We start from the raw sequence: 109,108 nt of genomic DNA, 5'->3' as shown, positions 1-109,108 counted from the left end.
TCGAGATGCGCCGGCCGTGAGGGCAACGTCACCTGGTCGACGACAGGCAGATAGCCGAGCTGTTTGGCCGCCTCCATCACGCGCTGCCGGTTGGCGGCGCTGGCGCCTGGCCGGTTGTTGAGCACCCGGTCGACGGTCGCCGTCGATAGCCCGCAGCTCCTGGCTATGTCCGAAACGGTGGCTTTCATGGTCACAGTCATAGGAGCTGATGCGATCCTGTGCCAGACAGCGACGTAAGCAGTCGGGATGACTGCTCAGCTCGGCCGCTGCGTGCCTTCGACAACGGCGTCGTGGATCTCCTTGTCCGACATGCCGGTGATGATCCGTTCGACCTCGGCGACATTGGTCTTCTTCGGGTCGATGTCGTCGGCCACCACCTTGCCCCGGCGCATGACGACGATGCGGTCGACCACCTGGAACACGTGATGAATGTTGTGGGCGATGAAGATGCAGGAGTGCCCGGAATCGCGGGCGCTGCGCACGAAGCTCAATACGCCTTGCGTCTCGGCGACGCCGAGATTGTTGGTCGGCTCGTCGAGGATGATGAGGTCGCTGTCGAAATGCATGGCGCGCGCGATGGCGACGGCCTGCCGCTCGCCTCCGGAGAGCGAGCCGATCGGCGTCGTCGGTGGGATGTTCTTCGAGATGCCGACCTGCTTGAGCAGGTCGCGGGCGACAATGTTCATCGCCTCCTGGTCCATCCGGTTGAGGAAGCGCGGCGGCTTGATCGGTTCGCGCCCTAGGAACAGATTGCGGGCGATCGACAACTGCGTGACCAGTGCCGAGTCCTGGTAGATCGTCTCGATGCCATGGGCGATGGCGTCGCTGGTGCTGCGCAAGTTCACCTTCTTGCCGCGGATGAAGATGTCGCCGCTGGTCAGCGGAACAGCCCCCGACAGCACCTTGATCAGCGTCGATTTGCCGGCGCCATTGTCGCCGAGCAGCCCGACGATCTCCCTTTCGTTGACATGGAAATTGGCGTCCTCGAGTGCCTGCACGCGCCCATAGGACTTGCGGATGTTCGTCATGCGGATGAGCGGTTCAGCCATGGTTCAAGTCCCCGCCTGATGCCGGCGTTCCAGCCATGAGTGAAGCGCCATCATGCCGAGGATGATGGCACCGATGAAGATGTTGTAGGCAAGGCCGGGCACGCCGATCAGCACGATGCCGTTGCGCATCACGCGCAGGATCAGGATGCCGAGCACGGTGCCGATGATCGTGCCGCGTCCGCCGGTCAGGGCCGTACCGCCGATCACCACCATGGCGATGACTTCGAGCTCGTAGCCGGTGCCGCTGTTGGGGTTGGCTGCCGAAGTGCGCAGCGAACTGATGACCCCGGCGAACGAGGCCATGAGCGACGACAGCACGAACAGGCCGATCTTGACACCGCTGACGTTGACGCCCCGCGCCCTTGCCGCGTTGGGGTTGCCGCCCGCCGCCTGGATCCAGTTGCCGGTCCGGCTCTGCGTCAGCACATAGCCAAGCGCGATGGCCGCGGCGATGAACCAGAACAGCGACATGTAGATGCGGAACGGCCCGATGAAGAAATCGCCGACCAGCGCCTCCGCCAGCCAGCTGCCTTCGGCGCTCCAGGTCCGCTGCGGAAACCCGTCGGTGACGAACAGCGCGGTGCCGCGCACCACCAAAAGCATTCCGAGCGTCACCAGGAAGGACGGGATCTTGAGCTGCGTGACGAACCAGCCATTGACCAGCCCGATGCAGGCGGCGACCAGCAGCGCCACGACGAAGCCGACTTCCAGTGAGGTGAGTCCGCTGTTGAACAGCGTCCACATCAGCACCGGCGAGAAACCGAACAGCGAGCCGACGGAAAGGTCGAATTCGCCTGACGTCATCAGCAGGGTCATCGCCAGCGCAATCAGGCCGAGCTCGACCGTGAAGGCCAGCGTGTTTGAGATGTTCTGCGGCGACAGGAAGTCGTGGTTGAAGCTCCAGAACACGGCGATCTCGACGACAAGCAGCACGAAAGGCCCGAACTCCGGCCTAGCGATCAAGCGTTGGATGAGGGAATGGTTTTCCACTGATAACCCGCGACATGATGGGAATTGGCTGAGACCTGCACACCGTCTGCGAAGGTCTCGGCGGAATGGAGAAGGCAGTCGCGACCGCCGGTGCGGTCGCGACTGTTTGGTCGCGGATTATTTTCCGGACAGGATGTCGTCGTAAACCTGCGCGGTGTCCTTTTCGTAGAGCGCGCCGGTGATGACGTTGAATCCGGGCGGTATGCCGCCGGCTGCCATGTTGGCCAGCGAAAGCGCCACATAGCTGGTCGCCTGCGGATCCTGCCACTGCCCGGCATTGACGTAGCCGTTCAGCACTTCCTGGGTGGTGTCGAGCGAGTTGCCCCAACCGACGACCGGGATTTCGCCCGGCTTGACGCCAACCTGGTCGAAGACACGCTTGATCGAGCCGGTCACCAGATCGCCGAGGCCGATGATCGCCTTGACCTTGGCCTTGTTGGCGGTGAGGTAGTCGACCATGCGGTTGATCACTTCAGCCTGATCGAGCGTGGCTTCGGTGATTTCATAGGTGATGCCGAGCGGCTCGAAGACGCTCTTGATGCCTTCCTCTTCCTGGACGCCATAGGTGGCGCCCGGGATTTCGACCGGCATCCAGACGAAATCGCCCTTCTTCACCAGGCCCTTGTCGACCAGATATTGCGCCCAGTGCTTGCCGAAGGTAACGTTGTCGCCGCCGACATAGGCGTTGAAGTCCGCCTTCGGATCGGGCGTGTTGAAGTTGATGATCGGGATTTTCGCCGCCCGCGCTTCCTTGACGATTTCGACCAGGCTGCCAGGATCGGGGCTAGTGGTGGTGATGCCATCGGCCTTGGCGGCGATTGCCGCGCGCACGGCCTCTTGCTGGGACGCCACGTCGCCATTGTGGAACGAGGTGTTGACGGTGTTGCCGGTGTCCTTCGCCCATTGCTTGGCGCCGGCAAGGAAGTAGGTCCAGACCGGGTCGGCCGGGCCGCCATGCGAAATCCAGTAGAAGGTCTTGGCCTGAGCCGCTGCCGGAATGGCCAGCGCCACAATCATGCCAAGCACAAGTAGTCTTAGCCTCGTAAGCATTTGCTTTCCTCCCATTTGAAATTGCCTCCACGTCCGACGTTTGATCACGGCAAAGCCCTGATCGTATTTCTTGCCAGCGCCGATCTGGAAGCCTCACAGCATTCCCTTTTTCGACGTATGGCAAGCCTCAGCCGCCAATGGATGTTGGCGCAACGCCGGGCGCCATCAGTTGTCCCATCAGATTGCATCAGTTTTGGTGATATTCTTCGAGCAAACGATGCTTGTCGCGCTCCCTCGGCGGATCGCCATGTTGGCCCGTTAACGCGCGGAAATGGGCATGGAGAAACCGCCGCCGCTCGAGCGAGCATGCGAGCCTTCGTTCAGGTGGCGCGGGAACTAGATGAGATCGGCCCGGGCGAGGTCGCGCATGAGATGGCTGGCGCCATAGGTCCAGTGCGGGCAGTCGGGCGACAGCCGCACGCAGTTGACCAGCGCGCCGAATTTCTCCGACGAGATGGTGACGATGTCGCCGACCTTGTGGGTAAAGCCCTTGCCCTTTTCGCCGCGATCCTTCGACGGCACGAACATGGTGCCGAGATAGAGCGCCAGCCCGTCGGGATATTGGTGGTGCGGCCCCATGGCGGCTGCAACCAGTTCCTCCGGCGAGCGGCTGATCTCTGCCATCGAGCTCGCGCCCTCCAGCGAAAACCCATCCTCGCCTTCGACCCGCAGGCGCACGATCGCCTGCTTCACATCGTCGATGGAAAATGTTGCGTCGAACAGCCGGATGAACGGCCCGAGCGAGGCCGAGGCGTTGTTGTCCTTGGCCTTCCCGAGCAAAAGTGCCGAGCGCCCTTCGACATCGCGCAGATTGACGTCGTTGCCGATCGTGGCGCCGACGATGCTACCGCTGCTGGCGGCGATCATGGCGATTTCCGGCTCCGGATTGTTCCAGGTGGACACCGGATGCAGGCCGACATCGGCGCCGAAGCCGACCGACGCCATCGGCTGGCACTTGGTGAAGATCTCGGCGTCGGGGCCAATGCCCACTTCCAGATATTGCGACCAGGCGCCGCGCGCGATGAGCTTGGCCTTGATCTCCTTCGCTTCCGGCGAGCCGGGCTTGAGTTTCGACAGGTCGTGGCCGATCAGTCCGGCAATGTCGGCGCGGATGGCGTCAGCCTTTTCCGCCGAGCCGCGCGCCTGCTCCTCGATAACGCGTTCGAGCAGGCTGACGACGAAGGTGACGCCCGACGCTTTCACCGCTTGCAGGTCGACTGGAGACAGCAGGTACGGCTTGCCCGGATCGCGCGTGGCCTGGAAACTGTTGGCGGCGATAGCGTCAAGCGAACCGATCGGCTTGCCCTTGGCCGAGCCGACGTGGCCGGCGGGATCCGGCAGTTCGCAGACGTCGCGTACGGTTGGCGCGGCACTCGATGTGATATCGAAGACCGTGCCGTCGCGCACCGTGACCACCAGCGGATACGAGGCATCACTCGCCCTGGCGCGGCCGACGAAAAGGCCTTCGGTCGGCAGGTGCGTCGGGTTGGTCATGGCTTGCAGTCCTCTGCGTGATGGAAAAGGTGAACGTGGCCGGATCGGCGCGGCACTTTCAACAAATTCCCGACAAAGGTCTACCCGTGCGGCGATCGAAATGATGTCTGTTTTATCAGCTGCATTTCGCTTTGCCGGATGCCCATCGACTGCCATCGGTCGGCGCTGGGACAAAAACGCTCTTTCAAAATAGTGAAATCTTCACTAGGATTTTCATTTCGCGACATGCATTCCAGGTGATCCTTGCCCACAAGTTTTTCCGATCCGATCTGGCAGAAGCCGCAAGCGGCCTCTGCGTTCCAGTCGCTTGTCGCAGCCGGCGAACGCGTGGATGTACTCATTGTTGGCGGCGGCATCCTCGGCCTGTCGACGGCGTTGCATGCCGCCCGCCTCGGCATGTCCGTGCAGGTGCTGGATGCCGGCGAGATCGGCCAGGGTGCATCGGGCCTGAATGGCGGCCAAGTCATTCCCGGCCTGAAATATGATCCGGAATGGCTGCTGCATCATTTTGGCCCTGAGCGCGGTGAAGCGCTGGTCAATTTTGCCGCCTCGACCGCCAATGCGGTGTTTGAGCTGATCGAGGACGAAAAGCTGGCAGTGTCATTCGTTCGCAACGGCTGGATCCAGGCGGCGCACACCGAGACGGCGCTGAAGGCGGCGGCCAACAGGGACCGGCAATGGCGGGCGCGTGGCGCCGATGTCCGGCTTTTGAACGAGACGGAAATCGCTGCGATGACGGGTGCGCAGGGATATCTCGGCGGCTGGCTGGACCGTCGCGCCGGCGTCATCGATCCGCTCGCCTATACCTCGGAACTTGCACGGGTCGCCGCAGTGGCCGGTGTGAAGATCGCCGAGCGCCAGAAGGTGGTGCAACTTGGCAGGAACGCCGGTCTCTGGCGCATCTCGACGGAAAGCGGCGCTGAATTGCAGGCCAAGGCGGTTCTCCTGGCGACCAACGCCTATACCGGTGGTTTGCTTCCCGGTCTCGCCGAAACGATCGTTCCTCTGCATTCCTTTCAGATCGCCACGGCGCCGCTTTCGTCCAATCTCGCGGCCACGATTTTGCCGGAGGGGCAAGCGGTGTCCGACTCGCGCCGCATCCTCGTCTACTACCGCAAGAGCGCCGATGGCCGGTTGGTGCTTGGCGGGCGCGGCCGCATGGCGCTGCCGACCAGCCCGGCGGACTGGGCACATCTCGAGCGCGCGCTGCTGCGGCTCTACCCGGCGCTGTCCGACGTGGCCATCGAGAAGCGTTGGTTCGGCCGGGTGGCGATGACGCCGGACCATCTCCCGCACATCCACGAGCCCGAGCAAGGCCTGCTGGCCGTGGTCGGTTGCCAGGGGCGCGGCGTCGGCCTGATGACGGCGCTTGGCGAGCGCCTTGCCGGCTACCTCGGAACCGGCGACGCCAGGCAATTGCCGTTCCCGGTCTCGCCGATCCGGCCGATCCCGTTCCACGCCTTCCGGCAGGTGGGGGTTGCAGCCACCATCGCCTGGTACCGCATGCTGGATGCCTTCGAACGCTGATTTCACGCCACAGCTTGAATCAGCTTGACAGTTTCATGAATATGAAAAAATCTTAGGTAATTTCAAAATCTCGATGGGCAGTCCGATGTCGACCATCGTTGCAACAGAAGCGCCGCCAGCATCCCGATCGTCCTCGGGATTCCGCTTCGCCATGCTGCTGCCGGGCGCGCTGGTCACCTTCTTGCTGATCCTGTTTGCCCTTGGCCTCGTGCTTTTCCTGGCACTTCGCAGCAATGACGGTTCGCTGCTGGGCGCGGGTTTCACTTTTGCCAATTTCGCCACCGTGGTGTCCGATCCCCTCTACTGGACCGTGACGCTGCGCTCGCTGATCATTGCCGGTCTGGTGACGCTGGCAACCGTCGTCACCGCCTATCCCGTTGCCTACTATCTCGCCTTCCATGCCGGGCGCCGCCGTGGCCTGCTGCTGTTCCTGGTGACGCTGCCATTCTGGACCAGCTATCTCCTGCGCGTCTTCGCCTGGAAGATCGTGCTCGCCTATAATGGCGTGCTGAACTCGGCGCTGATCGAAAGCGGCATCTGGTCCGAGCCGACGCTCGCCTTCCTCAACACGCCGGCAGCCGTCGTCGTCACGCTGGCCCACGCCTATGCGCCGTTTGCCATCCTGCCCATCTATGTGGCGCTGGAGACGATCCCGAAATCGCTGCTCGAAGCCGCTTCCGATCTCGGCGCGAGACCCTTCACCAGCTTCCGCCGTGTCGTGCTGCCGAATTCGATGCCGGGGGTGCTGGCGGCCGCGCTCGTCGTCTTCGTCCCGACGGTCGGCGACTATGTGACGCCGGCCATGGTCGGCGGCCCGAGCAGCACCATGATCGGCACCCTGATCCAGTCGGAGTTCGGCAAGGCCAATGACTGGCCTTTCGGCGCCGCACTCTCTGTCGCCGTCATGCTGGTCATCCTCGCCGTGGTGCTGGTCGTGCGCTTCGCCGACCGCAGATTTGGCAGCCGGACATGAGCGAGGGGCGTCGGACAGACGCAAAACAAGGCGGCCGCTGGCTCGGCGTCTACGTGCTGGCCTATCTGGTGTTTCTCTATCTGCCGGTATTGCTGATCCCGCTGTTTTCCTTCAACGATTCGATCCAGGCGGCGTTTCCGCTGCAAGGCTTTACCTTGCAATGGTATGCGACGCTGTTCGGCAACGCGGCACTGTCCGGCGCACTTGCCAACAGCCTCGTCATCGGCGCCATTGCCGCCACCGGCGCCACGCTCTGCGGCATCACCGTGTCCTATATGGACCTCTATGGCCGCTCGCCGCTTGCCGCCACGATCAGCGCCATCGCGCGCCTGCCGATCCTGATCCCTGGCGTCATCGTCGGCATATCGCTGTTGATCCTGGTCAACCTCGTCGGCTTCGGCCCTTCGCGCATCGCTATCGTGCTTGGCCACATATTGGTGGCGCTGCCGACGACGGTGGTGATCATGCGCAGCCGCTTCGCCGCCATCCCGAAGACCATCCGGGAAGCGGCACTTGATCTCGGCGCTTCCGACTGGACGGCGTTCCGGCGGGTGATGCTGCCGCTCAGCCTGCCGGCGATCGCCTCGGCCTTCATGCTGGCCTTCCTGATCTCGTTCGACGAGTTCATCGTCGTCTTCTTCCTCGCCGGCACCGAGCCGACGCTGCCACTCTATATCTGGGCCCAGCTGCGCTTCCCGAAATCGCTGCCGACAGTCATGGCTCTCGGCACGGCAATCCTTGCCGTGTCCTTCGTCATCGCGGCACTCGCCGAAATCCTGCGCCATCGCGGGCTCACTGCCGCTCAGCGGCCGGTGCCGGCCAATCCATCCAAACCAGAAGAAACCAAGAGAGGAGAACTGCAATGGCATTCGACCTGAAATCGATACACGGAAAGACAGTCCGGGCCGGACTGGCCGCCTTCGCCCTGGCGCTGTCGTCGACCGTCGCCTTGGCGGCCGACAAGCTGCAATATTTCACTTGGTCGGGCTATGAACTGCCCGACTTCAACAAGAGCTTCCTCGCAGCACACCCCGATGGCGTCGAGGCCTCGATCTTCGGCGACGACGACGATGCCTTCACCAAGGTCAAGGCCGGTTTCCGCCCTGATGTCGCGCACCCCTGCTACGACAAGGTGGCGCGCTGGAACAAGGAAGGCCTGCTGCAGCCGATCGACACCAAGCGCATCAAGAACTGGGATTCGATCTTTCCGGTCTTCAAGAACCTGCCCGACCTGCAGGCCGGCGACGGCAAGGTCTGGATGGTGCCGTGGGACTGGGGCAACACCTCGATCCTTTACCGCACCGATCTGGTGAAAAACCCCGAGGCGAGCTGGAACCTGCTGTGGGACAAACAGTATGCCGGACGCATGGCAACCATCGACGCCGTGCACGACACGCCGGTGGTGGCCGCACTTCTGGCCGGCGTCAATCCGTTCGATATGACGCCGGAGCAGATGGACAAGGTGGCGGAAAAGCTGCGCGAGCAGCGCCCGCTGCTTTCCAACTACACCACCGACATGACCTCGGTCGAACAGGCGCTGGCCAGCGGCCAGCTGGTCGCCGCCATGACCTGGAACGCCTCGGCCACCTCGCTGAAGAAGCAGGGCGTGCCTGTCGAGTTCATGAAGCCGAAGGAAGGCATGCTGACCTGGGCGTGCGGCTTCGTCATGCTCAAGGACGCCAAGAACGTCGACCTCGCCTATGACTTCATTAACAGCCGGCTGGAGACGGATTCGGGAAAGTACCTGATCCAGGCTTACGGCTATGGCAGTTCGACCAGTTCAGCCTTCGCCGCGGTGCCGAAGGAGGAACTGGAGAAATTGCAGTTGCCGTCGGATCCCGAAGTGATGCTGAAGACAACCGTCTTCACCGGGCCGATGAAACAGAATGACGACCTCGCCAAGATGTTCGAGAAGGTCAAGGCAGGCGGCTGACTTTTCAGGCGCCGCGCGGCTTCTGTCGCGCGGCGCCGCCCCGTGGAATGATACGGCAAACGAGGTCGAAGTGATGGACATGCTGGACGAGGCGGCGGAAAAGCCGAAGGACGACGCCGACGTGCGGGTCGGCCGGCGCGTGCGAGCGCTGCGGTTGGAGCGCAATCTTTCGCTTGCGGATCTCGCCGCCAAGGCAGGCGTGTCGATCGGTGCGCTGAGCCAGATCGAGCGCGGCATGTCCTCGCTTCGGGTCAGGGTGATCTGGCCGCTTGCTGCAGCGCTCGACATCGAGCCGTCGGCGCTGATCGCCGACGGCAACGATGCCGTCAACGATCTCTATTGCGTGCGCGCCAACAGCCGGCGACAGATCCCGGTCAAGTCGGAAGGCATCGCCAAGGCGCTGCTGTCACCGCCGGCCGCCACGCTCACCGGCATGCTGGTGACGGTCGACGCAGGCGGCGGCACCGCCGAAGCCTATGCGCACGCCGGCCATGAGTTCGGCTTCGTCCTGTCGGGCGAGGTCGAGCTGGTGGTCGATTCGGCCACCTACGGGCTGAAGGCTGGCGACAGCTTCGCCTTCAAGAGCACCTTGCCGCATGCCTTCCGCAATCCGGGTACCGAGCGCTGCCAGATCCTCTGGGTCAACACGACAAAACCGTCCGAGGTGCGTGATGGCGCTTGATCCGCTGGTGCGGCTGCAAGCGGTCTCGAAGATTTTTCCCGGCGGCATTGTCGGGCTCGATGCCGTCGAGCTCGACATCGCCAGCGGCGAGTTTCTGACCTTGCTCGGCCCCTCTGGTTGCGGCAAGACCACGAGTCTCAGGGTGATCGCCGGTTTCGAAAGCCCGTCGAGCGGCAAGGTGCTGCTCGAAGGCCGTGACATCACCGGGCTCAGGCCCTTCGACCGGCCGGTCAACACCGTGTTCCAGGACTACGCGCTGTTTCCGCATATGAACGTCGCCGAAAATGTCGGCTTCGGCCTGTCGCTACGCAAGCTTTCCGGCACCGAACAGGCCAGGCGCGTCGGCGAAGCCCTCGACATGGTTGGCCTGGCCGACAAGATCGGCGCCAGGGTCTCGGAACTGTCGGGCGGCCAGCGCCAACGCGTTGCGCTCGCTCGCGCCATCGTCTGCGAACCGCGCGTGCTGTTGCTTGACGAACCGCTGTCGGCGCTCGACGCGCATCTGCGCGAACAGATGCAGGTCGAACTGAAGCGGCTGCAGTCGCGGCTCGGCACCACCTTCGTCATGGTCACCCACGACCAGACCGAAGCGCTGTCGATCTCCGACCGCATCGTCGTCATGAACAAAGGCCGTATCGAGCAGATCGCGCCGCCGGCGACGCTCTACGACCGGCCCGCCACAAAATTCGTTGCCAGTTTCATCGGCACGATGAACCTGCTGCAGTCGCGCTTTGTCGGCCGCGATGGCGATCGCTTGCGTTTCACCGCCGGCGCCTTGCCGCTCGAGGCCACATCGGAAACCGGCGATGCCCCCGGCGAAGGCGCGGTGCGCACCATCGGCGTGCGTCCGGAAGATTTGCTGGCAACGACCGAGGCAGGCGCCGGCAGTGCTCCGGCGCGGGTCAACAGCATCGTCTTTCACGGCCGCACGCTGCGCCTGCATGCTGAGCTGGGGCAGGGGACGCCGGTGGTGATCGATGCCCCGCGCCAGGCGGAGGGTTTTCAATTCAGCGTCGGCGACGTGGCGCATATCAGCCTGCGGCGTGGCGCAAACTGCCCTATGCTGGCCAGCTAATCTGATAGTCCATTTCCAGAAAAACCGGAGTTTCCCCATGAGCAATCATCTGAACTTCTTTATCGATGGCAATTGGGTCACGCCCGTCGTGCCGGCAACGCTGGATGTGATCGACCCCTCCACCGAAGAGGCGTACACCAAGATTTCCGTCGGCTCGAAGGCCGATGTCGACAAGGCCGTGGCGGCGGCCAAGGCGGCCTTTCCGTCCTTCTCACAAACCAGCAAGGCCGAGCGCCTGAAGCTCCTGAAGCGCATCCTCGAAGTCTACAACGAGCGCTATGAGGACATTGCGCAGGCCGTCAGCCAGGAAATGGGCGCGCCGATCACCTGGGCGCGCGAGGCGCAGGCCTGGGCGGGCAGGGCGCATATGGAAGCCACTATTCATGCGCTGGAGGACTATGAATTCCAAGAGAAGCGCGGCGGCACCATGGTGGTCAAGGAGCCGATCGGCGTCTGCGCGCTGATCACACCGTGGAACTGGCCGCTCAACCAGATCGTCTGCAAGGTGGCGCCGGCGATCGCCGCCGGCTGCACGGTCGTGCTCAAGCCCTCCGAGATCGCGCCGATCAGCGGCATCGTCTTTTCAGAGGTGATGCAGGCCGCCGGCACGCCGCATGGCGTCTACAACATGATCAATGGCACCGGCCCCGATGTCGGCCAGGTCATGGCCGGCCACCCCGATGTCGACATGGTCTCGTTCACCGGCTCGACCCGCGCCGGCATCATCGTCGCCAAGACGGCGGCCGAGACGGTCAAGCGCGTGGCACAGGAACTCGGCGGCAAGTCGGCCAACATCGTGCTGCCGGACGCCGATTTCGAAACGGCGGTGCGCAAGGGTGTCGAGGGTTGCTTCGGCAACAGCGGCCAGTCCTGCGACGCGCCGACGCGCATGCTGGTGCCGGCCGCCCGCCACGACGAGGCGCTCGCCATCGCCAAGAAGGCGGCCGAAGCGCACAATGTTGGTGATCCGCGCTCGGAAGAAACCAAGCTCGGCCCGGTGGTCTCCAACATCCAGTACGACAAGATCCAGCGGCTGATCGAAGCCGGCATCGCCGAGGGCGCCACGCTGGTCACCGGCGGCCCCGGCCGGCCAGAGCACCTCAACCGCGGCTACTATGTCAGGCCGACCGTCTTCGGCCATGTCACGCCCGGCATGACCATCGAAAAGGAAGAGATTTTTGGCCCGGTGCTGTCGGTCATTTCCTATAGCGATGACGACGACGCGGTGAAGATCGCCAACGACACCGTCTATGGCCTCGCCGCCTATGTGCAATCCGGGGATATCGACCACGCCCGCAAAGTTGCAGGACAGCTGCGCGCCGGGCAGGTCTCGATCAACTACCCCGAGTGGGACACGTTCGCGCCCTTCGGCGGCTACAAACAGTCCGGCAACGGCCGCGAATATGCCGACTGGGCGATCCACGATTTCCTCGAGGTCAAGGGCATCATCGGCTACGGGGCGTAGGGTTCGGATCCCTGCTCGGCAGGTCTTCCTCAACCGTTGAAATCGCGGGCGCTGGTGCGGAAAGCATCAGCGTCCGCTTTGTTTTCGCTTGATTTGTTCACTATTTGTTCTACAAGTCTCGATCGGGTACAATTTGCCGGACGAGACCAGTTATGAGTGGGCAACCTGCATTCGGAACCGCGAAGAACGGCCAGATCTTTTTTCACTGGGAGGAGTTCGAGCGACATTTCGACGACCGGATATTTTTCGCCATCCTTGCCGAGAGCGCGATCGCCGGCCCCCTCGCGCGGAAGGCCGTCGCCTTGGATAGGGAGCTAGGGCTGCAAGGCTGGTTTGTTCCGGAAGACCACATCCATATCTCGCTCGTCGGTCTTGGCGACCACGATGGGTTTCCGAAAGAGTTGGTCGAAGTCGCCTGCCGAATAGGCTCGATGATCGTTGCGAAACCTTTCGAGGTTTCGTTCGATCGCTTGTCGGCTTTTGGCGGTGGCGCGTTGGTCTTGCGAAGCAGCGACGGCAATCCGGCGCTGCAAGAATTCTGGCGCAACCTCACGGCAGTGATTTCCGACAGCCCGTTGAAACCCTTTCTCACAAGATCCATTGAACCACATATCACGCTGCTTCGTGACGAAGTGGGTGTTCCTAAAATCCGTGAGCGACCGATTGATCCAGTCAGTTGGATGGTGCGGGATTTTGTGCTGATCCACAGTCTCATCCGGAAGGGCATCTACAAAAAACCTGGACGTTGGCAATTGACCGGCCAGGACGATTCCCTGGCCGGCATGTGAGAATCGTCGTCACATGGTCCGCACGATATTCATCATCCTGACATGGCTTGTCAGCTACCTCGGGATTGACGATGGCAGGCCAGCGCGCTGTCCCCTACTTGCAATGCGTCTCAACAGGAGGAACACATGACCATCACGGAAATTGCCAAGGATTTCACCGAGCTGCTCAGGCACGGCGATCACCAAGGTGCTGCTGAAAAGTACAACGCCGATGATATCGCCAGCTACGAAGCCATGGAGGGGCCGATGGCCATCACCCGTGGCAAGGAAGCACTCCAGAAGAAGGGCCAGTGGTGGCAAGAGAACAACGAAGTCCACGGCGGCTCGGTCGAGGGGCCCTATGTCAACGGCGACCAGTTCGCGGTGCGCTTCAAGTTTGACATAACGCCCAAGGCTACCGGCGAGCGTGCCACCATGGATGAGGTTGGTCTGTACACGGTCAAGAACGGCAAGATTGCCGAAGAGCGCTTCTACTATTGAGGCCCGAAAGACCACCAGCTTCCGGAAACCTGCTCGCTTCGCTGCAGGGTTGAAAAATGGCGGCCGGGACGATGCCCTGGCCGCCATGTGAGAAGCTCAAATCGTCTTCACATACTCTGCGAGTTGGTCGGCCACCGTGCCCCAGCCGTCGAAGAAACCCATCTCTTCATGGTTCTTGCGGGTGGCCTCATCGCGGTGGATGGCGGTGGCGGTGTAGCGCGTGCCCTTGCCGTCCGGCTGGAGGGAAATGACCGCTGTGATGAAGGGCTCCCCTGACGGCCGATAGCCCGGCAGCAGCGCATCCGTCCACACCAGCCGCTCATTCGGCACGATCTCGAGATAGCAGCAATGGCGGTCGTTGACCTCCCTGCCGTCGGGCGATTGCATGCGCGTCCGGAACAGGCCGCCGGGCCGAAGGTCGATCTCGCAGTCGGTGATGATCCATGGCTTCGGCGTGAACCATTGCTTGACATGTTCCGGCGTCGTCCAGGCTCTCCACAACAATTCGCGCGGCGCATCGACGACGCGCTCCAGCACGAGGTCCAATCTGGGGTCCGGCTTGAAGGGATAGCTCATACGTCTTTCTCCTTGAGGGTCATCACATAGGCGTCGAACTGGTCGAGGCGGCGCTCCCACAATGCGCGCTGTTCGGCCAGCCAGTTTTCGGCAAGCTTCAACGGCTCGGGCGCCAGCCGGTAGGTTCTGACGCGGCCGGCCTTTTCCGAACGCACCAGGCCGCAGCCCTCGAGAACCCGCAGATGTTCGATGAAGGAGGGCAGGGCCATCTCGAAGGGCTCTGCAAGCTCGCTGACCGAAGCGGGGCTGCGGTTCAGCCGCTCCACCACGCGCCGCCGCGTCGGGTCGGACAGCGCGCGAAAGATGCCGTCGATCGGCGGAGGGCTCGGATTTGCTGTGTGGAGGCTCGTCATGGGTGGTCCCGAACCATTGTCAAAGAGTGGTTGGATAATACTTAGGAAAATTCCTTAGTATTGGCAAGCCCGAAAACCGAAGATGTCGGCCAAGGGTGCTGGCAAAGCGGAAAGGGCGGTTTTAGGCTGCAAAGCGGATTCGACTGTCAGCCAAGGAAGCACGCCTTTGACCACGATGTACGGCATCACCACCTGCGACACGATCAAGAAGGCGCGCGTCTGGCTGGAAGGCCATGATGTGCCCTACCGCTTTCACGACTACCGGGCGGAAGGGTTGGACGCCAAGCGGCTGGATGGCTGGGTCGGCAAGGTCGGCTGGGAGATCCTGCTCAACAAGGCGAGCACGACGTTCCGCGAATTGGCGGACAAAGACAAGTTGGGCCTCGATGAGAAGAGGGCCAAGGCGCTGATGCTGGCCAAACCGACGATGATCAAGCGGCCGGTGCTGGAGGTCGGAGATCGCATCCTCGTCGGCTTCAAGCCTGATGTTTATGCGCAGGCGGTGAAGTAGAGCGCTGCACACCCTCACTTCGTCATCCTATGGCGGAGCAAGGAGCGAAGCGACGCGGCGCAGACCATAGGATCCTGTGTGTTCGCTCAGGTTGATGGTTCACTGGTGGGAAGGGACCGAGCCATGCCACGGCCTGCCCCGAAAGGGCGACCAGGATCCTCTCGGCCTCCTTCCCACTTCAACCATACCACCTGAGCGAACACATAGGATCCTCGGGTCAAGCCCGAGGATGACGAAGTAGATACCCCGCCAGCGCCACCGCATTGTTGTGCGCCTCGTCATGGGCGCCGTAGAGCAGCGTCACCCGGCCTTTGCCAAGCAGTGCCCGCAACTGCCCAACCACCTCGCCATTCCCGTCAAGCTCAGTGCGATACCGCTTCTGGAATTCGGGCCAGCGCTCAGGCTCATGCCCGAACCATTGGCGCAATTCATTGCTCGGCGCGATGTCCTTCAGCCATAGGGCCAGCGCGGCATTCTCTTTGCTGACCCCGCGCGGCCACACGCGGTCGACCAGAACCCGCTGCCCGTCATCCGGGGAGGGTGGCTCGTAGACGCGCTTGACGGCGATGTCGAAGGCCATGCCAACCTCCGGCGTGCGGACCGTCAGGCCCACTCGCCCTTGCGCATCACCGGCACGCGGCTGCCGTCCTTGCAGACGCCGTCGATGTCGATCTTGTCCGAGCCGATCATCCAGTCGATATGGATGAAACTCTTGTTGCCGCCGCGTGCCGCGATCTCGTCCTGGCGGAGCGAGCCGCCGTCGACGAAGCACTTCGAATAGCATTGGCCCAGCGCGATGTGGCAGGCAGCGTTCTCGTCGAACAGCGTGTTGAAGAACAGCAGGCCGCTCGCCGAGATTGGCGAGGAATGCGGCACCAGCGCCACTTCGCCGAGACGGCGCGAGCCCTCATCGGTGTCGAGCACTTTCTTCAGCACATCCTCGCCCTTCGAAGCCTTGGCCCCGACGATCCTGCCTTCTTCGAAACGCACCGAGATCTCGTCGATCAGCGTGCCTTGATAGGACAGCGGCTTGGTCGAGGAGACATGGCCCTCGACGCGCCTTGCATGCGGAGTGGTGAAGACCTCTTCGGTCGGAATGTTCGGATTGCAGGTGACGCCGTTCTTGGCGGTCGAGGCGCCACCCATCCACTCATGGCCGTCGGCCAGCCCGACGGTGAGATCAGTGCCCGGGCCGGTGAAATGCAGCGCGTGGAAATTATGGCCGTTCAGCCATTCGGTGCGGTTGCGGAGTGCCGCATTGTGCGCCGTCCAGTTGCCGATCGGGTCTTCCACATCCACCCGCGAGGCGGCAAAGATGGCGTCGGCGAGTTTCGCGACGGCGACGTCATCGGTGTCGCCTGGGAACACTTGCTTGGCCCAGGCCAGGTCGGGATAGGCGACGATGTTCCAGTTGATGTCGAAGCCGGTGATCTTTTCCAGCGCCGGCTGATAAGCGATCGAATTCGCTTTGTTGGCGCGCGCCACTTTGGCCGGGCTCTGCGCCGACAGCAGCGACGGGTCCTCGCCGCGCACGGCAAGCCGCGCCGCATTGTTGGCGAAGGCCTTGGCCATGCCCTCGTAGAGCCAGCCGGCGGCGCGGTCGAAGCCGGCATCGGCGCCGAAGCGGTAGCGCGCCAGAGTCATCTCGTCGTCGTTGAAGATCGGCGTCACCAGGCCAGCACCTGCCTTGTAGGCGTGCTCGACAATACGCCGCGTCAGCGGAAGTGCCGCGATCGACGATGTCAGCACCAGATCCTGTCCCGGCTGCAATTGCAGCCCGACCTTGATGGCGACCTCGGCCAGCCTGTCGAGTTTCACCGGGTCGATCGATGCGGAAACGCCGCGCGAATGTGTGGTCATGATCCTGCCTGCCGTGATGTTGGGGTCTGGTTTTTACATAGACCGCCAGGATGGCGCTTTCCACCGCCATTGCGCTGGGCCAGGCTCAGGCGGCGCTTTCGAGCGAGCTGAACTGCGCCATGGTCGCCTCGATTTCCTCGCGGACCCAAATCTTGAAATCCCTGACCTTGCGGCTCTCGCTCTTGCTGGCCGAGGTCACCATCCAGTAGCCCAGCCCGCTCTCGGCCCGCACGCCGAACGGCGCGACAAGCCGGCCGTCGGCGAGAGCGTCGGCGGTCAGCAATTGCCAGGCAAGCATCACGCCATGGCCGGCAATCGCCGATTCCAGGCACAGCATCGGATCGGTGAAGCGCGCGCCCTTGAGGAAAGTGACGGGCTCGACGCCCGCTGCCTCGAACCAGCTGTCCCAGCTGATCATCGACTGCTCGTCGGTAATGGCACAGGTCTGCGCCAGGTCTTGGATCGACTTCAGTCTGGCCGCGATCGACGGCGCGCAGACCGGAAACACCTCCTGCGCCAGCAGCAGTTCGGCGCGCACGCCGGGCCATGTGCCGTCGCCCATCCGGATGCCGATGTTGATGTCGGAACGGTCGAGATCGGTGATCCGACCCGAAGCGTCGATGCGCAGCAGCACGTTCGGGTGCCGGGCAAAATGCCGGGATAGCCGGGGCAGCAGCCATTTCGAGGCAAAGGCCGGCGCCACCGAAACCACCAGCGTGCATTCGCTTGCTTCGTCAGCGAGCGCCACCGCCTGGGCGAGTTCGCGAAAACCCGCGCCGAGCCGGGTGGTGAACACGGCGCCGAACTCCGTCAGCACGAGGCCGCTGGCGGTCCGTTCGAACAGCGCCCGGCCAAGTTGTTTTTCTGTCCGCTTGATCTGCTGGCTGACGGCGCTGACGGAAACGTTGAGCTCGCTGGCTGCCGCCGCAAGCGACCCCAGGCGGGCGACGGCTTCCACGGCGCGCAAGCCGTTGAGATGGACGCGGTTCAGCATAGCCATACAGTTTTTCTAAACCGATACGGTTGAAATCTCAATTGAAAGATGGGACGGGAAGGCAGATTTTAAGGAGACCAGTCAGACCGAGGAGGCAAAGATGGTGAAGATTTTATCTCGGCTTAGCGTCTTTTTTGCCGCCGACACACGGCAAGGCGCACGGCAGGACAATGAAATCGCCGGCTGGGTGACCGATCCGCTGTCGCATCCGGTGCTCGATACCATGTCGGAGCGGGAACTGGGCGACGTGCCGTTCCGGTTGACGGCTCGGCGCACTGCCTACGAGACGGCCACTGCACAGGCCAGCTGCCGTTGAGCTGCTGAAGTCCGGTAGCGAGCCTTGCTGGCCCAACAAAAGCGGATTGTTTCAGCGCCCGGCAAATCTATTGTGCGCTGCGATGAAAGCCGCTTCACCCTTGCGTCTCGCCTTCGCCGGCATGTTTGCCATGGCCGTCGCCATGGGCATCGGCCGTTTCGTCTACACGCCGATCCTGCCCGGCATGATGGAAGAGCTTGGCCTGTCGACGGCGGATGCCGGATGGATCGCTTCCGCCAACTATCTCGGCTATCTCATTGGCGCGCTCGCGGCCGCCGGTAGCTGGGCGCATGGGCGCGAACGTCTGCTGATGTTTTCCAGCCTTGCAGCCAGCGCCATCCTCGCCGGCGCGATGGGCCTGACCGGCAGCATGGCTGCGTTTCTCCTCATCCGCTTTCTTGCCGGTCTGGCCAGCGCCTTCGTCATGGTCTTCATGTCCAGCATTGTCTTTGGTCATCTGCTGGCGGCTAACCGCAACAACCTGCAGGCGCTGCATTTCGGCGGCGTCGGCCTCGGCATTGCGGCCTCCTCGGCGCTGTTGGCGATCCTTGTTACCGAACACGCCGGCTGGGCGGCGGGCTGGCTGTGGTCGGCCGTGATTTCGGCTTGCGGCTTTGCCGTCGTGGCCTTGCTAGTCGGCAGCACCGCCCCCGCCAATGGCGTTGCCGGTCGCGAACCGGCGCTGCCGAACGACCGGTCGCTGATCAAGATCATTGTCGCCTACGGCCTGTTCGGCTTCGGCTATGTGGTGACGGCGACGTTCCTGGTCGCCATCGTCCGGCAAGGTGGCGGCGGCCGCGTTTTCGAGGCAACCGTCTGGATGGTCACCGGCCTCGCCGGCTTTCCCTCAGTCTGGCTCTGGCAGAAGATATCAGCACGGATCGGGCTTTACGCAGCCTACGCCGTGGGCTGTATCGTCGAGGTGGTTGGCGTTACTGCCAGCGTCGCCATGGGCGGAACCATCGGGCCGTTGCTCGGCGGGCTTCTGCTCGGCATCACCTTCATCGCCATCACCGCGCTCGGCCTGCAGACCGCAAGGCAGCTTGTCCCCCAAGCGCCCCGCCGGATTTTCGCGGTGATGACCGCTTCCTTCGGCGTCGGCCAGATCGTCGGCCCGATCGTCGCCGGGTTGCTCGCGCAGGCGTCGGGCGACTTCTTCCTCGCCTCGATCGTCGCTGCCGTTGTCCTGCTTGTCTCGGGGGCGATCACCTGGTCGGCTGCGCCAAAATCGCCATGATTATGGTCTTGCTCGGTGCCGGGCATCGGTCACCATTTTCTTTCCAATCGATGTGTGACCTTATGCCCGCTGAACAGCAACCCCGCTGATTTGCACATCGACCGAGGAAGCCCCCACAGTGTTCGTATCCTTCTTCCCGAAGCCGAAGTTGTTTTTCACCTCGGCTGTCCTATGGAGTCTCGCCGGCATTTTGTTCTGGTTTTTTGGCGGGGAGCAGCTCGGCGCGTTGGTCGGTCTGCCGCCTGCGGCGGCCGGTGTGCCTCCAGTCCTCGGAATGGCGATCTTTTGGACCAAGCCTTTTATCTGGTTCTATATCTATTTCGGCTTTTTGGTCGGAGCCTTCTATGCCTTCTGGCGTGTTTATTCCCCTCATCCTTGGCAAGGATGGTCGATTCTGGGTTCGGCGCTGATCCTGTTTTCGACATATCTCAATGTGCAGATTTATGTGGCGCTCAACAATTGGCGCGGTCCCTTCTTCGATCTCTTCCAGAAAGCGATTACGACCCCAGGTTCAGTTACCGCCGGCGAACTCTATTCAATGTTCTGGATCTACGCCTGGATCGGCGCCGCCGGCATGGGCTTGTTCGTCATCACCCGGTTTTTCGTGAGTCACTACATCTTCCGTTGGCGCACGGCCATGAACGACTACTACATGACGTACTGGCAGCGGTTGCGACATATTGAAGGCGCCTCTCAGCGCGTGCAGGAGGACACCATGCGGTTCTCCACGACGATGGAAGGCCTTGGTGTGTCGCTGGTTGATTCAGCAATGACCTTGATTGCATTCCTGCCACTGCTTGCGCAGCTTTCCAGCCATGTGAAGGTCCTGCCCCTCGTTGGCGAAATTCCGTATTCTCTGGTTGTCGCTGCGGTTACCTGGTCGATCTTCGGTACGGCCCTTCTCATGATTGCAGGTGTCAAACTGCCAGGGCTGGAGTTTAAGAATCAGCGAGTCGAGGCTGCCTACCGCAAGGAACTGGTGTATGGCGAAGACGATGCGGCTCGTGCAACGCCGCCGACCGTGCGCGAACTCTTTTCCCACGTCCGACGCAACTACTTCAACCTCTACTTTCATTACGCCTACTTCAATGTCGTTCGGTCCGGCTATCTGCAGGCCGATGCCATATTCTCAAGCTTGATCCTCATCCCCACGATTGCTGTCGGAACAATCACACTGGGAATATGGCAGCAGGTTTCCACTGCCTTCGGCCAGGTCAGTTCCTCATTTCAGTATCTGGTGAATGCCTGGCCGACGATCGTCGAACTGATCTCCATCCACAAGCGCCTGCGCGCCTTCGAGGCGACGCTGGATGGAGAACCTTTGCCTGAGATCGATCAGCGCTACCTCGAACGTCAGGGCGCCGAGGATTCGGCCTGATATCTCTGGAGAACGTGGGCGGCTCAGCCGCCCACCGCCGCCTGCTTTTCGATGTGCCGCGAAACATAGTCGCGAAAGCTGATGCACTCGACATCGGCCTTCACACAAACTTCACCGGCAAAGCGCTCCAGTGCGGTCCAGTAGGCGCCGTTGTTCATCAGCGTGAAATGGAAGCCGAGTTCCAGCGGAATGCGTTTGCCGGCATATTGCTTGTCGAAGGCGGCGCGAAAGGCGTCATAGGTACGCTCAATGAATTCCTCTGCCTTGCTTGGCCGCGCGAAACCGCCGGAATGGCGGACAAAGAGATTGTAGTCCATGGCGATCACCGGCTTTGACTTCGGACCTTCCGGGATCTGCGGCAGCGAAAAGCGCGTGATGCCGTTGCGGGTCGGCGGCCGGGCCGGGCCGCGCGAGACGCCGCTGGCGTCGAACAGGAAGCCCGCCGCCGGCAGCGCCGCGTAGAGCGCCCTGTTCGCCGAAAGATACGGCGCGCGGAAGCCGACCACCGCCTTGCGGGCAAAGCTGCGCCAGCCCGCGGGTTCGTGCGCAATGCCGTTGATGGCATAGGCATTTTCGAGAATGTGCTGGAACGAGCTGAATTCGCTCAGCCAATCGGCTTTGCTCCAGTTCTTGCCGTCGAAATGGCCGCAGCCATGGCTGCCGATGTCGTGGCCTTCCGCAGCGGCAAGCCCGATCTGCTCAAGCCGGTCAGCCACCTCCTGTTTTGAGGCGGCAAAGCCGATGTTGGATTTGCCTGATGTCTTGCCAGGCGCCGTATATTCCGTGCGCGTCTGCGGCGACAGCAGGAAGACACAGGAAAGAAAATAGGTGAAATGTGCGCCGGTGCGTTGCGCCAGCGCCCGGCTGCGCTTCCATTGCGAAATGTCGCGGGCGCTGTCGAACGAGATGATGACGATCTGCTTCGGCTTTGTTACCGGCCGCGCTGCAGGTGGATCGGCGAAAGCAGCACTCGTTGTGGCGAGCGCGGCGATGGAAAACGCAAGGACGCGGGACAAACGAGGCATCGGCAATCTGATCTGGATCCGGAAGCGGTCAAAGGCCGGCTATCGTCAAAATGTGGCGTGGGTGCGGTCGCGCCCAATGGTCGCCCTTACAGCGGCCTGCACTGCGATTAGCCGATTTTCCTGTCGAACCCCTTCCATGCCGGCAAAATTTCGCTAAAACGCGGGCTCAAGAACGGCCCCGACGGGGCAGGAATGGTTTTGATCGATGTCGGACGACAGTTTTATCCGCGAAGTCAACGAAGAGATTCGTCGCGAACAGGCGCAGGCGCTGTGGGATCGTTTCGGTCCTGCCTTGCTTGTCCTCGCTATATTGGTGGTGGTCGGCACCGCTGCCGTCGTCGGCTACCGCTATTGGGACGAGACCCGCGCCAATCGCTCGGGCGATGCCTTCTCACAGGCGCTGAAGCTTGCCAATGATGGCAAGACCGACGAAGCGCTGACCGCCCTCACCGAGCTGGAAAAGGACGGCTACGGCGCCTATCCGCTGCTCGCCCGCATGCGCGGGGCAACCGTCAAGGCAGACAAGGGCGACGTCGATGCTGCCGTCAAGGATTTCGACGATGTCGCCGCCGACACCGCCATTCCGTCCGGCATTCGTGACATGGCGCGCCTCAGGGCGGCGCTGCTTCTCGTCGATCATGGGTCCTTCGCCGATGTCTCCAGCCGCGTCGAGGCGCTGACCGCCGACACCAACACGCTGCGCCATACGGCGCGCGAGGCGCTCGGCCTTGCCGCTTGGAAGGAAGGCAAAGCCCAGGATGCGCTCAAACTGTTCGACCAGATCGCTTCGGATGACGGTGCCCCGCGCAACACGCGCGAGCGGGCGACGTTGATGTCCGATTTGATCCGCGGGTCGGGCAGCGCGTCGTGACGGATGACATTCAAAGTCGCCATCATCGGTCGGCCTAACGTCGGCAAATCGACCCTTTTCAATCGGCTGGTGGGAAGGAAGCTGGCGCTTGTCGACGACACGCCGGGCGTCACCCGCGACCGTCGCGTCCACGCCGCCAAGCTCTACGACCTGCATTTCGACGTCATCGACACCGCCGGCTTCGAAGATGCCGCGGCCGCGACGCTGCCGGGCCGTATGCGGGCACAGACCGAGATCGCCATCCGTGAAGCCGACCTGATCTTCTTCACCGTCGATGCCAAGTCCGGCCTGATGCCTGATGACAAGACCTTTGCCGAGATCGTGCGCAAGTCCGGCAAGCCGGTGGTTCTGGTCGCCAACAAGGCCGAGGCGAAGGGCGCCCAGGGCGGCATGCTGGAGGCCTGGGAGCTTGGCCTTGGCGAGCCGATCCCGATCTCGGCCGAACACGGCCAGGGCATGCCCGACCTGCGCGACGCGGTGATCTTGGCGCTGGGCGAGGCGCGCGCCTTCGGCGAGGAAGAGGGCGACATCGAGGCTGAGGCAGCCGCCAGCGAAGTGCTGATCGGCGAGGACATCGTCGATCCGGATGCCGAGCACAGCTATGACGATACCAAGCCGATGCGCATCGCCGTCGTCGGCCGTCCGAATGCCGGCAAGTCGACGTTGATCAATGCGCTGATCGGCGAGGAGCGGCTGCTGACCGGACCGGAAGCCGGCATCACCCGCGATTCCATCTCCGTCGACTGGGACTGGCATGGCCGTCGGCTGAAACTGTTCGACACCGCCGGCATGCGCCGCAAGGCCAGGATTCACGAAAAGCTGGAAGTGATGTCGGTGCAGGATGGCTTGCGCGCCATCCGCTTTGCCGAGATCGTCATCATCGTGCTCGACGCCACCATCCCCTTCGAGAAGCAGGATCTGCAGATCGCCGATCTGATAATCCGCGAGGGCAGGGCGCCAGTGATTGCCTTCAACAAATGGGACCTGATCGACAACCCCCAGGAACTCTTGGCGGAATTGCGCGAGAAGACGGAGCGGCTTCTTCCCCAGGCGCGCGGCATGCAGGCGGTGACGGTGTCGGCCGAAACCGGGCGTGGCCTCGACAAGCTCATGGATGCCGTCATCAGGACGCACAAGGTGTGGAACAGCCGCGTTTCCACCGGCAAGCTCAACCGTTGGCTGGAAGGCATTCTGGCGCATCACCCGCCGCCCGCCGTCGCCGGGCGCCGGCTGAAGATCAAATATGTCACGCAGGCCAAGACGCGGCCGCCGGGCTTCGTTGTCCAGTGCTCGCGGCCCGATGCGATGCCGCAATCCTATGTCCGCTATCTCTCGAACAGCCTGCGCGAGGCCTTCGACATGCCGGGCGTGCCGATCCGCATTGCTTTGCGTACCTCGGACAATCCGTTCGCCGGCAGGGCAAAGAAGCGCAACTGAGCGCCGGGCGCCTTGGCGTTAAGCCACCTGCCTTAGGCCATGATGCGCATTTGCATTTTCGGGCAGCGATTCCAGTGCCGCCTGCAGCAGGATGTCGGCGAGGCGCGCCGCAACCGGGTCGAGCTCGGCCTCCTTGCGATGCAGGAACAGCGCTATGTCAGGCAGGGCAGGCAACCCGGCGATCTCAGGCGTCATCGCCCTGACAGTGGCCGGCAGGCCGATATCGGTGCGGATCGTCAGCCCCAGCCCAGCTGCGACGGCTGCCCAGATGCCGCCGAGGCTCGGGCTGGAAAAAGCCATTCGCCACGACAGGCCGGCGCGGTCGAGCGTTTCCGTCGCCACCGAGCGCAGCAGGCATGGCGCTTCCAGCGCCACCAGCGGCAGCGCCTCGCCATCGCGCAGGCTGGTCTCGATCAGCTTTGCCGGGCCGATCCAGCGCATCTGGACGTCGGCGACATGCCGGCTGTAAGGCAGCGTCGGGCCACTGTGCCAGGCGAGTGCGATGTCGAGGCTGCCTGAGGTGATGCGGTCGGCAAGCTCGTAGCTGCGCGCGATCCGCGCCTCGATCTTGACCTTGGGATGGGCGCGGGCAAACCGCCCGAGCACTTCGGGCAGCACTGCCTCGCCGAAATCTTCCTGCAGCCCGAGTCGCACCCAGCCTTCCAGCTCGACATCGTGGATGGCGGACACCGCCTCGTCATTGAGCTCAAGCAGCCGGCGCGCATAGCCGAGCATGGTCTCGCCGGCCTCCGTCAACGCCAGGCCGCGCCCCGATTTGCGGAGGATAGGCGTCGCTGCCTGCTCCTCCAGCTTCTTTAGTTGCGCGCTGACCGCCGAGGTCGAACGGCCGAGCCGGTCGGCGGCCTTGGCGAAACTGCCCAGTTCCATGCCGGCGACGAAGCTTCTGAGAACATCGAGGTCGAGGGTCACGCGTCGCACGGCAATAGTCCTGTTTTTTGGGATATATGATCAAAAACTTCCTGATATTCAGGATGAAGCTATGGCGATAGAGACAGCACGTCAAGACCCCGGCCGCGCCGGTCCATCCAAGGAGCCTGTCCCATGTCAGCTGTCGTTTCCGATTCCGATTGCAAGCCGGGCAAGCATCTGTGGCAGCCGGGCACGGCCATTACGCCGTCCGCCGTCGCGGCATTTCGGTCCAATCATCGCTGGAAGGTGCTCGGCATCGGCGTTGCCGCCAATGCCAGTTTCTCCGCCACCTTTGCCGGCATCCCGGCGACAGCGGTGTTTCTGCGTTCAGGCTATCATCTCTCCAACGGCAATCTCGGCCTGGTCCTTGGCCTTCTCGGGCTGGGGGTTGCCTTGAGCGAATTGCCCTGGGGCTTGCTTACCGACCGCTGGGGCGATCGCGGCGTGCTGTTGATTGGTCTCGGCGCGACGGCGGCCTGGCTGCTGCTCATGGCTTTCTTCATCGTACCGTCAGCGGCTTATGTACCTGGCGTTGCGATGCTGGCCGCATGCCTTCTGGTCACCGGCCTTCTGGGCGGGAGTGTCAACGGCTCCAGCGGCCGCGCCATCATGGCCTGGTTCCACGAGGGCGAGCGTGGCTTTGCCATGAGCATAAGGCAGACGGCGGTGCCGCTCGGCGGCGGGCTCGGCGCGCTCGTCTTGCCGTCGCTGGCGTCTGTGCATGGTTTCGCGCCGGTGTTCGGGTTGCTGGCGGCCTCGAACGTTGTCTCGGCGCTGTTCGCCTGGCGCTGGCTGCACCAGCCGCCCGAGATCGGTCCCAAGATCGGCGTTGCCGGCAGTAATGACATCGCAATGTCGGCGGGTCCGGCGCCGTTGCGCAATGTCGAAGTCTGGCGCATCGGCATCGGCATCGGCCTGCTCTGCTTTCCTCAGGTGGCAGTGCTCACCTTTGCCTCCGTGTTCCTGCACGACTTCGCCGGCATGGGGACGCTGGTGATCAGCGCCAGCCTTGTCGCGGTCCAGACCGGCGCCATGGTCATGCGCGTCTGGAGCGGCCGCTACACCGACCGCCATGGCAACCGCCGCCCGTTCCTGCGCCTGTGCAGCGTGTTGAGTGCGGCCGGCTTCGCGGCTCTTGGCCTGCTGGTGTTGGCGGCGGTCGCCTTGCCGGGCGCCCATCCGGCGCTGATGCCGGCGATTGCGGTGCTACTGGTCGCTGCCGGCATCTCGGTCTCTGCCTGGCACGGCGTCGCCTACACCGAAATGGCAACGCTTGCCGGCGCGAGCCGTGCGGGAACGGCGCTCGGCCTCGCCAACAGCTTCGTCTTCGTCGCCTTCTTCCTGGTGCCAATAGCCATTCCGGGCTTGCTGATTGTCGGGTCGTGGGCGGGCGTGTGGTTGGCTGCGGCACTTTGCGCGCTGATCGCCTGGCCGATCTTGCTTCCGCCTGATCATCGCCGCAAAAGCGCCTGACTCCGCAACGACACGAAAAACTCGATTGAACCTGTTAACGCCCCATCAAGGTTAATGCATCATTGTGCCTCTCCAGTGGGTCCGTTGCGTTTTCTGGAGAGTTCAGTGCATCGACGTGTTTTGAAGCGGCTTGTCGCCGCCGCCGGTGAGAAAAAACGTTCCTTCCTGTCTCCGTTCATCATCGGGCTCGGCATCTGGGTCGGCTTTCCGACCGATATTGCCTATCAGGATATGACGAGCCTGGTTTCCGGCCTCGATGCGCCGAACGCCCGCTGGAACGCCTATGTCGAGAAATCCGTCGCCGGCTCGGTCCACGCCGCCGAAATGCCTTTCGTCGATTCCGTCAGCACCGGCTCGATTTCGGGCTCCGGCGTCCGCTTGCCCGGCATCGGCAACGTGTCGTTTCGCGGCAAGGGCAGCGTGGCCGGCGCAACGCCTGACGAGGACCGCGTCATGCGCGCCGACAAGAAGGGCCGCATCATCGAGGTCTCGCCGGTTGCGCCGCCGAAGAACTTCAACGCCGGCTCGATCTTCGAGCGCACCTCCTCGCTGCTGCGCCCGAGCATGGACAGCGGCCTGAAGCTGGCCTTTGCCAAGCCCAACATCAAAGGCAGGGAGATCCAGATCGCCCAGGCCTTCCATATCAGTGTGGACAAGAAGCCCGATCCGGGAATGCCGGCCATGCTCGCGGCCCTGGTCAACAATGACAAACCGGACGTGCTGGCCACCGCCTATGCCCAGGCCGAGCCCGACTACGCCAAGGCATCGCCGTTCGAGGCGCTGTTACAGGACGAGGAGCCGAACAGCGGGCGCTTCATTCCGCCAATGGCCAAGGGCGACCACTCCTGGATCCAGAACCCGCTGCCGGCCAGCGTCTTCTCCAAGAAGGAGCAGGCCTGCCTTGCCAACGGCATCTATTTCGAGGCGCGCAGCGAATCCGTGCGTGGCCAGGCTGCCGTTGCCCAGGTCATCCTCAACCGCGTCCGCAATCCGGCCTATCCGAATTCGATTTGCGGCGTCGTCTACCAGAACGACAACTGGCTCAACCGTTGCCAGTTTTCCTTCGCCTGCGACGGCCGCAAGAAGCGCATCAACAGCCCCGCCCACTATAAGATCGCGCAAGATGTCGCCATGGCGGTCACCGCCGGCAAGATCTTCATTCCGGAGGTGGGCTCATCGACCCACTACTATGCCAATTATGTCCATCCGGGCTGGGCGCGGACGATGCACAAGATGACCAAGATCGGCCTGCATATCTTCTACCGCACCTATGGCGGCGGCTGGAGCTGAGCGCTCCGGCAGCAACCACTCAATTCGGGCCGGAAGGGCTCCGAGCGCGACCGATCGAAGACCGGTCGCCGCAAGGATTCGGGCGGTGCATTCCCGCTGCCACGTCGGGCACGATGTCGCACCTTTCCAAGCCATTGATTTCAATAGAAAAAATACATAGCTTTGAAGTTCCACCCGTGGCTTGACGGGCGCAAACCCTCTAACTATGTTGCCGGCGACTTTACAAGCGGACGGACGGTGACGTTCTGACCGGGCAGGGGGGTTCGATGGCCGACAAGAATGGGCCAGACGGAACCGGAGAAACCGGCCGCGGCAAACAGCATGAAGCCGACATCCGCGACGACGATCTTGAGCGCCGCCGGCGCGATCTTGAAGCATCGCTTGCGACAAGGCGGCCGGACCGGCTCGAGGGGAAAGACGGCGCGAAAGCGGGCAGTGCGGCCGGGTATGGCCAGGCACTCAAGCTGTCCAGCGAGTTCATCGCCGGGATAGTGGTTGGTGTCGGCATCGGCTGGATCATCGACCGCCTGGCGGGGACATCGCCATGGGGTCTGATCGTGTTTCTGCTGCTGGGCTTCGGCGCCGGTGTGCTCAATGTCCTGCGTTCTGCGGGGCTGATGGCCGAATTCGGACAGCGCGACAAACCGCGCGATCCGAAAGAATGAAGTGAGGCGCTGCTTGCCGGCGCGATGAACAGGACACTAAAGTCGCGCGCGGCTTTGATGGGGATGTAAAGTGGCTGCTGACAAGGTCGATCCGATCCACCAGTTCCATATCGTCAAGCTGATTCCGATCAACATCGGCGGCTATGACCTTTCCTTCACCAATTCGGCGCTGTTCATGGTCGCGACAGTGGCCGTCGCATCGGCGTTTCTCTACCTCTCGACGTCGAGCCGCAGCCTGGTTCCTGGCCGCCTTCAGTCGGTTTCGGAAATGGCCTACGAGTTCGTCGGCAACATGCTGAGGGACGCAGCCGGAACGCAGGGCATGAAGTTCTTTCCCTTCGTGTTTTCGCTGTTCATGTTCGTGCTCGTCGCCAACCTGCTCGGTCTGTTTCCTTACTTCTTCACCATCACCAGCCACATCATCGTCACCTTCGGCCTCGCCGCGCTGGTGATCGGAACCGTCGTCGTCTACGGTTTCATGAAGCATGGCTTCGGCTTCCTGAAGCTGTTCGTACCGCATGGCGTTCCGGTTTACCTGTTGCCGCTGGTGGTGCTGATCGAAGTGATTTCCTTCGTCTCGCGCCCGGTCAGCCTTTCGGTCCGTCTGTTCGCCAACATGCTGGCCGGTCACATCACGCTGAAGGTGTTTTCGGGGTTTGTCGTCAGCCTGAGCGCGCTCGGCGCGGTCGGCGTGGCGGGATCCATCCTGCCGCTGGCCATGGCGGTGGCGCTGACGGCGCTGGAACTGCTGGTCGCCTTCCTGCAGGCCTACGTCTTTGCCGTGCTGACCTGCATGTATCTGAACGACGCCCTGCATCCCGGGCATTGACCAAGAGTTTCCGGCATTGCTGCCGGATGGAATCGCAACGGAATTTTAGATCCAAAGGAGTTGAACACATGGAAGCAGAAGCAGCAAAGTACATCGGCGCCGGCATCGCTTGCCTGGGCATGGGTGGCGCGGGCATTGGCCTGGGCAACATCTTCGGCAGCTACCTGGCGGGCGCGCTGCGCAATCCGTCGGCTGCTGATGGCCAGTTCGGCCGCCTGATTTTCGGCTTCGCCGTGACCGAAGCTCTGGGCATCTTCTCGCTTCTCATCGCGCTTCTGGCCCTGTTCGGCTGAGCCCCGTTCGGTCAAGCGTTGGGAAGATTGGACAGGCCGGCCGCAACCCTGCGGCCAAGCCTGATATCAGGGGATAGTCCATGTTCGTGACATCTGCCTTTGCGCAAGAGTCCGCGCCCGCCGTCGAAGGCGGCCATACCGGCACGGAAGGCGACACGCATTCCGGCACCGGCGTGCCTGCCGAGGCGCATGGCACGTTCCCGCCATTCGATCCGGCGACGTTCCCGTCGCAGCTACTGTGGCTGGCGATCACCTTCGGGCTGTTCTACCTGTTCCTGAAAAAGGTGGTGATGCCGCGCGTTGGTGGCATCATCGACGTTCGCAACGATCGCATCACGCAGGATCTCGACCATGCCGCCCGGCTGAAGGGCGAGGCTGACGCTGCTGTTGCCGCCTATGAGCAGGAACTGGCGGAGGCCAAGGCCAAGGCCAATGTCATCGGCCAGCAGGCCAACGATGCCGCCAAGGCCGAAGCCGAGACCGCCCGCAAGAAGGTCGAGGCTGCCCTCGACCAGAAGCTCGGCGAGGCGGAGGCCCGCATTTCTTCCATCAAGGCCAATGCCATGAAGGAAGTCGGCACGATTGCCGAGGATACCGCTTCGGCCATCGTCGAGGCACTTCTCGGCGGCAAGACCAGCAAGGCCGAGATCGCGGCTGCGGTCAAATCCGTGGCCCGGTGAGGAGCGCATCATGGACGCCACATCTCTCGCGACGCTTTGGGCCACGGTTGCCCTCATCATTTTCCTTGGCATCGCCGTCTACATCAAGGTGCCGGGCCTGATCGCCAAATCGCTCGATGCCCGCGCCGCCAAGATCGGCAACGAGCTTGAGGAAGCCCGCCGGCTGCGCGACGAGGCCCAGCAATTGCTCGGTCAGTACCAGCGCAAGCGCAAGGAAGCCGAGCAGGAGGCCGCCGACATCGTCGCCGCCGCCAAGCGCGAGGCTGACATGCTTGCCGCCGAAGCGCACAAGAAGACCGAGGACTATGTCGCCAGGCGCACCGCGTTGGCCGAGCAGAAGATCGGTCAAGCCGAGCGCGATGCGGTCGCTGAAGTGCGCGCCAGCGCCGTCGACATCGCCGTCGAAGCCGCGCGCACGCTGCTTGCCGGCAAGGTCGACGCCAAGGCCGGCGCAGACCTGTTCAAGGCCTCGCTGCAGGACGTGAAGTCCAAGCTGAATTAAGCTGATCGCGTCGATCAGATCATCGAGAGCCGCTCGGGAAACCTGGCGGCTTTTTGTTGTTGGCGCGGATGATCTCCCCCTTTGAGGGGTAGATGTCGCCGAAGGCGACAGAGGGGGTCGCTTCGACTGGACGCGACGCCCTCTTTTTCGGTGAAGAAGAGGCCGGCCCTTCACGCGTGGCGACCCCCTCTGGCCTGCCGGCCATCTCCCCCTTAAGGGGCCTGTTGCGTTACTAGGGTGGGAGGGCAAGAGGAGAAGTAAGGGCCAATTCGGAGTGCCCTTCGGCGCGGGCCTGTCGCCGGATGGGTTAGGGTTTGGCGTGTTGGGCGGATTTCGGGCGCAGTGCGGCCCTGGATCAGGTCGCCAGCGTCACCCAGCGGCGCATGTTGAAGGCCATGACGGCGATGAGAACCTGCCCAGCCGCCTTGGCCAAGCCGCGATAGCGGATGGCGCGAAGCCGCATGCGGTTCTTCCATGTGGCAAAGGTGGTCTCGACAGCGAAACGCTGCCGCGCGATCAGCCGGTTGAAGCGCTGCAGGCGCGCCGGCAATTGCGGATGATGCTTGTTGGCCCGCCGCATCAGCCGCGGCTTGATCCCACGCTCCTTCAGCGACAACTCGCGCGCCTTGGTATGATAGGCCGCATCCGCCAACACCGCGCCTTCGTCGCCACAGATGAGATGGTCTGCTTCCACCGTGTCGTTGACGTTGGCCGCCGTCGTCCTCACCCGGCGGATCAGGCCGGACCCCTGGTCGACGCCGACATGCGCCTTGTAGCCATAGGAGGAGCCAGGCTTGCCCTGCCGGCGCGTGAAGCCGGCATCGGGATCGCCAGCCTCGCCGGCCTCTTGCGCCGCTCCACTGGGCGGCCGTGCCGCTGCCGTCTCGATAACGGTGGCGTCGAGCATCGTGCCGCGCCGCAGGATCAGCCCCGCCTTGTCCAGCTGATGGTCCAGTTCGCCGAACAGCTTCTCCAGAAGCCCGGCCTCGACGAGAAGATTGCGAAAGCGGTTGAGCGTGGTGTGGTCGGGCACCGTCTCCTCGAGCGTCAGGTCGACGAAGCGCCGAAACGACAGCCGATCGGCGAGCGCCTCCTCCAACTCGCTGTCCGACAGCCCGTACAAGGACTGCAGAAGCAGTGCCTTGAACATCACCAGCGAACTGTAGGCAGGACGGCCCGGGCCGCCGGGCGAGCGCAGCCGCGCCAGGATCTTCTCGAAGCGATACCACTTCACAAGCGACGACAGCCGGTCCAGCCGCCCGCTCCGACCAAGACCCTGCGGAAGCAGAGCCTCCACAAAACTGAACTGCCCGCTCGGCTTCGTCGTCATCGAACGATCCTCCTGTCAAAAACAGGGAATCACAACCAGCCAATTTTGCAACAGGCCCCTCAAGGGGGAGATTAGGTGTCGCAACCGCCTTCGCTCACTCCAGGCCGGCGAAACTCTCGTCTTCGACTACTTCCGCACCGCCAAGCCTGAACGGCGCGAACGACACGCGGTGCAGCCGCGCCACCGGCCCGTGCACCTCGATCGCCGTGCGGTGGCGCGCGGTGGCGTAACCCATATGGAGCTCGAATCCGTAGCGGCCGTGGTGGCTGCCGCAGCCGCACATCATGCGGTCGCGCATCACCTTGGCAACGATCGAGGCGGCGGCGATCGACTGCGAGCGCTGGTCGCCCTTGATCAGCGCGCGTCCCGCGCAAGGCAGGCCCGGCGGCACGTCGCGGCCGTCGGCCAACGCCAGTTTGGCTTGTATGGGCAAGCCGACCAGGGCGCGGCGCATGGCCTCGAGGCTGGCTTTCAGAATGTTGCTGCCGTCGATGCCTTCCGCACTGATCGAAGCCATCGACACGCCGAAGGCGGAGCCGAGGATTTTCAGGAACAGCGCCTCGCGCTGCAGGTGGCTCAGGCGCTTGGAATCGTCGAGGCCCTCAGGGATGTTGGCGGGGTCGAGCACCACCGCCGCGGCGACGACCGGTCCGGCGAGCGGGCCGCGGCCGGCCTCGTCCATTCCTGCCACCGGCCACAGCCCTTCGGCCATCGCCTTCGTTTCGAAGGAGAAGTCGGGCTTCTCGACGATTTCGAAAAGAAGCGGAGAATCGGAACGCGCGCGAGCCATGGTGCGGCGAGGTTCGCATTGGCTCCGATTCTCCGCAAGTCCCTCCGGGTCGGGTGAGGCACCGGATCGGGAGGGCACCGTCTGCGGACCCGGGGACAGGACAGGCCAGACGGGATTCTTGTCTGCGCCGGGCCACTAGCCGGCCGGCGCGGAACACTTCATCAAAGCAGCATCAACTGCTCGGTTGCATTGGTCGCGGCGACGAACTGGTCGGTCCTGAGCATGCGCCGCTCGGCGTTGAGGCCGAGCCGCTTGGCGGCGATCTCGAAGCGCCGGCCAATCTGCCAGGCATAGGGGCCGGCGCCCTTCATGCGCTTGCCCCATTCCGAATCGTAGTCCTTGCCGTCACGCATCGAACGGATCAGCGACATGACGTGGCGATAGCGGTCGGGATAGTGGCGCAGCAGCCAGTCCTTGAAGATCGGGCTGACCTCCAGTGGCAGGCGCAGCACGACATAGCCGGCCTCGCGCGCGCCGGCAGCACGTGCCGAATCGAGGATGCGCTCCATCTCCTGGTCGGTGAGGCCGGGGATGATCGGCGCCACCATTACAGAGGCCGGAATACCGGCATCCGAAAGCTGCCGGATCGCCTCCAGCCGCTTGGTCGGCGTTGACGCGCGTGGCTCCATCGTCCTGGCCAGCATCCGGTCCAATGTCGTCACCGACAGCGCCACCTTGGCGAGCCCGCGTTCGGCCATCCGCGACAGGATGTCGATGTCGCGCGTCACCAGAGCGGACTTGGTGACGATGCCGACCGGATGGCCGCGTGCCTCCAGCACTTCGAGGATTTCGCGCATGATCCGGTACTGCTTCTCGATCGGCTGGTAGGGATCGGTGTTGGTGCCGATGGCGATGGTGCGCGGCTGGTAGCCGTCCTTCGACAATTCCTTGTCGAGCAGCCGCGCCGCATCCGGCTTGGCGAACAGCTTCGATTCGAAATCCAGTCCCGGCGACAGGCCCATGAAGCTGTGCGTCGGCCGCGCGAAGCAGTAGACGCAGCCATGTTCGCAGCCGCGATAGGGGTTGATCGAACGGTCGAAGGAAATATCCGGCGACTCGTTGCGGGTGATGATGGTGTGCGGCCTCTCGACCTGCACCTCAGTCTTGAAAGGCGGCAGTTCCTCAAGCGAATTCCAGCCGTCGTCGAAGACATGCCGGCTGACCGGCTCGAACCGGCCGGAGGGGTTGATGCCGGCGGACCGGCCGCGATTGCGGTCCGGACGGACGCGCATTCCGCTCTGCTCGATCATCGCATTCGCCATCTCGGCTCTTCCTGCCCCGAAGGCTGCAATGTCCGCACGCACGATATGTTCCATTTTCGCCCTCTCCCAGGGACTGTCGTTCGGCTGTCGAATCGCTCTGTTCATGAAACTATTCCTATTTTGCCGAAGAGAACAAAGCAAGAACTTTTTATTGTGCGATGCAAAAACTGGCGCTGCGTCGGGCTTTCCGCTATTCGGCTAATGATGCTCAGCGTTCTCATTGAAACCCTGAATAACGAAGAGGGCCTTGCCCGCACGCTTGCCTCGCTGATCGGTGGCGCGGTCGAGGGCGTGGTGCGCGATGTCATCGTCTGCGACACCGGTTCGACCGATCAGACGCACCGCGTCGCCGAGCATGCCGGCTGCCATTATGTGAGCGGTGGTATCGCCGCTGGCATCAGGCAGGCGAAAGGCGAGTGGCTGCTTTTGCTGGAGCCGGGCGCACGGCTGGCGGAGGGTTGGATCGACGAGGTCGTCGCCCACACCGCCAGGCAAACCATGCCGGCGCGGTTCTCGCGGGCGCGGGGCAGCCGCACACCGTTCCTGGCACGCGTCTTTTCAGGGAACCGGGCGTTGGCCGAAGGGCTGGTGATCAGCAAGCGGCAGGCTGCGGCTCTGTCGAAGAATGCGCGCAGCGCCGAGGCTATTGCGCGCGGCCTTGCGACCAAGAGGCTCGACGCCGAAATCTGGGTGGCGCCGACTAAGTGATGTCTTGCTTCCCCGTTCACGGAGCGAGGGGGGTGTTATCCGCTGAGTTGAGCCGAGGAAAACCCCGCCTACGCTGTCTTGGCACCGCGCCGCAGATGCTCGTCTAGCCGCGGCATGATCTCGACGAAGTTGCAGGGCATGTGCCGGTAGTCGAACTGCGGCTTGAGAATGCCGTCCCAGGCATCCTTGCAGGCGCCGGGCGAGCCCGGCAGCACGAAGACGAAGGTGGCATTGACGACGCCGCCGGTCGCCCGGCTCTGGATCGTCGAAGTGCCGATCTTGTCATAGGAGATGCGGTGGAACACCTCGGAAAAGCCGTCCATGCGCTTTTCGAAGATAGGCTCAAGCGCGTCCGGCGTCACGTCGCGGCCGGTGAAGCCGGTGCCGCCGGTGGTTATGACGACATCGATGTTTTCGTCCCGCGACCACTCCAGAACCGTGTCGCGGATTTTTTCCTTGTCGTCGGTGACGATGTCGCGGGCGGCGAGGATGTGGCCGGCCTCCGTGATGCGATCGGCAAGCGTCTGGCCGGATTTGTCGTCGGCGAGGCTGCGCGTATCGGAAACGGTCAGCACCGCGATGCGCACCGGAATGAAGGAACGGCTTTCGTCAATCCTGGCCATATCAGTCGGCCTCCGATGTCATGCTGCGCGTCGCTGCGACGAACCAGTCCGGTTCACGGCCGCGGATCTCGGCAGCCGCGCGCTTGGCGACATTGCCGGTCTCGAACAGCCCGAAGCAGGTCGCGCCGGACCCTGACATCCGCGAGAACCCCGACCCGGCCCTGTTCAGCATCGAAAGCGCTCTGCCGATGGCGGGCTGTATCGCCAGCGCTGCAGGCTCGAGATCGTTGCGCGTGATCTCCAGCCAGTTGCGGACGCTGTGGAAGTCGAAAGTACGCGGCAGCGGCGGCAGTCCCTCATTGTCGCGACGCGACAGCGCGGCAAATACCTGCGCTGTGGAGACGGCAGTGCCGGGATTGACCAGAACCAACCCAAGGGCGGGAAAACCCGGCACGATGGACAATTCGTCACCGACGCCGCGTGCGATCAACGGCTTTGCCGCAAGGCACATGGGCACGTCGGCGCCGAGCGAGAGGCCGATCTGGGCCAGTTCGGCATCGTCGATGCTCAGCCCCCAGGTTTGGGCGAGCCCGCGCAGCACCGCCGCGGCATCGCTAGACCCACCGCCGACGCCGGACGCGACCGGCAGGTTCTTTTCGAGCCTGATGGCGACCGGCGGCGTCTGTTCGAGGCCGGCCGCATCTCGCAGCGCATCGCGTGCTTTCACCACCAGATTGCCGCCGTCGAGCGGGACCGCCGACGCGTATTTGCCGGACACGGAAAATGCGTCGCTGTCGGCAAGCTCCGTCTCGACCCTGTCGCCGAAGCGCGTGAACACGGCCAGGCTTTCGATCATGTGATAGCCGTCGGCGCGCCTGCCGGTGACGTGCAGCGCAAGATTGATCTTGGCATGCGCATGCCACGTCCGGGCCTCGGAATGCACTGTCTCAGCGGTGAGGGGGATGATGTTCAGTCCTTGGCCAGGCGGTATTCGCCGGTCTTCGGATCCTTGACCAGCGTGCCGATCGTGCCGTTGGCCGCCTGCTTTTCGGTGCGCCGAATCTTGGCCGTCACCCGCTGGGCTTCCCTGACGAAGGAGCGGTAGCCGACATAGGCCAGGACGCCGACGGCGACGAAGAAAATGATCTGTGGCACGTCAAAATTCCTCCCTCGCAAGGCCGGCAAAGGCGGCCGGTCGGGTCGGTTGAAGTCTCATGCTAGACGTTTTTGCCGGCTTTTCAAAGCCCGAAGCGCGCCCACTGTGCGCGTTCTTCCGCCGCATCGACCATGCCGGTCGCAGCAGCAGCGGCGATATCGGGTGCTGAAAACCCGTGGCTCGAGCCGAACAGGCCGAACCGGCTGAGGAAGCCGCGCGGCGTCGTGATCAGCTTGAGCTGGGTTTTTGCCCCGAATCGGGTCTTCAGCACGGTGCGCATGTCGCCCAGCGCATCGACGAGGCCGAGCTCCAGCCCCTTCTTGCCGGTCCAGAACAGGCCGGTGAACAGGTCCGGATCATCCCTGAGCTTGCTTCCGCGCCGGTCCTTGACGAGGTCGATAAAGGTCTGGTGGACCTCGAGCTGCAGCGCCTTCAGCCGCTCGACGTCTTCCTTTTTCTCCGGCTTGAACGGGTCGAGCACCGCCTTGTTCTGGCCGGCGGTATGGACGCGGCGCTCGACACCGATCTTCTTCATCAATTCGGGAAAGCCGAACGAGGCTGAGACCACGCCGATCGAACCGACGATGGAGGACGGATCGGCAAAGATTTCATCGCCGGCGACCGCGATCATGTAGCCGCCCGAAGCCGCCACGTCCTCGACGAACACCAGCACCTTCTTGTTTTTCTCGCTCGCTAGGTCGCGGATGCGTTTGAAGATCAACCGCGACTGCACCGGCGAGCCACCCGGTGAATTGATCGAGATGGCGACCGCCGGTGCTTCGAACGAAAACGCCTTCTCGATTAGGCCGGCGGTGGATGCGATCGACAGGCTCGGCCGGAACTGGCCGCCACCCGACAGGATGGTGCCGTGCAGCCGGATGACGGGAATGGTGACGACGGTGGAGCGCCAGGATTTCGGCAGTAGGCGGTTCAAGAGGCGTTTCACGAGGTGGCTGTCTCCGGTCAATTTGCTCGAACGCATGTAGGGATTCGCCGGCCAACGGCAATGCCGCGGCGCCGGCCGGTCAAAATGGATCAGTCGCCGAACAGCGACGCCAGGCCGTTGTTGATCATCTCGGTCCGTTCCGACGGGCCGTCGCCCGATTGTGCATGCAGCATCAGCGGCGGCCGGATCGACAGTTTGCCGCGCGCTCCGAGTGCTGCCCTGACGACGATGCGGATCGCCGCCGCCTCGGGGCGGGGATGGACGGCCAGCATCTCGGCATCGCCGAAGCGGCCCGATATCGCCTCGAGCAGAACGCCGAGCTGCTCCGGCCGGGCAATGACGGCAAGCCCGCCGCGCGGCCGGACCACCGCCGCCGCACTGCGGATCCAGCTGTCGAACAGTCCGTCCTCCATCACATGCGCCTCTTTCCTCAGCGCGTCAGGCGTGGCGCGATCCTCGGCGGCGTTGAAGGGCGGGTTCATGATGACGAAGTCGAAGGCATTGTCGGCAAGGCCGGCTTCGGTTCGCGCCCGGCCCGACAGCGTGACATCGGCGGAAAGCACCGAGGCGCGGTTGCCGAGATGGGCATTGCCGGGGTGGGCAAGCGTCGTTGCGGCGAAGGCCGCCATTTCAGGAGAGCGTTCGACCAGCACGGCCTCGGCACCCGCACAGCGCGACAGCACGGCCAGGCCCGCGGCACCGGCGCCGGCGCCGAAGTCGGCGAGGCGCCCGGAAAAGGCGGACGGCACGGCAGCGGCCAGCATCATGGCGTCCATGCCGGCGCGATGGCCTCCCTGCCTCGGCTGCACCAGCCAGAAGCGCCCGCGATGAAAGGCGTCGACCGTGTGGGCCGGCGTGTCCGGGACATGGGCGGCTTGCGGCGCCGACATTATTTTTGGCGGATTTCGTTGGCGATGCCGGCATCCGTCAGGATGCGCCGTGCCATATCGGCCTGATCGGCGTCGACCATGATCCGCCGCGGCAGGATGCCAATCGAGCCGTCGAGCACGCTCATGTTCTGGTCGGCGACGAAAAAGCCGATGCCGGCATCGCGCATCAGCGATTCGACAAAGGAGATGATGACGGCATCGTTGGTGCGGATGAGCTCGATCATTGCATGAAACTCGCAGCTTGCGGCGTTTATGTAAACGTGGGCGGACCCAAGTACCAGAGCAGCCGCGCCAATTCGCCTCTTGCCGTGCCCGTGGATGCCGCCCTAGAGTCCATGCAGGGACAAGGGCCGTCGCGCGCGTGATATCAGGACGGGAGTGATTGTAGTGGGTGTCGTTCTCAACATAGAAAACGGGAAGCGGGAAGCCGCCTCCATCAAGGACCTCATCGACCTGACGGCGGCCGACATGGGCCGCGTCAACGAACTGATCCTGTCGAAGGCCGGTTCCGACGTCGAGATGATCCCGGAGGTTGCCAACCATTTGATCTCCTCGGGCGGCAAACGGCTGCGGCCGATGCTGACGCTCGCCGCCGCCCAGATGTTCGGCTATTCCGGCGAAGGCCACGTCAAGCTCGCCACATCAGTCGAATTCATGCACACGGCCACGCTGCTTCACGACGACGTCGTCGACGAGAGCGGCATGCGCCGCGGCAAGAAGACCGCCCGCATGATCTGGGGCAACCAGGCAAGCGTTCTGGTCGGCGATTTCCTGCTCGGCCAAGCCTTCCGCATGATGGTCGATGTCGGCTCGCTCGAGGCGCTCGACATCCTGTCCAGTGCCGCTTCGATCATCGCCGAGGGCGAGGTGATGCAGCTTGCCGCCGCAAAGAACCTCGAAACCACCGAGGATGAGCATTTCGCGGTGATCAAGGCCAAGACCGCGGCGCTGTTCTCAGCCGCCGCCGAGGTCGGTCCGGTCATCGCGCTGGCGACGCGCAACGATCGCGCAGCACTCCGCTCCTACGGCATGAATCTCGGCCTTGCCTTCCAATTGATCGACGATGCGTTGGACTATGGCGGCTCCAGCAAGGATCTCGGCAAGAATGTCGGCGACGATTTTCGCGAGGGCAAGGTAACGCTGCCGGTGATTCTCGCCTATCGCCGCGGCACCAAGGCCGAGCGCACCTTCTGGAAGCGTGCCATCGAGGACAATGTCACCGACGACGCCGGGCTGGAAAAGGCGATCGGCCTGATGACCCGCCACGGCGCGATTGCCGACACGATCGGGCGTGCCCGCCATTTCGGCGAGATCGCCCGCGACGCGTTGGCGCCGCTGGAAGCAACGCCGCAGAAATCGGCGCTGATCGACGTCATCGATTTCTGCATCAGCCGGGTGAACTGAGCCGGTGAACTGAGAATCGTCCCGGTATTTACCGCTGGCATTTGCAATCCCGATGCAATTGTCTCGACAATCGGCCGCGCCGCAAATTATCTATAAAAAATGGCAAAGGGCACAGACGACACCATCGCCGTCCGAATCAGCAAGGTGCTGGCGGACCGCATCATCTCGGGTGCAATCGAGCCCGGCGCCCGACTTCGGCAAGACCATATCGCCGAGGAATTCCACACCAGCCACGTCCCCGTACGCGAGGCCTTCCGCCGTCTCGAGGCGCAAGGACTGGCAATCGGCGAACCGCGCCGCGGGGTGCGCGTGGCGTCCTTCGATCTGGGTGAGGTCAAGGAAGTCGCCGAAATGCGGGCAGCGCTCGAAGTGCTGGCGCTGCGCCATGCCGCGCCGCATCTGACATCGGCCATCCTCGATCTGGCCGAGGAGGCGACGAAGGCCGGCGACAAATCCCGCGATGTCCGCTCGTGGGAGGAAGCCAACCGCATCTTTCATCGGCTGATCCTTGCGCCTTGCGGCATGCCGCGCCTTCTGGCCACCATCGATGATTTGCACGCGGCAAGTGCCCGCTTCCTGTTCGCCGCCTGGCGATCGGAGTGGGAGATCCGCACCGACCAGGATCATCGGGCGATCCTGAGCGCGCTGCGGCAAGGCAACACGGACTCCGCCGCCGCGACTCTCGGGCGGCATGTGCAATGGATCGGCCGCAAGCCGGTCAAGACCGCCTCCGGAACGACACGCGAAGCCTTCGCAATCGTCGGCTAGTTCGCGTCCGTCGCGATTCTGCGGCGTCGAATTGGGGCGATTCGCCCACCCCGAGAAATGCCACACCGAGAAATGCCGCGGTTTTTCGCCGCAAAAATCCTCCCTCTCACAGGTCGGGACGGCTTTCTGCAGGCAGCAGGGTTGCTATCGCGCAGAAAGTATGGATTCGATAATAGATTGATTGAGAAAATTATCTATAATTCGAAACCAACCCAAGGAAGCCAACATGACAGACATCGCCTTTTCGTCCTCCAAGTCGTCCTTCAGCCCATTGCGTCTGCAAAGCCGCTCTCTCGGCTGGCAGGTTGGAGCCGTAGTCCTCGGCACGCTGTTTCTGGCGCTGTCGTCCTACATCGAGGTGCCGATGGTGCCGGTTCCCGTGACCATGCAGACCTTCGCGGTGACGTTGATCGGTGCGCTCTATGGCTGGCGGCTTGGCGCCATCACCATCGCAACTTGGCTTGTCGAAGGCGCAGTCGGCTTTCCGGTGCTGGCCGGCGGAGCGTCCGGTGTGCAGCATTTCCTCGGCGCGACGGGCGGCTATCTCTTTGCCTTCCCGCTCACCGGCGCGCTTGTCGGCTGGCTGGCCGAACGCGGCTGGAACGGCAACAGGGTCGTGCTCGCCTTCGCCGCCATGGTTCTCGGCAACCTTGCCTGCCTGGTTCTCGGCACGGCCTGGCTTGCCGCCATGATCGGCGCCGAAAAAGCCGTCACGTTCGGCTTTCTACCGTTCATCGTTGGCGGCTTGCTCAAGTCGGCGCTCGCCGCTGCAACGCTCAAGCTGTTGTCCGGCAACAAGGCGCCGGCACATCCCTGATCACAAGCGATGACCATAAGGCTGCGCTCACATCATCTCCTTTGCCTGCTGGCCTATGTCGGCAAGGGATATGGCCCCGCATTTACCGCCAACTATGACGTGATCGCGGAGCGTCTTGGCCGGGGCGAGGAAATCCTGATCGTCTCCGGTCCTGACGACATCTGCGCTCCGTTGCTCGGCGAGCCGGAATCGCATTGCTTGCAGGAGAGCGTTGTCGAGCGAGATCGACTCGCTGCGCGAGACGTAGGGGAACTACTGGCCCGGCCGATCCGGGCCGGTCTCCGTCTCGATCTCGACGCGGCAACCTTGACCGCGATGCGGCGGGCTTTCGCGACAGGCCTGACGCGCAATGCCTGCCTGGGCTGCGAGTGGGTAGAACTGTGCAGTGTGGTCGCGGCGGGCGGCTATCAGGATACCCGTGTGCAGCGGCCAGACCCGTCGAAACAGAGCTAAACAAACACGGCATCTGCGCCCCGAGGGATTGCCGTTGCCAAGCCTTCCCACCGGAGAGGTCGGATTACTCTTTTCACGCGGATGACTTCGCTATTGCCATGGTTTATTATTCGGGTGACCCGATTGTGAATTCAGCCTGGATTGAAGCCTGACCCCAAAAAGGCCATGCTTTGTCGGGAAAAGATCGAGTCTACGGCGATCCCGCTGACGCGGGTCTCGCGTTTGGCTGAAAGGGATACGATGCGGCAAGGACGTGCGCGCTGGCTGACAGGCCTGGCAATTGTGACGGGCATGGCGATCTCGGGTCTGCCGGCCTATGCCAAACAAACCACCGAACCGGTCAAGATCACGTCCTTTTCGGGAGCCTATCTCGCCGCCCGGGTCGCCGAAGGCGACAACGACCTCGACAATGCCATCGCCTATTACAAGCAGGCGCTCGCCTTCGATCCCGGCGACACCTCCTTGCAGCAGAGCCTGATGCTGTCGCTGATCGCGCAAGGCCGTTTCGACGAATCCCTGGTCTATGCCGACAAGCTCAAGGAAGTTCCCGACGTCGAGCGTTTCTCGCGCCTGGCGCTGGCCGTCGATTCCTTCCACAAGAAGGATTTCACCAAGGCCCAGTACTGGCTCAAGCTGTCGCTCGAATCCGATCTCGACCGGCTCATCTCCGGCGTCATGTCCGGCTGGGCCGAGCAAGGCGCGGGCGACGCCACCGGGGCAATGGCCTCCGTGGACAAGCTCCAGGGTCCGGACTGGTTCGGCCTGTTCAAATCCTTCCATCGCGCGCTGATCGCCGATGCGTCGGGCCTGTCCGAAAAGGCGGATGCGATCTATGCTGCCACCCTGCAGGACACCACCGCAGGTGGTGCTGCCCCTGAAACGTGGCTGCGCAACGCGCAGGCCTACGCGTCCTTCCTTGCCCGCAAGGGCGACAAGGACAAGGCGCTGTCGGTGCTCGACCAGGCCGAGGCATTTGCGCCAGGCAAGGTGGAAATCACGGCACTTCGCGACAGGATCGCCAAGGGTGAAAAGATCGGGCCCTTCGTCACCGGTCCAGCGGACGGCGCCTCGGAAATCCTGCTCGACCTTGCCACCGCGCTCAATCGCGGCGGCGGCGAGCCGTTCGTCCGCCTCTATCTGCAATATGCCTTGGCGCTGAAGCCCAACAGCGATGCTGCCCTTGTGCAACTCGCCGCCGTCTCCGAGCAGTTGAAGGACGGCGAGGGGGCCATCGCGCTGTACCGCCGCATTCCCGATTCTTCGCCGCTGAAGGAGCTTTCGGACCTGCAGCTTGGCCTCAACCTTGCCGATCTTGACCGCCACGAGGAGGCGATCGCCCATCTGAAGGCGTTCGTCGATGCCCACCCCGACGACATGCGCGCCTATCTGGCGCTCGGTGGCGTCTATTCCTCGAAGGACGATTTCCGCTCGGCCGCCAATCTCTATGATCAGGCGGTCGCGGTGCTGAAGAACCCGATTGCGGCCAACTGGAACGTCTTCTACCAGCGCGGCATCGCCTATGAGCGGCTGAAGGAATGGCCAAAGGCCGAGCCGAATTTCCGCAAGGCGCTGGAACTGTTCCCCGACCAGCCGCAGGTTCTGAACTATCTCGGCTATTCCTGGGTCGACATGAACATGAACCTCAAGGAAGGCCTGGCGATGATCCAGAAGGCCGTCGATCTGCGGCCGAGCGATGGCTACATCGTCGATTCGCTGGGCTGGGCCTATTTCCGGCTCGGCAGGTTCGATGATGCGGTGCGCGAAATGGAGCGTGCCGTGTCGCTGAAGCCGGAAGATCCGGTGCTGAACGACCATCTCGGCGACGCCTACTGGCGCGTCGGCCGCAAGCTTGAGGCCACTTTCCAGTGGAACCAGGCCCGCGACCTGAAGCCGGATCCGGACGTGCTTGTCATTTTGCAGCAGAAGCTGCTGAAGGGCCTGCCGCCGATCGTATCCAACACGGCGCAGGAAACCCCGAAGGTCAAGCCCGAGCCGGCGACTGCCCCGAAAGGGTGAATGGTCCTGATTTCCAAAAAAACGGGGCCGATTTCGGCTCCGTTTTTTTGATCAGAACAGTTTTCGATAGACGACAAATCCGGAGCGTTCCCCGACCTTGTCGTAGAGCTTCATCGCCCTGTGGTTGGTTTCATGCGTCAGCCAGTACACCCGGCCTGAGCCGGCGGCTTTCGCGCGGTCGTAGACGCCGTTGATGAGCGCCCTGCCGACGCCTTTCCCGCGCGAAGCCTCCGACGTGAACAGGTCCTGCAAATAGCAGTTCGGCGCGATCGCCGTGGTGCTGCGGTGGTAGAGGTAGTGCACGAGGCCAAGAAGCTGTCCTTTGCTCCCTGTGTCTCCCCGGCTTTCTGCAACGAGTGCATCCATCGGCTCATAGGCATCGAAAAAACGGGACCAGGTCATCTCCGTGATCTCATTCGGCAATGCTGTCTCGTCCGAGCGGCCGTAAAACGCGTTGTAGCCGTCCCACAGCGGCAGCCATTGGTCGAAATCCTGCCGCGTGACGGGGCGGATCGTGATTGGGCCGGACATTTTGCACCTGCTGTCGTTTGAACTGTGATGGACCTCGTCAGCAGACTGCAGCTGCCCTTGGCCGGCAATGGGCCAACTCTTGCCAAGCGTTCGGCATTGCTCACGCCGGCTGCGGCCGGCGCCTTGCCTTGACGCTTGGCGGTCGGCGCTCTAGGGAGTGCCCCATCCCGCCGCTCCGTCGAGGCCGCCGTGACCGCTGATATTCCTGCCCACATGCATCCCAGCCGCTCCTTCCAGGGTCTGATCCTGACCTTGCACAACTACTGGGCGGACTATGGCTGCGTCGTCCTCCAGCCCTACGACATGGAAGTCGGCGCCGGCACCTTTCATCCGGCAACGACGCTGCGCGCGCTCGGGCCCAAGCGCTGGAACGCCGCCTATGTCCAGCCATCGCGCCGGCCCAAGGACGGGCGCTACGGCGAGAACCCGAACCGGCTGCAGCACTACTACCAGTATCAGGTGATCCTGAAGCCCAATCCGCCTAACCTGCAGGAGCTCTATCTCGGTTCGCTGGCGGCGATCGGCGTCGATCCGCTGCTGCATGACATCCGCTTTGTCGAGGACGACTGGGCAAGCCCGACGCTGGGCGCCTGGGGGCTGGGCTGGGAGTGCTGGTGCGACGGCATGGAAGTATCGCAATTCACCTATTTCCAACAGGTCTGCGGCATCGAATGCGCGCCGGTGGCGGGGGAGTTGACCTACGGGCTGGAGCGGCTGGCCATGTATGTGCAGGGCGTCGACAACGTCTACGACCTCAACTTCAACGGCCGCGAAGGCGCCGACAAGGTGACCTATGGCGATGTCTTCCTGCAGGCCGAGCAGGAATATTCGCGCCACAATTTCGAATTTGCCAACACCGCGATGCTGCTTCGACACTTCGAAGACGCCGAAGCCGAGTGCAAGGCGCTGCTCGAAGCCGGCGCGCCGGCCTCGAACGACAATCTGGCGATGCACAGGATGGTGTTCCCGGCCTACGACCAGTGCATCAAGGCCAGCCACGTCTTCAACCTGCTCGACGCGCGCGGCGTGATTTCGGTCACCGAACGGCAGAGCTACATCTTGCGGGTGCGCAATCTGGCCAAGGCCTGCGGCGAGGCGTTCCTGCTTACGCAGGCGGGTGGGGTGGCAGCTTAGCTCCTCATCGATGAGAGGGTGAAGGTTTCCATCGTCTGCAAGGCGCGGCGAACGCCCGGCATCGCGAACGAACCATGGACCTGCGCAGTGAAGCAGGCGCTGAGCGCGAGGATCTGCAGGAATGTCGATGCCGTCTTCATGGTCGTTCAGCCAATAGCTCTCTGTCTGAGCGTGGGTCGCTCCAGCGCTGCGTTCGGTTCATGGAAATCTTTGATCCAAGGACGGATCGGTTCACCCGATCCCGACAGGCCATTTAAAATTTCGGAAATCGTCGGCAAATGCGCCGATCGCACAGTCAAGGGTGACAGCGGCCAGACGAGTTGCTATGCCCCGCCCGGACCATTCTCCCGCGCGAGCTGACCCGATGCCTGACCTGCTATTAGAACTTCGCTCCGAGGAAATCCCCGCGCGCATGCAGCGCAAGGCGGCGGGCGACCTCAGGAAGATGTTGACCGACGGCCTGGTCGAGGCCGGGCTGACCTATGAGGCGGCGCGCGAATACTGGACGCCGCGACGCCTGGCGCTCGATATCAGGGGCCTGACCGCGCGTTCGAAGGACATTCACGAGGAGATCAAAGGTCCCTCGACGACAGCACCCGAACAAGCGGTCCAGGGTTTTCTGCGCAAGGCTGGTCTCGCCTCGGTCGCCGAGGCGCATGTTCATTCCGATCCGAAGAAGGGCGACTTCTATGTCGCCCACATCTCCAAGCCGGGCAGGGCGGCAGAAGAGATCATCGCCGAACTGGTGCCGGGCATCATCCGCAGTTTCCCATGGCCGACATCGATGCGCTGGGGGCCGGCCTCCGCAGCGCCAGGCTCCTTGCGCTGGGTGCGGCCGCTGCAGTCCATCCTGTGCACTTTCGGTCCGGAGACCGAGGAGCCGGTGGTGGTCGATTTCGAGATCGACGGCATCCGCTCCAGCAACATCACCTACGGCCACCGCTTTCATGCGCCTGATGCAATCACCGTGCGCCGCTTCGATGATTATTCCACCAAGCTGGAGGCGGCGAAGGTCGTGCTCGATGGTGACCGGCGCAAGGAGATCATCCTTGCCGACGCCAGGAACCTCGCCTTTGCCAACGGGCTCGACCTGGTCGAGGACGAGGGATTGCTGGAGGAAGTGTCGGGCCTGGTCGAATGGCCTGTCGTGCTGATGGGCGAGTTCGAGCAGGATTTCCTGGCCATTCCCGCCGAGGTGATCCGGCTGACCATCCGCGCCAACCAGAAGTGCTTTGTCACGCGCCCGCAGGGTGCCGGCGAGAACCTCTCCAACCGCTTCATCCTCACCGCCAACATCGAGGCCAAGGACGGCGGCAAGGAGATCGCGCACGGCAACGGCAAGGTGGTGCGCGCCCGCCTGTCCGACGCGCTCTATTTCTGGAAGACTGACCAGGGCGACGTTCCGGACCTCGGCGACCTGAAGGCGTCGGCGGAAAAGTTCGGGCTCGATCTCAACAAGCCGCTCGACCAGCGCATGGCCCGCCTCGACCATCTCGGCGTCACCTTCCATGCCAAGCTCGGCACGCAAGGCGAGCGAGTGGAGCGGATTGCGCGGCTTGCGGAGGAATTGGCGCCGATCGTCGGCACCAACCCTGCGCTGGCGCGTCGCGCCGCTGTCTTGGCCAAAGCTGATCTGACCACCGAGGTCGTCGGCGAATTCCCTGAATTGCAGGGCGCCATGGGTCGCAAATATGCGCTGCTGCAAGGCGAGCATCCTTCGGTCGCAGCCGCTATCGAGGAACACTACAAGCCGCAAGGCCCGTCCGACCGCGTGCCGACCGATCCGGTTTCGATCGCTGTCGCACTGGCCGACAAGCTCGACACGCTGGTCGGTTTTTGGGCGATCGACGAAAAGCCGACCGGATCAAAAGACCCCTATGCGCTGAGGAGAGCGGCGTTAGGGGTGGTGAGGATTCTGATTGAGGATGGGGCGAATGTTTCGCTCCTCCGTTCGATGATGTCTCCGATACTGGCGGCGTATATGAAATTTCAGCGTGAAGGGTCGCGCCCATATCTTGAGGCCGCGGATCGCTTGGCATCAGCCGGTCTCGCTACAACAACTTACAGAGCCGAAATTTATGACCGCCTCTTAGGACAGTCGGGGAGAGAGGCCTTTGCGGAAGAGACACCTGAGATGGCGTGGCGCTTGAGCCTCGACCTCCTGTCCTTCTTCCACGATCGCCTGAAGGTCTACCTCCGCGACCAGGGCGCGCGCCACGATCTGATCGACGCGGTGATCACGCCGCAGGCCGATGACCTCCTGCAGATCGTCCGCCGGGTCGAAGCACTGGGCTCGTTCCTCGACACCGAGGACGGCAAGAATCTGCTGGCCGGCACCAAGCGCGCGGCCAACATTCTGGCTGCCGAGGAGAAGAAGAAAACGACTATCGCCGAGAACGTTGAGCCGGCGCTGTTTCGCGAAGATGCCGAGAAATCGCTGTTTGCCGCGGTGAATCAGGCTGAGAGCCAAGCCGGCGAAGCGATTCAAAACGAAGACTTTTCCGGCGCCATGCTGGCGCTTAGCGTGTTGCGTGAACCGGTTGATTCATTCTTTGAGCAAGTGCTCGTAAATGACGAGGACCAGTCCGTGCGCGCCAACCGTCTGGCGCTGCTCGCCCGCATCCGTGCGGCGACCGATCGGGTCGCGGATTTCTCGAAGATCGCCGGTTAGGGCGTCGGAAAAAATTCTGACCGCAAGCCGTTCGAGCCGGCTTACAGTCATATGACGATGATCTCTCCGTGGCAAAAGGGGACTTGTTCCCCAACCCCCACGGAGGCTTCCATGAATTCCGCTCACGAAATCGAAGTGACAGAAGAAACCTCAGGCAACGCCGAGGCGCTTGAATCCGCTTCCGAGACAATCCTCGATCAAGCCGCCGCTGCCGCAATCGAGGCCGCCGACCTGTCGGACGGCGATGAGGATGGCGACGACGAAGACAGCGAACATACGGATGAGAAGGACGACAAAGCTGCTGCCCTCTCGGATGATGACGAGGACGAAGACGAAGATGATGACGACAGCGTGAAGGCCGAAGGCGAAGACGAAGACGAAGACGAAAAGGAAGAGTCCGACGAGGAGTCCTCTGACGACGAGGACAAGGAAGAAGCGGCCTGAGATTTCTCAATCGACGCAGTCACGGAGAGGGCGGCGCTCGCGCGCCGCCTTCTGTTTGTGGTCAGTCTCAGCGGATGCTGACTTGTCAGTTTTCCAAGATGCTGACGCGCACGCTGTTCGAATAGACATCGACCTGGATCAGCGGCTCGCCATTGACGATGGCGCGTCGTGTCGAGGAGCTCATCGCGCCGCCGCGCTCCAGCATGCGTTGCAAATCCGCCCGGTCACTATTGGTCCCGAACCAGTCGTCACCCTCATCGTCGCTGTCGCGCCGGTGGAATTTGTGCCAGTTGGCGCGATCCTGCCGCACCATCTGCGCGGCACTGTCCAGCGCGTAGCCGTCGCTCGCCTGGTGATCCCGGTCGGAAATGCGCGCGACATATGACCCCAGCATGTCGTCGGCACAGGCGACACCTGTGCCCAGCAATGATGCCAGCAACAGGCCGGCCACGGTAGATGATCTTGTCTTGCTCATGAAAAACCCCCTTGCCGACACGCGGCGCTATCAACCTGATGGTGCGCCGGGTGGCGGATCGGCGTCAAGCCGAATGCCGATGACCCTGACCTTACATCGGCTTTGAGACAGTGGGGATCTGCTCCGGCTGCGGCGAAACTGGTTCAGGCTTTGGCTTTGACTCGGGCTGCGCCTCACCGGCAGCCGCGGTCGCTGTCCCTGCAGGCTTGGTCTCATCCGCAGGCTTGGTATCCACCGCTGCCGGCGCGGCGGCAGTGGCCTTGGCCGACGCAGGCGACGCGAAGGCGCCGCCGACTATGCCGCCGCGAATGATCATCGGGCTTTGCTTGGAGCCACGACTGGACTTCGGCTTGTCCGGGATCGCCGCGACGTTTTCATAGGTGACATCGGGCACCGGGTCGCCAAGCGCCACGATCGATGGCGTGGTGGAGGCAGCGATCTTCATCGGTTCGGGCGTGCCGAGCGTGACGACGGATGGCGTTGTCGTCGATGCGCCGAGAATAACGATGGACGAGGCCTGTGCTCCACCGGTCATCGCCGCTAGGGTCAAACCAAGCGCTCCAACCATACGCATCGACACCATGATAAACCCTTTGCCCATGAAGCTGGCACCATAGCGTTCGGGAATTGATGCCACCTTGCGAGGAAACATAGCATTTTAGGGATTGATAATTCGCCAACGCCCGGACTTGCCCCGTGAACCTCACCGTACTACGCACCCAGCATCTATGAGGTGATGAGAGTGGCTGAGATTGTTGCCGTCGGCGAGGCGATGGAGCGGGCACTGGCGCTGCTTGAAGGTGGTGACGTCGTCGCCATCCCGACGGAAACCGTCTACGGGCTGGCTGGCGATGCAACCAATGGCGTCGGCGTGGCCCGCATTTTCGAGGCCAAGGGCCGCCCGCACTTCAACCCGCTGATCGCCCATGTCGCCGATCTGGCGATGGCCGAACGCATTGCGCTGTTCGATCCCCTGTCGAAACGGCTGGCGCAAGCATTCTGGCCGGGGCCGCTGACGCTGGTGCTGCCGCAGCGGCCGGGTAGCGGCATTCATCCGTTGGTCACCGCCGGTCTGGATACGATCGCGCTGCGCATGCCCAGGGGATTTGGCGGCGACCTGATCGCCAGGCTTGGCCGGCCGCTGGCGGCACCCAGCGCCAATTCCTCTGGAAAGATCAGCGCCACGACGGCTGAGGCAGTGGCCGCCGATCTCGGTGCCAGGATCAGGCTGGTGGTCGATGGCGGCGCAACGCCGGTCGGACTGGAATCGACCATTGTCAAGGTCGAAGGCGAAACGGTGCGGCTGCTGCGGCCCGGCGGCATTGCCGCCGAGGAGATCGAGGCCGCGGTCGGCATGAAGCTGCTGCGCGGCGCGGCAGCGGGCATCGAGGCACCCGGTATGCTCGCCTCGCACTATGCGCCGGGTGCCGCGGTGCGGCTCAATGCCGGGAGAATCGCCAAGGGCGAAGCCCTGTTGGCCTTCGGCGGCCGCCGTGCCGAAGGCTGGCAAGGCGCTGCCGTCCTGCGCAACCTGTCTCAGACCGGCGACCTGCGTGAGGCGGCGGCCAATCTCTTCGCCCATTTGCAGGACCTCGACCGCAGCGGCGTGACAACCATTGCCGTCGAACCAATCCCGTTCGACGGGCTGGGTGAAGCGATCAACGACCGGCTTTCGCGGGCTGCTGCCCCTCGTGACAAGATTGCATCCGAGACATAGCTTTCACCCATGACCGATATTTCCAGAGACCTCGCCCCCGCCCTCGTCGACCGCTTCGCAGCCATCGTCGGCAACAAATATGCGCTCCGCGACCAGCAGGATATCGCGCCCTACCTCACCGAGCGGCGCGGGCTGTGGCATGGCCGAACGCCGCTGGTGCTGAGGCCCGGCAGCGTCGACGAGGTCAGCCGCATCATGCGGCTGGCGACCGAGACGGGAACGCCAATCGTGCCGCAAAGCGGCAACACCGGTCTGGTCGGCGCGCAGGTGCCTGACACATCCGGCCGCGAGATCGTGCTGTCGCTGTCGCGGCTCAATCGCATCCGCGAGATCGACGTCCTGTCCAATACGGTGACCGTCGAGGCCGGCGTCATCCTGCAGACGCTGCAGGAAGCGGCCGATGCCGCCGACCGGCTGTTTCCACTGTCGCTTGCCGCACAAGGGTCCTGCCAGATTGGTGGCAACCTCTCTTCCAATGCTGGCGGCACCGGCGTGCTCGCCTATGGCAATGCGCGCGAACTCTGCCTCGGCGTCGAGGTGGTGCTGCCGACCGGCGAGGTGTTCGACGATCTGCGCAAATTGAAGAAGGACAACACCGGCTACGATTTGAAGAACCTGTTCGTCGGCGCCGAGGGCACGCTCGGCATCATCACCGCCGCGGTGCTCAAGCTTTTCCCGAAGCCCAAGGGACGCGAGGTGGCCTTTGCCGGCCTGTCGTCGCCGGAAGCGGCGCTGTCCCTGTTCAGCCTTGCCATGGATCGCGCCGGCGCAGCGCTGACCGCTTTCGAGCTGATTGGCCGCAGACCCTATGACTTCACGCTTCTGCACGCGCAAGGCGTTACCAGGCCGCTCGCCGAGGACTGGCCGTGGTACGTGCTGATGCAGGTTTCCTCCGGCCGCTCGGCCGAGGATGCCAATGGGTTGATCGAGGATGTGCTGTCAGCCGGTCTCGAACAGGGCATCGTCGGCGATGCGGTGATCGCGGCAAGCCTTTCCCAGGGCGACGCCTTCTGGAATTTCCGCGAGGTGCTGCCCGAAGCACAGAAGCCGGAAGGCGCCTCGATCAAGCACGACATCTCGGTGCCGGTAGCGTCCATCCCGCAGTTCATCGAAAAGGCAGCGGACGCCGTTGCCTCGGTCAGTCCCGGCGCGCGCGTGGTCTGCTTTGGCCACATGGGCGACGGCAACCTCCACTATAACATTTCCCGGCCGGTCGACGGCGATGACGAGGCGTTTCTCGGCCTCTATCACGCCATGAACAAGGCCGTGCACGATGTCGTGCGCTCCCTTCAAGGTTCGATCTCGGCCGAGCACGGCATCGGCCAGTTGAAGCGCGACGAACTGATCGCGACGGCGCCGCCGATGGCGATCGATCTGATGCGCAGGGTGAAGGCGGCTTTCGATCCGGCCGGGATCATGAATCCCGGTAAGGTTATCTGATCCTTTCAAGATCTTGTGCCTGGTCGCATTCCGATAACCATCCCCTGAGATCAGCAAAATTTAACTGACTTTCTTAAGCGCGGCGGTAAGAAGCCCGCGCTAATATTCTCCACACAACGAGGCAGGAAAAACCGGCCCGGAGAGAACCGCAAAAACGGCTCTCAGGAGATACAGGAAGGCATTAAATGAACACCGGACTGAAGCCAGTCTGGGCGGGACGCAACATGCGCCTCGACCCATTCCGCCTGCCGCAAGTGGTGACCTATGCCACGCGCGACGACTATGGCGACGTTACCTTCACCATCGACCAGCGTGGCGCCGTCATCCGCCGCACGCTCGAGATGAGCGGCGTGCCGGCGATCATCGCTCTGCCCGCTAACGCGTTTCGCGGCGTCGCCGCCCGCGCGATGGAGGACCCGGATGGCAATGTCACAGTGACCCTTGAGCTTCTGCACAACGACCCGATGCTGTCGGTGCCGTTGCTGGTGGCCGACGATCTCGACGATGTCGCCGCCGACTGGCGCGCCTGGGCCGATGCCTATCGTCTGCAGATGTTGCTGATCGAAGCCGACGGCATTGCCCGCACGCTGGAGGAATCGCTCGGCGCCGCCATCAAGGCGCTGCCGGCCAAGGATCGCCGCAAGGGCCGCGCTTCGACCACGCGCCGTCCGCGTTTCCTCGCCCGCCGCCGCGCCGGCGACCTCGGCCTCCGGCTGGTCGTCGACGGCCACGAGATCATTTCGCGCGAGTAGGCTGAGCACTCTCCCTTCTCCAACAAGGGAGAAGGAAAAAGCCGCTACACCAGCGGCTTCACCGCCACCCACAGCGCGCCGCCGATCAGGCCGAGGAAGATCAGCCAGCCGACCTGGTTGTTCGATTTGAACAGCCGCAGGCACTGGTCCGGATCGTCGATATCCAGCCTTGCTATCTGCCGCGCCATATGGGCGCCGGCGGCGACCAGACCCGCCAGCGCCGGCGCTGGCGCCTGCGCCGAGGCGAAGGCGATGGCAAAGCAGATCAGCGCCCCGCCATAGAGCCCGACGAGCCAGGCCTTGGTGTTGTCGCCGAACAGGCGCGCGGTCGAGCGCACGCCGACGATGGCGTCGTCTTCCTTGTCCTGATGCGCATAGATCGTGTCGTAACCGATCACCCACAGGATCGAGCCGATATAGAGCATGATGGCGGGGCCATCGAGATCGCCGAACTCCACCGCCCATCCCATCAACGCACCCCAGGAAAAGGCGAGGCCGAGCACGAACTGCGGCCAGTTGGTGAACCGCTTCATGAACGGATAGATGGCGACGATGACGAGCGAACAGATGCCGAGCGGGATGGCGAAGCTGTTGAACTGCAACAGCACCACCAAGCCGACCAGGGCCTGGATGACGAGGAACACCCAGGCCTGCCGGCGCGTGACCTTTCCAGCCGGCAGCGGCCGTGAGCGCGTGCGCTCGACCTGGTTGTCGATGTCTTCGTCGACCAGGTCGTTGTAGGTGCAGCCGGCGCCGCGCATGGCGATGGCGCCGATCAGGAACAGCAGGAGATACCATGGCGCCGGCAGCAGCGAGAGCAGCGGGTCACTGGGTCGGGGATAGGCACTTGCGGCAAGAGCTGCCGACCACCAGCAGGGCCACAACAGCAACTGCCAGCCGATCGGCCGGTCCCATCGGGCAAGCTGAGCATAGGGCCACAGCCGGCGCGGCAGAACGCGGTAGACCCAGTGGCCGCTCGGCGCGTCGGCGACACGGCCCTGGGCTGCTTTCGATTGCACGGTTTCCATCGTGCTGGAGTGGCAGCAGCGGCGAAAGCCGTCAAGCGTCAAACCAACCCACTTGCGCCCATATTATGCAGTGAAAACGTCGTGGGCGGAGAACCAATCCTTCGCCACGTCGATGAAGGCCAGCGCCGCATTCGACAGACGTTGGCGCGTGTCATGGGTGAGAATGATCCGCTGCATGGGAAGCCGATCGGAGAGCGGTTTGCAGATCAGCGGCAGGCCGTCATAGCTGCGGTCGCCATGCGGCCTGGTGTAGCTGACCGCGACGCCGAAGCCATTGGCGACCATGCTGCGTTGCAGCTCGAACGAACTTGTCCTGGAGTCAGCCACCGGTGAAAGGCCGCGGCTGCGAAACAGGTCGAGCATATGCTGCCAGCTGTGCGGCTGGTCGGTGGTGATCAGCGGATAGGCCGCCATGTCTGCCAGGCTGACCGCAGGCCGATCTGCCAGCGCATGGCCGGCCGGCAGCAGCGCATGCGGCCGCAGCTCATGCAGCAGGACACGGGCGAAATGCGTCGGCAGGCCGAGATCGTAGGTGAGGCCGAGATCGATGGCGCCGTCGCTCAACCGCCGCCCCAGCGTCTCCAACGTCTCGTCGCCAACGACGATCTCGACGCCCGGGCAGCGCTCCGAGAAGGCGCGGATGAGAGCCGGCGCGAAATAGGGCGCGAGATCCTCGAAACATCCAAGCACCAGCTCACCGGCGACAGCCGCGTCTCGCGATCCGAGCCCCGCCAGTTCGTCCGCCTCGGCCAGAACCTGTTTCGCCTTCGCCACCGCGACACGCCCGAACGATGTCAGCGAAATGCCGCTGCCGCGCTGGCGCACGAACAGCTTCTGGCCGAAAGTCTTCTCGACATTGTCTATGGCCACGGAGATCGATGGCTGCGAGACGTTCAGCGTTCTGGCTGCCGCGGTGACGCTGCCGTGACGGGCGACGGCGACCAGATATCGCAATTGTGCGAGGGTCAAGTTCATAGTCTGTTTCTATGTGATGCATGGAAAGTTATTATTTTACCTGATGTAAGGTGCCTGCGATAGTCGGTTATTCCTTTGGAGAAATAACCCGATGGCTGCCCACCAGATCGACGCCGAGACAATTGCCGACTATCAGCGTGACGGGGCGGTTTGCATCCGCGGCGCCTTCAAGGGCTGGGTCGACACGATCGCCGCCGGCATCGAGCGCAACATCCAGAATCGCAGCGCCACCGCGTCGGACATTGCCAATGGCCGTGGCAGTTTCTTCGACGACTATTGCAACTGGGAGCGCATCCCCGAATTCGCGAGAGTGGTGCGGGAGTCGCCGGCAGCCGAACTGGCGGCGGCGGTGATGCAGTCGCGCACCGCGCAGTTCTTTCACGATCACGTGCTGGTCAAGGAGCCCGGTACCCAGAAGCCGACGCCCTGGCATCAGGACATCCCCTATTACTTTGTCGACGGGAAGCAGACCGTGAGCTTCTGGATTCCGATCGATCCGGTGAAGGAGGCGACGTTGCGGGTGATCGCCGGCTCGCACAAATGGGACAAGATGATCCTGCCGGTGCGTTGGCTCGACGACAGCAATTTCTATGCCGGCGAAGGCGACTATCTGCCGGTGCCCGATCCCGACAACGATCCGACCATGAAGGTCCTCGAATGGGAGATGGAACCGGGCGACGCCATACTGTTCGACTTCAGGACGGCGCATGGCGCGCGCGGCAATTTGACAGCGGCACGGCGCCGAGCCCTGTCGCTACGCTGGGTCGGCGACGATGCGCGCTATGTCGAACGTCCCGGCCGCACCTCTCCGCCCTATCCCGGCCACGACATGAAGCCGGGGCAGAAATTGCGCGAGGACTGGTTCCCGGTTGTCTTCCAGAGCTGATCGCAGCCGGCAAGTTTGCGCGTCGGCGACGTTGATGCCCAACGTTCCCGTGCGCAATTGGTCTCAGGGCTCCCAAATGTCTTGACCCGTCGCCCGGGGCGCAATAGCGCAGTCCGTGTCTTGGAACGGCAAGGGATGTTGGCATGCGCGTTTTGTTGATCGGCTCCGGCGGCCGCGAACATGCCCTGGCCTGGAAGATCGCCGCGTCGCCGCTGTTGACGAAGCTTTATGCCGCACCGGGCAATCCGGGCATTGGCCGCGAAGCCGAACTGGTGACGCTCGACATTGCCGACCATGCCGCCGTTGCCGCTTTCTGCAAGGACAAGGCAATCGACCTTGTCGTGGTCGGACCGGAAGGGCCGCTGGTCGCCGGCATCGCCGACGACCTCCGCGCCCAAAACATTCGCGTCTTCGGTCCGTCCAAAGCAGCGGCGCGGCTGGAAGGCTCTAAGGGTTTCACCAAGGACCTCTGCGCGAAATACCATATTCCGACCGCCTCCTATGGCCGCTTCGGCGATCTGGCGTCGGCCAGGGCCTATGTCGAGAAAATGGGCGCGCCGATCGTCATCAAGGCCGATGGTCTGGCCGCTGGCAAGGGCGTCACCGTCGCCATGGCGCTGGACGAGGCGCTGGCCGCACTCGACGCCTGTTTCGACGGCTCCTTCGGAGCAGCTGGAGCGGAAGTGGTGGTCGAGGAGTTTCTGACCGGCGAGGAAGCAAGCTTCTTCTGCCTCTGCGACGGTGTTACCGCGCTGCCCTTCGGCACGGCGCAGGACCATAAGCGCGTCGGCGACGGCGATACCGGCCCCAACACCGGCGGCATGGGCGCCTATTCGCCGGCGCCGGTGATGACGCCGGCCATGATCGAGCGCACCATGCGCGAGATCATCGAGCCGACCATGCGCGGCATGGCTGAAACAGGTGCACCGTTTTCCGGCGTGCTGTTTGCCGGGCTGATGATATCGGACCAGGGTCCAAAACTGATCGAATACAACACCCGGTTCGGCGACCCGGAATGCCAGGTGCTGATGATGCGGTTGAAGGACGATCTCCTTGTCCTGCTCAACGCCTCCGCCGATGGTCAGCTCGCGCATACCTCAGTGCGCTGGCGCGACGAGGCAGCACTCACCGTGGTGATGGCGGCCAGAGGCTATCCCGGCGCACCGGAAAAGGGCTCGGTCATTCGCGGCGTCGAAGAGGCAGCAACTGAAGGCGTCGAGATCTTTCATGCCGGCACGGCGATCAACAGCGGCGCGCTGGTCGCCAATGGCGGCCGCGTGCTCAACGTGACGGCATCAGGCGCCACGGTCGGCGAGGCGCAGAGACGAGCCTATGCCGCACTCGACCGGATTGACTGGCCGGACGGATTCTGCCGCCGCGACATCGGCTGGCAGGCGATCGCACGCGAAAAGGCCAGCTGAATCTCGACACGCTTCTAGAGCATGATCCCGAAAAGTGGCATCCGGTTTTCGGAAAAGATCATGCTCAAACAAAGAGATAGAGCCCCATCCCGATTCCATCGGGATGGAACAGGCTCTAGAATGGGCGAGACAGGCCTTTGCCGCTGGTGCGGTCGAGTTCGGTCGAAGCCGTACTGACCGGGTCGGCCGCTGCGGTGAAGGCTTCGAGCTGAGCGGTTGAACGCTGCTCTGTCCGCCTCCAGGCGACATACTCGGCAATGCCGAAGCGTGGCCGCCGCGGCACCGTCTTCACCACCGGCATGCTGAAGCCGTTACGGAATTTGGCCCAGCGTGCGCCCAGCACCGCGACCATTTCCTCGAAGGTCGGCGGCGTTGCCACGGTGGCGTAGGTGATGGTGACATTGCCGGCGAGGCCGGCCTCGCGCGAAACCGGAAGCGGTATCGAGGCGAGGTAGTCCGCCGGCACGTCGATCAAACCGCCGAACGGCCATTGGGCGCGCAGTTCTGCGGCTGCCATCGGCGCGACATTGACGTCGATGTCGTTGGGCGTGCCCGCGACCCGGTAGGGGCAGCGGAACCGGCCGCAATTGGCTTGCGCCGAGAACTGCCAGAGCGCGTAGCCTTGCCAGTTTCCCATTGGAAAATGCACGTCGATGTCAGGCTTGTAGCGCGCGTACCAGAGCGGTAGCCGCGACAGCAGCCGGTATTTGTAGCGGTTGTCGGCGATGTGCCGGGCGGTCGTGCCGTTGGTGTAGAGCACTGGGAAGCGGCCGAGGCGCCGATGCACCTGGCGCACGAACTCCTCGGCGTCCTCCAGCGACATCCATTGCGCCGGATCATTGTCCTCGATGTCGAGGGCAAGCAGGTCATCCGGCGCGGGTTCGGCGAAATCGATGAAATTGTTGGCCTGCGCGACCGGATTGCCGGGGCGGGCAAGATGATAGGCGCCCCATTTCAGGCCGAGCGCCTTGGCCACCACCTTGCGCGTCTGGAACAGCTCACGCGTCACCGCATGACGCTTCCACAGCGTCTTGCAGAGCCGCACCTCGGTTTCGTCGCCGAAACAGAAATAGGGCGGCGGCAGTCCGTCGGAGGCCTTGTTGATGAAGCCGACGATACGCTTGTCGGTGGCGAGTTCCGCCCAGTCGATGGAATTGTATTCATAGGCGTCGATGACCAGCGCGCGGTCGGCATTCTTCCAAGGCTCGGAGAAATCCGAGGCCTTTGCCGCCGGTGTCAGCGCCATCGCCGCCGCGAGAGCGAGCGCTGAGCGGCGGATAAGGTGCGCCGGCATTTTCAAACAGGGAATCCCCGCTGACCAAACACCGATGGTGAACGGCTATGGTTAAGGAATGCTTTTTGCAGTTCAGCTGCCGATGCTGTGAACAGTTGGGTATTTCGGCGTGTGACGGTCGTCACCGGCGCATCAGCGGCGGATTTCGAACGGATCGGGCGCCGGCTCTTGCGGCAGCGTTCCTTCGGCCGCACGCTTGCGGTGGTGGGCCAGCGAGCATTGCGGCGAGCACAATATGCCGCGATCCGACCAGTAGGCGGCGCCGTTCTCCAGCTTGCCCTGATGGTACCAGAACCCTGTGGCCCGATAGGGCAGGCCGCATTCGATGCAGCGATAGGCGTCGGGTCTGGCGAGCATGGGCGTTCCGCTATTTCTGGTCTGCCACCGGTCGATTTGATCCGGCGTCAATCGAATCTAGTTCGCGCCGGCGCGATTGCAAAATCCGCGTGACAAAGTTTGACGTTTACGTAAAAAGAAGATGGGAGATCGCCCAAAGGCGGATGGTTTTGCGCCGGCGCGGATCATAGGATCGGCCCGCCAGACTAGGGAGAGAGCGGTATGTATCGGGCACCGGTCGAGGACATCGCCTTCACGCTGAAACACGTCGCCGGCCTCAAGCCAGCGCTCGATGCCGGCACGTTCGGCGATCTCGGCGAAGACCTTGTCGACGCCATCCTGGCCGAAGCCGGCCGCTTTGCCAGCGAGGAAGTGGCACCGCTCTACAAGATCGGCGACGAGCACGGTGCGGTGCTGAAGGATGCCTCCGTCACCACGCCGCCCGGCTGGAAGGCGCTTTATCGCCGCTGGATCGACGGCGGCTGGAACGCGCTGTCCGGACCGGAGGAGTATGGCGGCCAGGCGTTGCCAACCATGCTCGGCGTCGCGACGCTCGAAATGTGGAATTCCGCCGCAATGGCGTTCGGCATCGGCCCGACGCTGACCATGGGCGCGGTCGAAGCGCTCGACAAGCATGCCTCACAGGAGCTCAAGGCCAAGTATCTCGAAAAGCTCGTCTCCGGGGAATGGATGGGCACGATGAACCTGACCGAGCCGCAGGCCGGATCTGACCTTGCCGCCTTGCGCGCCCGCGCCGAGCCGGCCGGCGACGGCACCTACCGCATCTTCGGGCAGAAGATATTCATCACCTATGGCGAGCATGATTTCACCGACAACATCATCCATCTGGTGCTGGCGCGGCTGCCTGATGCGCCGGCCGGCACGCGCGGCCTTTCGCTGTTCCTGGTGCCGAAATTCCTGGTTGGCGACGATGGCGCGCTCGGCGCCCGCAACGACGTATTCTGCTCCGGCCTCGAGCACAAGCTGGGCATCCATGCATCGCCCACCTGCACCATGATCTATGGCGACGGCTTCGAGGGTGCTGCACCAGGAGCGGTCGGCTGGCTGATCGGTGAGGAGAACAAGGGCCTCGCCTGCATGTTCACCATGATGAACAATGCCCGGCTTTGCGTCGGCATGCAGGGCGTCGCAGTCGCGGAAGCCGCGACGCAAAAGGCGATCGCCTATGCCAACGACCGCCGGCAAGGCAAAGCCGCAACTTACAACGGCGTCGGCATGGCGCCGATCGTCCATCACCCGGACGTGCAGCGCACGCTTCTGACCATGAAAGCTCTCACGCAGATTGCCCGGGCCATCAGCTATTCCTGCGCCCATGCCATCGACAGCGCGCGCGTGTCCGCCGGCGACGAGGCGACGCACTGGCGCGACCGCGCCAATCTGTTGACGCCGCTGGCCAAAGCCTTTTCCACCGATGTCGGCGTCGAAGTCGCCTCGCTCGGGCTCCAGGTGCATGGCGGCATGGGCTTCATCGAAGAGACGGGTGCGGCGGCGCTTTATCGCGATGCCCGCATCGCGCCGATCTACGAAGGCACCAACGGCATCCAGGCGATCGATCTGGTGGCGCGCAAATTGCCGCTCGGCGGCGGCGAGCACGTCCACGGCTACATCGGGGAATTGGCGGCGGTCGCCAATGCTGTGCGAACCTCGAACCTTGAGGGTTTTGGCCGTACTGCGGACAGCCTCGATCAGGCGCTCGACGATCTGACGCAAGCGACGCGCTTCCTGCAGGAATTGCTGGCCGACGGTCGCTCCGACGGGGCACTGGCCGGCGCCACGCCGTATCTGCGGCTGATTTCGCTTGCCGCCGGCGGCGCCTATCTGGCGCGCGGTGCGCTCGCCGACCAAAACCGCATCGCCCTTTGCCGCTTCTTCGCCGAAAACCTGCTTGGCGAGGCGGGTGCATTGAAGGAGCGCGTCATCGGCGGCGCCGACAGCCTTGCCGTTGCCGGCAAGACGCTGATTTCTGCCTGACGTTCACAAGGCTCGAGCTTTTACAAACGCGTTTTTACAAAAGGAATGCCCGTGACTGACCATATCCTCGTCGAGCGCCAGGGCGCCATCCAGATCATCCGCATGAACCGACCGGACAAGAAAAACGCCCTGACGCGCGCCATGTACGCGACAATGTCGGCCGCCCTCGCTGAGGGCGACACTGATCCGGCCATCCGCGTCCATGTCTTCCTCGGCGTTCCCGGCGCCTTCTCCTCCGGCAACGACCTTGCCGATTTCATGGTGATCGCCACCGGTGGCGAGGGCGGCACCGAGGTCTGGGATTTCCTGATGGCGCTGGCCAAGGTGGAAAAGCCTGTGGTCTCCGGCGTTGACGGCATCGCGGTCGGCATCGGCACCACGCTCAACTTGCATTGCGACCTGACCTTCGCCACGCCACGCACGATGTTCCGCACGCCTTTCGTCGACCTTGGCCTGGTGCCCGAGGCGGGGTCGAGCCTGCTCGCCCCGCAGGTGCTGGGACGGCAAGGCGCCTTCGCGCTGCTTGCCCTTGGCGAGGGTTTTTCAGCCGAGCGGGCGAAGGCAGCCGGATTGATCTACGAGGTGGTAGAGGAGGACGCGCTCGAAGCCTCGGTGCTGGCTGCGGCCGGCCAGATCGCGGCCAAGCCGCCGCAGGCGCTGAAGATCGCCCGTGACCTGATGCGTGGCTCGCGCGAGGATCTCGTCGCCCGTATCGGGCAGGAGAGCGCCCATTTCCGCGAGCGCCTGAAATCCGACGAAGCCCGCGCTGCCCTGACGGCGTTCATGACCAGGAAGAAGGGCTGAGCCTCTCTCTTAGGGAAAAGCTGCGTCTCCTACGGATAAAGCCGCTCCTTGTCCCAGCCGCCTTTTGCGTCGCGGCTGAAGACGAGGCGGTCGTGCAGCCGGAACGGCCGGTCGTGCCAGAACTCTATCGTCTGTGGCACGATGCGAAAACCCGACCAGTGCTTTGGCCGTGGAATCTCACCGATCGGATAGCGCGCCGTGTATTCGGCAACGGCCTTTTCCAGCGCAAAGCGGCTTTCCAGCGGCCGCGACTGTTTCGAGGCCCAGGCGCCGATGCGGCTGCCGCGCGGACGCGTCGCATAATAGGCGTCGGCTTCGGCATCGCTGACGATCTCCACCGGCCCGCGCACCCGCACCTGCCGGCGCAGCGATTTCCAGTGGAAACACATCGCAGCCTTCATGCTGCCAAGAATCTCGCGGCCCTTGGCGCTCTCGAAATTCGTGTAGAAGACAAACCCACCTTCATCGAACCCCTTGAGCAGCACCATCCGCACATCCGGCATGCCGTCGGCATCGACCGTCGCCAGCGCCACGCCGTTGGCATCGTTGATCTCGCTCTTGGTCGCGTCGTCGAGCCATGCGGCAAAGAGCCGGAACGGCTCTGCAGCCTCGGTAAAGTCACCACTTGTTAACTCTGTGTCACTCATAGTTTTTCTCAAATTGTCACGGTGCTGGGGGAGATTGCCGATTGTCGCGTATCGCGCAAGCTTTTGACAGCAGGCAATGGGGCGTTATCGCTTCGGCCAGTGCCAGGGCTGCGATCGTGGCGGCCGCCTTGCCGCTTGCGGCTTGCGGGGCAGGCGGCTTCAGCCTGGAGAAGGCCGAGGTCGACCGTTCGATCCTCACCTCAACAGCACCTGATCCGACCGCACCGCTCGATCAGGATCGCGCCTCCGACCAGACCACGATCCGCAACGCCGTGTCTTCCGCCGACATCGAGCAACTTGCCGGGCAGGCTGTGCCCTGGGCGAACTCCGGCACCGGTTCGCGCGGTTCCATCACCGAACTGGTGGAACTCAAGGACAATGGCCAGACGTGCCGCCGCTTCACCGCCTCGCGCGAAAGCTTCGACGGCGTCGCTCTGTTCAAGGGTGAAGTCTGCCTGGCCGGCGCCGGCGCCTGGCGCGTGCAGGACTTCAAGGCGCTCTGATTTTCCGCCTTCCATATGATGGCCCACCACTGGAATTTCTTCCTATGCGAGCGCATATAGGGAGCAACTACAGACTCACTCCTTCTGCAGGCAGGAAGCATGCGCGACCCCTATGAGGTGCTGGGCGTTGCCAAGAACGCATCGGCCAAGGACATAAAATCGGCGTACCGCAAACTCGCCAAGAAGCATCATCCGGACCAAAATCCGAATGATCCCAAGGCGAAGGACCGTTTTGCCGCCGCCAATCAGGCTTACGAGATCGTCGGCGACGAGAAGAACCGCGCGGCTTTCGATCGCGGCGAGATCGACGGCGACGGCAAGCCGCGTTTCCAGGGCTTTGAGGGTGCCGCCGGCGGTGGCGGCGATCCCTTCGCCGGCTTTCGCCGTCAGCAAGGCGCGGGCGGCTCGCGATTCGAGTTCCGCTCGGGCCGTCCGGGCGGCGATCCGTTCGACGGCAACAGCGATATCTTCAGCCAGATCTTTGGCGATGCCTTCTCCGGGCAGCGCGGCGCCGGCACGGGCGATCGCCGTCAGGCGCCGGTCGGCGCCGACCTCAATGTGACGCTTGACGTCACCATCGAGGAAGCGGCAACCGCGGAGAAGGTGACGGCGATCTTCCCTGACGGCCGCAAGGTTGCGGTCAAGCTGCCGGCCTATGTCGAGGACGGCCAGACCATCCGGCTGAAGGGGCAAGGCGAGCAAGGGCCGGGGCAGCCGGGCGATGCTCTGGTCAAGATTCACATCCGCCGCCATCCGCGCTACCGCATCGAGGGCCGCGACCTGCATGCCGATCTGCCGGTGCCTCTGGCGGATGCGGTGCTGGGCGCCAAGGTGCCGGTCGAGACGCCGACCGGCAAGCTTGCGGTCAACGTTCCCGCCTGGTCGAGCTCCGACAAGGTTTTGCGGCTGAAGGGCAGGGGTTTGCCGGAAAAAGCCGGCGGTCACGGCGATCTCTACGCCCATGTGCGGCTGATGCTGCCGGAGGGCGGCGACAGCGAACTCGAAGCGCTGATGCGCAGCCGAAAAGGCTGACGCGACCGTTTTGTCCCCCGAACTGTCCGTTCTGAACGCTTGAAGGGGCTCTGTGCCTGTGCGATAGGCTCTCCCCAAAGCAGAAAATCTTGCGGAGAGCGCTCACATGGCGGGTGGACAGGGCATTATGGCCGGCAAGCGCGGGCTTATCCTTGGCGTCGCGAATAACAGGTCGATCGCCTATGGCATCGCCAAAGCCTGCGTCGACCATGGTGCCGAGATCGCGCTGACCTATCAGGGCGAGGCGTTCAAGAAGCGCGTCGAGCCGCTAGCGGCGGAACTGGGCGCCTATGTCGCCGGCCATTGCGACGTGACCGATCCGGCGAGCCTCGATGAGGTTTTCGGCAATGTCGCCAAGCACTGGGGCAAGCTCGATTTCCTCGTCCACGCCATCGCCTTTTCCGACAAGGACGAACTGACCGGCCGTTATGTCGAGACGACCCGCGACAATTTCCTGCGCACCATGGACATTTCGGTCTATTCCTTCACCACCATCGCCAAACGCGCCGAGACGCTGATGACCGATGGCGGCTCGCTGCTGACGCTGACCTACTACGGTGCGGAAAAAGTGATGCCGCACTACAACGTCATGGGTGTTGCCAAGGCGGCGCTGGAAGCCAGCGTGCGCTACCTGGCCGTCGACCTCGGCGGAAAAAAGATTCGCGTCAACGCCATCTCCGCCGGGCCGATCAAGACGCTTGCCGCATCCGGCATCGGCGACTTCCGCTACATCCTGAAGTGGAACGAATACAATTCGCCGCTGAAGCAGACGGTCACCCAGGAGGAGGTCGGCGATTCCGGCGTCTATTTCCTGTCCGACCTGTCACGTGGCGTCACTGGCGAAATCCACCATGTCGATTCCGGCTACCATGTCGTCGGCATGAAGGCGGTCGACGCGCCGGACATTTCGACCGTCAAGGAATAAACCCGCGAATACCACCGCTCGCCCGCCTGCCACGACGTTTCCCCGGAAGACCTGATGTATCCGCTCGTCTACATCGTGCGCCACGGCCAGACGCAGTGGAACGCTGACTTCCGGCTGCAAGGGCAGGCCGATACAGACATAAACGCGCTCGGCCGCGAGCAGGCGACTAAAAATGGCCGCCATCTGGCTGAATTTGTCCACAACCCCGAAGATTTCGACTTTGTCGCCAGCCCGATGCGCCGCACGCGCGAGACGATGGAGCGCATCCGTGCGGCGATGAAGCTCGATCCGCATGCCTATCGCACCGATCCGCGCCTGGTCGAAGTGAACTTTGGCGACTGGCAGGGCTTCACCTTTGCCGAACTCGAGACGCACAATCCCGGCTCGACCACGGCGCGCGGCTTCGACAAATGGAATTTCCAACCGCCGGGCGAAGGCGCCGAGAGCTACCAGATGCTGCTCGAACGAATAAAGCCGTGGCTCGATGCGCTCGACCGCCAGACGGTCTGCGTCACCCATGGCGGCGTCATGCGGACCCTGTTTCGTCTGGTGGAAGGTGTTTCCGAAAACAAGGCAGCGAGCCTGAACGTGCCGCACGATCGCGTGCTCAGGCTAAAGGACGGACACCTGGAGTGGCTTTAGACCATGATCCCGAACTTGAGTTCGGGAAAGATGGCGGTTGAACCAGAAGAGCCGGAGGATCTTACTCGGTATCCGGCAGTTCCATGTCGGTGACGACGTTCTCGCCATTCGTCACGTCATAGGCGATCACGATATCCATGCCCGGCTTCAGCGCATCGAGATCGGTTTCGGCGTTCAGCTTATAGGACTTGCCATCTTCCAGCGTCAGCGTCAGCGCGTCCTTGTCGACGTTTTTGATCAGGCCTTCGGTCTGACCGGCGAAAGCGGCGGTGGAAATCAGCAACGCGGCGGCAACAGCGCCAATCAGGGTACGCATCATCGTCCTCTTTTTCATTGCGCCGCATGGCGGCGGGTGTTCAACGGGCGGATGGAACAGAGCAGAAACCAACCGAATGTGTCAAAACTAAAACCGCCAGATCACAGTTTGACCCCTGTGGAAAACGCCAATAGAAGGCAGACTACAGCGTCGCGCGTCCTCGCGGACACGCAAAGGACGCTGTAGCACTTTTGATTTTGCGCATGATCCTTTCCGAAAATCGCTCCGATTTTAGGGGTCATGCGCCAAGCCGGCTCCAGTGCCGGGCAGGGCTGGGTTCCATGTCTCACAACACGTTCGGCCATCTTTTCCGTGTCACCACCTGGGGCGAAAGCCATGGCGCCGCGCTCGGCTGCGTCGTCGACGGCTGTCCGCCCGGCATCCGCTTCACGCGCGAAGAAATCCAGGCCGATCTCGACAAGCGGCGCCCGGGCCAGTCACGTTTCGTCACCCAGCGTCGCGAGCCCGACGAGGTCAAGATCCTGTCCGGCTTCATCCTCGACGAGGATGGCGAGACCATGATCACCACCGGCACGCCGGTGTCGATGCAAATCGAGAATGTCGACCAGCGCTCCAAGGACTATGGCGAGATCGCCCGCCAGTACCGGCCGGGCCATGCCGACTATACCTACGAAGCCAAATACGGCCTGCGTGACTATCGCGGCGGCGGCCGTTCTTCGGCCCGCGAAACGGCGGCGCGGGTTGCGGCGGGCGCGCTCGCTCGCAAGGTCGTGCCGGGCATGGTGGTGCGTGGCGCGCTGGTATCGATGGGGGTGAAACAAATAGATCGCGCCAACTGGAACTGGAATTTCATCGGCGATGCCGAAAACCCGTTCTTCACCCCCGATCCAGCCTCGGTCGCCGTGTTCACCAAGTATCTCGACGGCATCCGCAAGGCGGGCTCCTCGGTCGGCGCGGTCATCGAGATCGTCGCTGACGGCGTTCCAGCCGGCCTCGGCGCGCCGATCTATGCCAAGCTCGACCAGGACATCGCTTCCGGCCTGATGTCGATCAACGCCGTCAAGGGCGTCGAGATCGGCAATGGTTTTGAGGCGGCCCGCATCACCGGCGAAGAGAATGCCGACGAGATGCGCATGGGCAATGACGGCAAACCGGTCTTCCTGTCCAACAATGCCGGCGGCATCCTCGGCGGCATCTCAACCGGGCAGGCGATCGTCGCCCGCTTCGCCGTCAAGCCGACGTCTTCTATTCTGACCCCACGCAGATCGATCGACAAGGACGGCAACGACGTCGAGATCATGACCAAGGGCCGCCACGATCCATGCGTCGGCATCCGTGCCGTGCCGATCGGCGAGGCGATGGTTGCCTGCGCCATTGCCGATCATTATCTGCGTCATCGGGGACAGACGGGGAAGGGAGTAGGGCAGTAGGGCAGTAGGGCAGTAGGTAACGCAGCCCACCTAAACAGCCAATTTTTTCCTTTTCCCTACTGCCGTACTGCCCTATTCCCCTACTCCCTTCTTCCGCGAGCAAAGCGAGCGTCCATGCCTTACGACCAGAAGAAAATCGTCGAAGCCCTGCGCGCTTTCGAACGCGGCGAGATCGTCGTCGTCATGGACGATGACGGGCGCGAGAACGAGGGCGACCTGATCGTTGCGGCCGTCCACTGCACGCCCGAAAAGATGGCGTTCATCGTCCGCAACACATCCGGCATCGTCTGCACGCCGATGCCGCGCGAGGAAGCCAAGCGCCTGAACCTGTCGCCGATGGTCGCCGACAATGATTCGGCTCACACCACCGCCTTCACCGTCAGCGTCGATTTCAAGCACGGCACCACGACCGGCATTTCGGCCGACGACCGCACGTTGACCGTGCGCAACCTCGCCAACGGCAATGTCGGCGCCTCCGATTTCGTCCGCCCCGGCCACATCTTTCCGCTGATTGCGCGCGAAGGCGGTGTGTTGATGCGTTCTGGCCATACCGAAGCCGCGGTCGACCTTTGCAAGCTCGCCGGCCTGCCGCCGGTCGGCGTCATTTCCGAGCTGGTCAATGACGACGGCACCGTCATGCGCGGCCCGCAAGTGCAGGCCTTCGCCGAAAAGCACAGCCTTAAGCAGATTTCGGTCGCCGATCTCATCGCCTACCGCCAGCGCAAGGAAACGTTGGTCGAGCGCGTCGCCCGTTCGGACATCGAAACCCCCGGTGGCAAGGCACAGGTCTTCACCTACACGCTGCCCTGGGATTCCATGCACCATGTGGCGATCGTCTTCGGCGACATCCGCGACGGCGAGGATGTGCCGGTGCGGCTGCATTCCGAGGATGTGGTGAGCGACGTGTTCGGCACCAGTCATCGGCTGGACGCCGTCATGAAATCGATGGGCGAGCGCAAGCGCGGCGTCATCGTCTATTTGCGCGAGGGCTCCGTCGGCGTCGCCCATCAGGAGCGCAAGCGGCCCGCTCCTACCGATCGCGAAGATCATGAAGAGGCGCGCCGCCGTGAAAACGAATGGCGCGAGATCGGGCTGGGCGCGCAGATCCTCAAGGATCTCGGGATTTCCTCGATCAACCTGATCGCCTCGCGCGAACGCCACTATGTCGGCCTCGAAGGTTTCGGCATCCACATCGCCAAGACCGAGATTCTCTAGGCACCCCGATCCAATCGTCAAAACGATACGTCCGGCCCCAACCGGGACCGGACGTATCGAAATTATTCCGCGGGAATCGCGGCGGCTTCGCATGCGGCCATGTTGCAATCCGGCGTCTCAAGGCTGCGGAAGCCGAGCAACACGGTGGTCAGCGCGGCCACGCCGGACGCCACTGAAACCCAGAACCCGTTCTGAGCGCCGAACGCGTCTACCGCCGCGCCGGCGGCGAAGGAGCCTAGCGCCATGCCGATGCCAATTCCTGTCGATACCCAGGTGATGCCCTCGGTCAGCATCGCCGGCGGCACGTGCCGCTCGATCAGGCCGAATGCCGTGATGAAGGTCGGCGAGATCGCCAGCCCGCTGACGAAGACGGCCAGCGCCAGCAGCGGCAACGTGTCGGCGACGAGCAGCGGCAGCGTGGAGAGCGCGATGATGGCGATCGCGATGGCAAGCTGAAATTGCAGCGGCGCTTTCAGGCGGAGCGCACCGACGATGATGCCGACGACGAACGATCCCAGCGCGTAGACGCCGATGACGAGGCTGGCGGCGCCCGGCTGGCCAAGCTCCTTGGTGATCGCCACGGTGCTCACTTCCGTGGTCGCGAAGGTCGCGCCGATGAAGATCAGGGCGAAGGTGATGATCTGAACCGGCCGCAGGCGGATTGCCGAGCCGCGCGAACCATGGCTCACCGGTCGCACTCGCGGCTCGGTCGAACGCTGCGCGATGAAGGCCAGCGAGCCGAAGGCGAGGAACAGTGTGCTCGCCAGCATGCCCGCTTCCGGGAACAGGGCGACACTCAACCCCACTGATAGCGAGGCCCCGGCGACATAGACCAGTTCGTCCGCCACCGACTCGAAGGCGAACGCGGTGTTCATCTCGGGGCGATCGCGGAAGATCTCGGTCCAGCGCGCGCGCACCATTGCGGGGATGCTGGGCATGGCAGCGGCCAGCAGCGCCGACACGAACAGCGTCCATATCGGCCAATGCTGGTTGGCCGCCGCAATCAGGATCACAAAAGCGAGCACGGAAAGGACCGTGGTGGGCACGACGATCCGCGTCTGGCCAAGACGGTCCACCAGCCTTGATACCTGCGGCGCGACGAAAGCGTTGGCCAGCGCGTATGTTGCCGAGACGGCGCCAGCCAGCCAGTATTCGCCGTGCGTCTGCGACAGCATCGCGACGATCCCGATCGGAGCCATGGCGATCGGCAGCCGGGCGACAAAGCCGGCTGCGGCGAAGCCTATGGCTCCCCGTGCCTTGAAGATTTCGCGATAGGGGTTGGACATGGAAAGCTCCTGGATTTTTGCGGCGAAGCCACTTATATACGTGGCGTATGTTTATTGAATAATGGCATACGAGGCGTATGTCAATAAATATACGCGACGTATGTGAATGGAGAAAGAGAATGGCGCACAGGCCGCGCAAGGAGATGATCGCCGAGACACGTGCCAAGCTGGTCGCCGCAGCGCGCCGTGCCTTTGGCGCCGTCGGCTATGCGGAGGCCTCAATGGATGATTTCACCGCGTCGGCTGGGCTGACGCGCGGCGCGCTCTATCATCACTTCGGCGATAAGAAGGGCCTGCTGCAGGCGGTCATCGCCGAAATTGACGCTGAAATGTTCGCCAGGCTGAAAGTCGTTTCAACCAGGGCGGACACTCCCTGGCGCGGCTTTGTCGATGAATGCACGGCCTATATCGAGATGGCCCTGGAGCCGGAAATCCAGCGCATCGTGCTTCGCGATGGCCCGGCGGTGCTTGGCGATCCCTCACAATGGCCGAGCCAGAGTGAATGCATACGCTCCATGACCGAGAATCTTGGGAAATTGAGGGATGAGGGCACCATCGTTGCTGTCGATGCCGAAGCCGCTGCCCGGGTGATCAGCGGCGCCTCGCTGCATGCAGCCCAGTGGATCGCAAATTCGGACGATCCCGAAGCCACGTCGAAGAAGGCGGTGAAGGCATTCAACGTGCTTTTGGAAGGTCTGCTGAAATAGGCCGGCAGGCTGTGAGGCAATTCAGTCGATCCGGCCTGAGATTGACAATCGCCAGCCTGAGTTCATCCTCTGCCACCATCTCTGAGGGGAGATTCGGCATGTGGGATTTCGAAATCGGCAAGTCGGTGTCCATCATGGTGCGGACATGGCCCTTCATCGTTTTTCGCATGATCGTCTATTTCGGCATCACGCTGGCCTACATCCTGGCGACCGGCACTGGCGCCAGCGTCGGCTATGGCGTTGGCCACATCTCCACCGATCCCGACGGGCCGCTGTCGTTTGCCCTATGGGGTGGCGTGGTCGGCATCGGCGTCGTTTCGATCGCCGTCTACTGGATCCGCGAATACATCCACTACATCGTCAAGGCCGGCCATATCGCCGTGATGGTCCATCTGCTCGACGGCCGCGACGTTCCCGGCGGCCAGAGCCAGATCGCCTATGCCAGGGAAGTCGTGACCCAGCGTTTTGCCGAGGCCAACATCCTTTTCGCGCTCGACAAACTGGTCAAGGGCGCCATTCGCGCCATCACCGGCCTGATCGGCGGCATTGCCGCGTTCCTGCCGATTCCGGGCTTGGGCGGACTGGTCAGCTTCATCAACACGGTCATCCGCCTGTCGCTGACCTATGTCGACGAGATCATCCTCGGCTACAACATCCGCATCAATTCCGCCTCGCCGTTCGAGACGGCGCGGCAAGGGGTCGTGCTCTACGCCCAGAACGGCAAGACCTTGGTCAAGAACGCCATCTGGTTGGCGGTCATCATGTGGGGCGTGTCGTTTATCATTTTCCTGCTGATGCTGGCCCCGGCCGGCGCCATTCTCTATCTCATGCCTGGGCAGCTCGCGGGCTGGGCCTTTGTGCTCGCCATCGTCTTCGCCTGGGCCTTCAAGGCGGCTTTCATCGAACCTTTCGCCATCGCTTGCCTGATGCAGGTCTATTTCAGGACGATCGAGGGCCAGGTGCCCAATCCCGACTGGGACCGGCGGCTGGCCGAGGCCTCCTCGAAGTTCAGGGAACTCAGGGACAAGGCGCTGGCATCGTTTGGCGGCTCACGCTGGACCCAGCCGGCGCCAAACGCCTAGCACACACCTAAACCCTGTTGAACGTCGCCCTTTCCAAGCGCGAAAACATGGTCAAAGCGACCGGGCGCGCCTATATCGGGACATGGTCACAAAACTCTACACCCACCCAATCTTTCTCGAACACCTGACACCGCCCGGTCATCCGGAGCGTCCCGACCGATTGCGCGCCATCGAGCGCATGCTCGACGACGAGGCTTTTGCGGCGCTCGATCGGGTCAAGGCGCCGGAGGGCGACGAGGCAACCATCCTCTATGCCCACCCGCAGGACTTCGTCGCCCGCGTCCGCGCCGCAATCCCCGAGACCGGCATCGTCTCGATCGACGCCGCACCAGCGCCAGTCCGAAAAGCTGGCAGGCGGCGGTGACGGCAATCGGCGCCGCCAACGCCGCGGTCGATGATGTCTTCGAAGGCCGTGCCGCCAACGCCTTTGTGGCTGCGCGGCCGCCCGGCCACCATGCCGAAAAGACCACCGCCATGGGCTTTTGCCTCTTCAACACCGCTGCGATCGCAGCCCGCTACGCGCAAAGGAAGCATCAGGCCGAGCGCGTCGCCATCGTCGACTGGGATGTGCATCACGGCAACGGGACGCAGGATATTTTCTGGGACGATCCGTCGGTGCTCTATTGTTCGACGCACCAGATGCCGCTTTACCCCGGCACCGGGGCCAAGGGCGAGACCGGCGTCGGCAACATCGTCAACGCGCCGCTGGCGCCGCAGACCGGCTCAGAGGTGTTCCGCGACGCCTTCCTGTCGCGGGTTTTGCCGGCGCTCGACAATTTCGCACCCGACCTGATCATAATTTCCGCCGGGTTCGACGCGCACCATCGCGATCCGCTGGCCGAGATCAACCTGACCGAGGACGATTTTGACTGGGCAACCGGTCAGTTGATCGAGCGCGCTACGCGCCACAGCGGCAATCGGCTCGTCAGCCTGCTCGAGGGTGGCTACGATTTGCAGGGATTGGCATTTTCGGTCGCCGCCCATGTCGGGCGACTGATGAAAGGATAGATCATGGCTGGCGAAGTGAACGAAGACGTCAAGGCGATGAGCTTCGAGCAGGCGCTCGACGCGCTGGAGAAAATCGTCGATGATCTGGAACGCGGCGACGTCCCGCTTGACCAGTCGATCAGGATTTATGAGCGAGGCGAGGCGCTGAAGCTGCATTGCGACCGGCTGCTGAAGGCGGCCGAGGACAAGGTCGAGAAGATCAGGCTGTCGCGTGACGGTAAGCCGGTCGGGACGGAGCCACTCGACGCAGAATAGGTCGTAGAAACGGGCGGGCCGAGAAAGCAGGTAAGGAGTTCAAGCATGTGCAGAAACATCAAGACCCTGTTCAATTTCGATCCGCCGGCAACCCATGACGAGATCCGCGATGCCGCACTTCAATTCGTGCGCAAATTGAGCGGAACGACGCGGCCCTCGCAGCGCAACCAGGCGGCCTTCGACCGTGCCGTCGAGGCGATTGCCGCATCGGCACACGAGCTGCTCCATTCCATGGAAACCAATCATCATCCGCGCAACCGCGAGGAAGTGGCGGCCAAGGCAAAGGCCAAATCGGCACTGCGCTTCGCCTGAGGACATCCGATGAGTTTCTTCCCCGGAAACGACCCGCAGCCTGGTGACGCCTTCGCCAGCGACCAGATCGAGTTGATGGTCATTCCGAACGCCAAGGATATTGGCGGCTTTCAGGTTCGCCGCGCGCTGCCGACGGCCAAGCGCCGTCTGGTCGGCCCGTTCATCTTCTTCGACCGCATGGGCCCGGCCATCCTGCGGGCCGGCCAGGCGCTCGATGTCCGTCCGCATCCACATATCGGCCTGTCGACCGTCACCTATCTGTTCGACGGCAAGATCAGGCATCGCGATTCGCTCGGCACCGAAATGGTGATCCAGCCCGGCGACGTGAATCTGATGACCGCCGGCCGCGGCATCGTCCATTCCGAGCGCACGCCGGAAGAGTTGCGCGGCGCGCCGATGTCGGTCTCCGGCCTGCAGACCTGGCTGGCGCTGCCGAACGGCAAGGAGGAGGTCGACCCGGTCTTCGAGAACACGGCCGCGCTGAGTCTGCCCGAAATCGACGCCGAAGGCGTCAGCGGCCGCGTCGTCATCGGTGCGTTTTCGGGCTTGCGGTCTCCGGTCTCGACCGCCTCGGATACGCTTTACGCCGACCTCAGACTGGCGCCCGGCGCCAGTGTGAAAATCCCCGCCGACGCCGAGGAGCGCGCCATCTATACGCTGGAAGGTGAGGTTACGATCTCCGGCGATCGTTTCCCGGCCGAGCGGCTGCTGGTGTTCAAGCCGGGCGACGAGATCATTGTCTCGTCGGAAGGCGGTGCCCATTTCATGCTGTTCGGCGGCGCCTCGCTCGGCGCGCCACGCTATATCTGGTGGAATTTCGTTTCGTCATCGAAGGAACGCATCGAACAGGCCAAAGAAGAATGGAAGACAGGCCGCTTCGATATCGTTCCTGGAGATGAGGAAGAGTTCATTCCGCTGCCGGACAATTAGAATCGGACCTATCCGCGTCACTGACACGCATTTACATTCGCCGGCCGGCGGCATATTTCGCGCATGAACAACGTATAGACAACAAGCCTGAGCAGGCCCGCCAACAGTGAACGCAACGCTTCATACGCCACTTCTCGACAAGGTCCGCATTCCGGCCGACCTGCGCACGCTTGCCGAAAGCGAGCTGCCGCAGCTGGCATCGGAACTTCGCGCCGAGTTGATCGACGCGGTGTCCCACACCGGTGGACATCTCGGCGCCGGCCTTGGCGTGGTCGAACTCACGGTTGCGCTGCACTATGTCTTCAACACGCCGGATGACCGGCTGATCTGGGATGTCGGCCACCAGGCCTATCCGCACAAGATCCTGACCGGCCGCCGTGACCGCATCCGCACTTTGCGCCAGGAGGGCGGCCTGTCCGGCTTCACCCGCCGCGTCGAGAGCGAATACGATCCGTTCGGCGCCGCACACTCTTCGACCTCCATTTCGGCCGGCCTCGGCATGGCCATGGCGCGCGACCTCTCCGGCGGCCGCAACAATGTCATCGCCGTCATCGGCGATGGTGCGATGTCGGCCGGCATGGCCTATGAGGCGATGAACAATGCCGGCGCACTCGATGCCCGACTGATCGTCATCCTCAACGATAATGACATGTCGATCGCCCCGCCGACCGGCGCGATGAGCGCCTATCTGGCGCGGCTGGCCTCAGGCAAGACCTATCTGGGCTTGCGCGATTTCGGCAAGAAGCTGACCTCCTATCTCGGCAAGCGCGCCGATCGGGCCATCACCCGGGCCGTCGAGCATGCGCGGGGATACGTCACTGGCGGCACGTTGTTCGAGGAGCTTGGCTTCTACCACATCGGTCCGATCGACGGGCACAATCTCGAGCACCTGATCCCGGTTTTGAAGAACGTCCGCGACAATGGCGACGGCCCGGTGCTGATCCATGTCGTGACGCAGAAGGGCAAGGGCTATGGGCCGGCCGAGGCCGCGCCCGACAAATATCACGGCGTCAACAAGTTCGACGTCATCACCGGCGCGCAGGCCAAGGCGCCGGCCAACGCGCCGAGCTATACCAAGGTCTTCGCCGAAAGCCTGCTGCAGGAAGCCCGGGAGGACGACCGCATCGTCGCCGTCACCGCCGCCATGCCGAATGGCACCGGCCTCGATCTCTTCGGCGAGGCGTTCCCGTCGAGGATATTCGATGTCGGCATCGCCGAGCAGCATGCGGTAACCTTCGCCGCCGGTCTCGCCACCGAAGGTTTCAAACCCTTCGCCGCAATCTATTCGACCTTCCTGCAGCGCGCCTATGATCAGGTCGTCCACGACGTCGCAATCCAGAAATTGCCGGTGCGCTTTCCCATCGATCGCGCCGGTTTCGTCGGTGCCGATGGCGCCACCCATTGCGGCGCTTTCGACACGACTTTCCTGGCGACGCTTCCGGGCTTCGTCGTCATGGCGGCGGCCGACGAGGCGGAACTGCGCCACATGGTGCGCACGGCTGCCAGCTATGATGACGGCCCCATCGCCTTCCGCTATCCGCGTGGCAACGGTGTCGGTGTCGACATGCCTGAACGCGGCTCGGTGCTCGAAATCGGCAAGGGCCGTATCATCAGGGAGGGCACCAAGGTTGCGTTGTTGTCCTTCGGCACGCGGCTGCAGGATTGTCTGCTGGCGGCCGAGGAGCTTGGCGCAGCCGGGCTCTCGACGACCGTTGCCGACGCTCGTTTCGCCAAGCCGCTCGACGAGGATCTGATCCGGCGGCTGGCCCGCTCGCACGAGGTGCTGGTGACGGTGGAAGAGGGGGCGGTCGGCGGCTTCGCCAGCCACGTGCTGCAGTTCCTCGCCCATGAAGGGCTGCTGGAAAGCGGCCTGAAAGTGCGCCCGCTTGTGCTGCCCGACGCTTTCACCGATCACGCCAAGCCCGAGAAGATGTATGCCGACGCCGGGCTGGACGCTGCCGGCATCGTGCGCACCGTGTTCGTCGCGCTGGGACATACCGCTCGCGCGCAGCGCGCCTGAATCAAAATCTCAAGCCTCTGAATCGGTTTGTCGGCGGGCGACCGTAACACATTGTTTACGTTGTCGTTTGGCGTTTTGCTTACCCTGTCTCTTGGCCGTTTTTCAACGGCGCCCTGCTAGAACGTGCCGAGGCAGGGAGTTAAAAACAATGAGAACGCTTCTGTGCAGCGTGGCCCTTTCGGCTGTCATCGCTGCGCCGGCCGTGGCCGAAACGCGCTACGACCGTAATCTCGAAAAAGCGGTGATGGACATCGTCGCCGGCAAGATCGGTGACATCCGCGGCGGCTTTTCCTACAAACAGGTTCCGCAGTTCGTCGTCGTGCCGGACGCCGAGCCGACGACCTCTGTCCTTGCCGAGGCCCCGCGCAATCAGGCTTCCGGCGACAGCAACGACGGTCTGGCGCCGGCGGTCGAACGGCAGGTTTCGCGCACCATCTTCTAACATCCATCGATGGCCATGCCGATCGATAAGTGCCGATCGGCCCCAAGGTGCTTGCCATCATCGCCTGCTTTCGCCATGAAGGCCAATGAACTCCCCTCTGCCAGCCAGCCCACGCCAGCGGCTCGATGAACTGCTCGTCCAGCGCGGCCTGTTCGCCAGTCGCTCGCGCGCCCGTGACGCGGTGGAGCGTGGCACCGTGACGGTCGATGGCACCATCGCCCGCAAGCCCGGCCAGACCGTGTCGCCGCAATGTCTGATCGCCATCGACGACCCGGCGCAGGGCTATGTCTCGCGGGCCGCCCTGAAGCTGATTGCCGGGCTCGACCATTTCGGCCTCGATCCGGCCGGCAGCGAAGCGCTCGACATCGGCGCCTCGACCGGCGGCTTCACCCAGGTGCTGCTCGAACGCGGCGCGACGCATGTCACGGCGATCGATGTCGGCCATGGCCAGCTGCATCCCGACATTGCCGGCGACCCACGCGTGACGGTGGTCGAGGGGCTGAACGCTCGCGAACTCTCCGTCGCCGATCTGGCTGGGCGTGTTCCGGATTTCATCGTTTCCGATGTCAGCTTCATCTCGCTGAAACTGGCGCTGCCGCCGGCACTCGCTCTGGCCAGGAGCGGCACGAAAGCCGTGTTCCTGGTCAAGCCGCAATTCGAGGCCGGCCGCGAGGCGATCGGCAAGGGCGGCTTGCTGAAAGATCCCTATGATGCCGCCCGTGTTGCCGGCCTGCTGCAGGAGTGGCTCGAAGGCGTCCCCGGTTGGCGCACGCTGGGGCTGCATCTGTCGCCGATCGAAGGCGGCGACGGCAACCGTGAATTCCTGCTCGCCGGGATCAAGGATGCCCGGACTGGGGACGCCCGGACTGGGGATGCCGGGATTGGGGACCGATGAGCGCGCGCTTCACCATCGCAAGGCTGGGCTCCCAAGGGGACGGCGTCGCCGAGGCTGAAGCCGGCGAGGTTTTCATTCCCTTCACGCTGCCCGGTGAAACCGTCAGCGCCGCGCGCGAGAAGGATCGCGCCACATTGATGGCTGTGCTGGAGACGTCGCCGCTGCGGATCGATCCAGCCTGCCGGCATTTCACCGATTGCGGCGGCTGCGCTCTCCAGCATCTGGAAGCCGAAGCCTATCGCCAGTGGAAGCGCGACAAGGTCGTGCAGGCACTGAGAATCAAGGGCATTGCCGGTGATGTTGGCGCGCTGGTTCCGTGCGCGCCCCACACACGCCGCCGCGTCGTCTTCACCGCCCGGCGGAGCGAGGCCGGCATGAAGCTGGGCTTCGTTCGTGCGCTGTCCTCCGAAATCATTCCCATCGAGGAATGCCCGATCTCATTGCCCGAAATCGTCGCCGCGCTCGACCGGCTGAAGGCCCTCGCAGAACTGGTTTGCGCAACGACAAAATCGTTCCGCATGACGGTCACTGTGACCGGTTCCGGTCTCGATGTCGCGGTTCACGAGTCCGGCAAGCTGGGAGAAAATCAGCGCCGCGTCGCCTCCAATTTTGTCATCGGCGAAGGGCTGGCCAGGCTTTCGGTGGATGGCGAGATCGTCGTCGAGCCGAAGAAGCCGGTGGTCATGTTCGGCGGCATCGCTGTGGCGTTGCCGTCGGGCGCCTTCCTTCAGGCCACTCAGGCCGCCGAGCAGGCGATGGCCGACATCGTCGGCCAGCATCTGTCGCGGGCGAAGAAGGTCACCGATCTTTTCGCCGGCTGCGGCAGTTTTGCGCTGCGCCTGGCCGCGAAGTCGGAAGTCCATGCGGTCGAAGGGGATGCGCCGGCCCTTGCGGCGCTCGACCGGGCGTTTCGTTTTGCCTCTGGCCTGAAGCGGGTGACCGCCGAACGTCGCGATCTGTTCCGCCGGCCGCTCACCTTCAAGGAGCTGAATGCCTTCGACGGTCTCGTCTTCGATCCGCCCCGCGCCGGCGCCGAGGATCAATCGAAGCAGATCGCCCGCTCCGACGTGCCGCTTGTCGCCGCGGTTTCCTGCAACCCGGTGACGCTGGCGCGGGACCTGCGCATCCTCATCGACGGTGGCTACAGCTTGAAAAGCGTCACGCCGATCGACCAGTTCCTGTGGTCGCCGCATGTCGAAGCCGTGGCGCTTTTGGAGAAGCCGCGGAAAAGGCGGTAAGGCGCACGAGAACAGGGTGACCTCTGTTGAGCTTGAATTGCGCGCAGAATGAGCATATTTTGATCGAGCGTCTTTCAAAATGCGCTAGGAAATCGTCATGAATACCGCAATCCTTGAAATTCCAGCGTCGCGCTTCGGCGAGGAACGGACACCATTTCTTTCGGCAAGGCGGGTTGCTGAATTGCTCGGCGTCAACTTGACCGAACTGGCGGGCCTGACCGGTGTCGCGCGCAACACGCTTGCTGCCAAGACCGGCGCGCGCAAGGTCGACGCAGCGCTTAGTCCCATTGTCCGCATTCTGGCGATGGCGGGCGAAATGGCCGGCGACGAGCAGCGGGCGGCAATCTGGTTCAAGCATCAGCCGATCCCCGGCTGGGCGGGAAAGACCGCCTACGATCTCGTTCGCGAGGGCAAGACAGACAAGGTGCTTGCCTATCTGGAGGCAGTCCGCTCCGGCATCTATGCCTGAAACCAGGCTGACCTTATGGCGTGCCTTCGTGCCGCGCTGGGCGCATCTGCCGCTTTCCGGCGAAGGCGCGGTCCGCTTTGGCGGCCGCTGGAATCCGGTGGGCGCCCCGGCGGTCTACGCCGCGAGGGAATTGTCCACTGCCTGGGCCGAGTACAATCAGGGCTTTGTCCAGCATCCGGCGCTGATCGCCCAGCTTGAACTCTCAGGCGCGCGGCTGGCCGACCTGACGGAGCCCGATACGCTGACCAAGCTCGACACGACGGCGGACATTCATCGATGCGAGTGGCGCGACATCATGGATCGAGGTTTGGTGCCTGAGACGCATACGCTGAGAGATCGCTTGCTTGCCAACGGCCTGCACGGGGTGATCTACCCCTCCTTCATGTCGCCTGGCGGCACATGTGTCGCGCTCTGGCGATGGAACGAGGACGATGCGCCGCGTCTTGACGTCGTCGATCCCGACCATCGCTTGCCAAAGACGCCGGCTTCGTGGCTATAGGCTCAGTTTCGAACTGGCCCGCTTCGAACGAACTGACCGCTCAAACCCGCGTGCCGCCGACCGTCATCTGGTTCATCCTGAGATGCGGTTGGCCGACACCGACCGGCACGCCCTGTCCGGCCTTGCCGCACATGCCGATGCCGTTGTCGAGCTTCATGTCGTTGCCGACCATCGAAACGCGATGCATGGCATCCGGCCCGTTGCCGATCAGCATGGCGCCCTTGATCGGCTGTGTCACCTTGCCGTTCTCGATCATGTAGGCCTCGGTGCAGCCGAACACGAATTTTCCCGACGTGATGTCGACCTGGCCGCCGCCGAAGGATACGGCATAGATGCCGTTCTTGACCGAGGCGATGATCTCGTCGGGCTCCATGTCGCCTGCTGTCATGTAGGTGTTGGTCATGCGCGGCATCGGCTGGTGCGCGTAGCCTTCGCGCCGGCCATTGCCGGTGGCCTTCATGCCCATCAGTCGCGCGTTCTGGCGATCCTGCATGTAGCCGACGAGCTTGCCGTCGTCGATCAGTACGTTGCGGGCCGAGGGCGTGCCTTCATCGTCGACGGTCAGTGAACCGCGCCGCTCGGGCATGGTGCCGTCGTCGACGACGGTGACGCCTTTGGCGGCCACCTGCTGGCCCAGCAGGCCGGCGAAGGCTGATGTCTTCTTGCGGTTGAAGTCGCCTTCCAGCCCGTGGCCGACGGCCTCGTGCAGCATGACACCGGGCCAGCCGCTGGACAGCACGATGTCGAAGGTGCCGGCGGGCGCCGGGATGGCTTCGAGATTGACCAGCGCCTGTCTCAGTGCCTCCTTGGCCGCATGCTTCCAGCTGTCCTCGACCAGGAACTCGCCAAACGCCTTGCGTCCGCCCATGCCGTAGGAACCGCTCTCCTGGCGGTCGCCACTGCCGACCACCACCGACACGTTGATCCTGACCAACGGGCGGATGTCGCGCACCACCTGGCCGTCGGCGCGCACGATCTCGACATGCTGCCACGAGGCGGCGAGCGAGGCCGTCACTTGGCGCACGCGCGGATCCTCGGCGCGCAGCCAGGCATCGATTTCCTGCAAAAGCTTGGCCTTGGCCTCGAAGGAGGGCGAGGGGATCGGGTTTTCGTCGCCGTAGAGATGGCGGTTGGTGCGGGCGGGTGCCGCGGCCAGCGTGCCGGAATAGCCGCCCTTGACGGTTGAAACGGCGTCAGCAGCGCGCAGCAGCGAGGCTTCCGAAAGATCGCTGGAATGGGCGTAGCCGCTGGCTTCGCCGGCAACCGCACGCAGGCCAAAGCCCTGGTCAGTGTTGAAGTTGGCGGTCTTCAGCCGCCCATTGTCGAACATCAGCGCTTCGCTCTCGCTGTATTCGAGGAACAGTTCGCCATCGTCGGCGCCGTTGATGGTCTCGGCGACGATCTGTTTGATGCGATCGTCGGAAATGTCGAATTGGCCGATCAGGCTGTTCATATGGTTGGCCCTTCAATAAGCAGTTTTACGGGATGTAGGCGCCAGGACGCCGCTCGGCAATCTCCACGAGGAATACGGCAGGTCCTATGTCAGGCGGCGCGCCATCAGGATTTCGTCGATCTCCCGGCCCTCATGAAGAAAGCCTGCAGGTATGAGGCCAATTTCGTGAAAACCCTCACGTTGATAAAATCGTATGGCGGCTGGATTTTCCGCGCTTACAGCCAGCTCGACCTGCCTTATACCCGATGTGCGGGCATGATCGAGCAGCAGATTGAGCATCGCGACAGCGTGTCCGCCGCCACGCTCGCTGTCGCGCAAATAGACCATGATGATTGTGGCGCGGTGCGCCATCTTGCTGCTCTGCTGCCGCGTCAGGCCCATTATGCCGACAGGCTCCTCGCCGCGAAAGCTGACGACGACCGGGGTGGTCGCGAGGCGTCGACGCCACTCTTCGTCAGGGAGACTTTCCCAATCCGATGCACTGCTGGCAAACGCCTCGGGAGCAGCGCGCAAGGCCTCCAGGCGAATTCGCTTGAAGATCTCGAAATCGTCCGGATCGAGCAGTTTCAAAGCCAAACAGGCAGTCTCACGGCAGCGCGGCGAAACCGTCGGCGAAACCCTTGAGATCGACGGGAATGCCGATGCCTTCTTCCGGCGTCTGGAAGACGATGAAGGTGGCCGACGTGCCCGTCTTCAGCGTGTCGAGCAGCGGCTTTTCGAGAATGACCTCGGCATAGCAGCCGTCCTGGAAGCAACGCACGAAATAGGCCCGACCGATGTCCTTGCCGTCGACATTGAGGCCAAGCCCGTTGGGCAGCAGCACGCCGAGCGGCGCCAGCACGCGCAGGATCTCCGCCTTGTTGTCGGCGGTGCGCAGCACGACCACGGACAGCCCCATCTCGGGGCGGTCCTCGGCGACGACGTTCTGCATCATCACGCATTGCTCCGACGTGGCGCCGGCAGGCGTATCGCAGATGATCGACCATGCCCCATGTGTCGAGCGCACCGTGCCGCTTGGCTGCGCAGCATTGGCAGGGCCGATGCCGGACAAGCCGATGCAAGACACGGCGGCGAGAAAGATGACCTTCGCCCCGGTTCTCGAAAGCCAAGAGTTTCTCGAAAGCCAAGAGTTCATGACGGCTCCATTGCGAATCACGGCACTTTAAGCCGCGCCAAAGCCAAGTAAAGGACGAGACCGCCGCTGGTCTGCCCCGACAATGCATTTATGCGCTTTTCCGTGGCAAATTCGCCCGAATTGCGACCGCTCGGCCCATTCTGCCCGGACGTTGCGGCTGCTCTTGCCTTCCCGATCCGCACAAGGCGCCATACCGTCAAAAAGGCGGCACCGCGTTTGCGCGCAAAAATGCCGCACGGTTTCCTCCGCTCCTTTCTTGCGGAGGGAATTAGAGTATGGTTTGAACCAGCCTTGGGACTGTCCGGGATTCCCATCCCGGCGTTGTGCGATATTCTTGCGCTCCGCGCGAGGAACCGGGAGATGATGAGGGCGATGAGAAAATTCCTAGCTAGCGCCAATTTTCTAGCAGGCGCCAAGTCTCTGACAGGCATGGGTGCCGCTGCCGCAGTCTTCGCCGGTACCTCCGCCCAGGCGGCCCAGCCCCAGCCGTGGGAAACAGGTTTTCAGCCTCCGGCAACCGACATGATGCGCCAGATCGAGTGGTTCGGTAACTACACGCTTTGGTTCATCGTCCCGATCACCATCCTGGTGCTGGTTCTCCTCGCTTATTGCATCTGGAAGTTCCGGGCGAGCGTGAACCCCACCCCTTCGCAGACCAGCCACAACACGCTGATCGAAGTGATCTGGACGGTCGGGCCGGTCGTCATCCTGCTCTGCATCGCCATACCCTCGTTCCAGCTGCTGACCGCGCAATACACGCCGCCGGAAGAGGCCAAGCTGACGATCAAGGCGACGGGAAACCAGTGGAACTGGGACTACGAGTACCAAACCGACAACACGCTTTCCTTCAACTCGGCGATCCTGCAGGACACCGATCGTGCTGCGGCCGGCAAGGAAGATCGCAAGGTCTATCCGCGCATGCTCGCCGTCGACAACGAGATGGTGGTGCCGGTCAATACCATGACCCGCGTGCTGGTCACGGCAACCGACGTCATTCATTCCTTCGCGATGCCTGCGTTTGGCATCAAGATGGATGCGGTTCCCGGGCGCACCAACGAGACGTGGTTCAAGGCGGAAAAGGAAGGCCTCTACTATGGCCAGTGCTCGCAGCTCTGCGGCAAGGACCACGCCTTCATGCCGATCGCGATCCGCGTCGTCTCCGATGCGCAGTACAAGAGCTGGATAGCAGCAGCCAAGACCGACCTTCCCGGCGCCAACAAGGCGCTGATGGCCGAGGTCGACGGCACAAACAAGGTAGCGGCCGCCGGCAACTGACGCCGCAGCCAAGCAAGATCAGGGAACGGAGCGGAACATGGCAGACGCTGCAGCTCACGACGATCACGACCACAAGCCGTATCACGGCTGGGTCCGGTGGGTGTATTCGACCAACCACAAGGATATCGGTACGCTCTATCTGATCTTCGCGATCATCGCCGGTTGCATCGGCGGCGCTCTGTCGGTCGTCATGCGCATGGAGCTGCAGGAACCGGGCATCCAGATATTCAGCGGCCTGGCGCAGATGGTCTACGGCATGAACGGCGACGCTGCCATCGACGGTGGCAAGAGCATGTATAACGCCTTCACCACCGCGCACGCCCTGATCATGATCTTCTTCATGGTCATGCCGGCGCTGATCGGCGGCTTTGCCAACTGGATGGTGCCGATCATGATCGGTGCGCCTGACATGGCTTTCCCGCGCATGAACAACATCTCCTTCTGGCTGCTGCCGCCGGCCTTCATCCTGCTGATCGCCTCGGCCTTCATGCCGAGCGCGCCCGGTGCCTACGGCGTCGGTGGCGGCTGGACGCTCTATCCGCCGTTGTCGACCTCCGGCCAGCCCGGACCGGCGATGGATCTGGCGATCCTCTCGATCCACATTGCCGGCGCATCGTCGATCCTCGGCGCCATCAACTTCATCACCACCATCTTCAATATGCGCGCGCCTGGCATGACCATGCACAAGATGCCGCTGTTTGCCTGGTCGGTGCTGGTCACCGCATTCCTGCTGCTGCTGTCGCTGCCGGTTCTGGCCGGTGGCATCACCATGCTTTTGACCGACCGCAATTTCGGCACCACTTTCTTCACCCCTGACGGCGGCGGCGACCCGATCCTGTTCCAGCACCTGTTCTGGTTCTTCGGTCACCCGGAAGTCTACATCCTGATCTTGCCGGGCTTCGGCATCATCAGCCATATCATCTCGACCTTCTCGAGGAAGCCGGTGTTCGGCTATCTCGGCATGGCCTATGCCATGGTGGCGATCGGCGCGGTCGGCTTCATCGTCTGGGCGCACCACATGTACACGACCGGCCTGTCGCTCGACACGCAGCGCTATTTCGTCTTCGCCACCATGGTCATCGCGGTGCCGACAGGCGTGAAGATCTTCTCCTGGATCGCCACGATGTGGGGCGGGTCGATTTCGCTGAAGCCGCCGATGCTGTGGGCGCTGGGCTTCATCTTCCTGTTCACCCTGGGTGGCGTCACCGGCGTCCAGCTCGCCAATGCCGGCCTCGATCGTTCGCTGCACGACACCTATTTCGTCATCGCCCACTTCCACTACGTGCTGTCGCTTGGCGCGGTCTTCGCCATCTTCGCCGGCTGGTACTACTGGTTCCCGAAGATGACCGGCTACATGTATTCGCCGGTGATCGCCAACACCCACTTCTGGGTCACCTTCGTCGGCGTCAACCTCATCTTCTTCCCGCAGCATTTCCTCGGTCTTGCCGGCATGCCGCGCCGCCTCATCGACTATCCGGATGCCTTTGCCGGGTGGAACATGGTGTCGTCCTACGGCTCCTACATTTCGGCCGTCGGCGTGGCCATCTTCCTCTACGGCGTGTTCGAAGCCTTCCAGAAGAAGCGGGTGGCCGGTGCCAACCCATGGGGCGAGGGTGCGACGACGCTCGAATGGCAGCTGCCTTCGCCGCCGCCCTTCCACCAGTGGGAACAGCTGCCGAAGATCAAGTAAGGCGGCTGCCCGCTCGCATACGAAACCGCCGGCCCGACCGGCGGTTTTGGCCAACGGAATGATGGACTTGAGTACGCATGGCCCTTGTCGACGACCCAATGATTGACGAAGCGGGCTTTCGCATGTCGGAAGCGACGGCGGGCGATTTCTTCGCCCTGCTGAAGCCGCGCGTCATGTCGCTGGTGGTGTTCACCGCCTTTGTCGGCCTGGTCGCAGCACCGGTGACCATCAATCCGCTGCTGGCGGTGATCGCGATCCTGGCTATTGCAATTGGTGCTGGCGCCTCGGGCGCGCTCAACATGTGGTACGACGCCGACATCGATGCGGTGATGACGCGCACCGCCAGCCGTCCGGTGCCGGCCGGTCGTATCCGGCCCGGCGAGGCGCTGAGTTTCGGCCTGGTGCTGTCGGTGCTGTCGGTGATGACGCTCGGTGTGCTGGTCAACTGGCTGTCGGCGACGCTGCTGGCCTTCACCATCTTCTTCTACGCCGTCGTCTACACGATGTGGCTGAAGCGCTGGACGCCGCAGAACATCGTCATCGGCGGTGCTGCAGGCGCCATTCCGCCGGTGATCGGCTGGGCGGCGGTGACCGGAACCGTCAGCCTCGAAAGCCTCGTCCTGTTCCTGATCATCTTCCTGTGGACGCCGCCGCATTTCTGGGCGCTGGCGCTCTTCAAGTCCGAGGACTATGCGAAAGCCGGCATCCCGATGATGCCGAACGTCGCCGGCCAGGCTTCGACAAGGCGGCAGATCTTTGCCTATGCGCTGATCCTTGCGCCCGTTGGCGTGCTGCCATGGATCCTCGGCTTCACCACATCAGCCTATGGCATCGCTTCGCTGCTGCTCGGCGCCGGCTTCGTCTGGTATGCGTGGAAGGTGCTGCAGATGGCCGACGACGACCGAGCGATGAAGCCGGCCAAGGCCTTGTTCGGCTATTCCTTGCTCTATCTCTTCGCCATCTTCGCCATCTACCTTGCCGACTGCGTCGTCGGTCGCGCGCTCGCCATCGGTGGAGCATGAGCATGGCCGACAAGAAGCTCGAACTGGTCACGTTGACAGAGCGCCAGCAGAAAGCCCGGCGCAGCCGTTCGGCCGCCATCGGCCTGGCGCTGGCGGTGCTTGTCATCATCTTCTATGTCGCGACCATCGTGAAATTCGGACACAACGTCGCCGGGTCGATGTGAGGCCGACGATGAACCGCCAAGTAGTCACCGATCCCACAAAGAAGAACACCAACCGCATCGTCGCCGGCGTCTGCATTGCCTTCTTCGGCGGCATGATCGGCATGGCCTACGCCGCAGTGCCGCTCTATGCGATGTTCTGCCAGGCGACCGGCTATGGCGGCACCACGCAGCGCGCCGAGAAGCAATATGCCGGCCGTGTGCTCGACCGCGATATCACCGTCCGTTTCGACGCCAACATCGCCGGTGTTCCCTGGCAGTTCCAGCCGGTTGCCCGTTCGATCGTCATCAAGGTCGGTGAGACGGCTCAGGCGCATTATACCGCGACCAACAAGTTCGACCGCCCCGTCACCGGTCGCGCCACCTTCAACGTGCAGCCGGAACTGGCCGGGCCTTATTTCAACAAGGTCGAGTGTTTCTGCTTCACCGACACGACGCTGAAGCCCGGCGAAACGCTCGACATGCCGGTCGTGTTCTACGTGGATCCCGACATCGTCAACGCGCCGGAACTGAAGGACGTGAAGACAATCACGCTGTCCTACACGATGTTCCCGGTCGAGAAGAACAAGCCGGTCGCGTCGTCAGTGCCGGTTGAACGCAACAAAACCAAAGTTACCGAAGCAAGCCTCGGGGGTTGATATGGCAGACGCGCACGCAAAACCACACCATGACTACCATCTCGTCGACCCGAGCCCGTGGCCTTTCCTGGGGTCCGTCGGCGCGTTGGTGACCGCGATCGGCGGCGTCGCCTGGATGCAGTATCTCAAGGCCGGCGATTTCCCGATCTTCGGCTACAACATCGCCAATCCGTGGCTGTTCTTCATCGGCCTGGTCATCGTCCTCTACACCATGTTTGCCTGGTGGTCGGACACCATCAAGGAAGCGCATGAAGGCCACCACACCCGTGTCGTGTCGCTGCATCTGCGCTACGGCATGATCATGTTCATCGCTTCCGAGGTGATGTTCTTCGTCGCCTGGTTCTGGGCGTTTTTCGACGCCAGTCTGTTTCCCGGCGAGGTCCAGCAATACGCCCGCACCACCTTCACCGGTGGCGTCTGGCCGCCGAAGGGCCTCGAAGTCCTCGATCCCTTCCACCTGCCGCTCTACAACACCATCATCCTGCTGCTGTCGGGCACCACGGTCACCTGGGCGCACCACTCGCTCCTGCATGGCGACCGCAAGGGGCTGATCAACGGCCTGGTGCTGACGGTCGGCCTCGGCCTGCTGTTCACCATGGTGCAGGCCTACGAGTACATGCACGCGCCATTCGGCTTCAAGGATTCCATCTACGGCGCCACCTTCTTCATGGCCACCGGCTTCCATGGTTTCCATGTCATCATCGGCACCATCTTCCTGGCTGTCTGCCTGATCCGCGCCATGAAGGGCGATTTCACGCCCAAACAGCATTTCGGCTTCGAGGCGGCTGCCTGGTACTGGCACTTCGTCGACGTGGTCTGGCTGTTCCTGTTCGCGTCGATCTATGTCTGGGCCTCGAACGGCGCGATGATCGAAGGTCACTGAAACTTCTTACGCAAATCGACAAGGCGGCCGCGGCGACGCGGCCGCCTTCTTCTTTTCGGCATAATGATCGCCGATCAAATGCCGATGCATCTGAGAATCCCTTGCGTCATTTGTGCCTGTCTGATCCCGACACCCTTGGCCCTCGCCGGGGGACAGGTCGACCTCGTGCGCGTCGACAAGTCGGAGCGGCGGCTGCAACTGATCGGCGATGGCGAGATACTGCGTACCTACAGCATCGCGCTGGGCGGCGATCCTCTCGGACACAAGCGCAGGGAAGGCGACCAGCGCACCCCAGAGGGGCGGTATCTGCTGGACTGGCGCAACGCCGACAGCATCGCCCACAAGTCGATCCACGTATCCTATCCGAATACCGAGGAGATCGCCTCTGCGAAGGCAGCCGGCATCGATCCGGGCGGCATGATCATGATTCACGGCCAACCCAACGGCTATGGCTGGTGGGGCTGGCTGCTTCAATTGGTCGACTGGACCGACGGCTGCATTGCGGTTACGGACTCCGACATGGATGAAATCTGGACTATGGTGTCCGATGGAACGCCAATCGAGATCGAGCCGTAAAGCATGAGCGACGACAAGGCGATCTGGCCACCAATCGAGCCAATTTCGGCTGGCCTGCACGGCCGTTGTCCGCGCTGCGGCGAGGGCCAGCTGTTTTCGGGTTTTCTCAGCGTCGGCAAGCGCTGCAGCAGTTGCGGGCTCGACTATTCCTACGCCGATGCTGGTGATGGGCCGGCGGTGTTCGTCATCCTGATCATCGGCTTCATCGTCGTTGGGTTGGCGCTGTGGACGGAAGTGACGCTGAGCCCGCCGCTCTGGCTGCACCTGCTGTTGTGGATACCGCTGACTTTGGTGCTGTGCTTGACGGCGCTCAGGTTGATCAAGGGCGTGCTGTTGACGCTGCAATACGCCAACAAAGCGGCCGAGGGCCGGCTGGACCGCGGGGAATGAGCGAGGCATCCGGGTCGGTCGCCGGCCGTTCGCGGCCGAAGACGGCATTGATGCTCGGCCTCGGCCTGGTGCTGTTCTTGATCCTGCTGGCGCTTGGCACCTGGCAGGTCCAGCGCCTGTACTGGAAGGAAGGTCTTCTCCGGACCATCGACCAGCGCACGCACTCAGTGCCGCTGCCGCTGGCCGAGGTCGAAAAAGAGTTCACGTCCACCGGCGATGTCGACTACACGCCGGTCACGGTGACCGGCACCTTTCTGCATCAAGGCGAGCGGCATTTTTTCTCGACCTGGGAAGGTGCGTCCGGTTTCGATGTCGTCACGCCGCTGCAGCTGGACGACGGCCGCTTCGTGCTGATCAATCGCGGTTTCGTCCCCTACGACCTCAAGAACGCTGCCAAGCGCCCGCAGGGACAGGTGGCGGGCAAGATGACGGTGACGGGGCTCGCCCGCAACCCGCTTTTGCTCAAGCCGTCGATGATGCTTCCCGACAACGATCTACGGAAGAACATCTTCTACTGGAAGGACCGCGACGCAATGGCCGCGAGTGCCGGCCTGCCGGCCGGCGCCGGGCTGGTGCCGTTCCTGATCGACGCCAACGCCGCGCCGAACCCCGGCGGGATGCCGGTTGGCGGCGTCACCATCATCGACCTGCCGAACAGCCATCTGCAATATGCTTTCACCTGGTATGGCCTTGCCGCGACACTGGCAGCGGTCCTCATCATCAGGTTGCGCCGCCCGCCGAAAGCGGAATGATCGCCAACGCCACCCTTGACAGGGCAGGGGTGCGCACCTCATTTCGCCCTGATGCATGTCGCCCAAAAGTGCGTAGCGGTTTTGGGACAACGGCAAGCACATAATTTGAGTTCACGATACGATCAACCGATCCGGAATCATGCTGCAAACCGCCACAAAACCACCGCTAACGATCCGGCTCTGCCAGCCGCGCGGTTTTTGCGCCGGTGTCGACCGCGCCATCCAGATCGTCGTGCTGGCGCTGAAGAAATATGGTGCGCCGGTCTATGTCCGCCATGAGATCGTGCACAACCGCTACGTCGTCGAGGGGCTGCAGAGCCTGGGCGCGGTGTTCATCGAGGAACTCTCCGAGATCCCGGCCGAGCATCGCAAATCGCCGGTGGTCTTCTCCGCGCATGGCGTGCCGAAGTCGGTGCCGGCTGACGCCCAGGCGCGCGAACTCTTCTATCTCGACGCCACCTGCCCGCTGGTGTCGAAGGTCCACAAGCAGGCGATGCGCCATCAGCGACTCGGCCGTCATGTGCTGTTGATCGGCCATGCCGGCCACCCGGAAGTGATCGGCACCATGGGCCAGTTGCCGGACGGCGCCGTCACGCTGATCGAGACCGAGGCCGACGCCGCCACCTTCGTCCCTGCCGACCCGCTGGCGCTCGGCTTCGTCACCCAGACGACGCTGTCGGTCGAAGACACTGCCGGCATCATCCGCGCTTTGCAGGATCGTTTCCCGCAATTGCACGCGGCGGCCGCAGAATCGATCTGCTATGCCACCACCAACCGCCAGGAAGCGGTGAAGGAGACAGCCGCCGGCGCCGATCTCTTCCTGATCGTCGGTGCGCCAAACTCCTCCAACTCGCGCCGTCTTGTCGAAGTGGCGGAGCGCGCCGGCGCTTCGATGTCGCTTCTCGTACAGCGCGCCTCCGAGATCCCATGGAATGAGATAGCCGGCATCTCGACGCTCGGCCTGTCGGCGGGCGCGTCGGCGCCGGAAATCATCGTTGACGAGATCATCGATGCTTTCAGGCAGCGCTTCGACGTAACGATCGATCTGGCGATCACGGCGACGGAAACGGAGGATTTTCCGGTGATGAGGGTTCTGCGCGATGTCGAACTGACGCCGGCCGACATGGCCTTCGTCAACGGGGCTGCGTAAGACCTATGGCGGTCTACACCGATGTCAGCGAGGGCGAGCTTGGCGCGTTCCTGAAGAACTATCCGGTCGGCGAGCTCCTGTCCTACAAGGGCATTGCCGAAGGCACCGAGAATTCGAATTTCCTGCTGCACACCACCAGTGGCTCCTACATCCTGACGCTCTACGAAAAGCGCGTCGACAAGGCGGATCTGCCGTTCTTCCTCGGTCTGATGAGCCATCTCGCCAGGAAGGGAATTTCCTGTCCGCTTCCGGTGACCGCGCATGATGGCGGCGTCACCGGAACGCTGGCTGGCCGGCCGGCGGTCATCATCACCTTCCTTGAGGGCCTGTCGCTGCGGCGGCCAACCGCGGCGCATTGCGGCGAGGTCGGCAAGGCACTGGCCGGATTGCATCTTGCCGGCCAGGACTTTTCCATGACCCGGCCGAATGCGCTGGCCATCGATGGCTGGCGCAAGCTGTGGAACGCGGCCCATGCCCGCGCCGACGAGGTCGAGCCGGGACTGGCGGCGGAGGTCGATGCCGATTTCGCCGACTTCGAGCGGAACTGGCCGAAGGGCCTGCCGGAAGGCATCATCCATGCCGATCTTTTCCCGGACAATGTCTTCTTCCTCGGCGAGAAATTGTCGGGGCTGATCGACTTCTATTTCGCCTGCGACGATCTCTATGCCTACGATGTCGCCACCTGCCTCAACGCCTGGTGCTTCGAGAAGGATTTTTCCTTCAACCTGACCAAGGGCACGGCGCTGCTTGCCGGCTATCAGAGCGTGCGGCCCTTGAGTGACGACGAGAAAGCGGCACTGCCGATGCTGGCGCGCGGCTCGGCGCTGCGTTTCATGCTGACCCGACTCTACGACTGGCTGACCATTCCCAATGGCGGACTGGTGATGAAGCGCGATCCGACCGAATATATCCGCCGGATGCGTTTCCATCGGGCGATCAAATCTCCCACTGAATATGGACTGACATGAGCAAGCACGTTGAAATCTTCACCGATGGTGCCTGTTCGGGCAATCCGGGTCCCGGCGGCTGGGGCGCGATCCTGCGCTTCAACGGCAAAACCAAGGAACTGTCGGGCGGCGAGGCCGAGACCACCAACAACCGCATGGAATTGCTGGCTGCCATTTCGGCGCTGAATGCGCTGAAGGAACCTTGCGCGGTCGAGCTTCACACCGACAGCAAATACGTCATGGATGGCATTTCCAAATGGATCCACGGCTGGAAGAAGAACGGCTGGAAGACCGCCGACAAGAAGCCGGTCAAGAATGGTGAGCTGTGGCAGGCGCTGGATGATGCCAACAGGCGCCATCACGTGACCTGGAACTGGGTCAAAGGCCATGCCGGCCATGCCGAGAACGAACGCGCCGACGAACTGGCGCGGGAAGGCATGGCGCCGTTCAAGAAAGGCCCGGTCAGGCCTCCTGCGACGCCGAAGCCAGATGGGCAGGCAAGGCAGCCGGCGGTCGCAAAGGCGCGGCGCTCGACCCAGAGTTATTGAATTGCGGCTGCGGGTCCACTCTCTGGCAGGAAGACCTCATGCCGATCGCGTACTACATCACGCATCCCCAGGTTCAGATCGACGCCAACGTTCCGGTGCCGGAGTGGGGGCTATCCGGCATCGGGCGAGCGAGAACGTCTGCGATGCTCGATCAGCCGTGGATTGGGTCGATCCGGCGTATCGTGTCGTCGGGTGAACGCAAGGCGATAGAAACCGCCGAGATCCTTGCAAGCCATCTCCGCCTTACGGTCGAGGTGAGGGAACGGATGCACGAGAATGACCGATCGGCAACGGGTTTCCTGCCGCCTCCGGAGTTCGAAGCGGTCGCAGACCAGTTCTTCGCCAATCCACACACCAGCATTCGCGGGTGGGAGCGGGCTATCGATGCCCAGCATCGTATTCTGAGCGAGGTCGACGCTGTGCTCGGCACCGCCGGCGCCGACGACGTTGCTTTCGTGGGACACGGAGGTGTCGGAACGCTCCTGCTGCTCTCCCTCAGCGGTCGGGAGATCAGCCGCGAGGCGGATCAGCCAGCGGGCGGCGGGAACTACTTCGCCTACGATATCGGTGCGCGTCGCGTTGTCCACGCATGGCGGCCGATCGACCGGGCCGGCGACAGCTAGCGGATCAATAGGGCCGTACCGTAAAGGCCGAATGCAAACACCGTGTGCGACACAAGGTTGAGGGCGCGGATCTGCATCGGGTTGGGGCGCTTCGAAGCGGCCCAGCCGGCACCCATGCCGGGCGCCAGCAGGAACCAGCCGGCGCCGACGGTGACGATGCCCAGGATAAAGGCCGGCAGGAACGTCGGCGCGGCCAACCACGCCGTTCCCGCCAGCGCCACCAGAATGATGCCATAGGCGATGCCAACGAGGTAGTGGAAGGCCCAGCCCAGCGCCACTTCATGCGCGTATGGCGCGGCATCGCCGATATCGTCGTGGAAGACCTTGTCTCGGAGATGCCAGACCCAGCGGCCGACCGGTCCCCAGTTCGGCCGCGGCTGGCCGAACGCCTTGTGCAGGAAAATGGCCCACAGGTCCATCAGCACCGTCGCGCCCATGCCGATCGCCACGCTGCGCCACACTATGTCGAACATCAGGTCCCCCAAAGGCAAGAAAACGCGAACCCCAGGCAAGCCTGACAGTCGGTTTCGCAGATCGTAGCGGCATCCGTTCCGGCTTCGAAGCCGTTGATTAAAGCTGTCCCACGATGTGGGCCGCACCGGATTCGTCGACGCCCGGCTTGGACTCGAGATTGAGCACGGTGACCTTGCCGTCATCGACGATCATCGAGAAGCGCCTCGAGCGCAGCCCCATATCGTTGGTGATGAAGTCGAGACCGACCGCTTTGGCGAAATCGCCAGTGCCGTCGGCGAGGTAGAGGATCTTGCCTTCGCCACCGGTGAAGCGTGCCCAGGCACCCATGACGTGGACGTCGTTGACCGAAACGACGGCGATGGTGTCGACGCCACGCGCCAGGATGGCGTCATGGTTTTCGAGATAACCTGGCAGATGGTTGTTGCTGCAGGTCGGCGTGAAAGCGCCGGGAACGCCAAATAGCACCACCTTTTTTCCCGAGAAGATTTCCGAACTCGTGATGACCTTGGCGCCGTCGGCGGTCATCTCCTTGAAGGTCGCATCGGGCAGTCTATCGCCAACGGCAATCGTCATAAGTTCCTCGTTCGAAAAGTTGGAAGGATGCCCTTGCGATAGCGAACTCTGGCGCTTGCCGCAACCGCGGACAAGGCCTGGATCAAGGGAAAGGTAAGAGGCCCGAGACAGCGCCTTGGGCACTTGTCAGCGTGTAGTGAAGCCCGCCATCCGTCGGCGCCGTCGACGGCCGGTCGAGGATCGGTATCGTGAACACCAGCTTGCCGTCCTTTTCGTTGCGAACCGGAGCGCCGAACATGTAGTCGCGTTCGCCAGCAACGAAGAAGTCGGCGGCTTCCGGATTACCGGGAAAGCTTGCCTCGACGACCAGTGTCTCGTGATCGCCGGGCAGCACATTGATGCCGAAATCTGGCCGCGCAGGAGAGGGCAGGCTTGCGAGCGCCGCCTTCACCTGTGCCGCGTCGGCGGCATTGTCGGGGTCGGAGCCCGGATCCAGATGCAGCCTTGTCTGCACCGGGATGCAGATCGTCTCGCAAATGCCGAGGAAAATATCGGCGTCGATGACAGCCGGCTCGTTCGGCGCCGCCAGCGTGAATGTCACCGGCAATGAAATCGGATAGTCGTAGCCAGCCCATTTGCCGTAGCCGTCATCGTGGCGCTGCGGCGCCGGAAACGAAAGCGTGGCGTCGGCAATGTTGGTGCTGGCCGAGATATCGAGCTGCGGCGGCACGCCGGCGTCGCCTGGGTCGCGCCAGTAGGTTTTCCAGCCGGGCTTGAGCGCGATGTCGAGGACGCCGTGGATGCGCCCGGCTTCGTCGGGCTTGCCACTGGTCACCAGCCGCACCTTGCCGCCTTCGCTGTCGTACCAGGCAGATGAGGAGGCAGCGGCGGGAAGGCCTGTTACACATCCAACAGCGGCGCCGAGCAGCAGGATCTTCAAGCTTTGCATGACGGTGATTTGATCGTCCGTTCGTGTCTGCGCAATGGCTTCATCGGATCGCGGGTATCATATTTGCGTGACCTCCGGCAGGGCGGTCAAAGCCAAATCGCATGCGTCGCATCTTTTCGGCGCTTTGGAAACGCGTTACGCTCACCTTCATGGACTTGTTGCGGCACAAGAAGACGGCGGCCCAGCGCGGCTTTCTCGACGACCAGTTCCTGATTGCCATGCCCGGCATGAAGGATGACCGCTTCACGCGTTCCGTCATCTACATTTGCGCGCACAGCGACGAAGGCGCGATGGGCCTGATTATCAACCAGACGCAGCAGATGCTGTTTCCGGATCTGCTGGTGCAACTCGGCATCATGAACGAGCAGGAGGCGATCCGCCTGCCGGCGCAGGCCCGCGACTTCGTCGTGCGCAATGGCGGCCCGGTGGACCGCAGCCGCGGTTTCGTCCTGCATTCGGGCGACTACAGGGTGGAATCGTCGCTGACCGTCTCCGACGATATCTGTCTGACCGCGACCGTGGACATTTTGCGCGCCATATCGTCTGGCCGCGGACCCCGGCACGCGCTGATGGCGCTTGGCTATTCGGGTTGGGGCGCCGGCCAGTTGGAAAGCGAGATCGCCGAGAATGGCTGGCTGACTTGCCCGGCAAGCGCCGAGCTTCTGTTCGATACCGACATCGAGCGCAAATACGACCGGATTCTCGCCGCGATCGGCATCGATCTCGCCCATCTCAGCGCCGCCGCCGGCCACGCATAAGCCTCGCCTTCGCCGGCCAGGGCCCGTTGGCTAGGCGCGGGCAGCGGGAACGATGTGCCGTGAGCACGGTATTGCCACGCACGGCGCGCGAGAGCGTTCAGCCTGGAACCGAGTGGACAGGCGAAACCGCATGTCCAGCTTGCTTATCCCCTATGCCGGCTCATAGCCGTACGCTTCGCCCTTGCGCATCACGCGGCCGATGCCTGGCCGGCCAAGGTGCGCTCCGGCGATCCACGTTCCAGCTTCGGCCGCGTCGTGGAAAACATTCAGGCGTGTTGTACGTGCGATCGGTTGATCGTCGTCATAACCCCAACTCAACGCGGGATTGCCAAACTGCAAGGCCGGCATATGAACGATGTCGCCGAAGAACAGGAAGCGGTCCTCGTCCGTGTCGAACGCGTAGCCGGTGTGACCGGGAGCATGACCTGGCAGGGCAACTGCTCTCAACCGCTCAGCCAGTTGGTCGCCAGTCCGCACGGGCTTCAACAAGGACCGGAACCGCGCAAGGTGTGTCTCGCCGAGAAAGCTCTTCACGGCCTCTTCGGCAATTGCGATCGTCTTCAAATTCGGAAAGAGCACCCGGTCGTCGGGGGTCAAGAGCCCGCAAACATGATCCTGATGGGCATGGGTGAGCGCCAAGACCGTGATCGAGGCAGGATCGATGCTGGCTTCGGCCAGCGTCTGCTCAAGACGTCCTGTTGTAGGGGCCCAGCCTCCTCCTCCACTGTCGATCAGAATGCCGTCAACGCCTGGACCTCCAAGGGCAAAGCAATTGACAGAAAGGCGTAGCGCCCCTGCCTGCGAGACCGGCGGCACCGGCTTATTCTGCGGATCCCGCAGAAGGTCCGCTGGCATCTCGACAAAGCCGTCCGAGAGCGACCAGACGCGCCAGGCGCCCGCAGTGCAGCCAAGGACATTGTCGCTGCGGAATGTCACGATCATAAGGGACCTCAATCTACCGTTGCTGATCGAAACCTAGGACAGAGTCGCTTATGAGGATAGGCCTGTTGCGTAGCAAGGCGTCATGAGCAATATTCATAAATCATGAGAAACGAACTGAACGAGCTCGCTACGTTCGCGATGGTCGCCCGGGAACGAAGCTTTACACGAGCTGCGGCGAAGCTAGGCGTGTCTCAGTCCGCGCTGAGCCACACCATCCGCGGGCTTGAGCAGCGGCTCGAGTTACGGCTTCTCGCTCGAACGACGAAGAGCGTCGCGCCAACCGCTGCAGGGGCCGCGCTCTTGAAAGATTTGTCCCCGGCGCTTGAGCAAATCGCTGCTGCCCTTGAAGGAGCGCGAAGCCTCCAGCGCCGACCCGCGGGCCGCCTTCGGATTGTGATGTCACGCTCGGCCGCCGTAATGGTATTGCTGCCACGGCTCACGGCATTCGCTGAGGCCTACCCTGACATCGTTCTCGATGTTGTCACCGAGACAGGCCCTGTCGACCTCGTTGCCGGCGAGTTCGATGCCGGTATTCAGCTCGGCGAGTACCTTCAGAAGGACATGATCGCGGTGCGTGTCACGCCGCAGTTGCGACTGGCTGTTGTTGGATCGCCTGACTATTTCTCGTCACGAGGCATTCCGCAAAAGCCGAAGGATCTCGATGATCATCGATGCATAGCCCTGCGTCTTCCGGGCGGTCCACATCGGTGGGAGTTCGAGCGTGCGCGAAAGTCGGTCACGGTCAGCGTCAGCGGTCCGCTCGTAGTCGACGACACTCACCTGGTGATTCAGGCGGCGCTCGCTGGCGTTGGTCTCGGTCTCGCCTATGAAGAACAGGTCGCGGAGTATATCGCAGAGCGACGGCTTATCCGCGTCCTGGAGGAATGGACGCCGCCAATTCCCGGCTTTTTCCTGTACTATCCCAGTCGTCAGCTTCAGCCAGCGGCGCTGTCTGCATTGGTGAACGCGCTGCGACTCTCGCAACGATAGTCGGTGCGCGACGGGCGAGATGTCGAAGGCCCTCCAATCACTTGCCTGGAAGCGGTCGGTCGCGACGAAATGATGGGCCTTCAGGCCTGAGCAAGCGGGTACTGTTCCTTCAGCGTCTTCAGCACATGGTCGGCGGGCATCGGCGCGCCGAACATGAAGCTCTGCACATACTCGCAGCCCATCTGGCGCAGCTCCAGCGCGTCGCTTTCGTCCGAAATACCCTCGGCCACCACCGAGAGACCCAGTTCATGCGCCATGTTGACCATGGATTTGAGCAGCACCGCGCGCTTCGGCGTCGTGTCGTCGACGAAGCTCTTGTCGATCTTGATGGTGTCGAAGGGGAAACGCGTCAGATAGGCCAGTGACGAATAGCCGGTGCCGAAATCGTCCAGCGACAGACCGATGCCGAGCTGCTTCAGCTTGTTCAGCACGTGGGTTGTCTGCTCCGGATTGTCCATCACCAGCGATTCGGTGAGTTCGAGGCGGAAGCAGCGCGGCTTCAGATTGGCCCGCGCGATGACCGAGCGGACATCGCTGACCAGATCGCGGCGGATCAGTTGACGGCTGGACAGATTGACCGAAACCGACAGCGGCGTGTCGCCGATCTGTTTTTGCCATCCCGCGAGGTCTTCCGCCGCTTGCTGCATGGCGAACAGGCCAAGCTGCACGATCAGCCCGCAGCTTTCGGCGACCGGGATGAAATCCCCCGGTGGGATCATGCCGCGACGCGGATGGTCCCAGCGCAACAGCGCCTCGAAGCCGGCAATGCTGCCGTCCTCCAGCCGCACGATTGGCTGGTAGGCGAGCGTGAACTCGCGCCGCTCGATGGCGCGACGCAGGTCGGACTCGAACTGCAACCGGTCGGTGCCGACGGTGCGGAAGGCGGGCCGGAACGGCTCGATCCGGTCGCCGCCGAAACGCTTGGCCTGGTGCATGGCCAGCTCGGCGTCCTTGACCATGTCCTCGGCCGAGGTCTGCGCCGAAGTCCAGGTGATCAGCCCGATCGAGGCGGTCAGCACGATCTCGCGCTTGGCGAAGGTGATCGGGTTGTTGATCGCATGCTTGATGGCATCGGCGACGCCGGCGATGCGGGCCGGGTCCTGCTCCGACAACAGCATCAGCGCGAACTGGTCGCCGGCAAAGCGCGACAGCGAATCCTTGGGCTTGAGCAGCCGGTGCAGCCGGCGCGCGATGGTCAAGAGGATGGTGTCGCCGGCCGAAATGCCGAGCCCGTCATTGACCTGCTTGAAGCGGTCGATGTCGATGACGAAGACGGTGGGGCGCACCTTCTCTTCGGTGCGGGCGATCGAGATGATCGCCTCCAGCCGGTTCATCAGCAATTCGCGGTTGGGCAGGCCGGTCAGATTGTCGTGCACGGCGTCGTGCAGCAGCCGTTCCTCGGACTTCTTCTGCTCCGTCACGTCGACCATGGTGCCGACGCAGCGAATGACCTCGCCGTCCGACCCGATCACCGGGCGGGCGCGCAACGCAAACCAGTGGTAGTGGCCGTCGGCGCCGCGTAGGCGGAAATTCTGCGACACCCGGCCACGCCGGTGTTCCAGCACGACGTCGAGCGTGGTGCGGAACGTGTCGCGGTCGTCGGCGTGCAGCACCGGCAGCCAATTGCGCGCAGCACCGCCAAGGCTGTTGGGCGCCAAGCCAAGCTGGATGCTGACGTCCGGCTTGGTGACGACGCGGTCGCGCAGCACGTCCCAGTCCCACACGGTATCGCCCGAGCCGGCGACGGCCAGCGCCTGCCGCTCGAGATCGGAAAACAGGCCCTGATGCAGTGCGCCACCGGCAAAGGCATGCTGCATCACGGTGAAGCCGATCAACAGGATGATCAGGATCAGCCCGCCGCCCAGCGCCGGCTGGGCGATGTCGTTGTCGAGCATGCCGGTGATCGCCATCCACGACCCGCATAGCCATAGCAGCACCATCACCCAACTGGGCACCAGCATGATGGCGCGGTCATAACCACGAATCCCGAGGAAGATGATCAGGCCAAGCCCGGTCAGCGCGGTGGCGGCGAAGGAAATCCTGGCGATGCCGGCGGCGACCGCCGGATCGATGATGGCGACGCCGGCGATGAGCACCAGTCCGAGGATCCAGACCAGCGCGCCGTAGCTGAAATGGCCGTGCCATCGGTTGAGGTTGAGATAGGCAAACAGGAACACCACGAAGGTCGCCGCCAGCGCCACCTCGGTTCCGGCCCGCCACATCTGCTCGTTGCCGGGCGATATTTCTATGACCTTGTTGAGAAAGCCGAAATCGACGCAGATATAGGCGAGCACCGCCCAGGCGAGCGCTGCCGTTGCCGGAAACATCGACGTTCCCTTGACGACGAAAAGGATGGTCAGGAACAGCGCCAGAAGGCCGGCAATGCCGATGACGATGCCGCGAAACAGCGTGTAGGAATTGACCGAGTCCTTGTAGGATTCGGGGTCCCACAGATAGACCTGCGGCAATTTGGGCGAGGCCAGCTCGGCAATGAAGGTGATCACCGTTCCGGGGTTCAGCGTCACCCGGAACACGTCGGCGTCGGGGCTGGTCTGGCGGTCGAGCGCGAAGCCCTCGCTGGGCGTGATCGCGGCAATGCGGGTCGAGCCGAGATCCGGCCAGAAGATGCCGGAATTCACCAGCCGGAAATGCGGTGCGACGATCAGCCGGTCGAGCTGCTGGTCGGTGGTGTTGGCAAGCGCGAACACCGCCCAGTCGCCGGTCGAGCGCGCGTCGTTGGCCTCGACCTCGATGCGTCGCACGATGCCGTCCGGCCCGGGCGCGGTCGAAACCTGGAAGTTCTCACCCTGGTTCCGGTAGATTTCGACGGCGCCTGAAAGGTCGAGCGCGACGTCGTCGCGGGCAATCTTGATCGGTTCGACGGCGAAGGCCGAGGACGCCGCGCAGAGCGTGACGATTGCCGCCAGAACAAAGGCCAACAGCGACCCGTTTCGCAGGATATTCGTCAAAAATCAGCCCTTCGTTCCAACGTCCGGCGGATCGTCCGCGATTCGGGCGTAGAGGTAATGATCCTGCCAGATGCCGTTGATCCTGAGATAGGATCGCAGAAGTCCTTCGCGCCGGAATCCGGCTTTTTCAAGCACGCGGATCGACCGGGCGTTGTCGGGAATACAGGCAGCTTCGATCCGGTGCAACCTCAGCGTATCGAAGGCGAAGCGGCAGACCACCTTGACTGCATCGGTCATCAGGCCGTGGCCGCCAAAGCGCTCGCCGATCCAGTAGCCGACATGCCCGCTTTGCGCGACGCCATGGCGGATGTTGCCAAGTGTGATGCCGCCGGCAAGCTTGCCGCTGCTCTTCTCGAAGATGAAGAAGGCTATCGCCGTTCCCTGCGCATAATCTTCCCGGTAGCGGCTGATGCGAAGCCGCCATGCCGTGCGGTCGAGCTCGTCGGGCGTCCAGCGCGGCTCCCACGGCTCCAGGAAACCGCGGCTTTCGCCGCGCAGCACCGACCACTCGCGGTAGTCGTTAGTCAACGGCACGCGCAGCGTGACCCGGTCGCCCTTCAGTGCCGGCAGGTCACGGCGAAAGAAAGGGAGCGCGAACACAACGCTTGGACAGGTTTAGACGGCGAGCTTGCGGGCCGTGGTCTGCGTGCCCGAGAGCGAGTCGAGTATCGACTCGTAAGGCGCAAGCGTACCCACCGGTCCGACAGCAGTGAGCGTCGGCTTGGTCGAAAACAGCCGCGACGACAGGTCGGTCAGCCGCTCGATCGTCAGCGCCGACAGCCGCTCCATCAGCTCCTCCTTGGCGATCGGCCGGCCGAACAAGAGCAATTGCCGGGCGATCTGCGAGGCGCGGCTGGCCGGGCTTTCGGCGGACATGATCAGCCCGGCGCGGTATTGCGCGCGCGCCCGGTCGAGTTCCTCCTGCAGGATGTTTTCACCGACCTTCTGCAATTCGTCGATGATGACCGGCACCAGTTCGGCAATGTCGCTCTGCCCGGTCGCGGCGTGAACGCCGAATATGCCGGTATCGGAAAAGCCCCAGTGGAAGGCATAGACCGAATAGCACAGGCCGCGTTTTTCGCGGACCTCCTGGAACAGCCGCGACGACATGCCGCCGCCAAGGATCATCGACAGAACCTGCGAGGCGTAGAAGTCGCGCACATGATAGGCGCGGCCTTCGAACCCCAGCACGATCTGCGCGTCCATCAGGTCGCGGTCCTCGCGGAAATCGCCACCGACATACTGCGCATATTGCGGCATCGTGCTGTCGGACTTGCTGCGGAAGCCGCCGAGATGCTTCTCGACCTCGCGCACGAAATTGTCATGCTTGATGTCGCCCGCGGCCACGATCACCATGCGCTCGGCGCCGTATTGCCGTTCGATGAAGTCATGCAACTGCTTGGAAGTGAAGGATTTGACCGTTTCCGGCGTGCCGAGGATGGAGCGGCCGATCGTCTGGTGGCGGAAGGCGGTCTCGGTGAAACGGTCGAAGACGATGTCGTCCGGCGTATCGTGCGCGGCGCCGATCTCCTGCAGGATCACATGCTGCTCGCGTTCCAGTTCCTGAGGGTCGAATTCGGACTCCTGCAGGATGTCGGAGAGGATATCGACCGCCAGCGGCACGTCGTCGCTCAGCACCCTTGCGTAATAGGAGGTGGTCTCGACGCTGGTGGCGGCATTGATCTCGCCGCCGACATCCTCGATTTCCGAGGCGATCTCGAAGGCGGTTCGCCGTTTCGTTCCCTTGAACGCCATGTGCTCAAGCAGATGGGCCATTCCGTGCTCGTCGTCACGCTCATTGCGGGCGCCTGACTTGACCCAGGCACCAAGGGCAACGGATTCGAGACTTGGAAGGGTTTCGGTGGCGACTGTCAGGCCGTTCGACAGACGGCTTACCTCAACACCCATATGGCTAGTACTCCCTAACGCGCCGCCCGCGTGTGGCGGCCGACGTAATCTTCCACCATTTTCAGGTCGGATGGAAGTACCGTGTATTTTTCGTCGGCTGTCATCAACCCGTCAAGCCATGCAGGCAGGGCGGGCGACACGCCGCTGGCGGCTTCGACAGCGGCTGGAAACTTTGCCGGATGGGCGGTGCCCAGCACCACCATCGGCACTGCACCACTGGTCTTGCCGGCAGCAACATGCACGGCCGCGGCCGTGTGCGGGTCGAGCAGATAGTTGCTGGTGGCCAGCATCGAGCGGATCGTGGCGGCGACTTCGTCCATGGTCGAACGGCCGGCGTCGAATTCGGAGCGAATCTTTGCGATTTCGCCCGCTTCGATGGTGAAGGCGCCGGACTGTTTGAGGCCGTTCATGTAGCGCCGCACCGTTGCCGCGTCACGGCCGGCGGCCTCGAACAGCAGCCGCTCGAAATTCGACGAGACCTGGATGTCCATCGACGGCGAGGTCGTCGCGAAGACACCCTTCATGCGGTATTCGCCGGTCGCCAGCGTGCGCGCCAGAATGTCGTTGTCGTTGGTGGCGATGATCAGCCGCTCGATCGGCAGCCCCATCTGCTTGGCGGCGTAGCCGGCGAAGATATCGCCGAAATTGCCGGTCGGCACGGCGAAGGAGATAGGCCGGTCAGGGGCACCGAGCGACAGCGCCGACGAGAAGTAGTAGACGATCTGGGCCATGATTCGGGCCCAGTTGATCGAATTGACCCCGGACAGCGACACCCGGTCGCGAAAGGCGTGATCGTTGAACATGTCCTTCAGCAGGCCCTGGCAATCGTCGAAATTGCCCTCGATCGCCAGCGCGTGGACGTTTGCGGCGGTCGACGTCGTCATCTGCCGCTGCTGTACCGGCGAGACGCGGCCATGCGGGAACAGGATGAAGATATCTGTGCGGTTGCGCCCGGCAAAGGCATCGATGGCAGCCCCGCCGGTGTCGCCTGATGTGGCACCGACGATGGTGGCGCGCTGGTCGCGCTCGGCCAGCACATGGTCCAGCAACCGCGCGAGAAGCTGCATCGCCACATCCTTGAAGGCCAGTGTCGGGCCGTGGAAGAGCTCCAGGACGAAGGTGTTCGAGCCGGTCTGCACCAGCGGACAGACGGCGTCATGACGGAAGGTCGCGTAGGCTTCGCGCACCAGCCGTTCGAAGACCGGCATCTCGATCTCGCCGCCGAGAAACGGCGACAGCACGCGGATGGCGAGATCGGGATAGGCCAGGCCGCGCATGGCGCGGAGTTCGGCCGCGGAGAACTGCGGCCAGCTGCCTGGCACGTAAAGCCCGCCATCGCGCGCCAGTCCCGCCAGCACCGCGTCGGAAAATCCAAGCACGGGCGCTTCCCCGCGGGTACTCACATATTGCATCGTCACACTTCCGTTACAGCCGGGCATTTGCGCCGCGACAAGGTGGTTAATTTCTGTGCGGGCTCAGTCGCATTTTTGCCGCGCGGTTGATATACGTCACCAGCTTTGCGAGAGGGAAGTGCAGTTTCATGGCGTTTTATTCGTTCAACCGTCGCCCATCCAACGGTCGCTTTGTCGCGGGTCTGGCGCTCACCGGCTTTATGCTTGCCGCCGCCGGTTGCCAATCGAGCGACAATGGCATTCTCGGCCTTGGCAAGAAGGACACGACGCCACCGCCGCCGCAGGATCCCAAGATTCTGTCCAGCCAGTTGCTGGCCTACTGCCCGAAGGTGACGCTGCGCGACGGCACGGCCTTCTTCAGCACCTACGCCAAGGGCGGCCAGAAACCCAGGAAGAAAACCGACGCTGCCGAGGCGGCTCAGGCGGCGCCGGACGGGACCATCGTCGACCCGGACAAAGATCCGACGAAGATCATTTACCAGGCCTCGATCACCGATGTGACCCGCGACTGCAGCCGTGCCAACGGCCAGTTGACGATGAAGATCGCCGTTGCCGGCAAGGTCGTGCCGGGGCCGATGTTCGCCCCCGGCACCATCAACATGCCGATCCGAGTCGCGGTGATGCACGGCACGGAAGTCCTTTATTCGCAGCTTCACCCGTATCAGATCCAGGTTAGCGACCCCTCGACCGCCACGCAGTTCGTCTATACCGACTCCAACGTCGTCGTCCCCGAGCCCACCGCGCAGGACTACCAGGCCTTTGCCGGCTATGACGAAGGCGCACCGAAGGCGGTGACGGACAAGCCGAAGAAGAAGTCGGGCAAGAAGAAAGTCAAAGCCGCTCCTCCTCCTCCTACCGATGACGATACGACCCTGATCCCGCGAGGCTAGAGCAGTTCGGCGATTCGCATTCGTGTCGTGCGCCAGCAGGGCGCGGCTCTCAGGCGTCCGCCGACCATTCCGACAAGGCGGCTATCACGCTTTTCAGCTCGGCCCAGCGGCGGATGACCGTTTCGGCGCCGGCCTCGGTCAGCACGTCGGCATGGCCGGGATAGCTGTGCGACGCTCCGGTAAAGCCGATCACGCGCATGCCCGCCGCCCTGGCACCGGCAACGCCATGCACGGAATCCTCGATGACGAAAGTGTTGGCCGGATTGGCGTTGAGCTTTTCTGCCGCAACCAGGAACACATCTGGGGCCGGTTTGGTTTTCCTGGTCGGAATTTCGAGTGCTGAAAAAATCCGGCCGGCAAAAAACGGCAGCAATTGCACCTTCTCCAGCATGAATTCGATCCGCTGGGAGCGCGAATTCGAGCAGATGCAGCGCGGCACGGTTACCGCGGCGACCGCCTCGCGCACGCCGTCGATGGCGCTCACATCGCTGCGCAACTTGCGGTCGACCAGGTCTTCGGCGCGGTCGATCAGCGAGGCCTGGAACGGGATGCGGGATTTTTCCTCGACCCGTATCATGATGTCCTTGAAGGTCAGCCCGGCATAGGTCTCCGAGATCTCCTCGGGCGATATCTCAAATCCAGCCGAAGTCAAAAGCTCGGCTTCGATGCGTGCGGCGATGATTTCGGAATCGACGAGAACGCCGTCGCAATCGAAGATGACAAGGTCGGGCTGGGGCATGGTGATCCGGTACAAGGGAGGAGGCAAAGGCCCCAAGGGGACCCGGGAAGGCTCAGGCGGCGCGGCATACACCAACAGGCCGGGCTTCGCAAATTCGGCCAGCCTTCACTGAATATTTACGCTGATCGGTAACCATAACGGAGAGTAAACAGCAACGCGTGTCTTGGGTGTAACAATGTCTGCCGTGCGTCTTCTCGACGAGCTTTCCCACACTCCCCAGCAATCCGAATGGCTGGATACGATCCTGAAGGGCGATTGCGTCGCCGCACTCGACCGGCTGCCCGAAAAATCCATCGACGTGATCTTCGCCGATCCGCCCTACAATCTGCAACTCGACGGCGATCTGCACCGGCCCGACCAGTCCAAGGTCGATGCCGTCGACGACGACTGGGACCAGTTCGAGAGCTTTGAAGCCTACGACGCCTTCACCCGCGCCTGGTTGCTGGCGGCGCGGCGCGTGCTGAAGCCCAATGGCACCATCTGGGTCATCGGCTCCTATCACAATATTTTCAGGGTCGGCGCCAAGATGCAGGATCTCGGCTTCTGGATCCTGAACGATGTCGTCTGGCGCAAGACCAATCCGATGCCGAATTTCCGCGGCCGCCGCTTCCAGAACGCCCATGAGACGATGATCTGGGCCTCGCGCGACCAGAAGGGTAAGGGTTACACCTTCAACTACGAGGCGATGAAGGCATCGAACGACGACATCCAGATGCGTTCCGACTGGCTGTTTCCGATCTGCACCGGCGGCGAGCGCTTGAAGAACGACAATGGCGACAAGCTGCACCCGACGCAGAAGCCGGAAGCGCTGCTTGCCCGCATCATGATGGCCTCGACCAAGCCCGGCGATATCGTGCTCGATCCCTTCTTCGGGTCCGGCACCACCGGCGCGGTGGCAAAACGCCTCGGCCGCCATTTTGTCGGCATCGAGCGCGAACAGGCCTATATCGACGCCGCCAACGAGCGCATCGACGCAGTGCGGCCGCTGGAGGGCGCCGATCTGACCGTGCTTACCGGCAAGCGCGCCGAGCCGCGCGTAGCGTTTGTCAGCCTCATCGACACCGGCTTGATGACCCCTGGCGCCACGCTTTACGACGCCAAGAAGCGCTGGGCGGCCAAGGTGCGCGCCGACGGCACGGTGGCGATCGGCGACAGCGCCGGCTCGATCCACAAGATCGGCGCCGAAGTGCAGGGGCTGGACGCCTGCAACGGCTGGACCTTCTGGCACTATGAGCGCAGCGGCGGCCTGACCCCGATCGACGAGCTTCGCCGCATCGCCCGCCTCGGCATGGAGCGGGCAGGGGCATAGACCATGATCCCGAAAAGTGGGAACCGGTTTTCGGAAAAGATCATGGTCAAATAGGTTCTAGATCAGACCTTGATCCCCAGACGCTCGAGATCCGCCTCGAGCGTTTTTGCGTCGGTGAACAGCACGGCCTGCCAGCCGGCCGCCCTGGCGCCGTCGACATTCTTCTGGCTGTCATCGATGAACAGGGTGGCCGATGGTTCGAGGCCGAAGGCGGCGACGTGGTGGTCGTAGATGGCGCGGTCCGGCTTGATCTGGCGGATGTCGGCCGACACCGTCACACCGCGCGGCCGGTTGAGAAAATCGAAACGCTGCCGGGCTTCGGCAAGCGTATCGGCGGCAAAATTGGTCAGCATGGTCACGTCGTGACCGGTCTCGATCAGGCCGACCATGATGGTGACGGTGTCGTCATAGGCATGTGGCACCATTTCGTGCCAGTGACGGCGGAAATTGCGAATGTTTTCAGCATGATCGGGATACGCCGCGATGGCTAGAGCCTCGGCCTCCTCCCAGGTCCGTCCGCGGTCCTGCTCGATGTTCCAGTCATGCGTGCAGACATTGTCGAAAAACCACTTTCTCTCTTCGGCATCCGGAATGAGGCGGCTGAACGGAATGTCAGGGTCATAGTGGATCAGCACTCTTCCGATGTCGAAAACGATGTGGCGGATTTCAGTCATGCGGGCCTCTTGCAGTGCGTTGCGACGGCTTTTTCGTTGCGCCGGGTATCGCAGCCTCGATCGCCTTTTTCATGACAGTCGGCAACGCCTCGCCCGAAATGTCCGATGGCAGCGACCAGAAATGGCCGGCCGGCGTGTCGTCATTCACATGCGCATGAAAGACGTCGAGTTCGAGCGCGAAATGGGTGAAGACATGCGCAATCTGGCCGGCACGCCGCCAGTTGGCGGGGAAGGGGGCTGCCGCGTCGGTGGTCGCGCCGTCGATCCGTGCGGTCCAGCCGGTCGTCGGCACCTCGGTCATGCCGCCGAGCAGGCCTTTCTCCTGGCGCTTGCGCAAGAGGATGGCGCCGTCGGCTCGCACGGCAATGAAGGCTGCGCCGCGCCGCAATGGTTTGTCGCTCTTCGGCAAGCGGACCGGGAAGCGTTCGGGGTCGCCCGATACAGTCGCGCTGCAATCCTCGCGCAGCGGGCAGAGCATGCAGCGCGGCCGTCGCGGCGTGCAGATCGTAGCGCCCAGATCCATCATCGCCTGGGCGAAGTCGCCCGGCCTTGTCTGCGGGACCATGCGTTCGACATAGGTGCGTATCTCGGCCTTGGCCTCGCTCAGCGGCGTGGCGATCGAAAACAATCTGGAGATGACGCGCTCGACATTTCCGTCGACCACCGCGGCGGGTTTGTCGAAGGCGATCGCGGCAATCGCCGCCGCCGTGTAGACGCCTATCCCCGGCAATTCCCGCAAACCAGCTTCCGTTTCGGGAAATCGGCCGCCTCGAAGTGCCACGAGATCGGCGCAGGCCTTGAGATTGCGCGCTCGGGAGTAGTAGCCGAGCCCGGCCCAGGCCTTCATGACGTCCTCGGTCTGTGCCTCGGCGAGTGCGTTTACATCAGGCCATTTCTCGACAAAGGCGCGGAAATAGGCCTTTACCGCCTCGACCGTGGTCTGCTGCAGCATGACCTCGGACAGCCAGACGCGGTAGGGATCGGGCCGCTCACCGCCCGTCAGGGCGCGCGGCGGAATGCGCCACGGCAACTCGCGGTGGTGCACGTCGTACCAGCCAAGCAGGCGGGAGGCGATCCCGGAGGCGGCTTTGCCGCTCTCCCCGGATGCAGCCTTGCTATCCCCGGAGGCGGCTTTGCCGCTCTCCCCGGGTGCAGCCTTGCCGCTCTCCCGTGATGCGGCCTTGCGGGTCTGGTCGTGCAGTGCCATTGATCGGAAACTGGCCTTGGGTCATGACTGGAGAACGCACATGGCAGGGAAAAGGCCCTTCGGCAATCCTGTTCCGGTGAGCGATCTTGCAACCGCAATTCTCGATCCGGTGCTGCGTAAGCGGGCCGGCATTTCGATCGGGCTCGTCCAATCATGGGAAGAGATAGCCGGTCCGCGGCTCGCCGGCCACTCGCGCCCTGAAAAGATCCAGTGGCCGCGCCGCATGCATGAGGATGACCCGTTCGAGCCGGCGGTTCTGGTCATCGCCTGCGAGGGCATGGCCGCGCTCCATCTGCAGCACGAAACCGGCGAGATCATCAACCGGGTCAACGCCTTCCTCGGCTTCAACGCCATTGGCCGGATCAGGATCGTGCAGAAGCCGGTGACGGCGGACAAAGGCCGGCCCAAACCAAGCTTCAGGCCGCTGACCGCGGCTGAGAAGGCAAAACTGTCAGGCACTGTCGGGCTGATCGAGGATGACGGATTGCGGGCCTCGCTGGAGCGGCTCGGCGCCACCATTCTTGGCGAAAGGAAGTGACAATCTCGCGCATTCGTGATTATGCGCATCGAGTTTGGCGATTGGAATGG

118 protein-coding genes and 2 pseudogenes (1 of these 120 running past the window's edge) are annotated in these 109,108 nt (G+C 63.1%); 75 read left to right on the top strand and 45 right to left on the bottom strand.

Annotated features, from left to right (window positions below):
• The 5 genes from LHFGNBLO_RS31235 to LHFGNBLO_RS31215 form a co-directional block, all read right to left on the bottom strand.
• Nucleotides 1-188: the start of a LacI family DNA-binding transcriptional regulator gene (locus LHFGNBLO_RS31235; protein WP_258603779.1), read on the bottom strand. Its footprint begins 835 nt before the window's first position; the window shows 188 of its 1,023 coding nt (coding positions 1-188); it begins with the start codon at nucleotides 186-188; the stop codon falls past the left edge of the window.
• Nucleotides 189-254: 66 nt separating this feature from the next.
• Complete coding sequence (locus tag LHFGNBLO_RS31230) at nucleotides 255-1,049, bottom strand: ATP-binding cassette domain-containing protein (RefSeq protein WP_258603778.1); 795 nt, start codon at nucleotides 1,047-1,049, stop codon at nucleotides 255-257.
• A 3-nt stretch (nucleotides 1,050-1,052) separates the two neighbouring features.
• Complete coding sequence (locus tag LHFGNBLO_RS31225) at nucleotides 1,053-2,039, bottom strand: ABC transporter permease (protein ID WP_258603777.1); 987 nt, start codon at nucleotides 2,037-2,039, stop codon at nucleotides 1,053-1,055.
• Nucleotides 2,040-2,156: 117 nt separating this feature from the next.
• The gene (locus LHFGNBLO_RS31220) at nucleotides 2,157-3,089 is read right to left on the bottom strand and encodes a substrate-binding domain-containing protein (RefSeq protein WP_258603776.1); all 933 of its coding nucleotides are present in this window, start codon (nucleotides 3,087-3,089) and stop codon (nucleotides 2,157-2,159) included.
• A gap of 336 nt (nucleotides 3,090-3,425) precedes the next feature.
• Nucleotides 3,426-4,583 carry a fumarylacetoacetate hydrolase family protein gene (locus LHFGNBLO_RS31215; protein WP_258603774.1) on the bottom strand — a complete coding sequence of 386 codons (1,158 nt, stop codon included), beginning with the start codon at nucleotides 4,581-4,583 and terminating at the stop codon, nucleotides 3,426-3,428.
• A 243-nt stretch (nucleotides 4,584-4,826) separates the two neighbouring features.
• On the opposite strand from LHFGNBLO_RS31215, the gene LHFGNBLO_RS31210 reads away from it, so the two are divergent.
• The 9 genes from LHFGNBLO_RS31210 (at nucleotide 4,827) to LHFGNBLO_RS31170 (ending at nucleotide 13,506) form a co-directional block, all read left to right on the top strand.
• Entirely contained in the window at nucleotides 4,827-6,110 is a 1,284-nt protein-coding gene (locus LHFGNBLO_RS31210) for an NAD(P)/FAD-dependent oxidoreductase (protein ID WP_258603771.1), read from the top strand.
• An 85-nt stretch (nucleotides 6,111-6,195) separates the two neighbouring features.
• Nucleotides 6,196-7,083, top strand: a complete 888-nt coding sequence (locus tag LHFGNBLO_RS31205) for an ABC transporter permease (protein ID WP_258603769.1) — start codon at nucleotides 6,196-6,198, stop codon at nucleotides 7,081-7,083.
• The gene (locus LHFGNBLO_RS31200; RefSeq protein WP_258603768.1) at nucleotides 7,080-7,961 is read left to right on the top strand and encodes an ABC transporter permease; all 882 of its coding nucleotides are present in this window, start codon (nucleotides 7,080-7,082) and stop codon (nucleotides 7,959-7,961) included. Before LHFGNBLO_RS31205 ends, LHFGNBLO_RS31200 begins: the two co-directional genes overlap by 4 nt.
• Nucleotides 7,946-9,016 (top strand): ABC transporter substrate-binding protein, encoded by a 1,071-nt coding sequence (locus LHFGNBLO_RS31195; RefSeq protein ID WP_258603767.1) that lies wholly within the window; start codon nucleotides 7,946-7,948, stop codon nucleotides 9,014-9,016. Before LHFGNBLO_RS31200 ends, LHFGNBLO_RS31195 begins: the two co-directional genes overlap by 16 nt.
• 73 nt (nucleotides 9,017-9,089) lie before the next feature.
• Nucleotides 9,090-9,698 carry a cupin domain-containing protein gene (locus LHFGNBLO_RS31190; RefSeq protein ID WP_258609989.1) on the top strand — a complete coding sequence of 203 codons (609 nt, stop codon included), beginning with the start codon at nucleotides 9,090-9,092 and terminating at the stop codon, nucleotides 9,696-9,698.
• Entirely contained in the window at nucleotides 9,688-10,773 is a 1,086-nt protein-coding gene (locus tag LHFGNBLO_RS31185; RefSeq protein WP_258603765.1) for an ABC transporter ATP-binding protein, read from the top strand. Before LHFGNBLO_RS31190 ends, LHFGNBLO_RS31185 begins: the two co-directional genes overlap by 11 nt.
• A gap of 37 nt (nucleotides 10,774-10,810) precedes the next feature.
• The gene (locus LHFGNBLO_RS31180; protein WP_258603763.1) at nucleotides 10,811-12,238 is read left to right on the top strand and encodes an aldehyde dehydrogenase family protein; all 1,428 of its coding nucleotides are present in this window, start codon (nucleotides 10,811-10,813) and stop codon (nucleotides 12,236-12,238) included.
• Between the two features lie 152 nt (nucleotides 12,239-12,390).
• Complete coding sequence (locus LHFGNBLO_RS31175) at nucleotides 12,391-13,026, top strand: 2'-5' RNA ligase family protein (RefSeq protein WP_258603761.1); 636 nt, start codon at nucleotides 12,391-12,393, stop codon at nucleotides 13,024-13,026.
• Nucleotides 13,027-13,152: 126 nt separating this feature from the next.
• Nucleotides 13,153-13,506 carry a nuclear transport factor 2 family protein gene (locus tag LHFGNBLO_RS31170; protein ID WP_258603759.1) on the top strand — a complete coding sequence of 118 codons (354 nt, stop codon included), beginning with the start codon at nucleotides 13,153-13,155 and terminating at the stop codon, nucleotides 13,504-13,506.
• A 96-nt stretch (nucleotides 13,507-13,602) separates the two neighbouring features.
• Here LHFGNBLO_RS31170 and LHFGNBLO_RS31165 read toward each other — a convergent pair whose 3' ends face one another.
• Nucleotides 13,603-14,082 (bottom strand): SRPBCC family protein, encoded by a 480-nt coding sequence (locus tag LHFGNBLO_RS31165; protein WP_258603757.1) that lies wholly within the window; start codon nucleotides 14,080-14,082, stop codon nucleotides 13,603-13,605.
• Entirely contained in the window at nucleotides 14,079-14,435 is a 357-nt protein-coding gene (locus LHFGNBLO_RS31160) for an ArsR/SmtB family transcription factor (protein ID WP_258603755.1), read from the bottom strand. The genes LHFGNBLO_RS31165 and LHFGNBLO_RS31160 overlap by 4 nt, the downstream gene beginning before the upstream one ends.
• Before the next feature lie 175 nt (nucleotides 14,436-14,610).
• Here LHFGNBLO_RS31160 and LHFGNBLO_RS31155 point away from each other — a divergent pair, with 175 nt between their 5' ends.
• Entirely contained in the window at nucleotides 14,611-14,946 is a 336-nt protein-coding gene (locus LHFGNBLO_RS31155; RefSeq protein WP_258609987.1) for an ArsC family reductase, read from the top strand.
• Between the two features lie 217 nt (nucleotides 14,947-15,163).
• On the opposite strand, the gene LHFGNBLO_RS31150 is transcribed toward LHFGNBLO_RS31155, so the two are convergent.
• The 3 genes from LHFGNBLO_RS31150 to LHFGNBLO_RS31140 form a co-directional block, all read right to left on the bottom strand.
• Complete coding sequence (locus LHFGNBLO_RS31150) at nucleotides 15,164-15,526, bottom strand: DUF488 domain-containing protein (protein ID WP_258603753.1); 363 nt, start codon at nucleotides 15,524-15,526, stop codon at nucleotides 15,164-15,166.
• A gap of 23 nt (nucleotides 15,527-15,549) precedes the next feature.
• Nucleotides 15,550-16,806 (bottom strand): aminopeptidase, encoded by a 1,257-nt coding sequence (locus tag LHFGNBLO_RS31145; protein WP_258603751.1) that lies wholly within the window; start codon nucleotides 16,804-16,806, stop codon nucleotides 15,550-15,552.
• 85 nt (nucleotides 16,807-16,891) lie between these two features.
• On the bottom strand, nucleotides 16,892-17,806 hold the full coding sequence (locus LHFGNBLO_RS31140; protein ID WP_258603749.1) for a LysR substrate-binding domain-containing protein: 915 nt from the start codon (nucleotides 17,804-17,806) through the stop codon (nucleotides 16,892-16,894).
• 94 nt (nucleotides 17,807-17,900) lie between these two features.
• On the opposite strand from LHFGNBLO_RS31140, the gene LHFGNBLO_RS31135 reads away from it, so the two are divergent.
• The 3 genes from LHFGNBLO_RS31135 to sbmA all read left to right on the top strand — a co-directional run bounded on the left by LHFGNBLO_RS31135 (nucleotide 17,901) and on the right by sbmA (nucleotide 20,731).
• Nucleotides 17,901-18,116, top strand: a complete 216-nt coding sequence (locus LHFGNBLO_RS31135; RefSeq protein WP_258603747.1) for a hypothetical protein — start codon at nucleotides 17,901-17,903, stop codon at nucleotides 18,114-18,116.
• Nucleotides 18,117-18,198: 82 nt separating this feature from the next.
• Nucleotides 18,199-19,353: a YbfB/YjiJ family MFS transporter gene (locus LHFGNBLO_RS31130; RefSeq protein ID WP_258603746.1), complete on the top strand. Its 1,155-nt coding sequence runs from the start codon at nucleotides 18,199-18,201 to the stop codon at nucleotides 19,351-19,353.
• 118 nt (nucleotides 19,354-19,471) lie between these two features.
• Nucleotides 19,472-20,731 (top strand): peptide antibiotic transporter SbmA, encoded by a 1,260-nt coding sequence (gene sbmA / locus LHFGNBLO_RS31125; protein ID WP_258603745.1) that lies wholly within the window; start codon nucleotides 19,472-19,474, stop codon nucleotides 20,729-20,731.
• Nucleotides 20,732-20,754: 23 nt separating this feature from the next.
• On the opposite strand, the gene LHFGNBLO_RS31120 is transcribed toward sbmA, so the two are convergent.
• A complete protein-coding gene (locus tag LHFGNBLO_RS31120; protein ID WP_258603743.1) occupies nucleotides 20,755-21,756 on the bottom strand; it encodes a polysaccharide deacetylase family protein in 1,002 nt (333 codons plus the stop codon).
• 205 nt (nucleotides 21,757-21,961) lie between these two features.
• On the opposite strand from LHFGNBLO_RS31120, the gene LHFGNBLO_RS31115 reads away from it, so the two are divergent.
• Both LHFGNBLO_RS31115 and der read left to right on the top strand, forming a co-directional pair.
• On the top strand, nucleotides 21,962-22,627 hold the full coding sequence (locus LHFGNBLO_RS31115; protein WP_258603741.1) for a tetratricopeptide repeat protein: 666 nt from the start codon (nucleotides 21,962-21,964) through the stop codon (nucleotides 22,625-22,627).
• A 3-nt stretch (nucleotides 22,628-22,630) separates the two neighbouring features.
• The gene (der, locus tag LHFGNBLO_RS31110) at nucleotides 22,631-24,064 is read left to right on the top strand and encodes a ribosome biogenesis GTPase Der (RefSeq protein ID WP_258603739.1); all 1,434 of its coding nucleotides are present in this window, start codon (nucleotides 22,631-22,633) and stop codon (nucleotides 24,062-24,064) included.
• An 18-nt stretch (nucleotides 24,065-24,082) separates the two neighbouring features.
• Here der and LHFGNBLO_RS31105 read toward each other — a convergent pair whose 3' ends face one another.
• Entirely contained in the window at nucleotides 24,083-25,003 is a 921-nt protein-coding gene (locus LHFGNBLO_RS31105) for a LysR substrate-binding domain-containing protein (protein ID WP_258603737.1), read from the bottom strand.
• Between the two features lie 123 nt (nucleotides 25,004-25,126).
• Between LHFGNBLO_RS31105 and LHFGNBLO_RS31100 the strand changes: the two genes are divergently transcribed.
• The 7 genes from LHFGNBLO_RS31100 to LHFGNBLO_RS31070 all read left to right on the top strand — a co-directional run bounded on the left by LHFGNBLO_RS31100 (nucleotide 25,127) and on the right by LHFGNBLO_RS31070 (nucleotide 30,726).
• Nucleotides 25,127-26,467 carry an MFS transporter gene (locus LHFGNBLO_RS31100; RefSeq protein ID WP_258603735.1) on the top strand — a complete coding sequence of 447 codons (1,341 nt, stop codon included), beginning with the start codon at nucleotides 25,127-25,129 and terminating at the stop codon, nucleotides 26,465-26,467.
• 105 nt (nucleotides 26,468-26,572) lie between these two features.
• Nucleotides 26,573-27,757 carry a cell wall hydrolase gene (locus LHFGNBLO_RS31095; RefSeq protein ID WP_258603734.1) on the top strand — a complete coding sequence of 395 codons (1,185 nt, stop codon included), beginning with the start codon at nucleotides 26,573-26,575 and terminating at the stop codon, nucleotides 27,755-27,757.
• Between the two features lie 266 nt (nucleotides 27,758-28,023).
• Nucleotides 28,024-28,422, top strand: a complete 399-nt coding sequence (locus tag LHFGNBLO_RS31090; RefSeq protein WP_258603729.1) for an AtpZ/AtpI family protein — start codon at nucleotides 28,024-28,026, stop codon at nucleotides 28,420-28,422.
• A gap of 70 nt (nucleotides 28,423-28,492) precedes the next feature.
• Entirely contained in the window at nucleotides 28,493-29,251 is a 759-nt protein-coding gene (locus LHFGNBLO_RS31085; protein WP_258603728.1) for a F0F1 ATP synthase subunit A, read from the top strand.
• A gap of 68 nt (nucleotides 29,252-29,319) precedes the next feature.
• On the top strand, nucleotides 29,320-29,544 hold the full coding sequence (locus LHFGNBLO_RS31080; protein WP_056103679.1) for a F0F1 ATP synthase subunit C: 225 nt from the start codon (nucleotides 29,320-29,322) through the stop codon (nucleotides 29,542-29,544).
• 80 nt (nucleotides 29,545-29,624) lie between these two features.
• The gene (locus LHFGNBLO_RS31075) at nucleotides 29,625-30,224 is read left to right on the top strand and encodes a F0F1 ATP synthase subunit B (protein WP_258603720.1); all 600 of its coding nucleotides are present in this window, start codon (nucleotides 29,625-29,627) and stop codon (nucleotides 30,222-30,224) included.
• A 10-nt stretch (nucleotides 30,225-30,234) separates the two neighbouring features.
• Nucleotides 30,235-30,726, top strand: coding sequence for a F0F1 ATP synthase subunit B (locus tag LHFGNBLO_RS31070; RefSeq protein ID WP_258603718.1), 492 nt, complete (start codon nucleotides 30,235-30,237; stop codon nucleotides 30,724-30,726).
• A gap of 336 nt (nucleotides 30,727-31,062) precedes the next feature.
• Here LHFGNBLO_RS31070 and LHFGNBLO_RS31065 read toward each other — a convergent pair.
• From LHFGNBLO_RS31065 to LHFGNBLO_RS31055, 3 genes and pseudogenes are all read right to left on the bottom strand, one after another.
• Nucleotides 31,063-32,056, bottom strand: a pseudogene (locus LHFGNBLO_RS31065) (IS5 family transposase); the annotation flags it as partial.
• 94 nt (nucleotides 32,057-32,150) lie between these two features.
• On the bottom strand, nucleotides 32,151-32,846 hold the full coding sequence (locus LHFGNBLO_RS31060; RefSeq protein ID WP_258603714.1) for a ribonuclease HII: 696 nt from the start codon (nucleotides 32,844-32,846) through the stop codon (nucleotides 32,151-32,153).
• Between the two features lie 161 nt (nucleotides 32,847-33,007).
• A complete protein-coding gene (locus LHFGNBLO_RS31055; RefSeq protein ID WP_258603713.1) occupies nucleotides 33,008-34,162 on the bottom strand; it encodes a PA0069 family radical SAM protein in 1,155 nt (384 codons plus the stop codon).
• 150 nt (nucleotides 34,163-34,312) lie between these two features.
• On the opposite strand from LHFGNBLO_RS31055, the gene LHFGNBLO_RS31050 reads away from it, so the two are divergent.
• Nucleotides 34,313-34,816, top strand: a complete 504-nt coding sequence (locus LHFGNBLO_RS31050) for a glycosyltransferase (protein ID WP_258609985.1) — start codon at nucleotides 34,313-34,315, stop codon at nucleotides 34,814-34,816.
• Nucleotides 34,817-34,884: 68 nt separating this feature from the next.
• Here the strand turns inward: LHFGNBLO_RS31050 and moaB are convergent, their stop codons facing one another.
• From moaB to LHFGNBLO_RS31020, 6 genes are all read right to left on the bottom strand, one after another.
• The gene (gene moaB, locus LHFGNBLO_RS31045; RefSeq protein WP_258603712.1) at nucleotides 34,885-35,439 is read right to left on the bottom strand and encodes a molybdenum cofactor biosynthesis protein B; all 555 of its coding nucleotides are present in this window, start codon (nucleotides 35,437-35,439) and stop codon (nucleotides 34,885-34,887) included.
• 1 nt (nucleotide 35,440) lies between these two features.
• Complete coding sequence (locus tag LHFGNBLO_RS31040) at nucleotides 35,441-36,322, bottom strand: 4-(cytidine 5'-diphospho)-2-C-methyl-D-erythritol kinase (protein WP_258603710.1); 882 nt, start codon at nucleotides 36,320-36,322, stop codon at nucleotides 35,441-35,443.
• Nucleotides 36,323-36,348: 26 nt separating this feature from the next.
• Nucleotides 36,349-36,534, bottom strand: a complete 186-nt coding sequence (locus LHFGNBLO_RS31035) for a hypothetical protein (protein ID WP_258603709.1) — start codon at nucleotides 36,532-36,534, stop codon at nucleotides 36,349-36,351.
• Between the two features lie 83 nt (nucleotides 36,535-36,617).
• Nucleotides 36,618-37,481, bottom strand: coding sequence for a S49 family peptidase (locus tag LHFGNBLO_RS31030; protein WP_258603706.1), 864 nt, complete (start codon nucleotides 37,479-37,481; stop codon nucleotides 36,618-36,620).
• Between the two features lie 89 nt (nucleotides 37,482-37,570).
• The gene (locus LHFGNBLO_RS31025) at nucleotides 37,571-38,371 is read right to left on the bottom strand and encodes a tRNA1(Val) (adenine(37)-N6)-methyltransferase (protein WP_258603705.1); all 801 of its coding nucleotides are present in this window, start codon (nucleotides 38,369-38,371) and stop codon (nucleotides 37,571-37,573) included.
• Nucleotides 38,371-38,595 (bottom strand): DUF2007 domain-containing protein, encoded by a 225-nt coding sequence (locus LHFGNBLO_RS31020; RefSeq protein ID WP_258603704.1) that lies wholly within the window; start codon nucleotides 38,593-38,595, stop codon nucleotides 38,371-38,373. Before LHFGNBLO_RS31020 ends, LHFGNBLO_RS31025 begins: the two co-directional genes overlap by 1 nt.
• Nucleotides 38,596-38,758: 163 nt before the next feature.
• Between LHFGNBLO_RS31020 and LHFGNBLO_RS31015 the strand changes: the two genes are divergently transcribed.
• The 5 genes from LHFGNBLO_RS31015 (at nucleotide 38,759) to LHFGNBLO_RS30995 (ending at nucleotide 43,829) form a co-directional block, all read left to right on the top strand.
• On the top strand, nucleotides 38,759-39,775 hold the full coding sequence (locus LHFGNBLO_RS31015) for a polyprenyl synthetase family protein (protein WP_258603703.1): 1,017 nt from the start codon (nucleotides 38,759-38,761) through the stop codon (nucleotides 39,773-39,775).
• 99 nt (nucleotides 39,776-39,874) lie between these two features.
• Entirely contained in the window at nucleotides 39,875-40,543 is a 669-nt protein-coding gene (locus LHFGNBLO_RS31010) for a GntR family transcriptional regulator (RefSeq protein WP_258603702.1), read from the top strand.
• Nucleotides 40,544-40,769: 226 nt separating this feature from the next.
• Nucleotides 40,770-41,360, top strand: coding sequence for a biotin transporter BioY (locus LHFGNBLO_RS31005; RefSeq protein ID WP_258603700.1), 591 nt, complete (start codon nucleotides 40,770-40,772; stop codon nucleotides 41,358-41,360).
• Between the two features lie 9 nt (nucleotides 41,361-41,369).
• The gene (locus LHFGNBLO_RS31000) at nucleotides 41,370-41,813 is read left to right on the top strand and encodes a DUF1284 domain-containing protein (RefSeq protein WP_258603699.1); all 444 of its coding nucleotides are present in this window, start codon (nucleotides 41,370-41,372) and stop codon (nucleotides 41,811-41,813) included.
• 240 nt (nucleotides 41,814-42,053) lie between these two features.
• Entirely contained in the window at nucleotides 42,054-43,829 is a 1,776-nt protein-coding gene (locus LHFGNBLO_RS30995; protein WP_258603697.1) for a tetratricopeptide repeat protein, read from the top strand.
• Between the two features lie 51 nt (nucleotides 43,830-43,880).
• Here the strand turns inward: LHFGNBLO_RS30995 and LHFGNBLO_RS30990 are convergent, their stop codons facing one another.
• Nucleotides 43,881-44,360: a GNAT family N-acetyltransferase gene (locus LHFGNBLO_RS30990; protein ID WP_258603691.1), complete on the bottom strand. Its 480-nt coding sequence runs from the start codon at nucleotides 44,358-44,360 to the stop codon at nucleotides 43,881-43,883.
• Nucleotides 44,361-44,573: 213 nt separating this feature from the next.
• On the opposite strand from LHFGNBLO_RS30990, the gene LHFGNBLO_RS30985 reads away from it, so the two are divergent.
• Genes LHFGNBLO_RS30985 through LHFGNBLO_RS30970 form a run of 4 tightly spaced genes read left to right on the top strand, consistent with a single transcriptional unit; the run spans nucleotide 44,574 to nucleotide 48,609 of the window.
• The gene (locus LHFGNBLO_RS30985) at nucleotides 44,574-45,494 is read left to right on the top strand and encodes a glycine--tRNA ligase subunit alpha (RefSeq protein ID WP_258609983.1); all 921 of its coding nucleotides are present in this window, start codon (nucleotides 44,574-44,576) and stop codon (nucleotides 45,492-45,494) included.
• Between the two features lie 18 nt (nucleotides 45,495-45,512).
• Nucleotides 45,513-45,854, top strand: coding sequence for a hypothetical protein (locus LHFGNBLO_RS30980; RefSeq protein ID WP_258603689.1), 342 nt, complete (start codon nucleotides 45,513-45,515; stop codon nucleotides 45,852-45,854).
• Between the two features lie 4 nt (nucleotides 45,855-45,858).
• Nucleotides 45,859-48,165, top strand: coding sequence for a glycine--tRNA ligase subunit beta (glyS, locus tag LHFGNBLO_RS30975; RefSeq protein ID WP_258603687.1), 2,307 nt, complete (start codon nucleotides 45,859-45,861; stop codon nucleotides 48,163-48,165).
• Nucleotides 48,166-48,216: 51 nt separating this feature from the next.
• The gene (locus LHFGNBLO_RS30970; protein WP_319944192.1) at nucleotides 48,217-48,609 is read left to right on the top strand and encodes a hypothetical protein; all 393 of its coding nucleotides are present in this window, start codon (nucleotides 48,217-48,219) and stop codon (nucleotides 48,607-48,609) included.
• An 85-nt stretch (nucleotides 48,610-48,694) separates the two neighbouring features.
• Here the strand turns inward: LHFGNBLO_RS30970 and LHFGNBLO_RS30965 are convergent, their stop codons facing one another.
• Together LHFGNBLO_RS30965 and LHFGNBLO_RS30960 are read right to left on the bottom strand one after the other, a co-directional pair.
• Complete coding sequence (locus LHFGNBLO_RS30965; RefSeq protein WP_258603686.1) at nucleotides 48,695-49,084, bottom strand: hypothetical protein; 390 nt, start codon at nucleotides 49,082-49,084, stop codon at nucleotides 48,695-48,697.
• Between the two features lie 91 nt (nucleotides 49,085-49,175).
• Nucleotides 49,176-49,685, bottom strand: coding sequence for a hypothetical protein (locus LHFGNBLO_RS30960; RefSeq protein ID WP_258603684.1), 510 nt, complete (start codon nucleotides 49,683-49,685; stop codon nucleotides 49,176-49,178).
• A gap of 141 nt (nucleotides 49,686-49,826) precedes the next feature.
• Here LHFGNBLO_RS30960 and LHFGNBLO_RS30955 point away from each other — a divergent pair, with 141 nt between their 5' ends.
• The 3 genes from LHFGNBLO_RS30955 to LHFGNBLO_RS30945 all read left to right on the top strand — a co-directional run bounded on the left by LHFGNBLO_RS30955 (nucleotide 49,827) and on the right by LHFGNBLO_RS30945 (nucleotide 52,993).
• Nucleotides 49,827-50,801, top strand: a complete 975-nt coding sequence (locus LHFGNBLO_RS30955; RefSeq protein WP_258603682.1) for an L-threonylcarbamoyladenylate synthase — start codon at nucleotides 49,827-49,829, stop codon at nucleotides 50,799-50,801.
• A 9-nt stretch (nucleotides 50,802-50,810) separates the two neighbouring features.
• A complete protein-coding gene (locus LHFGNBLO_RS30950; protein WP_258603680.1) occupies nucleotides 50,811-52,241 on the top strand; it encodes an FAD-binding oxidoreductase in 1,431 nt (476 codons plus the stop codon).
• A gap of 185 nt (nucleotides 52,242-52,426) precedes the next feature.
• A complete protein-coding gene (locus LHFGNBLO_RS30945) occupies nucleotides 52,427-52,993 on the top strand; it encodes a DUF6101 family protein (RefSeq protein ID WP_258603678.1) in 567 nt (188 codons plus the stop codon).
• Nucleotides 52,994-53,037: 44 nt separating this feature from the next.
• Here the strand turns inward: LHFGNBLO_RS30945 and ubiA are convergent, their stop codons facing one another.
• Together ubiA and LHFGNBLO_RS30935 are read right to left on the bottom strand one after the other, a co-directional pair.
• Entirely contained in the window at nucleotides 53,038-54,021 is a 984-nt protein-coding gene (ubiA, locus tag LHFGNBLO_RS30940) for a 4-hydroxybenzoate octaprenyltransferase (protein WP_258609978.1), read from the bottom strand.
• 63 nt (nucleotides 54,022-54,084) lie between these two features.
• Nucleotides 54,085-54,996: a LysR family transcriptional regulator gene (locus LHFGNBLO_RS30935; RefSeq protein ID WP_258603677.1), complete on the bottom strand. Its 912-nt coding sequence runs from the start codon at nucleotides 54,994-54,996 to the stop codon at nucleotides 54,085-54,087.
• Between the two features lie 91 nt (nucleotides 54,997-55,087).
• Between LHFGNBLO_RS30935 and LHFGNBLO_RS30930 the strand changes: the two genes are divergently transcribed.
• Both LHFGNBLO_RS30930 and purD read left to right on the top strand, forming a co-directional pair.
• Complete coding sequence (locus LHFGNBLO_RS30930; protein ID WP_258603676.1) at nucleotides 55,088-55,882, top strand: phytanoyl-CoA dioxygenase family protein; 795 nt, start codon at nucleotides 55,088-55,090, stop codon at nucleotides 55,880-55,882.
• Between the two features lie 143 nt (nucleotides 55,883-56,025).
• The gene (purD, locus tag LHFGNBLO_RS30925) at nucleotides 56,026-57,303 is read left to right on the top strand and encodes a phosphoribosylamine--glycine ligase (protein WP_258603674.1); all 1,278 of its coding nucleotides are present in this window, start codon (nucleotides 56,026-56,028) and stop codon (nucleotides 57,301-57,303) included.
• A 115-nt stretch (nucleotides 57,304-57,418) separates the two neighbouring features.
• Here purD and LHFGNBLO_RS30920 read toward each other — a convergent pair whose 3' ends face one another.
• Entirely contained in the window at nucleotides 57,419-58,597 is a 1,179-nt protein-coding gene (locus LHFGNBLO_RS30920) for a glycoside hydrolase family 25 protein (protein WP_258603672.1), read from the bottom strand.
• A 132-nt stretch (nucleotides 58,598-58,729) separates the two neighbouring features.
• Complete coding sequence (locus tag LHFGNBLO_RS30915) at nucleotides 58,730-58,954, bottom strand: hypothetical protein (RefSeq protein ID WP_258603670.1); 225 nt, start codon at nucleotides 58,952-58,954, stop codon at nucleotides 58,730-58,732.
• 201 nt (nucleotides 58,955-59,155) lie between these two features.
• Here LHFGNBLO_RS30915 and LHFGNBLO_RS30910 point away from each other — a divergent pair, with 201 nt between their 5' ends.
• Nucleotides 59,156-60,925 carry an acyl-CoA dehydrogenase family protein gene (locus tag LHFGNBLO_RS30910; protein WP_258603669.1) on the top strand — a complete coding sequence of 590 codons (1,770 nt, stop codon included), beginning with the start codon at nucleotides 59,156-59,158 and terminating at the stop codon, nucleotides 60,923-60,925.
• Nucleotides 60,926-60,976: 51 nt separating this feature from the next.
• Nucleotides 60,977-61,729, top strand: a complete 753-nt coding sequence (locus tag LHFGNBLO_RS30905; protein ID WP_258603667.1) for a crotonase/enoyl-CoA hydratase family protein — start codon at nucleotides 60,977-60,979, stop codon at nucleotides 61,727-61,729.
• A gap of 29 nt (nucleotides 61,730-61,758) precedes the next feature.
• Here LHFGNBLO_RS30905 and pdxH read toward each other — a convergent pair whose 3' ends face one another.
• Nucleotides 61,759-62,388, bottom strand: coding sequence for a pyridoxamine 5'-phosphate oxidase (pdxH, locus tag LHFGNBLO_RS30900; RefSeq protein ID WP_258603665.1), 630 nt, complete (start codon nucleotides 62,386-62,388; stop codon nucleotides 61,759-61,761).
• A 29-nt stretch (nucleotides 62,389-62,417) separates the two neighbouring features.
• On the opposite strand from pdxH, the gene LHFGNBLO_RS30895 reads away from it, so the two are divergent.
• The 4 genes from LHFGNBLO_RS30895 (at nucleotide 62,418) to LHFGNBLO_RS30880 (ending at nucleotide 65,478) form a co-directional block, all read left to right on the top strand.
• Nucleotides 62,418-62,879, top strand: coding sequence for an RT0821/Lpp0805 family surface protein (locus LHFGNBLO_RS30895; RefSeq protein WP_258603662.1), 462 nt, complete (start codon nucleotides 62,418-62,420; stop codon nucleotides 62,877-62,879).
• A 99-nt stretch (nucleotides 62,880-62,978) separates the two neighbouring features.
• Nucleotides 62,979-63,911: a J domain-containing protein gene (locus tag LHFGNBLO_RS30890; RefSeq protein ID WP_258603661.1), complete on the top strand. Its 933-nt coding sequence runs from the start codon at nucleotides 62,979-62,981 to the stop codon at nucleotides 63,909-63,911.
• A 106-nt stretch (nucleotides 63,912-64,017) separates the two neighbouring features.
• Nucleotides 64,018-64,836, top strand: a complete 819-nt coding sequence (gene fabI, locus LHFGNBLO_RS30885) for an enoyl-ACP reductase FabI (protein WP_258603659.1) — start codon at nucleotides 64,018-64,020, stop codon at nucleotides 64,834-64,836.
• Nucleotides 64,837-64,890: 54 nt separating this feature from the next.
• Nucleotides 64,891-65,478: a histidine phosphatase family protein gene (locus tag LHFGNBLO_RS30880; RefSeq protein WP_258603657.1), complete on the top strand. Its 588-nt coding sequence runs from the start codon at nucleotides 64,891-64,893 to the stop codon at nucleotides 65,476-65,478.
• 61 nt (nucleotides 65,479-65,539) lie between these two features.
• Here the strand turns inward: LHFGNBLO_RS30880 and LHFGNBLO_RS30875 are convergent, their stop codons facing one another.
• Nucleotides 65,540-65,794, bottom strand: a complete 255-nt coding sequence (locus tag LHFGNBLO_RS30875; RefSeq protein WP_258609976.1) for a DUF1344 domain-containing protein — start codon at nucleotides 65,792-65,794, stop codon at nucleotides 65,540-65,542.
• A gap of 281 nt (nucleotides 65,795-66,075) precedes the next feature.
• Here LHFGNBLO_RS30875 and aroC point away from each other — a divergent pair, with 281 nt between their 5' ends.
• Nucleotides 66,076-67,185 carry a chorismate synthase gene (gene aroC / locus LHFGNBLO_RS30870; RefSeq protein ID WP_258603656.1) on the top strand — a complete coding sequence of 370 codons (1,110 nt, stop codon included), beginning with the start codon at nucleotides 66,076-66,078 and terminating at the stop codon, nucleotides 67,183-67,185.
• Between the two features lie 114 nt (nucleotides 67,186-67,299).
• Nucleotides 67,300-68,400, top strand: coding sequence for a 3,4-dihydroxy-2-butanone-4-phosphate synthase (gene ribB, locus LHFGNBLO_RS30865; RefSeq protein WP_258603655.1), 1,101 nt, complete (start codon nucleotides 67,300-67,302; stop codon nucleotides 68,398-68,400).
• Nucleotides 68,401-68,462: 62 nt separating this feature from the next.
• Here ribB and LHFGNBLO_RS30860 read toward each other — a convergent pair whose 3' ends face one another.
• Nucleotides 68,463-69,686: an MFS transporter gene (locus LHFGNBLO_RS30860; RefSeq protein ID WP_258603653.1), complete on the bottom strand. Its 1,224-nt coding sequence runs from the start codon at nucleotides 69,684-69,686 to the stop codon at nucleotides 68,463-68,465.
• Between the two features lie 119 nt (nucleotides 69,687-69,805).
• On the opposite strand from LHFGNBLO_RS30860, the gene LHFGNBLO_RS30855 reads away from it, so the two are divergent.
• From LHFGNBLO_RS30855 to LHFGNBLO_RS30800, 12 genes and pseudogenes are all read left to right on the top strand, one after another.
• Entirely contained in the window at nucleotides 69,806-70,393 is a 588-nt protein-coding gene (locus tag LHFGNBLO_RS30855; RefSeq protein WP_258603652.1) for a TetR/AcrR family transcriptional regulator, read from the top strand.
• A gap of 98 nt (nucleotides 70,394-70,491) precedes the next feature.
• Nucleotides 70,492-71,475, top strand: a complete 984-nt coding sequence (locus LHFGNBLO_RS30850; protein WP_258603651.1) for a hypothetical protein — start codon at nucleotides 70,492-70,494, stop codon at nucleotides 71,473-71,475.
• 82 nt (nucleotides 71,476-71,557) lie between these two features.
• Nucleotides 71,558-72,483 (top strand): annotated as a pseudogene (locus LHFGNBLO_RS30845) (histone deacetylase family protein).
• Nucleotides 72,484-72,486: 3 nt separating this feature from the next.
• Nucleotides 72,487-72,738: an exodeoxyribonuclease VII small subunit gene (locus LHFGNBLO_RS30840; RefSeq protein WP_258603650.1), complete on the top strand. Its 252-nt coding sequence runs from the start codon at nucleotides 72,487-72,489 to the stop codon at nucleotides 72,736-72,738.
• 45 nt (nucleotides 72,739-72,783) lie between these two features.
• Nucleotides 72,784-73,050 carry a DUF2277 domain-containing protein gene (locus tag LHFGNBLO_RS30835; RefSeq protein WP_258603649.1) on the top strand — a complete coding sequence of 89 codons (267 nt, stop codon included), beginning with the start codon at nucleotides 72,784-72,786 and terminating at the stop codon, nucleotides 73,048-73,050.
• A 9-nt stretch (nucleotides 73,051-73,059) separates the two neighbouring features.
• The gene (locus LHFGNBLO_RS30830) at nucleotides 73,060-73,980 is read left to right on the top strand and encodes a pirin family protein (RefSeq protein ID WP_258603648.1); all 921 of its coding nucleotides are present in this window, start codon (nucleotides 73,060-73,062) and stop codon (nucleotides 73,978-73,980) included.
• A 106-nt stretch (nucleotides 73,981-74,086) separates the two neighbouring features.
• A complete protein-coding gene (gene dxs, locus LHFGNBLO_RS30825) occupies nucleotides 74,087-76,000 on the top strand; it encodes a 1-deoxy-D-xylulose-5-phosphate synthase (RefSeq protein ID WP_258603646.1) in 1,914 nt (637 codons plus the stop codon).
• Nucleotides 76,001-76,148: 148 nt separating this feature from the next.
• The gene (locus tag LHFGNBLO_RS30820) at nucleotides 76,149-76,442 is read left to right on the top strand and encodes a hypothetical protein (protein WP_258603644.1); all 294 of its coding nucleotides are present in this window, start codon (nucleotides 76,149-76,151) and stop codon (nucleotides 76,440-76,442) included.
• 85 nt (nucleotides 76,443-76,527) lie between these two features.
• Nucleotides 76,528-77,337, top strand: a complete 810-nt coding sequence (locus tag LHFGNBLO_RS30815; RefSeq protein ID WP_258603641.1) for a TlyA family RNA methyltransferase — start codon at nucleotides 76,528-76,530, stop codon at nucleotides 77,335-77,337.
• Nucleotides 77,334-78,575, top strand: coding sequence for a class I SAM-dependent RNA methyltransferase (locus LHFGNBLO_RS30810; RefSeq protein ID WP_258603636.1), 1,242 nt, complete (start codon nucleotides 77,334-77,336; stop codon nucleotides 78,573-78,575). Before LHFGNBLO_RS30815 ends, LHFGNBLO_RS30810 begins: the two co-directional genes overlap by 4 nt.
• Before the next feature lie 97 nt (nucleotides 78,576-78,672).
• A complete protein-coding gene (locus LHFGNBLO_RS30805; protein ID WP_258603634.1) occupies nucleotides 78,673-79,044 on the top strand; it encodes an MbcA/ParS/Xre antitoxin family protein in 372 nt (123 codons plus the stop codon).
• Nucleotides 79,037-79,543, top strand: a complete 507-nt coding sequence (locus LHFGNBLO_RS30800; protein ID WP_258603632.1) for an RES family NAD+ phosphorylase — start codon at nucleotides 79,037-79,039, stop codon at nucleotides 79,541-79,543. The genes LHFGNBLO_RS30805 and LHFGNBLO_RS30800 overlap by 8 nt, the downstream gene beginning before the upstream one ends.
• 40 nt (nucleotides 79,544-79,583) lie before the next feature.
• Here the strand turns inward: LHFGNBLO_RS30800 and tldD are convergent, their stop codons facing one another.
• The 3 genes from tldD to LHFGNBLO_RS30785 form a co-directional block, all read right to left on the bottom strand.
• Nucleotides 79,584-80,996: a metalloprotease TldD gene (gene tldD / locus LHFGNBLO_RS30795; RefSeq protein ID WP_258603630.1), complete on the bottom strand. Its 1,413-nt coding sequence runs from the start codon at nucleotides 80,994-80,996 to the stop codon at nucleotides 79,584-79,586.
• 84 nt (nucleotides 80,997-81,080) lie between these two features.
• Nucleotides 81,081-81,572 (bottom strand): GNAT family N-acetyltransferase, encoded by a 492-nt coding sequence (locus LHFGNBLO_RS30790; protein WP_258603629.1) that lies wholly within the window; start codon nucleotides 81,570-81,572, stop codon nucleotides 81,081-81,083.
• 10 nt (nucleotides 81,573-81,582) lie between these two features.
• Nucleotides 81,583-82,131, bottom strand: coding sequence for an invasion associated locus B family protein (locus LHFGNBLO_RS30785; protein ID WP_258603624.1), 549 nt, complete (start codon nucleotides 82,129-82,131; stop codon nucleotides 81,583-81,585).
• A gap of 372 nt (nucleotides 82,132-82,503) precedes the next feature.
• Here LHFGNBLO_RS30785 and coxB point away from each other — a divergent pair, with 372 nt between their 5' ends.
• From coxB to LHFGNBLO_RS30720, 13 genes are all read left to right on the top strand, one after another.
• Nucleotides 82,504-83,406: a cytochrome c oxidase subunit II gene (coxB, locus tag LHFGNBLO_RS30780; protein WP_258603622.1), complete on the top strand. Its 903-nt coding sequence runs from the start codon at nucleotides 82,504-82,506 to the stop codon at nucleotides 83,404-83,406.
• Nucleotides 83,407-83,443: 37 nt separating this feature from the next.
• Nucleotides 83,444-85,096: a cytochrome c oxidase subunit I gene (ctaD, locus tag LHFGNBLO_RS30775; protein ID WP_258603620.1), complete on the top strand. Its 1,653-nt coding sequence runs from the start codon at nucleotides 83,444-83,446 to the stop codon at nucleotides 85,094-85,096.
• 77 nt (nucleotides 85,097-85,173) lie between these two features.
• Entirely contained in the window at nucleotides 85,174-86,118 is a 945-nt protein-coding gene (locus LHFGNBLO_RS30770) for a heme o synthase (protein WP_258603618.1), read from the top strand.
• A gap of 2 nt (nucleotides 86,119-86,120) precedes the next feature.
• Nucleotides 86,121-86,282, top strand: a complete 162-nt coding sequence (locus LHFGNBLO_RS30765) for a hypothetical protein (protein ID WP_258610048.1) — start codon at nucleotides 86,121-86,123, stop codon at nucleotides 86,280-86,282.
• A gap of 8 nt (nucleotides 86,283-86,290) precedes the next feature.
• Nucleotides 86,291-86,917 (top strand): cytochrome c oxidase assembly protein, encoded by a 627-nt coding sequence (locus LHFGNBLO_RS30760; RefSeq protein ID WP_258603616.1) that lies wholly within the window; start codon nucleotides 86,291-86,293, stop codon nucleotides 86,915-86,917.
• Nucleotide 86,918: 1 nt separating this feature from the next.
• Nucleotides 86,919-87,800: a cytochrome c oxidase subunit 3 gene (locus tag LHFGNBLO_RS30755; protein ID WP_258603614.1), complete on the top strand. Its 882-nt coding sequence runs from the start codon at nucleotides 86,919-86,921 to the stop codon at nucleotides 87,798-87,800.
• A gap of 84 nt (nucleotides 87,801-87,884) precedes the next feature.
• A complete protein-coding gene (locus LHFGNBLO_RS30750; RefSeq protein ID WP_413774658.1) occupies nucleotides 87,885-88,376 on the top strand; it encodes a L,D-transpeptidase family protein in 492 nt (163 codons plus the stop codon).
• A 3-nt stretch (nucleotides 88,377-88,379) separates the two neighbouring features.
• Nucleotides 88,380-88,766: a DUF983 domain-containing protein gene (locus tag LHFGNBLO_RS30745; RefSeq protein ID WP_258603611.1), complete on the top strand. Its 387-nt coding sequence runs from the start codon at nucleotides 88,380-88,382 to the stop codon at nucleotides 88,764-88,766.
• A complete protein-coding gene (locus tag LHFGNBLO_RS30740) occupies nucleotides 88,763-89,518 on the top strand; it encodes an SURF1 family protein (RefSeq protein ID WP_258603609.1) in 756 nt (251 codons plus the stop codon). Before LHFGNBLO_RS30745 ends, LHFGNBLO_RS30740 begins: the two co-directional genes overlap by 4 nt.
• A gap of 139 nt (nucleotides 89,519-89,657) precedes the next feature.
• Nucleotides 89,658-90,668 (top strand): 4-hydroxy-3-methylbut-2-enyl diphosphate reductase, encoded by a 1,011-nt coding sequence (gene ispH, locus LHFGNBLO_RS30735; protein ID WP_258603607.1) that lies wholly within the window; start codon nucleotides 89,658-89,660, stop codon nucleotides 90,666-90,668.
• 5 nt (nucleotides 90,669-90,673) lie between these two features.
• On the top strand, nucleotides 90,674-91,636 hold the full coding sequence (locus LHFGNBLO_RS30730) for a homoserine kinase (RefSeq protein ID WP_258603605.1): 963 nt from the start codon (nucleotides 90,674-90,676) through the stop codon (nucleotides 91,634-91,636).
• Nucleotides 91,633-92,163, top strand: coding sequence for a ribonuclease HI (gene rnhA / locus LHFGNBLO_RS30725; protein WP_258603603.1), 531 nt, complete (start codon nucleotides 91,633-91,635; stop codon nucleotides 92,161-92,163). The genes LHFGNBLO_RS30730 and rnhA overlap by 4 nt, the downstream gene beginning before the upstream one ends.
• A gap of 38 nt (nucleotides 92,164-92,201) precedes the next feature.
• Nucleotides 92,202-92,786 carry a histidine phosphatase family protein gene (locus LHFGNBLO_RS30720; RefSeq protein ID WP_258603601.1) on the top strand — a complete coding sequence of 195 codons (585 nt, stop codon included), beginning with the start codon at nucleotides 92,202-92,204 and terminating at the stop codon, nucleotides 92,784-92,786.
• Here the strand turns inward: LHFGNBLO_RS30720 and LHFGNBLO_RS30715 are convergent.
• From LHFGNBLO_RS30715 to LHFGNBLO_RS30705, 3 genes are all read right to left on the bottom strand, one after another.
• Entirely contained in the window at nucleotides 92,783-93,259 is a 477-nt protein-coding gene (locus LHFGNBLO_RS30715; RefSeq protein WP_258603600.1) for a DUF2938 domain-containing protein, read from the bottom strand. The genes LHFGNBLO_RS30720 and LHFGNBLO_RS30715 overlap by 4 nt on opposite strands.
• A gap of 97 nt (nucleotides 93,260-93,356) precedes the next feature.
• The gene (locus tag LHFGNBLO_RS30710) at nucleotides 93,357-93,833 is read right to left on the bottom strand and encodes a peroxiredoxin (protein WP_258603598.1); all 477 of its coding nucleotides are present in this window, start codon (nucleotides 93,831-93,833) and stop codon (nucleotides 93,357-93,359) included.
• Between the two features lie 82 nt (nucleotides 93,834-93,915).
• On the bottom strand, nucleotides 93,916-94,722 hold the full coding sequence (locus LHFGNBLO_RS30705) for a protein-disulfide reductase DsbD domain-containing protein (protein WP_258603597.1): 807 nt from the start codon (nucleotides 94,720-94,722) through the stop codon (nucleotides 93,916-93,918).
• A gap of 149 nt (nucleotides 94,723-94,871) precedes the next feature.
• Between LHFGNBLO_RS30705 and LHFGNBLO_RS30700 the strand changes: the two genes are divergently transcribed.
• Nucleotides 94,872-95,480, top strand: a complete 609-nt coding sequence (locus LHFGNBLO_RS30700; protein ID WP_258609974.1) for a YqgE/AlgH family protein — start codon at nucleotides 94,872-94,874, stop codon at nucleotides 95,478-95,480.
• A gap of 150 nt (nucleotides 95,481-95,630) precedes the next feature.
• Here LHFGNBLO_RS30700 and LHFGNBLO_RS30695 read toward each other — a convergent pair whose 3' ends face one another.
• Complete coding sequence (locus LHFGNBLO_RS30695; protein WP_258603595.1) at nucleotides 95,631-96,296, bottom strand: MBL fold metallo-hydrolase; 666 nt, start codon at nucleotides 96,294-96,296, stop codon at nucleotides 95,631-95,633.
• Nucleotides 96,297-96,524: 228 nt separating this feature from the next.
• On the opposite strand from LHFGNBLO_RS30695, the gene LHFGNBLO_RS30690 reads away from it, so the two are divergent.
• Nucleotides 96,525-97,412 (top strand): LysR substrate-binding domain-containing protein, encoded by an 888-nt coding sequence (locus LHFGNBLO_RS30690; protein ID WP_413774657.1) that lies wholly within the window; start codon nucleotides 96,525-96,527, stop codon nucleotides 97,410-97,412.
• An 80-nt stretch (nucleotides 97,413-97,492) separates the two neighbouring features.
• On the opposite strand, the gene LHFGNBLO_RS30685 is transcribed toward LHFGNBLO_RS30690, so the two are convergent.
• Genes LHFGNBLO_RS30685 through thrC form a run of 4 tightly spaced genes read right to left on the bottom strand, consistent with a single transcriptional unit; the run spans nucleotide 97,493 to nucleotide 103,701 of the window.
• Nucleotides 97,493-100,381: an EAL domain-containing protein gene (locus tag LHFGNBLO_RS30685; RefSeq protein ID WP_258603594.1), complete on the bottom strand. Its 2,889-nt coding sequence runs from the start codon at nucleotides 100,379-100,381 to the stop codon at nucleotides 97,493-97,495.
• 3 nt (nucleotides 100,382-100,384) lie between these two features.
• Complete coding sequence (locus LHFGNBLO_RS30680; protein WP_258603592.1) at nucleotides 100,385-100,981, bottom strand: GNAT family N-acetyltransferase; 597 nt, start codon at nucleotides 100,979-100,981, stop codon at nucleotides 100,385-100,387.
• A 15-nt stretch (nucleotides 100,982-100,996) separates the two neighbouring features.
• Complete coding sequence (locus LHFGNBLO_RS30675; protein WP_258603591.1) at nucleotides 100,997-102,289, bottom strand: M16 family metallopeptidase; 1,293 nt, start codon at nucleotides 102,287-102,289, stop codon at nucleotides 100,997-100,999.
• Nucleotides 102,290-102,303: 14 nt separating this feature from the next.
• Nucleotides 102,304-103,701, bottom strand: coding sequence for a threonine synthase (gene thrC / locus LHFGNBLO_RS30670; RefSeq protein WP_258603589.1), 1,398 nt, complete (start codon nucleotides 103,699-103,701; stop codon nucleotides 102,304-102,306).
• A gap of 128 nt (nucleotides 103,702-103,829) precedes the next feature.
• On the opposite strand from thrC, the gene LHFGNBLO_RS30665 reads away from it, so the two are divergent.
• Nucleotides 103,830-104,591, top strand: a complete 762-nt coding sequence (locus LHFGNBLO_RS30665; RefSeq protein WP_258603587.1) for a hypothetical protein — start codon at nucleotides 103,830-103,832, stop codon at nucleotides 104,589-104,591.
• A gap of 49 nt (nucleotides 104,592-104,640) precedes the next feature.
• Here the strand turns inward: LHFGNBLO_RS30665 and LHFGNBLO_RS30660 are convergent, their stop codons facing one another.
• Nucleotides 104,641-105,330, bottom strand: a complete 690-nt coding sequence (locus LHFGNBLO_RS30660; RefSeq protein WP_258603585.1) for an HAD family hydrolase — start codon at nucleotides 105,328-105,330, stop codon at nucleotides 104,641-104,643.
• 175 nt (nucleotides 105,331-105,505) lie between these two features.
• On the opposite strand from LHFGNBLO_RS30660, the gene LHFGNBLO_RS30655 reads away from it, so the two are divergent.
• Entirely contained in the window at nucleotides 105,506-106,639 is a 1,134-nt protein-coding gene (locus LHFGNBLO_RS30655) for a site-specific DNA-methyltransferase (RefSeq protein ID WP_258603583.1), read from the top strand.
• A gap of 62 nt (nucleotides 106,640-106,701) precedes the next feature.
• Here the strand turns inward: LHFGNBLO_RS30655 and LHFGNBLO_RS30650 are convergent, their stop codons facing one another.
• Together LHFGNBLO_RS30650 and mutY are read right to left on the bottom strand one after the other, a co-directional pair.
• Complete coding sequence (locus tag LHFGNBLO_RS30650) at nucleotides 106,702-107,313, bottom strand: HAD family hydrolase (protein WP_258603581.1); 612 nt, start codon at nucleotides 107,311-107,313, stop codon at nucleotides 106,702-106,704.
• Complete coding sequence (mutY, locus tag LHFGNBLO_RS30645) at nucleotides 107,306-108,520, bottom strand: A/G-specific adenine glycosylase (protein ID WP_258603580.1); 1,215 nt, start codon at nucleotides 108,518-108,520, stop codon at nucleotides 107,306-107,308. Before mutY ends, LHFGNBLO_RS30650 begins: the two co-directional genes overlap by 8 nt.
• Nucleotides 108,521-108,560: 40 nt before the next feature.
• Between mutY and LHFGNBLO_RS30640 the strand changes: the two genes are divergently transcribed.
• Nucleotides 108,561-109,058 (top strand): DUF721 domain-containing protein, encoded by a 498-nt coding sequence (locus LHFGNBLO_RS30640; RefSeq protein ID WP_258603579.1) that lies wholly within the window; start codon nucleotides 108,561-108,563, stop codon nucleotides 109,056-109,058.
• Nucleotides 109,059-109,108 lie beyond the last annotated feature (50 nt).

It is taken from the genome of Mesorhizobium sp. AR10, from assembly GCF_024746795.1.
Lineage (GTDB): Bacteria > Pseudomonadota > Alphaproteobacteria > Rhizobiales > Rhizobiaceae > Mesorhizobium.
This window is presented reverse-complemented; position numbering and strand designations above follow the sequence as displayed.

Coding starts and splice junctions, on each gene's coding strand:
- LHFGNBLO_RS31230 (WP_258603778.1), bottom strand. CDS start 1,049: ATGGCTGAACCGCTCATCCGCATGACGAACATCCGCAAGTCCTATGGG.
- LHFGNBLO_RS31220 (WP_258603776.1), bottom strand. CDS start 3,089: ATGCTTACGAGGCTAAGACTACTTGTGCTTGGCATGATTGTGGCGCTG.
- LHFGNBLO_RS31215 (WP_258603774.1), bottom strand. CDS start 4,583: ATGACCAACCCGACGCACCTGCCGACCGAAGGCCTTTTCGTCGGCCGC.
- LHFGNBLO_RS31205 (WP_258603769.1), top strand. CDS start 6,196: ATGTCGACCATCGTTGCAACAGAAGCGCCGCCAGCATCCCGATCGTCC.
- LHFGNBLO_RS31200 (WP_258603768.1), top strand. CDS start 7,080: ATGAGCGAGGGGCGTCGGACAGACGCAAAACAAGGCGGCCGCTGGCTC.
- LHFGNBLO_RS31195 (WP_258603767.1), top strand. CDS start 7,946: ATGGCATTCGACCTGAAATCGATACACGGAAAGACAGTCCGGGCCGGA.
- LHFGNBLO_RS31190 (WP_258609989.1), top strand. CDS start 9,090: ATGGACATGCTGGACGAGGCGGCGGAAAAGCCGAAGGACGACGCCGAC.
- LHFGNBLO_RS31185 (WP_258603765.1), top strand. CDS start 9,688: ATGGCGCTTGATCCGCTGGTGCGGCTGCAAGCGGTCTCGAAGATTTTT.
- LHFGNBLO_RS31180 (WP_258603763.1), top strand. CDS start 10,811: ATGAGCAATCATCTGAACTTCTTTATCGATGGCAATTGGGTCACGCCC.
- LHFGNBLO_RS31175 (WP_258603761.1), top strand. CDS start 12,391: ATGAGTGGGCAACCTGCATTCGGAACCGCGAAGAACGGCCAGATCTTT.
- LHFGNBLO_RS31170 (WP_258603759.1), top strand. CDS start 13,153: ATGACCATCACGGAAATTGCCAAGGATTTCACCGAGCTGCTCAGGCAC.
- LHFGNBLO_RS31165 (WP_258603757.1), bottom strand. CDS start 14,082: ATGAGCTATCCCTTCAAGCCGGACCCCAGATTGGACCTCGTGCTGGAG.
- LHFGNBLO_RS31160 (WP_258603755.1), bottom strand. CDS start 14,435: ATGACGAGCCTCCACACAGCAAATCCGAGCCCTCCGCCGATCGACGGC.
- LHFGNBLO_RS31155 (WP_258609987.1), top strand. CDS start 14,611: ATGTACGGCATCACCACCTGCGACACGATCAAGAAGGCGCGCGTCTGG.
- LHFGNBLO_RS31150 (WP_258603753.1), bottom strand. CDS start 15,526: ATGGCCTTCGACATCGCCGTCAAGCGCGTCTACGAGCCACCCTCCCCG.
- LHFGNBLO_RS31145 (WP_258603751.1), bottom strand. CDS start 16,806: ATGACCACACATTCGCGCGGCGTTTCCGCATCGATCGACCCGGTGAAA.
- LHFGNBLO_RS31140 (WP_258603749.1), bottom strand. CDS start 17,806: ATGGCTATGCTGAACCGCGTCCATCTCAACGGCTTGCGCGCCGTGGAA.
- LHFGNBLO_RS31135 (WP_258603747.1), top strand. CDS start 17,901: ATGGTGAAGATTTTATCTCGGCTTAGCGTCTTTTTTGCCGCCGACACA.
- LHFGNBLO_RS31130 (WP_258603746.1), top strand. CDS start 18,199: ATGAAAGCCGCTTCACCCTTGCGTCTCGCCTTCGCCGGCATGTTTGCC.
- LHFGNBLO_RS31120 (WP_258603743.1), bottom strand. CDS start 21,756: ATGCCTCGTTTGTCCCGCGTCCTTGCGTTTTCCATCGCCGCGCTCGCC.
- LHFGNBLO_RS31115 (WP_258603741.1), top strand. CDS start 21,962: ATGTCGGACGACAGTTTTATCCGCGAAGTCAACGAAGAGATTCGTCGC.
- der (WP_258603739.1), top strand. CDS start 22,631: ATGACATTCAAAGTCGCCATCATCGGTCGGCCTAACGTCGGCAAATCG.
- LHFGNBLO_RS31100 (WP_258603735.1), top strand. CDS start 25,127: ATGTCAGCTGTCGTTTCCGATTCCGATTGCAAGCCGGGCAAGCATCTG.
- LHFGNBLO_RS31090 (WP_258603729.1), top strand. CDS start 28,024: ATGGCCGACAAGAATGGGCCAGACGGAACCGGAGAAACCGGCCGCGGC.
- LHFGNBLO_RS31080 (WP_056103679.1), top strand. CDS start 29,320: ATGGAAGCAGAAGCAGCAAAGTACATCGGCGCCGGCATCGCTTGCCTG.
- LHFGNBLO_RS31075 (WP_258603720.1), top strand. CDS start 29,625: ATGTTCGTGACATCTGCCTTTGCGCAAGAGTCCGCGCCCGCCGTCGAA.
- LHFGNBLO_RS31070 (WP_258603718.1), top strand. CDS start 30,235: ATGGACGCCACATCTCTCGCGACGCTTTGGGCCACGGTTGCCCTCATC.
- LHFGNBLO_RS31060 (WP_258603714.1), bottom strand. CDS start 32,846: ATGGCTCGCGCGCGTTCCGATTCTCCGCTTCTTTTCGAAATCGTCGAG.
- LHFGNBLO_RS31055 (WP_258603713.1), bottom strand. CDS start 34,162: ATGGAACATATCGTGCGTGCGGACATTGCAGCCTTCGGGGCAGGAAGA.
- LHFGNBLO_RS31050 (WP_258609985.1), top strand. CDS start 34,313: ATGCTCAGCGTTCTCATTGAAACCCTGAATAACGAAGAGGGCCTTGCC.
- moaB (WP_258603712.1), bottom strand. CDS start 35,439: ATGGCCAGGATTGACGAAAGCCGTTCCTTCATTCCGGTGCGCATCGCG.
- LHFGNBLO_RS31025 (WP_258603705.1), bottom strand. CDS start 38,371: ATGTCGGCGCCGCAAGCCGCCCATGTCCCGGACACGCCGGCCCACACG.
- LHFGNBLO_RS31020 (WP_258603704.1), bottom strand. CDS start 38,595: ATGATCGAGCTCATCCGCACCAACGATGCCGTCATCATCTCCTTTGTC.
- LHFGNBLO_RS31010 (WP_258603702.1), top strand. CDS start 39,875: ATGGCAAAGGGCACAGACGACACCATCGCCGTCCGAATCAGCAAGGTG.
- LHFGNBLO_RS31005 (WP_258603700.1), top strand. CDS start 40,770: ATGACAGACATCGCCTTTTCGTCCTCCAAGTCGTCCTTCAGCCCATTG.
- LHFGNBLO_RS31000 (WP_258603699.1), top strand. CDS start 41,370: ATGACCATAAGGCTGCGCTCACATCATCTCCTTTGCCTGCTGGCCTAT.
- LHFGNBLO_RS30995 (WP_258603697.1), top strand. CDS start 42,054: ATGCGGCAAGGACGTGCGCGCTGGCTGACAGGCCTGGCAATTGTGACG.
- LHFGNBLO_RS30990 (WP_258603691.1), bottom strand. CDS start 44,360: ATGTCCGGCCCAATCACGATCCGCCCCGTCACGCGGCAGGATTTCGAC.
- LHFGNBLO_RS30985 (WP_258609983.1), top strand. CDS start 44,574: ATGCATCCCAGCCGCTCCTTCCAGGGTCTGATCCTGACCTTGCACAAC.
- glyS (WP_258603687.1), top strand. CDS start 45,859: ATGCCTGACCTGCTATTAGAACTTCGCTCCGAGGAAATCCCCGCGCGC.
- LHFGNBLO_RS30970 (WP_319944192.1), top strand. CDS start 48,217: ATGACGATGATCTCTCCGTGGCAAAAGGGGACTTGTTCCCCAACCCCC.
- LHFGNBLO_RS30965 (WP_258603686.1), bottom strand. CDS start 49,084: ATGAGCAAGACAAGATCATCTACCGTGGCCGGCCTGTTGCTGGCATCA.
- LHFGNBLO_RS30960 (WP_258603684.1), bottom strand. CDS start 49,685: ATGGGCAAAGGGTTTATCATGGTGTCGATGCGTATGGTTGGAGCGCTT.
- LHFGNBLO_RS30950 (WP_258603680.1), top strand. CDS start 50,811: ATGACCGATATTTCCAGAGACCTCGCCCCCGCCCTCGTCGACCGCTTC.
- LHFGNBLO_RS30945 (WP_258603678.1), top strand. CDS start 52,427: ATGAACACCGGACTGAAGCCAGTCTGGGCGGGACGCAACATGCGCCTC.
- ubiA (WP_258609978.1), bottom strand. CDS start 54,021: ATGGAAACCGTGCAATCGAAAGCAGCCCAGGGCCGTGTCGCCGACGCG.
- LHFGNBLO_RS30935 (WP_258603677.1), bottom strand. CDS start 54,996: ATGAACTTGACCCTCGCACAATTGCGATATCTGGTCGCCGTCGCCCGT.
- LHFGNBLO_RS30930 (WP_258603676.1), top strand. CDS start 55,088: ATGGCTGCCCACCAGATCGACGCCGAGACAATTGCCGACTATCAGCGT.
- purD (WP_258603674.1), top strand. CDS start 56,026: ATGCGCGTTTTGTTGATCGGCTCCGGCGGCCGCGAACATGCCCTGGCC.
- LHFGNBLO_RS30920 (WP_258603672.1), bottom strand. CDS start 58,597: ATGCCGGCGCACCTTATCCGCCGCTCAGCGCTCGCTCTCGCGGCGGCG.
- LHFGNBLO_RS30915 (WP_258603670.1), bottom strand. CDS start 58,954: ATGCTCGCCAGACCCGACGCCTATCGCTGCATCGAATGCGGCCTGCCC.
- LHFGNBLO_RS30910 (WP_258603669.1), top strand. CDS start 59,156: ATGTATCGGGCACCGGTCGAGGACATCGCCTTCACGCTGAAACACGTC.
- LHFGNBLO_RS30890 (WP_258603661.1), top strand. CDS start 62,979: ATGCGCGACCCCTATGAGGTGCTGGGCGTTGCCAAGAACGCATCGGCC.
- fabI (WP_258603659.1), top strand. CDS start 64,018: ATGGCGGGTGGACAGGGCATTATGGCCGGCAAGCGCGGGCTTATCCTT.
- LHFGNBLO_RS30880 (WP_258603657.1), top strand. CDS start 64,891: ATGTATCCGCTCGTCTACATCGTGCGCCACGGCCAGACGCAGTGGAAC.
- LHFGNBLO_RS30875 (WP_258609976.1), bottom strand. CDS start 65,794: ATGCGTACCCTGATTGGCGCTGTTGCCGCCGCGTTGCTGATTTCCACC.
- aroC (WP_258603656.1), top strand. CDS start 66,076: ATGTCTCACAACACGTTCGGCCATCTTTTCCGTGTCACCACCTGGGGC.
- ribB (WP_258603655.1), top strand. CDS start 67,300: ATGCCTTACGACCAGAAGAAAATCGTCGAAGCCCTGCGCGCTTTCGAA.
- LHFGNBLO_RS30860 (WP_258603653.1), bottom strand. CDS start 69,686: ATGTCCAACCCCTATCGCGAAATCTTCAAGGCACGGGGAGCCATAGGC.
- LHFGNBLO_RS30855 (WP_258603652.1), top strand. CDS start 69,806: ATGGCGCACAGGCCGCGCAAGGAGATGATCGCCGAGACACGTGCCAAG.
- LHFGNBLO_RS30850 (WP_258603651.1), top strand. CDS start 70,492: ATGTGGGATTTCGAAATCGGCAAGTCGGTGTCCATCATGGTGCGGACA.
- LHFGNBLO_RS30840 (WP_258603650.1), top strand. CDS start 72,487: ATGGCTGGCGAAGTGAACGAAGACGTCAAGGCGATGAGCTTCGAGCAG.
- LHFGNBLO_RS30835 (WP_258603649.1), top strand. CDS start 72,784: ATGTGCAGAAACATCAAGACCCTGTTCAATTTCGATCCGCCGGCAACC.
- LHFGNBLO_RS30830 (WP_258603648.1), top strand. CDS start 73,060: ATGAGTTTCTTCCCCGGAAACGACCCGCAGCCTGGTGACGCCTTCGCC.
- LHFGNBLO_RS30820 (WP_258603644.1), top strand. CDS start 76,149: ATGAGAACGCTTCTGTGCAGCGTGGCCCTTTCGGCTGTCATCGCTGCG.
- LHFGNBLO_RS30815 (WP_258603641.1), top strand. CDS start 76,528: ATGAACTCCCCTCTGCCAGCCAGCCCACGCCAGCGGCTCGATGAACTG.
- LHFGNBLO_RS30810 (WP_258603636.1), top strand. CDS start 77,334: ATGAGCGCGCGCTTCACCATCGCAAGGCTGGGCTCCCAAGGGGACGGC.
- LHFGNBLO_RS30805 (WP_258603634.1), top strand. CDS start 78,673: ATGAATACCGCAATCCTTGAAATTCCAGCGTCGCGCTTCGGCGAGGAA.
- LHFGNBLO_RS30800 (WP_258603632.1), top strand. CDS start 79,037: ATGCCTGAAACCAGGCTGACCTTATGGCGTGCCTTCGTGCCGCGCTGG.
- tldD (WP_258603630.1), bottom strand. CDS start 80,996: ATGAACAGCCTGATCGGCCAATTCGACATTTCCGACGATCGCATCAAA.
- LHFGNBLO_RS30785 (WP_258603624.1), bottom strand. CDS start 82,131: ATGAACTCTTGGCTTTCGAGAAACTCTTGGCTTTCGAGAACCGGGGCG.
- coxB (WP_258603622.1), top strand. CDS start 82,504: ATGAGAAAATTCCTAGCTAGCGCCAATTTTCTAGCAGGCGCCAAGTCT.
- ctaD (WP_258603620.1), top strand. CDS start 83,444: ATGGCAGACGCTGCAGCTCACGACGATCACGACCACAAGCCGTATCAC.
- LHFGNBLO_RS30770 (WP_258603618.1), top strand. CDS start 85,174: ATGGCCCTTGTCGACGACCCAATGATTGACGAAGCGGGCTTTCGCATG.
- LHFGNBLO_RS30765 (WP_258610048.1), top strand. CDS start 86,121: ATGGCCGACAAGAAGCTCGAACTGGTCACGTTGACAGAGCGCCAGCAG.
- LHFGNBLO_RS30760 (WP_258603616.1), top strand. CDS start 86,291: ATGAACCGCCAAGTAGTCACCGATCCCACAAAGAAGAACACCAACCGC.
- LHFGNBLO_RS30755 (WP_258603614.1), top strand. CDS start 86,919: ATGGCAGACGCGCACGCAAAACCACACCATGACTACCATCTCGTCGAC.
- LHFGNBLO_RS30750 (WP_413774658.1), top strand. CDS start 87,885: ATGCATCTGAGAATCCCTTGCGTCATTTGTGCCTGTCTGATCCCGACA.
- LHFGNBLO_RS30745 (WP_258603611.1), top strand. CDS start 88,380: ATGAGCGACGACAAGGCGATCTGGCCACCAATCGAGCCAATTTCGGCT.
- LHFGNBLO_RS30740 (WP_258603609.1), top strand. CDS start 88,763: ATGAGCGAGGCATCCGGGTCGGTCGCCGGCCGTTCGCGGCCGAAGACG.
- ispH (WP_258603607.1), top strand. CDS start 89,658: ATGCTGCAAACCGCCACAAAACCACCGCTAACGATCCGGCTCTGCCAG.
- LHFGNBLO_RS30730 (WP_258603605.1), top strand. CDS start 90,674: ATGGCGGTCTACACCGATGTCAGCGAGGGCGAGCTTGGCGCGTTCCTG.
- rnhA (WP_258603603.1), top strand. CDS start 91,633: ATGAGCAAGCACGTTGAAATCTTCACCGATGGTGCCTGTTCGGGCAAT.
- LHFGNBLO_RS30720 (WP_258603601.1), top strand. CDS start 92,202: ATGCCGATCGCGTACTACATCACGCATCCCCAGGTTCAGATCGACGCC.
- LHFGNBLO_RS30715 (WP_258603600.1), bottom strand. CDS start 93,259: ATGTTCGACATAGTGTGGCGCAGCGTGGCGATCGGCATGGGCGCGACG.
- LHFGNBLO_RS30710 (WP_258603598.1), bottom strand. CDS start 93,833: ATGACGATTGCCGTTGGCGATAGACTGCCCGATGCGACCTTCAAGGAG.
- LHFGNBLO_RS30705 (WP_258603597.1), bottom strand. CDS start 94,722: ATGCAAAGCTTGAAGATCCTGCTGCTCGGCGCCGCTGTTGGATGTGTA.
- LHFGNBLO_RS30700 (WP_258609974.1), top strand. CDS start 94,872: ATGGACTTGTTGCGGCACAAGAAGACGGCGGCCCAGCGCGGCTTTCTC.
- LHFGNBLO_RS30690 (WP_413774657.1), top strand. CDS start 96,525: ATGAGAAACGAACTGAACGAGCTCGCTACGTTCGCGATGGTCGCCCGG.
- LHFGNBLO_RS30675 (WP_258603591.1), bottom strand. CDS start 102,289: ATGGGTGTTGAGGTAAGCCGTCTGTCGAACGGCCTGACAGTCGCCACC.
- thrC (WP_258603589.1), bottom strand. CDS start 103,701: ATGCAATATGTGAGTACCCGCGGGGAAGCGCCCGTGCTTGGATTTTCC.
- LHFGNBLO_RS30665 (WP_258603587.1), top strand. CDS start 103,830: ATGGCGTTTTATTCGTTCAACCGTCGCCCATCCAACGGTCGCTTTGTC.
- LHFGNBLO_RS30660 (WP_258603585.1), bottom strand. CDS start 105,330: ATGCCCCAGCCCGACCTTGTCATCTTCGATTGCGACGGCGTTCTCGTC.
- LHFGNBLO_RS30655 (WP_258603583.1), top strand. CDS start 105,506: ATGTCTGCCGTGCGTCTTCTCGACGAGCTTTCCCACACTCCCCAGCAA.
- LHFGNBLO_RS30650 (WP_258603581.1), bottom strand. CDS start 107,313: ATGACTGAAATCCGCCACATCGTTTTCGACATCGGAAGAGTGCTGATC.
- mutY (WP_258603580.1), bottom strand. CDS start 108,520: ATGGCACTGCACGACCAGACCCGCAAGGCCGCATCACGGGAGAGCGGC.
- LHFGNBLO_RS30640 (WP_258603579.1), top strand. CDS start 108,561: ATGGCAGGGAAAAGGCCCTTCGGCAATCCTGTTCCGGTGAGCGATCTT.